The organism is Bradyrhizobium sp. SZCCHNR1098 (assembly GCF_032489375.1).
Lineage (GTDB): Bacteria > Pseudomonadota > Alphaproteobacteria > Rhizobiales > Xanthobacteraceae > Bradyrhizobium.
This window is the reverse complement of sequence record NZ_JAUEXY010000012.1, coordinates 57,672-173,014: the sequence shown is the minus strand read 5'-3', so window position 1 is coordinate 173,014 and position 115,343 is coordinate 57,672. Positions and strand designations below refer to the sequence as shown.

The following is a 115,343-nucleotide window of genomic DNA, read 5'->3' as shown; positions in this document are numbered from 1 at the left end:
GCTCGAGCCAACCTTGCTGGAAAGCTCGGCGATCCTCGGCGCCTCCAGGCTCTACACGTTCCGCCGCATCGTGCTGCCGCTGATCCGTCCCGGCATCATCTCCGGTGCGTTCATCGCCTTCATGTCGTCGTTCGACAACGTGCCGGTGTCGCTGTTCCTGCGCGATGCCGCCACCGACATGCTGCCGATCCGGATGTGGCAGGACCTCGAAGGCAAGCTCGACGTCACCATCGCCGCGCTGTCGAGCGTGCTGATCATCGCCACCATCGCGCTGATGGCGATCATGGAGCGCGCCACCGGCCTGTCGAAGCGGCTGACGGGTTGATCAATCCGACAGCGTCGCAAGGAGCTGAATAGTTGCGATTTGGCCGTCATTCCGGGGCAATCGCCAATGCGACGGAGCGAAGCGGCGGCGCGTTGACGATTGAACCCGGAATGACGGTGGTCATGGCGTAGTAGGATTCATCCGCTCGCTGCGACGAGCCCGCCGCAGGCGGGCGTCTCGAAGGACGGCCACACGCTCTAAGCGCCACGGAAGATCGAATAGCCCCAGGGGGTGAATTTCAGCGGCAGGTGAAAATGCTCCTCGACCTTGTCGATCGCGAAGCGAAACGGCACTGTGGTGAGGAATTTCGTCTGAGCGCCAGCCCCGAAGAACTCGCCGACATGAAACAGCACCTCATACTCGCCGGCGATGACGCCGTCGCCCTTGACGACCGGCGCCTGCAAGGTGCCGTCGGCGCCGAGCTGTCCCTCCGCGAGCAGCGTGCGATCGGGCGTCACGCGCCAGATCGCGACGCGCAGGCCAAGCGCGGGGCGCCCGTTCGCCACGTCAACCGCATGAACCGAGATTCCACCGGCCATTTCGTGCTCCGCCATCAGGTTGTCGCGGCATGATAGCCGCGAAGCAAGCGTCAGCACCAGCGGCGCCGCTGTGGCCTGCGATCGCTGCGATGACCGCGCTGCAGGCCTTGGTGTCGCTGGCGCTGTTCGCGCCGGGCGTCGTCGCGCCGCGCGCTGGACTGAGCATCGAGCAACTGTCGCTGTTCTCCACCGCAGCCTTCACCATCAGCCTCGTCTCTTCGTTCTGGGGCGGCACGCTGGTCCAACGCGTCGGCTCGCTGCGCGTCGCAGCGCTGTGCGCGGTCGCCGTCTGCGCCGGCATGTCGCTGGCCCTGTTCGAGGATGGATGGGCCCTGCTCGGCGCCGGGCTGATGCTGGGGCTCGCGGTCGGACCGGAGACACCGGCAAGCTCAGCGCTGCTCGGACGTCTCGTGCCGGCCGAGAAGCGCGCGATGGTGTTTTCGATCCGGCAGACCGGCAGCCAGATCGGCGCCGTGGTCGGCTCGCTGCTGCTGCCGCCGATCGCCGTGCTGCTGGCACCGAGCTCCGCCTATGCCGCCGTGATCGTCTGCGCCGCCATCGCCTTCGCCGGCTTCGAGCGTCTGCGGCCGGCCTATGCGATCACGCCGCCGGCCATGCCGCGGCTCGGCCTGTTCGATCGATTGCGACTGATCAGCGCCGACCGCCGCATGGCCGCGCTCGCGGTCGCCTCGATTCCGTTCAGTGGCATGCAGGTCATCCTCAACACCTGCTTCGTCAGCTTCGGCACGTCAGAGCTCGCGCTCAGCCATGTCGAGGCCGGCTGGGTGCTGGCCTCGGCGCAAGGCGCCGGCCTGATGGGACGGCTGGGCTGGGGCGTGGTCGCGACGCGGCTGCGCTCGGCGCGGGCCGTGCTGGTGATGGCAGGCGTCGGCATGGCGGTCTGCGCGCTGCTGCTTGGTCTCTGCGGGCCACTGCTGAGCAGATCGATCCTGGTCCTGCTCACCGTCGCGTTCGGACTGACCGCAAGTGGTTGGAACGGCGTGTTCATCGCCGAGATCGCCAATCTCGCCAAGCCCGGACGCGTCGCCGAGGCGACAGGTGCGGTGCTCACCGCCTCGTTTCTCGGCCTCGTCGCCGCGCCGCTGCTCGTCGCCTTGCTGACGCCCCGCGTCGGCCTCGGCGGCAGCTTCGTCGCACTCGGATTGACGGCGGCCGCGGGCGCGGCCGTGCTGCTGATGGAGCGATCCCATGCGCGCGAGTGACATCGCACGCGCCGTCCTGGCGCGGCAAAGCACCGCCAGAGAGATGGCCGAGCAGGCGCTGGCGCGCATCGCCGCGGCCCGTGACCTCAACGCCGTCGTCACGACAGATCCGGCGCGAACGCGCGCCGAGGCCGATGCCGTCGATGCGCGCGTGGCCACCGGCGAAGCAATGCCGCTCGCCGGCGTGCCGGTCGTGGTCAAGGACAATATCTGGGTCGGCGGCTGGCGCATCACGCAGGGCTCGCGGCTGTTCGCTGATTTCATCGCGCCCGAGGATGCGATCGCGATCGCGCGGTTGCGCCGCGCTGGCGCCGTGATCGTTGGCATCGGCGCAACCTCCGAGTTCGCCTGCAAGGGCGTGACGACCTCGCAGCTGTTCGGACCGACTGTTCATCCGCAGGACCCGCAGCTCACGCCCGGCGGCTCGTCGGGCGGTCCCGCCGTTGCGGTGGCGGCTGGGCTCGTGCCGCTCGCGATCGGCACCGATGCCGGCGGCTCGAGCCGCCGGCCGCCGGCCCATGTCGGCGTGGTCGGCTTCAAGCCGTCGTTCGGTGCCATTCCCTACGGGCCGGGATTCCCCGAGCCATTCTGGCGCATCTCGGTGATCGCGCCGATCGCGACCGATGTCGGCGATGCCAGGCTTGCGTTCGAGATCATGGCCGGCGCCGACCCGCGCGATCCCGATACGTTCGACGTGGCCGTGGCGGATCATGCAACGCCGCTGCGCGTGGCGTTCTCGCCGCGGCTCGGGCTGGACGTCGCGGTCGATGGCGACACCAGCGCTGGCCTGCAGCGGGCGGTCGACCGCCTCCGCGCCGGCGGCATGCCGATTGTCGACAAGGATCCCGTCTGGCCGGCCGGCCTTGCCGAGGACGCGGTGATGCCGCTCCAGCATGCCGGGCTGGCCGCGCTCTACGGCGACGCCTTCCACAATGATCCGGCGCAATTCGATCCCGATATCGCCAAGCAGATCGAGCGCGGGCTCGGCCTGAGCGGCGCCGATGTCGCGCGTGCGCTCGAGGCAAGCGCGCAGATCGCGCGGGCCTTCGCAAGCTTCTTCACGCAGGCCGACGTGCTGCTGGCGCCGACCGTGCCCTGCGTCGCCTGGCCATTCACGCAGCTCGGCCCATCCAAGATCGGCGGCAAGCCGGCGAGCCCGCGCGCGCATGCGGTGTTCACGCCTTACGCCAATCACGCCGGCGTGCCGGCGATCTCGATCCCCTGCGGCACCAACGTTCACGGACTGCCATTCGGTCTGCAACTCATCGCGGCCCGCGGCCGCGACCGCCTGCTGCTCGATGTCGCGGCCGACGCCGAGCGGATCCTCGCTCAGTCCTGATCGAACTTCTTCGCCAACCTCGCCCGCGTGATGTGACCGATCTGGTCGATGGCGTTGGCGATCTCGGTGTCCGGGTCGTTGCCGATGCGACGCTCCATCTCGGCGATGACCGAGGGGCGGTCGGCGTGCAGCGCCAGAGCGACGATCAGCGGCATGCCGAACTTGTCGCGATAGCGGCGGTTGATGTCGGCGACGCGCTCGAACTCGGCGCGCGAGAGCGAGGTGAAGCCGAGCCGACCCTGCTCGCCGATCGAGTCGTTCGTCATCTCACCCGCCAGCGCCTCGCGGCCGGCGAGCTCCGGATGGGCGCGGATCAGCTTCAGCTTCTCGTCGCGGCTCATGGCGCGAACGACGTTCATGAGCGTCGTATGCAGCGCATCCGCGGCGTCGTCGAAGGCGGACAGGCCGGCGCGATAGGCGCGGTCGGCGATTTCAGGCGAATGCTCGAAGATGTCGCCATAGCGCTCCACGAACAGCACGCGCGACATCTGCGACGGCCGCCACACGCCGGCCGGCGGATGCGTCCGGATCCAGTGCCGGGCGATGTCGAGCCGGGTCGCGACCCAGACCTTGTCATGCCCCGTGATATAGTCGAGGAAACGGGCCAGCGCGGCCGCGCGCCCGGGGCGGCCGACCAGCCGGCAGTGCAACCCGATGGACATCATGCGCGGGCTCTCCGCACCCTCTGCGTAGAGCGTATCGAAACTGTCCTTCAGATAGGCGAAGAACTGGTCGCCGGAATTGAAGCCCTGCGGGGTGGCGAAGCGCATGTCGTTGGCATCGAGCGTATAGGGCACGATCAGTTGCGGGCCGTGCGGCCCCGCGATCCAGTACGGCAGCTCATCGGCGTAAGAATCGGCGCTGTAGACGAAGCCCTGCTCATTCAACACGATGTCGAGCGTGCGCTCCGACGTGCGGCCCTGGTAGAAGCCGAGCGGCCGCTCACCGGTGAGCTCGGTATGGATGCGGATCGCTTCCCCGATATCGGCGCGCTCGTCGGCCTCGGGGACATCGCGGTAGTCGATCCATTTCAGGCCGTGGGAGGCGATCTCCCAGCCGGCTTCCTTCATCGCAGCCACGGCGTCCGGATTGCGTGCCATCGCGGTGGCGATTGCAAATACCGTGACCGGCAGCTTGCGCGCGGTGAACATCCGCCACAGCCGCCAGAAGCCGGCGCGCGAGCCGAACTCGTAGATCGACTCCATGTTCATGTGGCGCTGCCCGGGCCAGGGCTGGGCGCCGACGATCTCGGACAGGAAGGCTTCGGAGGCGGCGTCACCGTGGAGGATGTTGTTCTCGCCGCCCTCCTCGTAGTTGATCACGAACTGCACCGCGACGCGGGCATCGCCCGGCCAGCGCGGATGCGGCGGCGTGCGGCCGTAGCCGACCATATCGCGGGGATAGACGTCAGCACTCATCCGGCTCAGCTCCCGCGATAGGTCTGGTAGCTCCAGGGCGTCGCGAGCAGCGGCACATGGTAGTGCGCGCTGGCATCGGCGACGGAAAAGCGGAGCGGGATCAGATCGAGAAACAGCGGGTCGCCCGAGGCGAGGCCGTGGGTCCTGAAATAAGCGCCCATATGGAAGGTCAGCATGTAGGTGCCGATGGCGAAGTCATCGTCCGCCAGCATCGGCTGGTCGGTGCGCCCGTCGGCATTGCTCCGGACCTGCTTGACGCGGCGCCAGGAGCCGTCCGGTTCGAGGACATCGAGATCGATCGCGACGCCGGCCGCGGGCTTGCCCCTGACCGTATCCAGAATATGCGTGCTCAGCCGCCCCATGCATCGTTACCTCTCTGCTGCCGGCTCGGAACACTATCAGCGCCCGGTTAAAGGTTCGAGGCGATTTGCGGTTCAGTTGCCGCGTCGCGCTCCTTGCCGAAGCGCTCGACCAGAAAGTCGATGAACAGCCGCACCTTCACCGAGAGGTGCCGCGTCGGCGGATAGATCGCATAGAGCGCGAGCGGCGGCGCGGCGTAATCGACGAGGATCGCGGTCAGCGCGCCGCTCTCGAGCGCGTCCGCCGCGATGAAGCGCGGGATCAGCGCAATGCCCTGTCCCTTGATGGCGACGTCGCGCAGCACCTCGGCATTGTTGACGCACAACGACCACGCCGGCTGGACCCAGTGGTCGCCGTCGCGGCCGGTGAGCTTCCACTGATTGCCGGTCAGCAGGAAACCGTAGGTGAGAGAGGTGTGGCGACGCAGCTCTTCCGGGCTATCAGGCGTGCCATGCCGCGCGAGATAGGCTGGCGCGGCGCAGATCACGCGCTCCACCGGCATGATCCGCCGCGCCACCAGGCTCGACGATTCCAGCTCGGCGATCCGCAACGTAACGTCGAAGCCATCCTGCACTGGATCCAGCAGATCGTCGCTCAGCACGATCTGCAACTGCAGCTCGGGATAGCGGGCCATGAAATCGGCGACGACGGGACCGAGCCGCATGGTGCCGAACGACATCGGCGCGTTGACGCGCAAGAGCCCGCGCGGCGCGGCCTGCGACTGGCTGACGGCCTGATCGGCGGCGTCGAGCTCCGCGAGGATCGAGACCGCGCGCTCGAAATAGAGCTGGCCGGTCTCGGTCGGGCTGGCATGGCGCGTGGTGCGGACGATCAACTGGACGCCGAGGCTCGCCTCCAGCTCGCCGATATATTTCGAGATCGCCGAGCGCGACAGCCGCAGCTGCCGGCCGGCCTCGGCGAAGCTGCCGCTCTCGACCACCTTCACGAAGGCCCGCAGGCTGCTCAGCTTGTCCATAGGGCCGCCATTGTCGCCAAATCGTAGACAGAGACGTCACAAGAGCACGGATTGTCTCCAAATCAAAGCGAGCCAATATTGCGCCCAGGAATTCAACGGCCCTTTCGGGGGTCCATCGACAGGAGACCCATATGCCCGGACTGCACCACGTGACTGCGATTGCCGGCGATCCGATCCGCAATTTCGGCTTCTACACCCGCGACCTCGGCCTGCGCTTCGTCAAGAAGACAGTCAATTTCGACGATCCCGGCACCTATCATTTCTACTACGGCGATGAGACCGGCCGCCCCGGCACCATCCTGACCTTCTTCCCCTGGGCCGGCGTGCGGCCGGGCCGCCGCGGCGTCGGCGAGACCCACCAGACCGCGTTCCGGGTGCCGCAGCGCTCCCTTAGCTACTGGACGCAGCGCCTCACCGAGAAGGGCATCGCCTATGAGGCGCTGGAGAAGCGCTTTGGTGAATCCGTGCTGCCGTTCACCGATCCGGACGGCATGGCGCTGGCGCTGGTCGGCGTCCCCGGCGCGGAGAACGAGCCCGGCTACAGCAACGGCGACATCCCGGCGGAGCACGCGATCCGCGGCTTCCACGGCGTGACCCTGCTGCTCGACTCCGCGGAGAGGACTGCCGCCGTGCTGACCGACGTGTTCGGCTTCGAAGAGACGGGCCGCGAAGGCTCGGTCATCCGCTTCAAGGCGCCCGGCGACGCCGAGGGCAGCGTGGTCGACATCTACGAGGCCAGGGGCTTTCTGCGTGGCGCGCAGGGCGCCGGGTCGGTGCATCACATCGCCTTCCGCGCCGCCGACGATGCCGCACAGGGCGTGATGGCACAGCGGCTGGTCGATCGCCACGGCCTGCATCCGACTGAGCAGAAGGACCGCAACTACTTCCGCTCGATCTACTTCCGCGAGCCGGGCGGCGTGCTGTTCGAGATCGCAACCGATATCCCGGGCTTCGCGGTCGACGAGCCGGTCGCCGAGCTCGGACGAAACCTCAAGCTGCCCGCTTTCCTCGAATCGCACCGCAAGCAGATCGAAGGCGTGCTGCCCAATCTCGAGGAGGCCGCATCATGACCGAGGCATTGTCCTTCACCCACCGCTTCCAGCCCGGACACACGCCGGGAGCAGCCCCACTGCTGCTCCTGCACGGCACCGGCGGCGACGAGAACGATCTGCTGCCGCTCGGCGCCACGCTGTCGCCCGGCGCCGCCCTGCTGTCGCCACGCGGCCAAGTGCTCGAGCATGGCATGCCGCGCTTCTTCCGCCGGCTTGCCGAGGGCGTGTTCGACGAGGACGACGTCCGCCGGCGCGCTCTGGAGCTCGGCGCCTTCATCGACGCGGCGCGGCAGCACTACGGGATCGAAGCGCCGCTCGCGGTCGGCTACTCCAACGGCGCCAACATCGCCGCCGCGCTGCTGCTACTGCAGCCGGAAGCGCTGACCGGTGCAGTGCTGTTCCGCGCCATGGTTCCGCTGGCACAGCCGCCGGCCGCCAGGCTCGCGCGCCGGCCGGTGCTGATGCTGTCGGGGCTCGCTGATTCGATCGTACCTGCCAGCAATTCGGCGAAGCTGTGCACTCAGCTCACCGAGGCCGGCGCCGACGTGACCCATACGACATTGCCGGCGGGTCACCAGCTGTCGCAGGCGGACATCGCGCTGGCGCGCGACTGGATCGCCGGATTGCCGCAGGCGATCGCCGCCTGAAGACGCTTGCGGCTGTCGCGGCTCCTGGCCAAGAATGTGGTCTCATCAGCACCAGCATCGGACCGCCCTCCGGCGGCTCCGATGCTGGCGGATAGATGGGAAGGATGTTGCGCATGGCCGTCGACAAGCTGTTCATCAATGCGCGGCTCGACCGCGGCGCGCGCCATGCGATCACGGTCGACGGCGGCCGCATCAGCAGGCTTCTCGCTGAGACCGAGCGCCCCGAGGCGCGCGAGGTGATCGATCTCGGCGGCGCGCTGGTCGTGCCCGGCTTCGTCGAGGGACACATCCATCTCGACACCAGCTTCTACGGCGATGCCTGGAAGCCGCACAAGCCCTGCACCAACGGCTTCGACGTGCATGAGCGCGTCACGTTCCAGGCGCAGAACATGGCCGCGGCCGCGCCGATGGACGTGCGCGCCCGCAACCAGCTCGATCTCTGCATCGGCCACGGCACCACGCGGATGCGCAGCCATGTGATGGTCGACAGCTCGGTCGGCCTCACATCGCTGGAAACGATCCTGCGCGTCCGCGAGGAATATCGCGAGCTGATCGAGATCCAGCTCGTCGCCTTTCCGCAGAGCGGCATCCTCAAGAGCGCTGGCACGCCCGAGCTGCTCGACGAGGCCATCAGGCTCGGCGCCAACCTCGTCGGCGGGCTCGATCCCGCGAGCTTCGACCGCGACGTCGAAAAGCATCTCGACGTCGTGTTCGGCACAGCCCACAAGCACGGCGTCGATGTCGATATCCATCTGCACGATCCGGGCATGCTCGGCCTGTTCGAGCTGGAGCAGATCGCGGCGCGCACGCGCGCTCTCGGCATGCAGGGCCACGTCGCGGTCAGCCACGCCTATGCGCTCGGCGACCTGCCTGCTGACGCGCTGAAGAAGATTGCCGACGTCCTGGCGGCGTCTGGCGTTGCCATCATGACCAACGCGCCGGGCGCGCGGCCCTTCCCGCCGGTGGCGCTGCTGCGTGCGGCGGGGGTCACCGTGTTCAGCGGCAACGACAACATCCGCGACTCCTGGTGGCCCTATGGCGACGGCGATCTGTTGAACCGCGCCATGATGGTCGGCTATCGTTCCGGCTTCTATGTCGATGACGAGTTGCGGATGGCCTTTGACCTCGTCACCGAGGCCGGCGCCAAGGCCTTGAGGCTTGCGGACTACGGCCTGCGCGTCGGCGCGCGGGCCGACTTTGTCACCCTCGATGCCGAGCACGTGCCGGAGGCCGTCGTCGCCGTGCCAAAGGGCCGCTCAGTCTACAAGGACGGCCGCCTCATCGCGCGCGACGGCCATGTGATCAGGCAGCCGACCTAGGCCCGCGTCATTGTGCCGGCTCGACCGGCGCCTGTGAGCGCGGCGGCTCGGCGCGCGACACCGTCGCGGCCTCGATCCAACGGGTCACGGCCGGCAACTGTCCGCCGGACTCGCGATAGGCCTGCAGCTGATAGTCGGCCGAGCTGCCGAACTGCATGATGATGCGGCAGTGCTCGACCTCGGCGAGACATCCCATAGCCTCCGCATGCGGTGCGACATCCGCGATCATGCGGTTGAGGATCTCCTGGCCCGTCACGGGACCGTCCTCGGTCACGAACAGACAGTCGGTGCCATAGCGCTGCGCCCGCCACTTGTTCTCGACCGCGATCGCGCGCTCGACATTGCCGACGGTCTCCGCAAGATCGGGATTGAGATAGAGGTAGCGTGCCAAAGCGCGATAGAGCGAGGCAATCGCCACGGCGTCATCCACCGACGTGCAGACGTCGGGCGCACGCAACTCCAAGGTCGGATGCCGCAGCGACGGCCGCATCGCCCACCAGACATGACTCTCGTCCGGCATCACGCCGGACTTCGTCAGCGCCGCGACATAGCGATCATATTGCTGCTTCGAGGTGAAAAGCTCGGGCAGGCCGCTGCGCGGCAGCTCGTCATAGGCGGCGAGCCGATAGCCCTTCAGGCCGGTCTCGCGGGAATTCCAGAACGGCGAGGACGCAGATAGCGCGACGAACACCGGGATATGCGGGATCATCGCCCGCATGACCGCGAACCGCCGCTCGGGGTCCGGCAGTTGGACGTGCACGTGCATGCCGCACAGCATGTTGCGCTGGCCGACGATGCGGAGGTCCTCCATCATCTCCGCGTAGCGCGGCTTGGGGCTCGGTTGCGAGCTGCGCCACCTCGCGGTCGGATGCGTGGAGCAGGCCAGGATCGTCAGGCCATACTGACTCGCCACGCTGGCAACCTCGCGCCGCAGGAATTTCATCTCCTCGCGCGCGTCGCCGACATCGACATGCACGTTGGTGGCGACCTCGAGCTGCGCCTGCAGCATCTCGCGCATGGCCTGTCCGCCGGTCGACCAGTTGGCGGCCTCGAACAGATCGTCCGGCGTCTGGATCGCGACATCGTGCGTCTGCGCGTCGACGAGAAAGTACTCCTCCTCGATGCCGAACGAATATTCCGTGACTTCCTCGCTGCCGGTGGCCGAGCGGATCACCAGACGACGCTCGTCATCGCTCAGGCCGAGCCGCAGCTTCTCCAAGATGCGTGGATCCAATCCCATGTGATCAATCCTGTCAGACGTCAAATGCCGTGCGTCTGCAGCCATGCCTCCAGCAGGGCCGCCTGCCACAGCCGCGAATGTCCCTTGGGGCTCATCTCGGCTTCGGGGTTTTGCAACATGTGGTCGATAAAGTCGCGCTGGTAGAGGCCGCGTGCGCGCGCCTTCTCGTCGTTGAGAACGTCGCGGACATAGTCGAGGAACGGGCCGCGCAGATAGCGCAGCGACGGCACTGGAAAGTATCCCTTGGGACGGTCGATCACCTCCGCCGGCACGCAGCGGCGTGCTGCCTCCTTGAGAATGTGCTTGCCGCCGTTCTTCACCTTCAGCTCGGCGGGCATGCGCGCGGCGAGCTCCACCACGTCGTGATCGAGGAACGGCACGCGGGCCTCCAGCCCGAACGCCATCGTCATGTTGTCGACCCGCTTCACGGGATCGTCGACCAGCATGATCTCGGCATCGATCTGCAGCACCTTGTCCGCCGCCGAGGCGCCGGCATGATCTCCGAAGAAGCGCTCCACGAATGCCAGGCTCACGTCGTCGCCGAGCAACTCCGGCGCCAGCAGCCGCTGCAGATCCGAATGCGTCCAGTCGAAATATGCATTCTGATATTGCTGAACGGGATCGTTGGCCGAGAGGAAGCCTGGATACCAGCTGTAGCCACCGAACACCTCGTCGGCGCCCTGCCCGCTCTGCACCACCTTGACGCGCTTGGCGACCTCCGACGACAAGAGATGGAACGCGACCGCGTCGTGGCTGACCATCGGCTCAGACATGGCGGCGATGGCATGGGGCAAGGCGTCGAGCGCGCGGTTGCCGCCGATCCTGATCTGCTCGTGGTTGGTGCCGAACGTCCGTGCGATGATGTCGGAGTAGCGGAATTCATCGCCGGTGTGCTTGCCCACCGCGTCGAAGCCGATCGAGAAGGTGCGGATGTCCTCGTGTCCCAGCTTGGACAGCAGCGCGACCAGCAGCGACGAATCCAGCCCGCCCGACAACAGCACACCGACGGGCACGTCAGCGACACGGCGACGGTCCACCGCCGATGTCATCGCGTCCAGCAATGCATCCGACCATTCTTCCTGACTCATGGCGCGATCGGATGGACGCGGCGCGCCGACGCTGAACTGCCAGTAGCGTTCGCGGCGCTGCGCTCCATCGGGCTCGATCGTCAGCAACGTCGCCGGCTCGAGCTTCTTCACGCCATTGAGGATCGTACGCGGCGCCGGAACGGCGGCGTGAAAGCTGAAGAAATGATGCAGCGCCGTTCGGTCGATCGAGGTGTCGACATCACCACCGGCGAGCAGCGCCGGCAGGGACGAGGCAAAGCGGAGGAAGCCCGGCCCCTCGGTGTAGTACAGCGGCTTGATGCCGAGACGGTCGCGCGCGATCACGACGCGCCCGCTGTCGCGCTCCCACAGCGCGAAGGCGAACATGCCCTTGAAGCGCTGAACACAGGTCTTGCCCCAGGCATGATAGGCCTTGAGGATCACCTCGGTATCGCCGTCGGAGAAGAAGCGATAGCCCTTCGCCTGCAGCTCGGCGCGCAGCTCGCGGAAATTATAGATGCACCCATTGAACACGATGCCGAGGCCGAGCGCGGCATCGATCATCGGCTGCTGCGCGGCGGCTGATAGATCGAGAATGCTGAGACGACGGTGGCCGAGCGCGATTCCGCCCTGCACGTAGAGGCCGGCGGCGTCGGGACCGCGCGCCTGCATCGCATCGTTGACTCGGCCGAGCGCCGCGAGCGCGGGCTGTCCGGAAGTCCTGACTTCACCACAAATGCCGCACATCGCGGATCATCCAGTTTCTGTTGTGTTATGTGCCGCCGACAACCCTCTGTGATCGTTTGCGTTCCGCGACGAAACCGGCAGAGTCCGAGGCAAATAGCGGAACGATTTCGGCGGGTCTGGACGCGCGCGCGACCAGCACGTGATCGGGCGGAACCTCGATCCAGTCCGGCTCCTTGTCAAAAGGCTCGGAGACGGCGATCACTTGATCGCCATCTTCCCGGTAGTAGAGCGAGTTGGCGCGATCATTCTCAGCGAAGCGAAACGCGTAGAGATCGTGGCCGTTCGACAGGGCGGACGTGAAGCGCAGATGCTCACGCAGGCCGTCCTCGTTGACCAGCTGGCGGAGCGCGCGTAGCACGTTCGATGTCGCACCGATCGGGTCCTGATCGATGCCGGCGCCGACGATGGCGAGGAACACGGCTTCGGAATCGGTGGTGCCGAGCCGCGAAGGATACAGCGCGTCCGGAATCATAGCCTCGATCTTGCGGCGCAGCCTGTTCCAGCACCCGACGAAGCCGTTGTGCATGAACAGCCAGCGGCCGCAGGCAAACGGATGGCAGTTCTGACGGGTCACGGCCGTGCCGGTCGCGGCGCGCACATGCGCGAAGAACAGATGTGAATGCAGGTGCCGGCACAGATAGCGGAGATTCTCATCGGACCACGCCGGACGTGTCTCGCGATACAGGCCGGGCTCGGGATGATCGCCGTACCAACCGAGACCGAAACCATCGCCATTTGTGCCTGCGGTGGATTCCAGCGCGCGGATGCTCTGCGTCACCAGCGAGTGTTCCGGCTCGGTCACATAGTGCTCGAAGGCGGTCGTCTCACCGCGGTACGCGATCCAGCGGCACATCCTTGCCCTCCGGTTCAATCAATGAGCGCGCGGCACGCCTGCGCGTGTCACGTTCTTTCGGAGCAGGCGGAAACGCGTCAAAGCACCCCTGGTTCCCGCGCACTCAGTCACGCACGGGACGTCAGCCTGTGGGACTGGGATTGGCGTCGCCCGGCTCCGGCAACATGCCAGTGCCGGGAGTCTTGTCCTTGTCGGTCAGGTCGGGCCGCGCATGCGGGCCAGCCGAAGGCATGCTTTCCGGGCCTGGCCGCTTCGTCGCCGGAGCGTCCGCGTCGCGCAGCTCCCTGCGATCTCGCGGTTTGCGATCTGGGTGCTCGTGATCTTCCTCACTCATCGATTGTCCTCTCGCGCAGATCAACGAGTCAGCGCGCGAAGGCAACCTTCGTCAGCTCTTGCCGTTCCCGTCCGCACGTCCGAGATCGCCTCTCCGGGCTCCGCTTTCGCGTCGTTGCGACAGGTGCTCGATCATTGCGAGTTGTGCGTAGAGCTCAGGTCCTCGCCAATCGTCATGGCGACACCGACCGTCTCGCCGCACGTTCCTCGCAGATGAAGCGACATCGCCGCACTCGTGCTCACGCCTCGCCGCGCTCGCGCACCAACCGGAGCCACGCCGCCGCGGCCGGCGACAGATAGGCGCCACGACGCCAGGCCATCGCCAACGTCCATTCGGTGCCGGGCTCGTCGAGCAGGACGAGACTGATCGGCACCTGCGTGCGCTGGGTCGCGATCATGCGCGGCAGGAAGGCGACCCCGAGACCGGCGCCGGCGAGCTCGGCAATGAAATCGATCTGCGTGCTGCGTGCAGCCACCACCGGCTCGAAGCCATTGCGGCGGCAGGCCTCGCGGAGAATACGATTGAGCGCGAAGCCGGCTTCGAACAGCACGAACGGCGTGTCGCGCAGCTCGGCGAGCGTGATCGTTTTGCGGCGGGCCAGCGAATGATTGACAGAGACGAGCGCCATCAGCGGCTCGCGGCGCACGATCTGCGCGGCAAACTCATCGGCGATGGGCGGCAGCAGGCCGGCAAAATCGATATCGCCTGCAGCCAGCAATTCGCTGAGCCGGTCGCTGCCGTGCTCCACCAGCCGGATCTCGATCTCCGGATAAAGCTGGCGGTAGAGCGCGAACAACGGCGCGAACAGCGTGCTCGACCCGATCGGCGGCAGGCCGAGGCGCAGCACGCCGCGCTTCAGGCCGCGCAGTTCGGCGAGCTCTGCCTGCAGGTCGTCACGCTCCGCCAGCAGCCGGATCGCGCGGCGATAGACGATCTCGCCGGCCGCGGTCATGCGGCTCTTGTGGCCGAGCCGGTCCAGAAGGGGTAGGCCGAGCTCGTCCTCGAGCTGCTTGACGGCCTTGCTGACGGTCGACTGGGTCGCAAACACCACCTTGGCAGCCTGCGAGAAGCCGCCTTGGCGGACGACCTCGACGAAGGTCCTGAGGGTTCGAAGTTCCATAATCAGGCTCAGTATTCGATTTTCGACTTGATATCATTCATTCAATTCGCTTTCTACATGTTGCGATGCGGCATACCTTGATCGCGCAATCACTTCCGGACGCCGCCACATGATGCATCGCAGCATTTCCATTGGGGCTCATCGCCTGCTCCGCCGCAACCGGCTGGTGCAGATCGGTCTGCTCGGCCTGTTCTGGGCTGCCGGCGAGGCGCTGGCCCGGGCAACCGGCCTGCCGCTGCCAGGCGGCATCATCGGAATGGCGCTGGCGCTCACTCTGGTCCTGGCAGGCGGATTGAAGGTCGCCAGCATCAAGCGCGGCGCAAATTGGATGCTGGCCGAGATGCTGCTGTTCTTCGTGCCGGCGGTGCTGGCGCTGCTCGACCATCGCGAACTGTTCGGCCTGCTCGGCCTGAAGATCTTCGCCTTGATCGTCGTCAGCACCACCGCCGTGATGTGCGTGACCGCGCTCACCGTCGACCTCTGCTACCGTTGGACCGAGCGTCATGACCCTCGCCGCGCTGTGGCGTGAGCCGCTGATCCAGGCGGCGGTCTGGTCGCTCGCGACGATCCTGCTCTATCTGCTGGCGAAGCGCGTGCACCGGCGCTGGCCGCGCTGGTGGCTGATGCCGCTGGCGGTGGCGCCCGCGCTGCTGATGATCGCGGCGCTCGCGCTCAACGTCTCCTATCGCGACTACATCCGCGGCACGCATTGGCTGGTGGCGCTGCTCGGCCCGGCCACCGTCGCCTTCGCCGTGCCGATCTATGAGCAACGCGCGCTGATCCGCCGCCGCTGGCCGCTGCTGTTGGCCGGCATGGTCGCGGGCAGCCTCACCGCCGTGGCGACCAGTTGGGCACTGGCCTATGTCCTCGGCATCGATGGCGAGCTGCGTCTGAGCCTGTTGCCGCGCTCGATGAGCACGCCGTTCGCGATGGAAGTCTCAGGCGAGATCGGCGGCATCCCCGATCTCACGGCCGTGTTCGTCGTGCTCACCGGCATCATCGGCGCCGCCGTCGGCGACGTCGTGCTGGCGCGGCTGCCGCTGCGCTCGACGCTCGCCAAGGGCGCGCTGTTCGGCGTCGGCGCGCATGGTGCGGGCACCGCGCGCGCCCACCAGATCGGGCGCGAGGAAGGCGCGATCGCCGGCCTCGTGATGGTGCTGGTCGGGCTGATGAACGTGGCGCTGGCGCCGCTCATCATTCAGTTCATGCGGTAGCGTTCTCAGCGTCACGCGAGCGAGGCGATCCAGTTGCTGATCTCGGCCTGCCGGACCCCGTCATTCGCGACGTCCTGGTCGAGCCCGAGCCGCCACAGAATGTCGCGCCGGGCGCGGTCATGATGCAGGGTGGCGAGATCGGCTGCGTAGCGCTCGAGCTCCGCCGGATCGACGAAGAAGCCCTCCTCGACCAGCGGCTGGCCGATGCGGCGAATCACCCAGGCGACGTCCTGCAGGCTGAATTCCGGATGATATTGGACGCCCCAGAACCGGCCGGGGCCGCTGCGGATCTCCGCGGCCTGCACCTCGCTCATGGCATTGTGCGCGGTGACCGTCGCATCCGGCGGCAGCCGGGTGACGATGTCGCTGTGGATCGCCGGTGCATCGAACACGGCGCCCCGCGCCGCATGCATCGGGTGATCGCGGCCCGCCTCCGTCAGCGTGATCTTGCGCGCAAAGCCGACCTCGCGGCCGGCCGGATTGAGCGACACCTCGCCGCCGGCCGCCACGGTTGCGAGCTGGAGTCCCCAGCATGAGCCGAACATCGGCACGCCCCGCGCGAAGATCGTCCGCACCAGCTCGATCTGGCGCAGCGCTTCCGGCTCGCGCTGATAGATGTTGAGCGCTGATCCCGTGATGACGATGCCCTGATAGGCCTCGATCGGCTGCGGCAGGCGCGCATCGGCATCGGCGGGTGCGGCGATGTCGATCACCGCGTCCGGCGCCAGCGCGCGCAGCACGGCCGCGTAGCTCTCCGACGGCGTGGCGCCGGCGACCTCGGCCCAGCGGCGCCGGCCGTCCAGCGAGTTGCCTTCGAGCACGAGCAGTCTCAGCACTCGTCAATCCTCCGCCCGCCCGATCAGGGCTCCAGCACGCCGCGCAGGAATCGAGCGCTCCGCTCGCGCACCTCCGGCCGGTTCAGGATCGTGTGCACGTCGGCATCGATCACCATCACCTCCGCCTTCGCATCGTCCTTGAGCGCGGCGGCGCAGGATCCGGTGACGGGGCGGTCCTTGTTCCAGGGATTGGCAGCCGAGAAATACGGATCGCGCGCCGAGATCGCGTTCAGCACCGGCTCCTTTGGGCCGATGCCGAGCCTGGGCGCGGTGACGAAGTAGTTGTCCTCGCACGACCACGAATAGATCAGCCGCGCCGCCACATCCTTGCCGGCGTAGCGGCCGACCGCCACCGCGCCCTCGCTGGTGCCTGCCAGCACGATCCGCAGCCGGTCCACCCAGCTCCAATCGCGCGACGCCTTCAGCGCGTTCTCCAGTTCGGCCAGCCGCAAGGCGTGGACGCGCTCATAGATCGCGACGTCGACCGGCGAGGCGTAGGTCAGCCGGTCGGGAATCGCGAGGCTGTCGGGCGCCACCGACGCCACGCCGAGCTCATCGGCGAGCCAGGCCTGGAACTCCTTCACCGCCGGCGCGACGCCGCTCGACCCGTGCATCACGATCACGAGCGGCGCGATCCCGATTACGTCGGGCGCGTCCTCCGCATGCCCCTCCCAGCGCCGTCCGCCGACGAGCGCCGCCGGCAACACCACATGGGCCAGGCTCCAGGTCAGCGCGAGATTCGCCGACGACGGCTCCAGCACCGTGCCCCTGGTCTCGCCGGGCGTGTCGGCCGCGAGGCAAGCGGTCACGAGCAGCAGGGCGGCAGCCACCGACAGGACACGCGCCACGAACATGATCGATCCGTCCTCCTGCGAGGCGAGCACAGCGAGCCTGGCGCGCACCGTCCGTTTCAATCACGGCATCGGGCTGCGGACAAGCAAGGTGCGACGGACAGAGCATGCAGGGCACGCATGCGGTGACGCGATCAGCGCGCGCGCAGCCGCCGGCGCTGGGCGCGTGGCGTGTCCATCGACCGGACGTGATGGCGAGGCGTGGCCGCAGCGCAGAAGATCGCATTGGGCGCGGCGGCCGGCACGGCGGCGGCCTCGCGCGCTCCTCCGCAGCCGCTGACGACGCGAAGCCGCGGCACAACCGGCGACATGTCCCGCAAGCTCTCCTGCCGTACGCTCACATCGCTCGGGATCTCCACGGGAGAGAGAGCCAGCAGCGTCGCCCGCAAGCCGCGAAGGATGGCGGCCATTGCGCGCAACGGCCGCGCCCAGCGAAACCGCCGGGCCGACCGCTTGGCGCGGCCCTCGGCGCGCTTGGCTCGCCCGGCTCCGCTGCCGCGCCGGCCGCGCTGACTGGACGCGGATCCCTCTTCATCGACCTGCAGCATCGGCCGGAACGACAGTTCCGAGGGACCAGCCGCGATCAACAACTTGCGCATGCGTCTCACCTTGATCTCGTGACGGCCAACCCGGCGGCCACGTTCGTCGAGACCATCGCGCAAGGACGGTGACCGCAAGCTGTTGCCCGATGTCAGCGACATGTCAGCTCCGCCGCCGGCGGTATCGTCGCCGGAAGCGGGTCATGGCTCACATTCTCTCTCCCAGCCGCGCCATCACCAGATCGAGCACGTCGGCCTCGTCGAACGCCGCCGCGGTGAGCGCCGCGCCCGCCGCGATCAGTTCGTCGTGACCAAGGTTGGTGCGCATGCCGACGGTGGCGATGCCGGCCGCCGTCGCCGCCGCGATGCCGGCGCGGGAATCCTCGAAGGCGACCGACCATTCCGGCACGGCATCGATCGCACGCAGGCCTTCCAGATAGGGCAGCGGGTGCGGCTTGCCGTGCGGCAGCTCGTCGCCGATGACCACGGCGCGAAACCGGTCCATCACGCCGAGCCCGTGCAGGATCAGCTCGGCATTGGCCCGCGGCGCGTTGGTCACGGCCACCACTGGAATCGCCGCCGCCGCGGCCCGATCGAGCAGCGCCGTCAGGCCCGGCAGCGGCTGCACCGCGCCGGCGGCGAGGCTGCGAAACACCTCCTCCTTCTGCGCCATGACCGCCGCGCGCCGCTCGGGCGCCTCATCCGGCAGAAATTGGGCGGAGATCGACAGATTGGAGCGGCCGAGCAGTTCGCGGGCCGCCCGCGCGCGGTCGAACACGTGGCCATACGGCCCAAACACCGCGTTGAAGGCCTGCAGATGCAGCGCATCGGTGTCGGCGAGCGTGCCGTCGATGTCGAACAGCAAAGCCCGCCCCTTATTGATAACGCCTCGCATCAGCAAATTGACCTCAACTCATCCGGATGTTGACGCGATCTGATCCAACTCTCGACCATTCCGCCTGTCGTTATTCCCCAAACGGCGTGAAACCGCGACGGGGGAAATTGCGATGATCGGCCAGTTGAGCGCATTGCCTGTTTTGACTTCGTCGAGGCTCGGAGCGGTCGCCGCGCTGGTCTCCGTCATCTGCATTGCCGCGCCCGGCGCCGCGCAGGCCGGATCCGCCAACGGCGACTTGGTCAACGGCCAGTACTGCAACGATCTCTGCAAGGCCTATATGGCCTGGTCCAACCGCATGCTGGCCGTCACCCAGCCGGCGTCCTATTCGCGGCCGCAGGTGCGGGTCGCGGTGCCGCAGAGCATGACGCCCAAGAAAATGGACAAGGCCGAGAAGCCGGACCGGATGGCGCAGCACGGACCGAAGCCGCATCGGCCGGCCAACCTGAACTCCTTCGCCCAGCTGCCCTCCGGCAGCCAGGCCACGCAGTCTTCGATGGAGCCGCCACCGAGCGACCTCGCCGCGTCGGACGAGCCGGGGCCGGCGACAGGTCGGCTGTTCGCCGCCGACCCGCTGCCCCACTCCGCCATCGCCGACATGCGCCGCGCGACCGACGCCGCCGGCCTGCGGCTGGTGTCGGTGACCGAGCCCGTCACGGTCGGCGAGGCCGGCGGCAGCCCGCGCTCGAAGATGCCCTCGATCTGGATCATGCTCGCGGCAGCCGCGCTGCTGGCCTATTTCGGGCACGGCTGGCTCAAGCGCCGCAACGGCGCGTCGCATCACCTCAACTGAGACGGCAGGAACTGCGACGTCAGATCGCCCGCGCAACGCCGCGGGAACCATTCCGGACAAATTGACCACCTGCCCTCGCCTGCGACCGGGGCTTCGGTTGAACTCGCAGCGCCGCGGCTCTATGCGTGAGCGATGAACATCGCCCTCACCGCCCCACCGCTGAGTTCCTGGCCGCGCCATCGCGCGGACCTGAAGCCTGCGCCGTTCCTGCCGATGAGCCGCAAGGAGATGGACGCGCTCGGCTGGGACGCGTGCGACATCGTGCTGGTGACCGGCGACGCCTATGTCGACCATCCCTCGTTCGGCATGGCGATCATCGGCCGGCTGCTCGAGGCCCAGGGCTTTCGCGTCGGCATCATCTCGCAGCCCGACTGGCACTCCGCCGAGCCGTTCAAGGCGCTCGGCAAACCACGCGTGTTCTTCGGCGTCACCGGCGGCAACATGGACTCCATGGTCAACCGCTACACCGCCGACCGCCGCATCCGCAGCGACGACGCCTATACGCCCAATGGCGAAGGCGGCAGGCGGCCGGACCGCTGCACGCTGGTCTATGCCCAGCGCTGCCGCGAGGCGTTCAAGGACGTGCCGGTCGTGCTCGGCGGCATCGAGGCGTCGCTGCGCCGCATCGCGCATTACGACTACTGGTCCGACAAGGTGCGCCGCTCGGTGCTGGCCGACGCAAAGGCCGACATCCTGATCTACGGCAATGCCGAGCGCGCCGTGATCGAGGTCGCGCACCGGATCGCCGGCGGCGAAGCGCCGAAGGACATCCAGTCGGTGCGCGGCACCGCGCTGTTCCGCAAAGTGCCCGAGGGCTTTGTCGAGCTGCATGCCGACGATCTCGACTCCGCCGACGAAGGCGCTGCGCGCGAGAAGGGCGACGTCGTGGTCCGGCTGCCGTCCTGCGAGCAGGTCGAGGCGGACAAGGAAGCCTATGCCCGCGCCTCGCGCGTGCTGCACCGGGAGAGCAATCCGGGCAATGCGCGTCCCCTCGTGCAGCGTCATGGCGATCGCGACCTCTGGCTCAACCCGCCGCCGATCCCGCTGACCATGGCGGAGATGGATAGCGTCTACGATCTGCCCTACGCCCGCGCGCCACACCCGTCCTATGGCGATGCCAAGATCCCGGCCTGGGACATGATCAAGTTCTCGGTGACGATCATGCGCGGCTGCTTCGGCGGCTGCACCTTCTGCTCGATCACCGAGCATGAGGGCCGCATCATCCAGAGCCGCTCGGAAGGCTCGATCCTGCAGGAAATCGAACGTATCAGGGACAAGACGCCGGGCTTCACCGGCGTGATCTCCGACATCGGCGGCCCCACCGCCAACATGTACCGGATGGCGTGCAAGGACCCCAAGGTCGAGGCCGCCTGCCGCCGGCCAAGCTGCGTGTTTCCGGAGATCTGCCCGAACCTCAACACCTCGCATGACGATCTCATCCGGCTCTATCGCAAGGTGCGCGAGGTCAAGGGCATCAAGCGCGTGATGGTCGCCTCCGGCGTGCGCTACGATCTCGCGGTCGAGAGCCCGGCCTACATCAAGGAGCTGGTCACGCATCACGTCGGCGGCTATCTGAAGATCGCGCCGGAGCATACCGAGCGCGGCCCGCTCGACAAGATGATGAAGCCGGGCATCGGCAGCTATGACCGCTTCAAGCAGATGTTCGACGCCGCCGCCAAGGAGGCCGGCAAGAAGTACTACCTGATCCCGTATTTCATCGCCGCCCATCCCGGCACGTCAGACGAGGACATGATGAACCTCGCGCTGTGGCTCAAGCGCAACCGCTACCGCGCCGATCAGGTCCAGACCTTCCTGCCATCGCCGATGGCGACCGCAACGGCGATGTACCACACCGGCGTCAACCCGCTGCGCGGCGTCCGCCATGGTGGCAGCGACAAGGTCGAAGCCATCAAGGGCCTGCGGCAGCGAAGGCTGCACAAGGCATTCCTGCGCTATCACGATCCGGACAATTGGCCGGTGCTGCGCGATGCGCTCAGGGCGATGGGCCGCGCCGATCTGATCGGCTCGCGTCCCGAGCAATTGGTCCCCGCGCATCAGCCGCCGGGCACCGGCAAGGCCGCGACGACACGGCGGCCGGTGCGCCCGGAGCAGCGACCGCAGCGTTTCACGACGAAGGGTGTGCGGATCAGGAAGTAGTCCGCGCTGGACGACCTCCGATCTCGGCGTCAAGGGCAAGCCCGCGCCCCACACTCCCCCGTCGTCCCGGACGAGCGCGCATCGCGCGCGAAGATCCGGGATCCATAACCACAGGGAGACGTGTTGGGCACATCCTGAGCCGCCAGCGTGCCTCAAATATCCGCCGGTGGTGATGGGTCCCGGCTCAAGGCCGGGACGACACTGAGTGTGTCGCATGGCCGTTCCACCTCACAGGCGTGATGAGCATCGCGAGCGCGACGTATCCGCGCCCACGCACCACATCCACTGCACGATTTCTCCAAACAGCCCACCGCAGCCCCGCGACGCCACTCGCGCCCGGGTCATGCTGCCGACATCGCCCTCGACAAACGAGAGGGCGCGGGGAAGACCGGACCTCGACTGAGGTCCGTGGCCCGCCTGCAGAAAAAAATGCAGGCGGCAGGTACCACGGTTCAGCCGGACGACCCGGCCTTCCCCGCGCGCTGGTTTTAACGGCTGCTTCGCGATCTCCCTGGGGACCGAGCTTATTTGCCCCCATCACCGGCGAGACGCGTCTCCGCATCATCAACCGGCTTGACCTCAGCATCGGGAGGCCAGGACCACGCGACTTGACCGTACGCACCAGGCTCATTCGTCGGCCAGCTTGCGCAGAGCCCCAAGCCCGACACGTCCACCGCTCCCCGCTTGCTACGCTCCGTGACGATCGGCCGAAACGCCCCTCTTCATCGCGAGCGGGATGCCCGGAAACATCGGGCTGATTTGCCCGACGATGCAAGCCGAACAGCGTGCGACAAACTGGCTCGACGGGCAATCTGCGCATGACGGGGATGCGGGAATTGCCCGTCGGGCCGACGCCGACAAGAAGGAGCAAGAATCTAATTAATCTGAGGAGAACTCTCCCACGAGTTGCCAACGTATTCATTATTGTTCTCAGACAAAAACCACCCACCATCGTTCAGGCGACGGCACACGTTGTAACTGAACTTGCACCCCCAAACGTAAACACCGCCACCCCCTGTGATGCCATCCATTCTGAACATCGAATAGCCTGATTGATTGCGCTCGAATGAGCACTTGCGAAACATGATCTGCTCGACCTCGCCAAAGAAGCTACACAGATCAAACTCACGATTGTCAGCAAACACGCAACCAGTAAACGTAATGTTCTGGCTGTTGGAAATCTTGAGAATTCCGTAGGAGCAATCCCGAACCGTCGTATTGTCAACATCAACGTCAGCACAATTCTCAAACTCAAAGCCATATGTCCCTGATCCGTACAAATCGCAATTTCTGACCTTCACTCCATTGCAATTCACAAATCTCAGAACACCACCTTGACAGTACCCAGCGCTGACATGGCCTAAGGTAAGGTCAGTTATCGCAATGTTCCTGCAGTTCTCGAAAGTAATAACCCAAGAGTATTGCGGCTCGACCAAAAGCGCGGCATCATCACCTTCAATCTCGAAATGCTCCACCCCGGCGATGACAAGCTCCTTGCCATCGAAAACGCTGTTCCACCTCACGTTTTCGGTAGCAAGCGGAAAGCCATCGTTTAAAAGAAGTTCGACGCTACTTACGTGGACTATACGGTGAGACGAGACACTTTGGATTAGGGCTCTAACTGTCTCAATCGAAATGGGCGGCGACTGCTGTGCCGATCGAACAGGGTTGACAGGCTTGTAAGTCAGGCGCACCGGCTCGGACATTTGACTTGCGTCGAAGAATAGCTGGACGTCGACAAACGTCGCTTTCAGCAGCTCGTCCCGAAGAACCTCAATACTAGAAATGTCCAGCGTCCACCCGAGTGTATCGGATTCATTGCTCATAACACCTACCCCCATGGTCAAGGTGCCTTGAAATGACAGATGCAAAGGCTTCTTTCGGCGGGCCGGGCCGTTCACCGGCTGAATCTGGACCAGCCAATTGTCGCGCAATACATAAGGATGAATAGCAAAGACAGGCTTCCGCTTGAAGAACGCTTCAATATATCGCTCGGCTATCGGCTTTAGGACCCAAGTAGCAAGCGCAGTGATGACCGCAACAATCGCTGTGTTTAGGTCGACTTGCATTCCTTATTCACCTAGAATCGTAAAAGACGAGGATCATTGATCCGTTCACCAATCTGGCATGGCGACCCGATTCGTCAATCTTGGGTTGCTCCCCGAACCGCTTTATTTGCTTGCCTGCACCGTATGTTCAGCCAGCAGCGATTGCGGTGACACCGGTAGACTGCACACAATTGAACGCCAGCACGCCGCGCACTCACCGCCGGCTCATCTACCGGTGGGCACGCGTCGCCTCAAGGCAGCACTGTACCCAACTAGCCAGAGCCTAAGGCATCTCCCCAGCTCAAGCCGCCGTGGCTTGTTCACCGTCTCGATGCGATCGAGAATCTTGCCGAGATCGCGCCTCGCGATCTGGCGTCGTAGTCGGTCTGCAGATTGAGCCAGAGCTCCGGCGATGTATCGATGAATATGCATTGAATGCACCGATCGTCGTTCGGAAAAAGCGGCTTGCGCCGCCCGATCTCGGCGTGTAGATGGCGCCTGTCGCGAAAAGCGGTCGTTGCCTGCGGCCGAGTACAAGCCGTCCATCTGCCTTCTGGCATGGACCGGTCCAGCGTCTCCCACACATCAATCGCCTGACGGATCGTCAGGCTCCAGCGAGCGGTCGCGCATGTTTGCGCCATCGGCCCGCGTGGACCGGAGCGCGCCATGACCAGGGCTGTTGCCGTCATCTATCTCACCATCGTGCTCGATGCCGCCGGCATCGGGCTGATCTTTCCGATCCTGCCGGCGCTGCTGCACGACGTGACCCACGCCGGCGACGTGGCGTTCCTTCTCGGCGTCATGACGGCGCTCTACGCCGCGATGCAGTTCATCTGCGCCCCGGTGCTGGGCTCGCTGAGCGATCGGCTCGGCCGGCGCCCGCTGCTGCTGGTCTCGCTGGCCGGCGCCATCGTCAACTACCTATTCCTGGCGGCTGCGCCCGATCTCTGGATGCTCCTGCTCGGCCGCGCCATCGCCGGCGTCACCAGCGCCAACGTCTCGGTGGCCACCGCCTACATCACCGACGTCTCGCGCGAGGACGAGCGGGCCCGCCGCTTCGGCCTCCTCAATGCGATGTTTGGCATGGGATTCATCATCGGGCCAGTGCTCGGCGGCGCGCTCGGCGACCATTGGCTGCGGCTGCCGTTCGTCGTGGCGGCGGCCTTGAACGGATGCAACGTCCTGCTGGCGTTGCTGATGCTGCCGGAATCGCGACCACTGGACCCTGGCAAGATCGAGATCGCAGTTCTGAACCCGCTGCGGCCACTGCGCTGGGTGTTCGCCGTCAAGAGCCTGCTGCCGGTCGTTCTCCTCTTCTTCCTGTTCAGCGCGACCGGCGAGGCCTATGGCGTCTGCTGGGCGCTGTGGGGCGGCGACACCTTCCACTGGAGCGGTCTCTGGATCGGCCTGTCGCTCGGTGCCTTCGGGGTGTGCCAGATGCTGGCCCAAATATTCCTTCCCGGTCCGGCGGTGAGATTGCTGACCGAGCGCGGCGCGATCCTGACCGGAGTGACCTGTGTCTGCACGGCCCTCACCGCCATGGCGTTCGCCAACCAGAGCTGGATGGTGTTCGGCGCCATGCCGCTGTTCGCGCTCGGCGGCATGGGCATGCCGGCCCTGCAGTCCATCGCCACCCGGCAGGTGGACGCACATTTGCAGGGCCAGTTCCAGGGCGTGCTCGCCGCCACGGTCAGCCTCGCCTCGATCGTTGCGCCGCTCGGCTTCTCGAGCCTGTACTTCGCCGTCAGGGACGAATGGCCCGGGGCGATCTGGCTGTCGGTCGTCGCCATCTACGCGATCGCCATTCCCGTCGTTGTCACGCTGCGCCCGGCCAAGCCGGCGTCTGCGCCCTGATCGGAACGATCGCCGTCGCCGCCCGTTGGCCCGGATGCCTGAGATCGAACTTGCCAAGCCGCTCTCGCGAGCGATGCAGATCTATCGCCGCATGGCCAGACACGATCTGGACCAGGGGACGCGGCGCGCGCCGGCGCGGCACATGCGCGGGATGGCCGATCAGGGCGTGGATGATCCCGGCCGGCTGACCGTCTGCGGTTTGAGCTATTTGCGTCAACTCAACCGACAACGCGACCGCGAGCGATCCTGACCTGTCGCGGCGGACACATGGCGATTGATCGTGAGCGGACCGCACCTCCGATCCGCCCGATCGCTTGGCTACATCACGCCTTTCAGTTCAGGCGAGTGCGACGGAGATGGCCGGGGCAAGCCCGGCCATGACGACGATGAAATGGCGGGCATGACCTAGATCGACTACGCGATGACCTTCTCGCGCCCAATCAATCCTCTGCTGGTAGCGACCGCCTCAGTTCGCACTGATCGCGTGCAGATGCATCGCGAGCGTCATCGGATCGTGGTGCGGCTCGGCGGAATAGGACGCATAGGCCGTTGTGTGGTCATGGTTCGCGCCGGCATCGGTGCCATTCAGCGCAGCAGCATCGGCCTGGGCATTCGCCAGCACCTGCGCGGCGCCGGCGGCATCACCCAGCTTGGTGAGGCTGGCGGCCGTCTCGGCGGCCACGGCGGAGGCGATCACGGCGGCCTGCTGCGGCGTCTGCACCGGTGCGGCGACCCCGGCGGCGTGCGGGATCTGGGCGAGCAGCGCCTGCGTGTTGGGTGTCGAGATGTTGTAGCCGAGCGTCTCTAGCACCACGAGATCGATCGGCGACAGTGTCTGCGACGTGGTCGGATTGTAGAACTCGTTCAAGGGATCGCGGGCGCCCTGGATGCCGGTGTTGAGGAAGTCGGCCGGGTCCGACATCTGGCCGTAATCGGCGATCTTGGTGACGCCGCCGTCGAGCGAGAAATACGCGGGAGGCGCCGAGCTGATGCTGTTGTTGATCAGATGCTGCCCCGACTTGGTGAAGTCGAACAGGTCGAAGATGTCGAGATTGCCCGGCGACGGCACGCGTCCCAGCGCATGCGACAGTTCGTGCAGCGCGACGCCGACCAGCGACTGCGTCGGGATGTCGGTGTTGAAGACGGCGAAGCCGTCCTCCGTCGTCGTGCTGTTTGGATCGATGAGCCCGAGCACCTTGGCCTGCGCGTTGGCGACGAACACCTGGGAATGGCCCTGGACCGCCCGCCCCGTTGGCAGGTTGTCGAACACCGTGTCGCCGGCCGCCGCGTGGTCCTGCAGATCGGTTCGGAGCTGCGCGTAGTTGGCGAGGACGCCATTGGAGACATTGGCGCCGGCGCCGCCGCCGGTGCCGGCGAAATCGATCGCGAGGTTGACCGTGGCCTGATCGGTGATCGCCGAGGACAGGATCGCCGCGGCCTGCTCGACGCCGGCGCGGAAGCTTTCGGGCGCGGCAGCAGCGGCGGCATCGAAGGTGAGGTTGAAGGTGAGTCCGCCGGTATGAACCGAGACGGTCTCGGAGCCGTCGGCATGCACCACCGGATCCGACACCGCGCCGGGCGGCAGCACGACCGGCGAGGCGGCCGCAGCCATATTGGTCGTCGTGTTCTTCGCCGCCGCGGCCGGATCGGGCATCATGAGGCCATCTGAGCTCAGCCCGAGCTGGTCATAGGTCAGCGTGTTCATCAGACGGACTCCTTGATCATGGCCCCCGCGTCTCCAGCTGCGAGGCGTTCGCAGGCCGCGACCATCGTCGGCAAGTGAGTGAAAAGTCTGACGCTGCCGGACCCACTTCGGGGCAGCCGCGCCACGGTTTGGATGCGGCCGGGCGGGCCCGCCATGCTCCTGCCGCGCTGGTCTCGCGCGACGAATGACGGCAATCTGCGGCAGGCGTCCGCGATGGATGCAGCCAACATCATTCAGATCGAGAGCCTCCCATGAAGATGCGCCCGCTCGGCCGTTCCGGCCTCAACGTTCCGCCCCTCTGCTTCGGCTGCAACGTGTTCGGCTGGACGGTGGACGAGGCGGCCTCGTTCCGCCTGCTCGACAAGGTGCTGGAGTCCGGGATCAACTTCCTCGACACGGCGGACGTCTATTCGCGCTGGGTGCCCGGCCACAGCGGCGGCGAGTCCGAGACCATCATCGGCAAGTGGATGAAGCTGCGCGGCAACCGCGATCGCATCATCCTCGCCACCAAGGTCGGCATGGACATGGGCGACGGCAAGGTCGGGCTGAAGGCCGACTACATCGCGCGCGCGGTGGAGGACAGCCTGCGCCGGCTGCAGACCGACGTGATCGATCTCTATCAGTCGCACAAGGACGACGAGACGACGCCGCAGGAGGAGACGCTGGCGGCCTATGACAGGCTGATCAAGGCCGGCAAGGTGCGGGTCATCGGCGCCTCGAACTTCTCGGCGGAGCGGCTGCAGGCCGCGCTCGAGCTGTCGGCGAAGAGCGGCTTGCCGCGCTATGAGAGCCTGCAGCCGGAATACAGCCTCGCCGAGCGCGCATCCTACGAAGGCGCGCTGCAACGCGTCTGCGAGAACTACGGCGTCGGCGTCATCACCTTCTTCTCGCTGGCCGCCGGCTTCCTCACCGGCAAGTATCGCTCGGATGCCGATTTCGGCAAGAGCCCGCGCGGACAGCGCGGCATCCCGAAATACATGAACGAGCGCGGCATGCGCATCCTCGCCGCGCTGGACGCGGTCGCAAGGGAGACCGGAGCGCAACAGGCCTCGATCGCGCTGGCGTGGCTGCTGGCGAAGCCGTCGGTGACGGCGCCGATCGCCAGCGCCACCAGGCCCGAGCACGTCGACACCCTGGTGGCGGCGACGGAGCTCGCGCTGACTGCGGATCAGGTCGCGCGGCTCGACGCGGCCAGCGCGTGAGCGCCGGCGCGCGGCGCCATCATTCAGCGCCGAGCATGCGACGTTTCGACACGCACGCAGTACGATCGTTCTCCGCCGAACTCGGCCTGTGATCGAGGATTCGGCGCGCTCAGCGCCGGTCCTTGATCGCGGCACTTGATCACGCTGCTCCTGCACCGCATTTTCAGCACAGCCGTGAAGCGGGCCGGGCGACTTTGCAGCATCTCGCGGATCGCCACCTCACGGCCAAACTTCGGCCGGGATCGAACTGCTAAGTCCACTGTCAATTTAGAATGTATCGAGGAAGCGTTCGGTGAATCGTGTCGCGCGCGTAGCTGTTGGCGCATTCGTATTTGCAAGTGTTCTGTCATCCCTCGTGGCGCTGGCTGGCAGCGCCCGAGCGCAGCAATTGCCGCAGCGCCCGCCGACCGGCGGCGCCGTCGGTACGCTGCCGGACCGCGAGGCGCTGAACTCCGGCACCGTCACCGTGATCACCGCGCCGATCGGCGGACCGATGTCGGTCATGGGCTCCGACATGGCCGCGGTGCTCGACGAGGGCGAGAGCCTGCGCGTGCTGCCGATCCTCGGCAGGGGCTCGGCGCAGAACCTCATCGACATCATCATGTTGAAGAACATCGACATGGGCTTCGTCACCACCGACGCGCTGGAATTCGTGAAGACGGAATACAACATTCCAGACATTGCGCAGCGCGTGCGCTACATCGCGCAGCTCTTCCACAACGACGTCCACATCGTCGCGCGGCGCGAGATCCGCTCGCTGGAGGATCTCAATGGACGGCGGGTGTTCGCCGAGCGCTCGATCGGCCTGCCGGCTGCGCGCACGATCTTCCGCCGGCTCGGCATCCGCGCCGACATCGACTCCCAGACCGATCCGACCGGCGGGCTGCAGAAGCTGATCGACGGCCAGGGCGATGCCTGGATCGCCTCGGTGTCGAAGGACGCGCCGATCATCAAGGGCATCAAGAACGAGGGCGGCCGGCTGCATCTCCTGACGATCCCCTATGACCACGCGCTGCAGGACATCTATCTGCCGTCGTCGTTCTCGTCCGAGGAATATCCGAACCTGGTGCCGCCCGGCACCAAGGTCGAGACCGTCGCCGCCTCGACCGTGCTGATGGTCTACAATTGGCCGGAGAACAGCGAGCGCTATCGCCGCACGGCGCGGTTCGTCGACGCGCTGTTCGGCAAGATCCAGGTGCTGCAATCGCCGCCGCGGCATCCGAAATGGCGCGACACCGTGCTGTCGGCGCCGGTGCAGGGACTGGTCCGCTTCAAGGCGGCGCAGGAATGGCTCGACGGCGCCCGCACGATGCAGTCGCCGGGTCAGGATGCCAACCCGGCCGAATTCCGCAAGTTTCTCGACGAGCGCAAGGCGCAGGCGCGGATGTCGCCGGACGAGGCCGCGAGACTCTACAGCGACTTCCTGAAGTGGCAGCGGAGCAGGGAGCCGCGCTGAGCGCGGGCCGCGCGAGGCTCGCGAGGTCGGGCCGCGGAATCGTTAAACGGAGCGCGGCGGCGGCGCGGCCTTCTCGGCTGTGCGGCGGACCGCCGGGATTGCCGCCTCGGCCGCCGCCGGTGCACCGCCCGGCTGAGGCGCGGCAGGCGCGAAGCTGAGCTCGACCGTGGTGCCGCCACCTGGCGTCTCACGCAACGCCACGCGGCCGTGATGCGTCGCCATGACCTGCGACACGATCGAGAGCCCGAGCCCCATGCCGTCGCCATGGGCGCGGCCGCGCTCGAACGGCTGCAGCAGGCGCTCGGGCTGATCGGCCTGCAGGCCCGGCCCCGAATCGATCACGCTCAGGCGCGCCGACGCGTCGACCTCGACGAGAATCGGACCGCCGGCGCCGGCATGCATGACGGCGTTCCTGATCAGGTTGGAGAGCGCGACCGCCAACGCGGGCTCCGAGCCGAGGATCGAGACCGGCGCATCGCATCCGGCGAAGCCGATCTCGAGGCCGGCCTTCAGCGCCATCGGCACATGCTCGGCCGTGACGCGCCGGGCCAGCGCCACCAGATCGATCTCGGTCAGCTCGACCGGCTCCATCGAAATGCGAGCCAGTTGCAGCAGCATGGTGACGATCGACGACAGCTTCTGGTTCTCGCCGACGAGACGTGCCCGCAAGCCAGCATCCGGGATTGCCTCGAGCATGGTCCGCGCATTGGTCAGCGGCGTCCGCAGCTCATGCGCCGCGTTGGACAGGAAGTTGCGCTGCGCCTCCGCGGCATGATCGATGCGCGACAGGGCGCGATTGAACGCGGTGACCAGCGGCAGCAATTCCGCCGGCGCGTCCCGCTCGGGCAGCCGTCGGCCGTCCGGCACGCCGTCGATCATCTCGGCCGCGCGCGCCACCGCACGAACCGGGCGCGCGATCAGCGTCGGCACGAACACCAGGGCCGCGAATACCGTCACGACCAGCACCAGGATGATTGGAAGCGCAACGACCGTCGCGTCGGTCAGCGTGCCCAGCATCAGCTGCGTCGACGTATAGGCGACGCCGCCGGTCTCGATCCAGACCTCACCGACCGGCGTATTCCGAACGGCCGTCATGCGTTTGAAATTCCGCGTCTCGCCATCGATCGCATAGGCCAGAAAGCTGGTGCCGTCCTGCGACGACGGAGGCTTGTGCGGACGCCATTTCGGAATCGGCCCGTAGCTGACCTCGCCGCTCTTGTCGGAGACAACGTACCAGAAAGTCGCGAAATCCTGGATGATCTTGTCGAGACGCGACGTCTGCTTGATGAGCAGCTTGCCGCCGGCATCGCGGGATACGGCCTCCTTCAGCGCATCGGCGACGTCGGCGGCGCCCCATGTGCCGTCATCGTCGCCGCCGAACCGGATCAGCAGGGCGGCCGCGCAGATCAGCATGATGGTGGTGACCACCCCGATCAACGTCGCCGAGAGCAACGTGATCGAGCGGCGGATACGGCTGAGCTTCTGCCACCTCACCTGCGTCACTCGCCGCTGAGGAGATAGCCGAGGCCGCGCACCGGCCTGATGGCGGCCTTGCAATTGGCCTCGCGCAGCCGGCGGCGCAACCGCGAGACGTGGGCCTCGATGGCATTCGACTGGATCTCGTCCTCAAAGCCATAGGCCGCGGCTTCGAGCGTCTCGCGCAGGACCACCCGCCCGCTGCGGCGGACCAGCGCCTCAAGGATTGCCAGCTCGCGCCGCGGCACCACGATGGGCACGTCCTCGACGCAGACGGCGCGATTGACGATGTCGTAGCTCAGATTGGCGATGGAGACCGTCGCGCCGCGGTCGAGAAACAGCCGGCGCAGCACCGCCCTCGCCCGTGCCACCAGCTCGATCGGCTCGAACGGCTTGGCGACGTAGTCGTCGGCGCCTTCGTCGAGCGCACGCGCGATGTCGGCGGGGTCATCGAGCGCGGTCAGCACGACCGTCGCCGGGCTCGGCTTCTGCTGCCGCAGGTCCGGCAACAGCGCCAGCCCGTCGCCGTCCGGGAGGCCGCGGTCGATCACCACGAGCTCAAAATTGCGCACGGCGATCGCCGCACGCCCTTCGTCGAGCGTCGTGACGATGTCCGACGAGCCGAACGCCGTCGCGAGCGCATCCCGCAGCCAGATCCCCAGCTGGGGGTCATCCTCAACGACCAGAACGCGCACGCGATTCTCCCGCATCATCGACAATCGGCTGTTCCTATCATTACGGAGGGATTACAATAGGATTACGTCGGCGGCGTTCTGATACCTTTGTTTTGATCGCGCAAGCGAAGTTGACTCGTTCTGCCAGCGCCGATCGCGCGCAGCTCATATACTCCACGCTGCTGGCGGGCACTGGCCCTATCGCGACATCTCCGATTGCAGGCTGAACCGCTTCTCGGCTGGCGCGATTGCGGTCGTATGACGTGCCCCGCCGCGATGATCCGTTTTTCCATCGGCCGGCAAGCCGGCGGCGTCAGCCTTTCGTAATCGTCTTGGCCGAGACTGGCGCACTCAAACAAACGCTGAGGATTCGCCCGCATGGAGCCTGCCGCATGATCGACCGGACATACCGGACGATCCGCCATCCTCTATCGGCGAGGCCGCCGATCGCGCGTCCCATCCGTCGCCTCATCATTGATCAACATCGACATGTTCCATGAGTTTGCGTTCTCGACCGTCGCCGAACGGTCGGACAGCCATCCGGCGGCCTGGCGCATTCCATTCCTGCGCTGGCTGGACGGCATCGAGGCCGGCTGGGCGGTGCCGCTGCTGCTGACGTGCTTCGTGGCCGTGTGGACGGCCTATCTCTCGATCGCCTATGCCGGCGCCGGCCTGCATCCCGACGTTCTCGAGACCTGGACATTCGGACGGCAGTTCGCCTGGGGCTACGACAAGCATCCGCCGCTGATGGGCTGGATCGCCGGCGCCTGGACCGCCGTCTTCCCTCTCTCCGACTGGTCATTCCACCTGATGGCGATGACCAATGCGGCGCTGGCGCTGTGGTGCGTCGATCTCGTCTCGCGCCGTTTCGTCACTGGGGACAAGCGGGTGATCGTGCTGCTGATGCTGATGCTGACGCCGGCCTATCAGTTTCACGCACAGCGCTTCAACGCCAACTCGGTGCAGCTCGCGACGTGGCCGCTCGCCACCTACTGCTTCCTGCGCGCGTTCGAAACGCGAACGCTGCCCTGGGCAGCCGCCGCCGGCCTGACGACCGCGCTCGCACTGCTCGGCAAGTACTACTCGATCTTTCTGGTGATGAGCTTCGCATTCGCCGCCATGGCGCATCCGCAGCGACGCGCCTACTTCACATCGGCATCGCCGTGGATCTCCGGCGTCGTGGGCCTCGCCGTGCTGTCGATGCATCTCGACTGGCTCGTCGCCAACGATGCGGCCCCCATTCAGTACGCGCTGCTGCACGCCAGGTCCAACCTGTCCACGTCGTTACGGGATTCCCTGTTCTTCCTGCTGGGGCTCGCGGCCGCGATGGCCGTGCCGGCCGCGACCTGGCTGATCGTCGCCGGCGCCAGGATCAGGTCTTTCTCCACGGAGATGGCCACGCTGAACGACGGCCTCCGGCTGTTGTCATATATCGCCATCGGCACGCTCGGCCTGCCCGTCATCAACGCGCTGGTCATGGGCACCGACCTGCCGTCGCTATGGGCGCTGCAGGGACTGTTCTTGTTCGTCGTGGTCGTCGTCTGCGCCACCAGCTATCCGATCGCGCGCTTTCATACCGTCAACATCGCGGTGCTGACGGCCGGGATCGCCGTCCTGGCTGCGATCGTTGCGGCGCCGCTCCACGCCTTCTATCGCAACAAGCACGGCTATGAGGAAGGTCGTACCTTCTACCAGCAGACCGCGCGGGAAGCGACGCGACAATGGCGGGAGTTGACGGGGAAGCCGCTCGAGCATGTCGGCGGCACCGAGAGCCTTGCGCTCGCAACCACCTTCTACAGTGCCGATCATCCCGCTTACGGTCTGCCCACCACAGCCCACCAGACCGGTGCGGACTCTGGCAGCGGAGGCTGGATTTCGCTGTGCTTCCGCGACCAGGCGGATTGCATCGCCGCCGCGGAAGCGGCGGCCGCCGGATCCGGCAACTACGTCAAGCGCGAGTTCGCGGTGCAGGCCCGGCTGCTCGGCTGGACAGGATGCACACGAACGGTGGTGGCATTCCTGGTGACACGGCCGAAGGAACCATAGGTCGAGGCAACGCTGGACGCGGCAGCCTCGTCAGCGGATCCGAACATTCGGATCAAGGACAAGGTCCCGCGTCGGCGGGACCTTGCGCTTGGGCGGCGGTCTCAGTCGTTGTCCCAGGATCCGTCGGAATAGCCGTCCCGGTAGCCGGACACATAGCCGTCGCCATAGTTGCCGTATTCCGCGTCGTACTCATAGACGCGGTGACGACGATAGACGACCCGCGGCGGCGGATAATCCTCGTAGCTGTAGACATAGGTGGGCGCGGAACGGGCGGTTGCCGCAGACCCGATCAGGGCTCCGATCGCCAGACCTCCGACGACGCCGGCCGCCACCGCCGCTCCGCGGTTGCCACCGGCATTGGCCGGCGTCGCGATCGTGCCTGCCATGGTCGAGGCCACGATCATAAGCGCGCAAATTCGTTTCATTGGGTTCTCCTTGCGATCAGCTCAGCCGTCGCTGCGGGAGACTCGCGGCCGCGGCTTACCGGATCATTACAGACGCAAGACGATGCGACCAACATGTGAGCGCGAGTGTCACCACGAGGTCCATCATGGCAGGCCGTTCGGACGTGTGGGGCTGGGACACAAACCGAACGGCCCGCTCACTGGACTCCGACGACGTTCGAAGCCATGCGGCGCCAGATCATGATGGAAGGTGCCGCAGGTGGGACGGAGCCGACCTGATCAGGCCGGGCTTTCGGGTCTGCGGCGGCGCTCCAATGTCCTTCCGATCGAACACCACATCGAGAGACGGCGAGCCATGGCTCATCGTGACACGCTGTCGATGGCGAAACCGATGTGATACCGCTCGTAAGGACGCATTGAAGCTAGCGTCACGGCCTTACCGCAGCATTACAGTGGACGCAGATGACGCGGGCATCTCACCAGTGGACGGCCGGGAAGAATTCAACGCGATCGTGCTGATTGCCCTCCGTGCTGACACACTGCGCGCGATCGAGCAGCCGGTTTCGAATAGATCGAAGACAACGCTCTCGGCAGGCGCGCTCGATGCACTTCACAGACGAACCGCTCCGACAGCGCAACGGCGACGCAGTTGCCTGCGGGCGATTTCGAAGGCGCCAAGCGGCGGGGTTGCGGTGGTCATGGTAGCACCGGCTGGGGCGGTTGCAGCTGACAATCACAAGCTCTCCGCCATGTCAGTACCGACGGCTTCCCTTACACTGCGCGACCCGGCATCATGCCGGCCATGAACGACGCAGCACAGCGTGCCCGCCGCGGCATCGGCCATTCGACCAACCTCGTGGGGCGTCCTTCCGAGTGGCTGGCGAGCGCTGCCTTCAACGAGGCGGCGGTGCCGCTGCACATCTGGGGCGTCACCGAGATGAACCCCAGCCTGTTCACGATGCTCGATCAGGCCGAACATCTCGCCGAAGCCGGCGAAGCCTTCACCACCTACATGATGGCAATGTTCGGGCTCGATCCCGAGCAACGCGCCGCGACGTCCGGCGGCCAGCGGCGTTTCCGCTCGTCCTTCCTGCGGCTGATCCAGGGCTGGGGCTTCGACAGCAACGGCCCGGAAGGCGCCGTGCTCAAGGGCTGGGTCGAGAGCCGGTTCGGCCTCGGCCCATCGTTCCACAAGGAGGCTATCGAAGCCGTGGCAAGCCGGGCCTGGACGACCTATGTCGAGGAGAAGATGTCGAGCCGCTTCCACAACAATGCGATCTGGGTGCAGCTCGATCTGCTGTTCGAATTCTGCCAATGGGCCATGCGCCGCTTCACCTTTCCCGACCAGACGCATCTGACGCTGCATCGCGGCGTCAATTCGTTCGACGAGCATTGGATCGTGGAGCGAACGACGCGGCGCGAGGCGGTGGTCCGGCTCAACAATCTCGTCTCGTTCTCCTCCGACCGCGACACCGCCGGCTGCTTCGGCGACATGATCCTCACCGCGCACGTCCCCGTCAGCAAGATCGTGTTCTTCAACGGCCTGCTGTCATCACATGCGCTGAAGGGCGAAGGCGAATACCTCGTGATCGGCGGCGACTACCGCGTGAGCGTCGACTATGTGTGAGCGGATCGCAGCATGACCGCACTCGATGTCGAGGAACGCGCGCTCGCGGCCTATCTCGGCTTTGCCATCGGCGACGCGCTCGGCGCCACCGTCGAGTTCATGACCCGAGACGAGATCGCCGCGCAATATGGCGTGCATCGCGACATCATCGGCGGCGGCTGGCTGAAGCTGAAGCCGGGCGAGGTCACCGACGACACCGAGATGTCGCTGGCGCTGGGACGCTCGCTGATCCGCAATGGCGGCTTCGACGCACGCGACGTCTGCGAGGAGTTCGCGGCATGGCTTCGGACCGGGCCGGCCGATGTCGGCAACACCTGCCGCCGCGGCATCCGCCGTTACGTCATGCGCGGCACGGTCGAAGGTGTCTACGCCGAAGGCGACGCTGGCAATGGCGCGGCGATGCGCGTACTGCCCGTGGCGCTCGCGACGCTCGAGGCACCGGACAACGCCGAGACGTGGACGCTGGCGCAGGCGCGCGCCACGCACCATCATCCGCTGTCGGACGACGCCTGCGTTGCGCTGGTGCGCATGACTCATGCCTTGCTGCAGGGTGAGGGCCAGGACGCCGTCCGCCGCGAAGCCGAAGCTCTGATCGGCAAGCACCGCGCCTTCAGCTTCGTCCCCTACCCCGGACAGAGCTCGGCCTTCATCGTCGACACCATGCAGACCGTGCTGCACCACTATCTCGCCATCGACTCGTTCACAGAATGCCTGGTGCAGACCGTCAACCAGGGCGGCGACGCCGACACGACGGGCGCTCTCGCGGGCATGCTGGCCGGCGCCACCTATGGGCTGGCGGCGATTCCTGCGCGCTGGCGCGACAGGCTCGACCGCGACGTGGCTGCAGCCATTCACGCGCAGGTGCCGCGGCTGCTGGAAATCGCGCGCGTGCTTCGGGTCTGATGTCTGGGACTAATGGCATCCAGACTTCGCAGAGTGTGCCGGTCGTGGCGGATCGGCTCCGACCGATCGTCATCTCAGCCACAACTCTCAACCATTCTGCGCCAACACCTCGCGCAGCGCGTCCGTCAGCCGCGCGAGCTCCGTCTCCGAGCCGATGGTGATACGCAGATAGTCCGCGATCCGCGGGGCGGTGAAATGGCGGACGAGCACGGCGCGCTGACGCAAGGCCGTGGCCAGCGCCTGGCCGGAATGATCAGGATGACGGACGAAGACGAAATTGGCGCTGGACGGCAGGACCTCGAAGCCGAGACGGGCCAGCGCGGCGGTGAGGTCGGCACGGTTCTTCATGATGACCGAGCGCGCCTGCTGGAAATGGGCGTCGTCCTCGATCGAGGCGATCGCGCCGGCCTGGGCGGGCCGACCGAGCGGGTAGGAGTTGAAGCTGTCCTTGACCCGCGTCAGGCCTTCGATCAGGCCGGCGGTGCCGATCGCGTAGCCGACGCGCAGCCCGGCCAGCGCGCGCGATTTCGACATCGTCTGCACCACCAGCAGGTTGGGATGCTCGGAGATCAAAGGGATCGCAGTCTCGGCGCCGAAATCGACATAGGCCTCGTCGATGACGACGGCCACATCGCTGTGGGCAGCAGCCAACCGTGCGATCTCGGCACGCGACAGCGCAATTCCGGTCGGCGCATTCGGATTGGCCACGATCACGGGGCCGGGGCGGTCGACATAATCGTCGATACGCACGCGCATCTCGGCATCGAGCGGAACGGTCGCGTAATCGATTCCGAGCAGCCGGCAGTAGACCGGATAGAAGCTGTAGGTCACGTCGGGGAACAGCAGCGGCGCAGGTTGCTTCAAGAGCGCCGCAAAGGTATGCGCGAGCACCTCGTCCGAGCCGTTGCCGACGAACACCTGCTCGGGTGAGACCTTGTGATAGGCCGCGAGCACCTCGCGCAGCCGCGTTGCCTGGGGATCTGGATAGAGCCGTAAGGTGTCGGCAGCGGCGGCCCGTATTGCCTCGATCGCCTTCGGCGACGGCCCGAACGGGCTCTCATTGGTGTTGAGCTTGACCAGGCCCGGGATCTGCGGCTGCTCGCCAGGCACATAGGGCGACAGCCCATGAACGAGCTCTGACCAGAAGCGACTCAAGATTGTTCTCCTGCGCACCCGAGATCCGCCAATCGACGCATCGACCGGAAGTGATGGACGTGCGAATTGAACGTGCTGTGGTTCATCGGCGAATGGCGCGCCCGGAACGATTCGAACGTCCGACCCTCAGATTCGTAGTTCAAAAACATTGCTTCGCCACGCTATCCGACTGTACGCCACAGCGCAACGATAGACGCAAAAGTCCTTAATTTCGAGCCTTTTATCGCACATCCTCCTACAAGGTCAGGGTCGAACCGTCGAACTCCCCGATTTTCCAAAACCGTTTGAAAAACCGTTTTTGTTTCGGAGCGCTCCGATGGTCGATGTCCGCCTCCTGCTGACCGACAAAGAAATCGCTCGCCTGCCGACCCCGAGGAAGGGCTGGTATCTGGCGCGCGACACCGAACTGAAGGGCTTCTTCGTCGTCGTCGGAAAGCGGAAACGAACCTTTACCGTCCAAGGCGACCCGAGCGACTGCCAAAGAATATCTTGCTCAGATAGGCCGGGGTCAGCATCCCAAGGCCGGGTCGAAACCGAGTCGCGTCGCGGCCAGCGGGGATAGCCCGACCGCGCATCAATCCGGCGGCATCACGCTCAGGCAAGCGTGGGAGCGATATCGCGACGCCCACATGACTAGGAAAGGCCGTAGCGAGCGCACAATCGAGAGCTATCGGGATCACGTGGAACGAATCTTCATCAAATGGCTCGATACGCCATTGGAAGATTTGGGCCACCACCCTGCAAAGGTGGTCGAGAGACATGACGAGATCACCAAGGAGAACGGGCCATATATTGCGAATGGAAGCATGCGCACTCTCCGGGCCATCTATTCCCACGCCCGCAAAGCCAACAAGACCTTGCCGCCCGATAATCCCGTCGGGGCTATCGACTGGAATGGAGAGAAGCGACGCGACACCGGAATGGGGCCCGGTGATCTGAGGGCCTGGTTTTCCGAATTGTCGGCTTTGGACAATCCGATCCGCCGTGAATTCCATCTCTTCACGCTGCTTTCGGGATGTCGGCCCACCGCGTTGCAGGAAACCACTCCGGGCAATATCGATTTCAAGAGACGGATCCTGCACATTCCGAAGCCCAAGGGCGGCGCGAAGCGGGCCTTCGACATTCCTCTATCTCGCGAAATGATTCGCGGCCTCATCTGCGTGATTCGCTTTGGACATCAGATGCATCCGTCCCACGCCCGCCGATGGATATTCCCGGCCGACAGCGTGTCGGGGCACATCGTCGAGCAGAAGGAAGATCGGGCCACTCTGTCGAAATGGGGCAACGATCTGCGACAAAGCTTCCGCACCATCGCAGCCGCAGCCGGCGTGTCGGAGCTCGATGCAAAGCTGCTGATGAACCACGCAATTCCCGGCGTGAACGCTGGCTACATCACCCGCCCTGAGCTGCTGGAGGATCACCTTCGGCGCCAACAACAAGCGATCAGCAGTACGGTATTTGCGGCATTGAATGCGAATAGCCCAAGTATCCGTCGGTGGCTAAAATCCACCAACTCGCAACTTCTCAACCCAAGTGCCAATGTTATCGCTGACGACATTCGCGGGCAACAAGGGCTGAAGTCAGCGATCGCGGAAGAGCATGAGCGCGCTCCGTGGGAGGGAGGTGCTTAGTGTCGGCTCCTAGACGCGCAAAACGCGTGTAGCGATCCGCTGACGGCACAAGCTCCCCTGTGGCGGAGAGAGTATCAGTCAATCTCCATTGAAAGAGAACGCATTTTCGTTCTTCCCCGACCCAAACCCATCGATTGAGCTACGGCCGGAGAATAGGGTTTCGCCCCCGACAACGACCTGTTCCGCCAATAATCCGTCATCGCCGAAAGTCCATCAAGCGAGTCGATCAATGGCCGGCCTGCAATACGCACCCTCCAATGCGTTGATGCCTGGGACAAAGTCCTCGGCAAATGAGGTCTCGAACATCAATATAGCTATACAAGACACCTTCATTGGTATAATTGATCGAACAGCTAGCACTTTTACGTGCAGTATTGATGCACAAAATATCAGTACTGGCATCTCGACGATGATCACCGCAGCACAGCTCCGCGCGGCCAGGGCGCTTCTTGACATCGACCAGCGCCAGCTTGCCGAACTGTCTGGCCTTTCGGTCCCCACGATCCAGCGTATGGAAGCGAGCGAAGGCGTCGTGCGCGGCAACGTCGATTCCTTGATGAAATTGATCGAGGCGCTGAACCAGAGCGGCATCGAACTGATCGGCGACGGAGCAGCCAGTCAGACGGGAGGCCGCGGAGTCCGGCTCAAGGAGCCCGCACTCTCCGACTCGCGCCACGTGAAGGGTATGGCGAAAAGGGCATAGGATCCAATTCAGATGAGTGTCGTTGCATTCCTCATGCTCTGCGCAGCGGCGATGTTGGGGGTTGCGCTGTTGGCGGTAGCCATCTCGCACAAGTATGCGGCGACTCGCATCATCTACGGCGCCATGCTGGCGCTGTGCAGCGCGGCGACGGTTTTTTCGCTTCTCGCGCTTGCCGGCCATGCCGGCGCTCCGACTGACCTCGTTCTGCCGCTCGGCGTGCCCTGGATCGGCGCACACTTCGCGATCGATGCGCTCTCGGCCTTTTTTCTCGTTGTCGTGAATATCGGCGGCGCCGTGGCAAGTCTCTACGCGCTCGGCTACGGCGCGCACGCGGAGGAGCCGCATCGCGTGCTGCCGTTCTTTCCGGCCTTCCTCGCCGGAATGAATCTGGTCCTGCTGGCGGCTGATGCCTTCAGCTATCTGTTGTCCTGGGAGTTCATGTCACTGGCCTCCTGGGCGCTCGTAATCGCGCATCATCGCGATCCCGAGAACAGGCGCGCCGGCTACGTGTATCTGATCATGGCGAGCCTCGGCACGCTCGCGCTCCTGCTCGCCCTCGGCCTGCTCGCCGGGCCGGGCGGCAGTTACGACTTCGAGACGATCAGACATGGCGTGCGAACGCCGCTGACGGCTGCGATGGTCCTCGTGCTGGTCCTGATCGGTGCAGGATCCAAGGCCGGGCTGGTGCCGCTGCATGCCTGGCTGCCGCTTGCGCATCCGGCGGCGCCAAGTCACGTTTCGGCTCTGATGAGCGGCGTGATGACGAAGGTCGCGATCTACGCCTTCATCCGCATCGTGTTCGACCTTGCCGGCGACCTGCCCTGGTGGTCGGGCGCGCTGCTGCTCGCGATCGGCAGCCTGAGCGCAGTCCTCGGCGTGTTGCAGGCCCTGATGCAGGACGACGCCAAGCGGCTGCTCGCCTATTCGACCATTGAAAATATCGGCATCGTCTTCATCGGGCTCGGCCTCGCGCTGTCGTTCCGAGCCGACGGCATGAATGCGGCGGCCGCGCTGGCCATAACGGCGGCCTTGTTGCACGTGCTCAACCATTCCCTCTTCAAGAGCCTGCTGTTCTTCGGCGCCGGCGCGGTGCTGACCGCAACCGGCGAGCGCGACATGGATCGTCTCGGCGGATTGATCCACCGCATGCCGGTGACGAGCTTCCTGTTCCTGGTCGGCTGCATGGCGATCTCGGCGCTGCCGCCACTGAACGGTTTCGTGTCGGAATGGCTAACCTTCCAGGCCGTGCTTCAGAGTCCCGACCTGGCGCGATGGTTGCTGAAGGTCATGGTCCCGGCGGCAGGCGGCCTGCTCGCGCTCGCAGCAGCGCTGGCGGGCGCGACCTTCGTCAAGGCCTTCGGTATCACCTTCCTCGGCCGTCCACGCAGCACGGAAGCGGGACAAGCAACGGAGGTGGACCGCTTCTCGCTCTCGGCCATGGCGACACTTGCCTTGCTCTGCCTGATCACCGGCATCGTTCCGGGCTTCATCATCGATGCCATCGCCCCGATCACGCACCAGCTTGCCGGCACGGCGCTGACGCCGCAGGGGAGCCGGCCCTGGCTCACGATCGTGCCGGAGGCCGAAACCGGCAGCTCCTATAACGGCTTGCTCGTCTTTCTCTTCATCACCACGTCCGCGCTGCTGGCGGTGTGGGCCATCCACCGCTTCGCCTCGCACGCGATCCGCCGCGGCCCGGCATGGGATTGCGGCTTTCCCGATCCCAGTCCGCTGACGCAATATTCCGGCTCGAGCTTTGCCCAGCCTATCCGCCGCGTGTTCCTAGCGCGGACTCCTGTCACAAGTGAAGAGGTCACCATGCCCGCGCCCGGCGACACACGCGCCGCCCGCTTCACGCTGACGATCGCCGATCCGGTGTGGGACTGGCTCTACGAGCCGGTTGCCGGCGCCGTCGAACGCGCCGCGCTCCAGCTCAACAAACTGCAATTCCTCACCATCCGCCGCTACCTCAGCCTTGTCTTCCTCTCCCTCGTGCTGCTCTTGCTGGTGCTGGCGATATGGAGCTGATCTCCGCCCTTCTCGTTCAGGTCTCGCAGATGATGCTGGTGCTGCTGGCGGCGCCGCTGCTGACCGGCTTCATCCGCAAGGTGAAGGCGCGCCTCCAGCGCCGCCGCGGCCCGCCGATCGTGCAGCCCTATCGCGATATCCTACGGCTCCTGAAGAAGGAGGTCGTGGTCGCGGACAATGCCTCGTGGATATTCCGCGTCGCGCCCTATCTGATCTTCGCGGCGACCTGGGTCGCCGCCGCGCTGGTGCCGACCTTCGCCAAGGGTTTGCTGTTCAGCTGGTCCGCGGACCTCATCGCCATCATCGCGCTGCTCGCCAGCGCGCGGTTTTTCCTCGCGCTCGCCGGCATGGATATCGGCACCGCCTTCGGCGGCATCGGGGCGAGCCGGGAAATGATGATCGCCTCGCTCGCCGAGCCGGCCATGCTGCTGGTCGTCTTCACCATGGCGCTGGTTGCGCACTCGACGCAGCTCTCGGCCGTGGCCGATCTGCTCGCCTTGGGCGTCGGCCTGCGTGTCTCGCTGGGCCTTGCGATGGTCGGGCTGATCATCGTCGCCATCGCCGAAAACGGCCGCGTTCCGGTCGACAACCCGGCGACCCATCTCGAACTCACCATGGTGCATGAAGCCATGGTGCTGGAATATTCAGGTCGCCACCTCGCCATGATCGAACTCGCGGCCGCGGTCAAGCTGCTGCTCTACATCTCGCTGATCGGCTGCATCTTCGTGCCGTGGACGCTGGCTGCGCCCAGCGCGAGCACCGCAAGCCATCTGACCGGATTCACCGGCTATCTCGCCAAGCTCACTGTGTTCGGCTTTCTGCTCGGCGTGTTCGAGACCGCCATTGCGAAGATGAGGGTGTTCCGCCTACCGGATTTCGTCGGCGCTGCCTTGATGCTTGGCCTGCTCGGCACGCTGCTGTTGTTCGTATCGAGGAGCCTCTAGCAATGGCGCACGGACTGACATTCGACGTCGCGCACCTGTTGGCGGGCAGCCTGTTGCTGGTCAGCTTCCTGATGATCACACAGCACCGGCTCTATGCCCTGCTCAACGCCTTTGCGCTCCAGGCCGTGCTGCTCGCGATGTCGGTCGCCTGGCAGGCCCACGTCCAGAGCGCGCCGCATCTCTATGTCACCGCCATGATCGCGCTGGTCTTCAAGGCCATGGTCGTGCCGGTCGGGCTGCATCGCATCATCCAGCGGCTCGGCATCCATCGCGAGATCGAAACCGTGATCGGTTCCGGAACGACCATGCTGACCGGCATGGGACTGGTCGCGCTCTCGATGACGGTCATGCTGAAGGTCACCCCCGCCGCCGATCCGCTCGCGCGCGAGGACCTCGCCTTCGCGCTGTCGGTCGTACTGCTCGGTCTGTTGATGATGGTGAGCCGGCGTAACGCCGTGAGCCAGGTGGTCGGCTTCATGTCGCTTGAAAACGGGCTGGTGCTCGCGGGCACCGGCGCGCGCGGCATGCCGCTGGTGGTCGAGATCAGCGTCGCCTTCTCGATCCTGATCGCCTTCTTCGTGATCGGCGTCTTCCTGTTCCGGATCCGCGAGCGCTTCGATACCGTCGATGTCCAGGCGCTGGATCGCTTTCGCGGAGAGCGCCGATGATGTTGTCCACCAACGAGGGCGTCGTCCTCGTCACCGTCATTCCGGTCGTCTCGGCCGCTGTGCTGGCCCTGCTTCCCGGCTATCGGCTGTCCGCGCGCCTCAACGTGCTGGCGTCGGGGTTGACCTTCGCGGCCTCGCTCTCGATGTTCTTCGCCGATCACATCCAGCCCGGCTCTTACCTGTTCGTCGATGAACTCAACATCGCGTTCATCGTGCTCAATACCTTCGTCGGCTTCACCACCAGCGTGTTTTCGGCAAGCTATATCGGCCACGAGCTGGCGACCGGGCGGCTGACGCCTGCATACTTGCGTTTCTACCACGCCATGTTCCAGGTCATGATGGGCGGGATGAATCTCGCGCTGACCGCCAACAATATCGGCTTGATGTGGGTCGGCATCGAACTGGCGACGCTGACGACCGTGCTGATGGTCGGCATCTACCGCACCCATGAAGCGCTCGAAGCCGCCTGGAAATATTTCATTCTCGGCAGCGTCGGCATCGGGCTCGCGCTGTTCGGTACCATCCTGGTCTACATGGCTGCGCTCCCCGTGGTGGGCGAAGGCATCAACGGCATGGTCTGGACGGTGCTGGTCGCGCATGCCTCACAGTTCGATCCGGCGCTGATCAACGTCGCCTTCATATTCCTGCTGCTCGGCTACGGCACCAAGGTGGGGTTGGCGCCGCTGCACGCCTGGCTGCCGGATGCGCATGCGGAAGGGCCGACGCCGATCTCCGCGGTGTTGTCCGGCCTCCTGCTCAACGTCGCACTCTACGCAGTGCTTCGTTTCAAGATCGTGCTGGCAGCCAATCCGAGCGCGGTGGCTCCTGGACCCCTGATGGTGACACTCGGTCTGGTGTCGCTGGTGTTCGCCGCCTTCATGCTCTACCGGCGGCGCGACATCAAACGCCTGTTCGCCTATTCCTCGATCGAGCACATGGGGATCATCACCTTTGCCTTCGGGATGGGCGGCCCGGTCGCCAATTTTGCGGGGCTGCTGCACATGGTGATGCACAGCCTTACCAAGTCGGGAATCTTCTTTGCCGTTGGCCATATCGCGCAGATCAAGGACACGCAGAAGATCGCCGATATCCGCGGCCTGACCGCGACCCATCCGGCGCTCGGCTGGAGCCTCGTGATCGGTGTCGTGGCCATCGCCGGATTGCCGCCGTTCGGCGTCTTCATGAGCGAATTCCTGGTCGTGACCTCGACCTTCGCGCGCGAGCCGCTGCTTGCCATCCCGCTCGTGTTCGGCATCCTGCTCGCGCTCGGCGCGCTGTTCTATCATCTCAACGGTATCGCCTTTGGCGTGCCGACCGGGAGCACTGCACCATCGGATGCCTCCTACATGCCGATGATCGTGCATTTCGGTCTCGTGCTGATCGCCGGAATCTTCCTCCCGCCCACGCTGGTCACGTGGTTCCGGCACGTCGCCGATATTCTGGGGTGATCGCAATGGGCCTCGACGAACTCCTGCGCCAAGGCGAGCTTGCATCGAGCCCCTGTCCCTGGCCGCGCGCCGTCGTCGGCGTCGCGACCTGGAACGAGGCGATCGCAGGACTTGCCGGCGCCGACTGGGAACTGCTCGGCCTTTGGGGCGAGGCGGATCGCGTTCACATGGCGCTGCTCGATGCGCCGAAGACTGTGGCCGGCATCGTCACGCTCGATTGCCCGACCCGCCACTATCCGTCGGTCGGTCTGCACCACCCACCGGCACTTCGGCTGGAACGGACCATCCGCGATCTCCGCGGCCTGGAGCCGCAGGGCCTGCCGGACCCGCGCGCCTGGCTCGACCACGGCAATTGGGGCCTGCGGCATCCGCTCGCTGCGAAGCCCGAGCCGACGCCGATCGACAAGACCTATGCGTTCCTTCCCGTCGAAGGCGACGGCCTGCATCAGATTCCGGTCGGCCCGGTCCATGCCGGCATCATCGAGCCCGGCCACTTCCGCTTCACAGCCAACGGCGAGACCGTTGTGCGGTTAGAGCCTCGGCTCGGCTATGTGCACAAGGGTATCGAAGGCCTGATTGCGGGCGCGAACCTTGCGAAGGCGGGCAAGCTCGCAGCTCGCGCCTCCGGTGACAGCACGGTCGCCTACGGACTGGCCTTCGCGCGCGCGGTGGAGGCCGCGTTGGGGGTGGAAGTTCCGCTGCGTGCGCACCATCTGCGCGCGCTGATGGCGGAGCTGGAACGTCTCGCCAATCATCTCGGCGATTTCGGCGCAATCTGCAACGATGCTTCCTTCGCCCTGATGCTGGCCCATTGCGGCGTGTTGCGCGAGAAGGTGCTGCGCGGCGCGGGCAATGTTTTCGGGCACCGCCTGATGCGCGACTTGATCCTGCCCGGCGGCGTTGCGACCGATATCAACCAGGATGGCATCCAGGCGATCCGATCGCTGGTGAGCGATATCCAGACACGCTTCCCGGCCCTGGTCGAACTCTACGACAACACGGCCTCGCTCCAGGATCGCACCGTCACCACGGGCACGGTGAAGGCCGATCTCGCGCGTCAATACGCGCCCGGCGGCTTCATCGGCCGCGCATCGGGCCGCGCCTTCGACGCGCGCAAGCATCTTGCCTACGCGCCCTATGACAAGCTCGCCTTCGAGATTCCTGTGCTTGAGGCCGGCGACGTCAACGCGCGGGTGTGGATTCGCGTTCGCGAGATCGAGCAGAGTCTAGGGCTCGTCACCCAATTGCTGGAGCGGATGCCGCAGGGCGAGTTGCGGATCGATCTGCCCATGGCCGGCGAGGTTCGCGAGGGCATGGCGCTGGTGGAGGGTTTTCGCGGCGACATCCTGGTCTGGCTCAGGCTCAATGCCGACAACAGCATTGCGCACTGCCATCTGCGTGACCCTTCCTGGTTCCAATGGCCGCTGCTGGAGGCCGCGATCCAAGACAACATCGTTGCCGATTTCCCGCTCTGCAACAAATCGTTCAACTGCTCCTACTCGGGCCACGACCTCTAGGGACGTCCATCCAGATGAGAAAGCTGCTGTTCCAGAGTCTCGTGCAGATGCCGTTGACGGAGCCGGCGCCGTCGGCCGACGACCGGGCACTTGCAGAAGTGGGCGCTGCGCTGGAGCGGGCGGCCCGCCGGCGCCTTGGCCGGTCGCTGTCGATCCGCGAGGTCGACGCCGGCTCCTGCAACGGCTGCGAGCTGGAAATTCATGCGCTCAACAACGCCTATTACGATCTCGAACGCTTCGGCCTCCGCTTCGTCGCCTCACCGCGCCACGCGGACGTGCTGCTGGTGACTGGGCCGGTGACGAAGAACATGCGCATGGCGCTGGAGCGGACCTACAACGCAACGCCAAATCCGAAGTGGGTCGTGGCCGTGGGCGACTGCGCCCGCGACGGCGGGTGCTTCGCCGGCAGCTATGCCGTGGTGGGGGGCGTGGGAGAGGTCGTGCCGGTCGATCTGCATGTCCCGGGGTGCCCGCCCGCTCCGCTCGAAATTCTCCGCGGGCTACTGGCTCTTCTCGAACGCGTGGCTTCGGCCACGCCATAGCCATCTCGACGGCTTCGATGGTTTATAGGACCTCAGAGGCACTGGCGGAGAGAGTGGAATTCGAACTCCCGTTAATTCTCCGATCAGGATGCAATCCTTTGCCAGGAGCGGCACCGTCCACAAGCATGCATGTCGCACACCAAAACCGTTTGAAAAACCGTTTCAGTTTTCAAATCTCAAACGGTGATTTTAGCTAAGTCATTGATCTAAATGGCGCGCCCGGAACGATTCGAACGTCCGACCCTCAGATTCGTAGTTTCAGGGTCTAACTACTCAGGAGTTCGATGGACTACGATTTATTGATATTTTTCAAATCTATGAGCGACATGTGGTCGCACACTCACGACCTATTTCCTGGTTGCTAGGTTGCTACTTGGTAGCTATTACGGCCTACACCATGGCCACCAAACGTATCACCAAGCGCGTCGTCGATTCCCTCACACCGGGCGAGATCGTCTGGGATAGCGAGCTGTCCGGTTTCTCTGTTCGATGCCAACGGAGGGATAAGGTCTATGGCCTGAAGACGCGCGTGAACGGCCGCCAGCGATGGTTCACGATCGGCAAGCATGGCGCTCCATGGACCCCGGACACGGCGAGGCGTCATGCCGTTGGCATGCTGGGTGAGATTGCTCGTGGCGGGGATCCGTCGAACGGAAGGTCGAAGACGAAAGACCTCACAGTCGATGAGCTGGCAAAGCTGTTCCTGGCCGAACACGTCGAAAGGAAGCGCAAAGCCAGTACGGCTAATCTCTACCGTGACATCCTGAACCGGCTCGTTCTCCCGAAGCTGGGAAGGCGGATCGCGAAAGACATCAAGAACGCTGACATTGCCGGCCTTCATCACGAATTGCACGGGACCCCGTACCAAGCAAATCGGACGGTCGCGGTTATCTCCAAGATGTTCTCATTTGCTGAAGCGCGGGAGCTGCTTCCCAAGGACGGCAACCCGTGCCGCCACATCGAGAAGTATCGCGAGAATCCTCGCGAACGGTTTCTCACCAGCGAAGAGATTAACCGCCTGGCTGACGCCATTCAGGAAGCCGAGCAGAGCGGCCGGAGCCTGCCATCCACCATTGCAGCTATCCGGCTCCTACTATTCACGGGTGCCCGCCGCGGGGAGATTCTCACACTGAAATGGGAATTTGTAGATTTCGAGCGTTCGATGTTGTTCTTGCCTGACAGCAAGACCGGCAAGAAACCCATTCACTTGAACGCCTTGGCCATCGCGGTCCTTCGCGAACTGCCCAGGGTGGTGGGAAATCCCTACGTCCTTCCTGGTCGAAAGGAAGGAGAGTCGGTCAAGGAACTAAAGACCAGCTGGCAAAGCATCAGGCAAAAATCTGGATTGGATGGGGTTCGGCTGCACGATATGCGCCACACCTTTGCCAGCATCGCCGCCGGCGCAGGTGCATCGTTGTACATAATCGGCAAGCTGCTGGGTCACAAGAATCCGGCCACGACCCAGCGGTATGCTCATCTTGCAAACGATCCGCTCAGATCCGTGGGCCAGCAGATCGCCGATAGCCTGGGGGCCGCTCTAACCAAGGCGCCTGAGGCGCGTTGAGCCACTCCCAAAGCGATCAGGCTGCCATAAGCGCCGTCGAGACGCCTCACCCGCAAACCCACGCGGGGAAGTTCCAGCCGGATACTCAAAAGGAATTCTCCATGCCAGATTTCACCATCATAGATGGCGACGGCCCAAGTCACCAAGATCGAATTGCTTCCGAGGAAGAGCTCGTCGACCTCTTACGCATGATGGCAGCAACAACGCTCCGAACCATTCGGGGAGCAGGAAGGCCGCACGAATTGCTTCCCCTGTGCAATGAACTTTTGCAGGCAGCGAGCAGGTTCAAGGACGCCGTTGGGCATTGGCCGCCGGCGAACATGATAGCCAAAGCCTTGAAGATGAACGACGCGGTCGAAGGCCTCTACGAGCGGGAACGTGCCGGAGAGATTACGGAGCGGGATATCGATCATCGGCATCAGGACGGGACCATTGATCGCCACCAAGCGGAAACGGCTATCAAGAAGGGGGCCCTTCAAATCATCGCCTCGCAGCTCCTGGACCAACCACTTCAAGAGAAGGCCGGCGAGACCGAGCTGAGGAAGGGCATCAGGGACGCGATGACTGCACAGGATAAGCGCCAGAAGTATCTGAAGGTAAGGGAGTGAAGATGCCTTCCGATCTACCCGATCGCATTTCGCTACTGCAGGCGGCCCTTTGGCTCGTCAAAGGCAGGAAGCCAGTGAGCGAGGAGCATTTCCAACTTGCCAAAGTCAATTTGACCGATGCCGAAACCCTTCCAGACGGCCCACTTGGAGAGCTGGTCGTAGCGCTCCACGAGAATAGGTTGCAAGCATACGCGGGCTTAGGAGCACGGACGGACGCCAATCGTCCCGTTGAACGACTGCCTCAGCGCAGATCGGAGGACATTCCCGTTAGGCGACGGGATTGGATGTTTGAAAGAGTGGTCTGGAATGAATCCGCGCTCTTATTCGCCCCTCGTCTCCTCCAGGTTCCTCCGGAGTTTGACCCACTGGCTCACCCGCAGATGAGCTACGTGCTGAGAACCGTCGGGCCAGCGGCCTACTGGTTTCCGATCATGCTCCATACTGATGACCTTGCCGCCACGTTCCCGCGATTGCACGAACGCCCCGAGGAAGAGCAGTCCGCTCCGAAGCGTGGGCGCCCCAGAGAAATCAACTGGGACCAGTTCTACGTCGACCTTATCGTACACGCAGACTTGGACGGGTTGCCGTCCAGTCAAGCCGAATGCGAACAGTGGGCAGCCAACTGGTTCATGGAGCGCTTGAACAAGAGCCCAGCCGTTTCGACCATCCGCGAGAAGATCGCCCCCATCTACAATCACCGTCGAAGAACAGGAAAAAAGGCCGGAAAATGATTTCCGGCCTTACCGGCCGACAGACGTCATCGCCACTGGCAAAAGCCTCGCAGAAATCCACTGCAGGAGGCACGAATGACAGCAGACCTACTTCCCCAACAGCAACTGGCACAGATCCTGGCCATCTCGGAACGCACGCTCGAACGGTGGCGCGTGGAGGGCTGCGGCCCAGCCTACCTCAAGGCCGGCAGGCGGGTCCTGTACCGCCGCAGCGACGTGGACCAGTGGCTCGACAGCAACGCACGCACTTCCACGTCGGCCAAGGTGCCCTACAATGTCTGAGCGGCGTCACGTTGGAAGCCAATGGGCACTGTTGGATGCGCATGCCGTGGCTCGCGCTCTCGGGGGCGAGGTAATAGGCCGCGACCGGGTGCAAGCGCCAGGACCCGGCCATTCCGCGAAAGATCGGTCTCTCAGCGTCAGACTCGAGCCGAACGCGCCAGACGGCTTCTTGATCCATTCATTCGCGGGTGATGATCCGATAGCCTGCAAGGACCATGTCCGGCAAGCCCTCGGCTTACCGGCATTCAGCCCGGCTAGGCACCGCCCCCGCCGGTCACAGGCCAACTCGGTGCGAGATCATGTTGGAGGTCCGCGGCACGCGCCCACTGAGAACCGCTCAGCAAAGCAGCTGTCGAAAGCCCGGCACATCTGGAACCAAGCCGTCTCAATCGCGGGCACACCGGCCGAGACGTACCTGCGGGTTGCTCGTCACTACGCGGGCGACCTCCCGTCGACACTGCGTTACCTGAGGCCGAGGGATCAATACCCCGGAGCCATGGTCGCCGCGTTCGGAATGGCTCGCGAGGACGAACCGGGGGTGCTTTCCATCGCCCCGCAGGAAATCGCCGGGATACACCTGACGCGCATCCGCGCTGATGGCACCGGGAAAGCTGGCACGGAGAGCGACAAGATCATGATTGGCAGCAGTGCTGGCTCGCCAATTGTGCTCGCCCCGCCGAACGATCTGTTGGGAATAGCGGTCACCGAGGGGATCGAGGATGCGTTGTCGGTGCACGAAGTCACCGGGTTGGGGGCCTGGGCTGCCGGCGCCGCAAATCGGTTGCCCGCGCTCACTGGCGCCGTCCCAGAGCACATCGAATGCCTCACGATCGTCGCCGATCCGGACGAGGTCGGACGGAAGCAGGCAAGACAGTTAGAGAACCAGCTTAAGCAACGCGGCTTCGAGGTGATCGTGGCCAATCTCGAAGGTCGGACAACGAAGTGAAACACATGGATGCAAACGCTATGAAGATGAACGCAGGGGGAGAGGCTCTACGTGATGCTTTCGACGAAGCTGTGACGACCAACTCGAACCAGTATCAAGGTGCCGAGGACTTCGAGCCCTTCGATGTCCCGCCCTACGATGAAGTTCCGCCGTACGACGCCCACGACGAGGATGCGTATGACGACGAAGCCGATGAGGAAAAGCACCCGAAAAGGCGGAAGAAGTCGGGACCGGACTTAAGGCCCTTCAGCGCGCCTGACCTGCTCGCAAAGGATTTCCCAGAACCGAAGTTCATCGTGCCCGGCTACATCGGCGAGGGCCTCACGATCCTGGCCGGGCGACCCAAGATCGGAAAGTCGTGGCTCGCACTCAACATCGCGGTGGCTGTGGCCGCGGGCGGGATCGTCCTCGGATCTCTGCAAGTGGAAGCCGGAAGCGTCCTGTATCTGGCCTTGGAAGACACGCAGCGCCGGTTACAGAGCCGGCTGAAGCAGGTCTTGGGCGAAGACGAGTTGCCCGACGACCTCTATTTTGCGACGGACTGTCCCCGGCTTGACGAGGGCGCTTACGAGCAACTGGACCAGTGGGTTGATAGCCAGGAGAATCCACGTCTCATCATCATCGACGTCTTCAACAAGGTCCGGCCGGCGGCCATCGGTCGGGAATCGCCTTACGAAGCCGACTACCGCGCGCTCGGCCCTCTCAAGGCTTACGCCGACTCTCGCAACGTCGCGGTGCTGATATTGCATCACACCCGAAAGATGAGCGCGCAAGACCCGTTTGACACCATCTCCGGAACGACCGGTTTCACCGGGGCCGCCGATGCTGCCTTGGTCCTCGCCTCGGACGATGACGGAGTATCTTTGTATGCTCGGGGCCGCGATGTTGAGGAGGTCGGCACCGCCCTGGAGTTCGACCGGAAGACCGGCCGTTGGAACGCTCTGGGAGATCGAGACGATTTCCGGAGGTCAGAACCTCGAAAAGCAATCATCGGAATGTTGGAGAATTGGCCGCATCAAGCCATGACGATCCGCGAGATTGCTGACCGGACGGGGATGGATAGGAACAACGTAAAGCAGCTGCTGCACAACATGAAGCATGCTGGCGAACTCGTCACGCCGCGGAGGGGGCAGTACGCACTACCAAACTACTTGGATCATCCGGATCACGATAACAACGATAACCGTGATAACTTTCAGACAGACTAGCAACAGCGATTATTCGCGTTGCTACTCGCGAGACAGACTGAGACTGCAAGCCGGCCGGGGGGCGAATCTGTCCCTCGTCCGCTTGTGCGTGACGCCCGAAGTTGCCTCCGGGCAGGCTGGTTTTTCCTGGCTCATTCTCGAAACATAGTTCTGCTGGATGCAGACGCCATTCTGCTCTACTAATACGAGCGGGGGGGGGGGCAAGGCATGTCTATTTCGTTTTCCGACGCTGTTCAGACGCTTCTGTCGGGCAATGAACTTTCCTGGGGAAAGTTCGGCGATTTCAAAGCGGGAAAAATTCAACTTGCTTCTCCGGGCGCGCGGCGACTCCTGCAATTCTTGGTGTCTTGCGACCAGACTAAGGTCGCAAATGCGAATGAGGATCTGTTCGACGGGCTGATTGCTGCTTGGAACAACACATCCCTCGATCCCGCCACCAACGCCAAACTGGCGCACGCGAAAGCAGAGACCGGAACATGGCGACTGGTTCGTCTTGAATCCGCAGGGTTCGGTGGCCTCAATCTCGTAGATGGCCCCAATTTCGTTCTGGCCCTCAATGGAGAGAATTGGTGCCTCGAAGGGCAGAATGGCTCAGGCAAGACATCCATCGCCAGCGCTATCATTTGGACACTTACCGGATGCCGGTGCCGCGATCAGGATGGCATCATCGTGGATGACGGACGGCGTATTCCGGTTTTCAACGACTCAGGGGTCCAGATCGGCGATTGGCCGCCGACCGTCTCCTACCCCGCCAGTCCCCAGAAACTGAGTGGTACAGCCGAAGCTTGGGTTCGTCTCACATTTCAAAACCAGAACGGCGATACAGCAGAAGCTTTTAGACGATTGATCGCTCCCGCGAGGGCCGAACCGAAGTTTGCATCGAAAGTCGATCCTGCGCTGCTTTCAGCACCGCAACTCATCGAAACCGGTTTACTTATGCCCGCACGACTGGCGCGCATCGGCTTCGGAGAACGAAGCCAATCGATTTACGAGGCAGTCAAGTTGCTGACCGGTCTTGATCAGCTTGCCGATATCGGCGAAGGGGCGGCCAACTTTGCGCACAAGGCGAAGCGTTTCCTAAAATACGGAATAGACAATGGTAGTTCGGCCCTTGAAGCGAGGATCGACCTGTCGTTAAAGCGCGCGGCCGAAGAGGCCGCGAAGGCTGCCTTTGATTTCAGGATCGCTGCCAAACGTGAAGACAACGAGTACTCAAACGAGCTTCGGGAACTCGCCAGTAGCGCATCGGCGCGGGCCGGCGCTCATCTGAGCATTCTGGCATCGGAAGTCGCCAGCGACCTGGATACAAGTAAGCCGGCAGACCGCCTAACAATCAGGAATGCGGTGAGCGCAGCGCGAGGCATTCTCCAGCGGGGCGTTAAGGGTATCGCCGCGTTCGACGCCTGGGCCGCACTCAAAGCAGCGCATACGGACGCGGGATTCCGCCGCTTGCCAGCTACACTTGCAGAAGTAAAGGCAAGGCTTGAGGAAGCTATAACATGGGACAAACGCCAGGCCGAAGACAGGAAGCTCAGGCTTAAGGCTTTGGCTTCCCAGTTCTTCGTTGCGTCTGGGCACCCTCACGAAGATGCGGACTGCCCCTTGTGTGAGAACAAATTGTCGGGGACCAAACGAAACGCTCTCGCAGCCGAACTAGCAGAACTTAAGAAGGCTTCAGTAACGGCTGAACGAAAGCTCACAGATGTGTGCGCGGAGCTTGAGAAAGAAATTCGGGATGTCATTCCGCAAGCGCTTAACATGCACTTCGCGATGCTTACTCAAATGCAGCCCCGCGTCACCTTCGAGGCTGCCGCCGCGGCGATCTTCGCTCAGGAAGCCTCCTTCTCCACGGTCCTGACCGGAATGGCCAGCTTTGCAACCGAGACAGCCAGGGCGCTCGCAGCGAACCTACCCGTCTTTGACTACAAAAAACGTGAATCGTCAGCTGACGAGCCTACCGCCGCGATGAGCCTTCGTTCATACGTCAAGAACGTGGAACGCATGGCCGCGCTAGTTGAATGGTGGGCTGGCAATCGACAGCACTTCATAGACTCTTGGAATATGCTGAAGGGTGTGCCCGGTGCGGAAAAGACATTTCCCGCCAACAGCCTGGAGGGCAAGTTGGCATCATTGGAGGCTGCCCTTGACAAGGCGACCCCTCTCGATGACCTCGCGAAGGCCCTGGGAGACGCAGCCAAGGAAGCAGAAAAATGGCTCACCATCCACAAACAACAGCTCGTCCGCGAAGCAATCGCGGATGCGCTGGAACCTCTAAAGGATCTCCGAACACTGGTAGCGACTGAGACTGCTAGTTCTATTTCCGCGCTTTCCGGCCGAATCAAATCCATCCTCGACCGCATTCACTTCAAGGAACGGCTCTCGTTCGAGGACGCAGCGCTGAACAAAAAGTCCGTTCAAGTGTCCGGCAGCTTCGACTACGGCATTCGAATTGAAGCATCGACAGTTGCAAACAGTTCTTGGCTGCGAGCTATCCTCTGGGCGTTTGTCCTCGCGTTGCGGGAACAGACAATAGAAGCCCTAGGTGCGAATCCGCTACCGCTTGTAGTACTGGATGATCCGCAGGTTACATTCGACCCGCGCAATAAGAGAAAATGGGCAGAAGAAATCGCGCGCCTAGCGAACGCAGATCCAGCAACGCCCAATGCCATGCAACTTTTGGTTATTACCCATGAGCGCCAGTTCTTCCAATTCCTTGTGAACCTTGAGGGGCTAACGGGGCAGCAAGGCATCGTCGTTCGTTTGAACGCTGTATCCAAAGTCGCGACAGTGGTGAATGGAAGCTCGCTCGCGCACAGCTACGCCGAAGCTAAACACAGAGCTGACGATAGGCTAGGCTATGATTACATACGGGATATTCGCACCTATTGCGAGGATTTGCTAAAAATCATGCTTCGCGCCGAAGGGCCTTCCGTCTGCGACATGACCCTAGGTGACCTCGCCAAGCTGCTAAAAGAACTGCGTGATGGAAGCATCTCGCCCTTCAACCGCCCCTCTTTCGAAAAGCTCCTCAAGACGATTTCGGGCGGCGGAGGGAAGCCAATGAAGATCATCAATGAATCACATCACAAATTCGACGGCACCATCGGACTCGCTGAAGCAACAGATGTGAAAGCCTTCTGGGAGAGCGCACTTCAGAGCCAAATTCACACGTGCTTTAAGGTCTACGCAGAGTACGAGGCGTATTCAGGAGAGCCACGCCTCTTTCCGTGGATGGACAATGTCATCCAGCTGCCGGCGGGAAATGCCGCTGAGGTAAGAAAGCTCAGCCTAGCGCATACTGGCTTTGCCGCCGCTGCCAAGTCCGACGGACGCGCAGGTGACGGGCTGATAACTATCAAGGAGCTAACTCAGTCAGCGAAAATCACCCTTCACAACCATGACGTCTATCAGCTCACAGCAGGAACATTGGATCCTGTGGCAACGATCGGCGATGTGATTATCGTGAGCAACTACGCGAAAGTTCACCCCCGAAGCCTCATCGTCACTGCGTTTGGAGACCAATTACTGGCTCGTCGCTACAACGAATCCGACGTTCACCCTCATATCGCTGTGCTAACCGGACAAGCCGTTGACCCGTATGCGTTGGCCCAACCCGTTATCGCTCCAAAGGAAAAGTTGGCCCACCGAAAGATCGTCGGAACTCTCTTTGCCTCCTCTCGGCTTCCGGCGCCTCCAAAGGAAGAAAACTCAGAATTTGCCACATTGAGTGATTTTGCGGTTGTGAGGCGGCTCATGCAAGACGCGAGGCTCTTCAAGGTGGAGGGACGAAGTGCAGAGCCCATTGCGCTTGAAGGTCAGTTCATCATGACGCAGCCCGTTACGCTGAGCGCCATGTCTCTGGGAGAGCTAGATGGACGCCTCGTCATTGCGGTCGATGCCAACGGCGCTCGTTATTTTAAACGATTCAGGAGGCGCGGGCCCATCATCGTGCTTGAAAGTCTAAATCCAGACGGCATCGCACCGGCTGAAATCCTGACCCTTGACGGCGAACTGGGCATTCCGCGCCTCACAGGTCTGCTGGAAGTGGTCGGCATCCTGTTCGAACTCCCCAACTGATTATCAAAGACATACCAAATCATTCACCTCGATGGTCGCCCTAGGTAGGACTAGCAATGACAAAGATCGTGCGGGGGATTGGAGCCAATCCATCCGAGAAGAACCTTGCGAGGCTTGCCGACCGCGTATTCCTAAGCTTGTGGTCGTATCCCAATCTTTTCAAGAGTCCCGGACAAGAACTCTGCGATCTACTGGCTATTTGCGGCGACGACGTTTTGATTTTCAGCGTCAAGGAAAGCTTGTGGGCAACGAATAAGGATTTCAAAGTTGCTTGGTCGCGATGGTATCGACATGCAATCAAGGCGTCAGTCTCGCAAATCGGCGGAGCAGACCGCTGGCTGAGAGAGCACTGCGATCGTGTTTTCCTTAATGCCGCATGCACTGAGCCGCTGCCGCTGAACTTACCCCCTATTGAACGTAGGCGCGTGCACGGCATTGCATTGGCTCTTGGCGCAACTGACGCCTGCGCCGAGTTCTACAACGAGAAGCCGGGTTACTTTCCAATTGCGCCGGACGTGCACGGTGATGATCACATGAATGACAACCCCAACCAATTGCCGTTCGGTGTCGGGGACGTGCGTCCCGGCAAATCATTCGTGCACGTATTCAACGAGCCCGCGCTGGACCTGCTTGGCCGTGAACTAGATACGGTGACTGATTTCACGGACTACCTGACCCGACGTGAGCGCATAATCCGCTCTGGCAACCTGCTCGATGTTAGCGGAGAGCACGACCTCTTGGCCTGCTACCTTTGCACAGGCGGACCAAACGACCCGCATGACTTTCCAGCCCCTGCTGGCAATCAGAAGATCTCGATCGCCGCAGGTACTTTTAGCAGCCTTGCGGAGCAGCCACACTATGTCGCTAAGCGCAAGGCCGACGAGGTTTCATATAAATGGGATTGGCTGATCGGCCATTTTGCAAAAGATATCCTCGAGGGGATCGCGGTCGGTGCGGATGGCGGCAACGCCGGTATCCAAGAGGCAGAAGAGGCGCTTCGGAGCATGGCGCTTGAACCGCGCCTAAGTCGTCGGCTATTGGGCCAATCGTTCAGCCAAATGTTTCGCGAAGCAGAAATTCGTGGAGTTGACAGATTTGCGCGTGTTATGCTTCCGCAAAGGCGGAGCGCTGACCGTAGCGTTGGTTATATTGTCCTCATACTCGCCTGTCGCGAGGCGCAGTTCGGCGGGGATTATGACCTGTACCGCAGATACAGGAAAGCGATGCTGGAAGGCTATTGCCTTGACGTACTAGACAAATTTCCCAATCTGAAACGTGCGTTTGCTATCGGTTTCGATGCTTCCCCGAAAGTTACTGGGCGCAAGGGAGGCTCGGAAGATATTGTAGCGCTAGAAATTGCGGAGTGGACGCCCGCACTCAAGTCGCGCTTGGCTGAGGCCCGCGAAATTTGGGAGTTGATGCGTCCGGAAAATGTGATCCGAAGTGCCCTAAGTGACGATGAGTTTCCTCGGGTGAAAAAATCGCGTGGACTCAAAGCTCATCATCTACGGATGATGGAATGCGCGCTAAGGCGAAGCGCCCGTCGTCTCGCCCGACGGGAGCGACGTCGCAAGCGACAGTCGCCTATCCCGTGACTGCGTTGAATAACGCTTGCATCACCTAGTGTGATTTCAGACCGGCTGAAGTTCGACGGCGGCGGGTGCAGGCCAGATCTTGATGGCCAATTCGGCCAAGCGCCGCGCTCGGCGGACGATGGCGTCCTCGTCCCATTTTGTTTCCGCCGCAACGTCCTGGTTTATTCGCAGCAGTGACGAACGAAGTCGAGACCTCTTTTCCGGCTCGAATGCGTAGTTATAGACTTCGAGATTGGCCGGCTTTGTCAGAAGAGTGAGATTGCCCAAGACATGGATGAGGGACTGGCGCCGATCCACTAATGCGCGTCGCTGATCTGATAGCCCGTAAGTCAAATCTGCCGGCGCGGTCGAACCGTCTGCAAGTGGCCAATGCTCGTACCATGTCTGCGGAAGAATGTGCTCGATTTCGAGGTCTGGCTTGAGTCCTTCAACCTCATTGTATTCGTCACGCGACGCAAACTCTAGCTCTCGGAAGATGTACCACAATCGCGGTCGCGGGATATTCTGATACGCTGGTTTGGTTTCAAAAGCCTGGCGCAAGTCTTGATCGCTGGGAAATAGATTGGACGATCCGCTATGCTCCGCGAAAGCATCGCGCAGCGCATCAAGCGTTCCTCCGCTTTCACGAGCGATCGTGGCGAGGCGAAGAAATATGCTGTTGTAGTTCTTCGGGGTCAGGCCGCAGATGGCACGTCGTACCACGTAGGACTCGATGAGCCGGTACACCGCCTTGCGCGTGTGCTCATCTGAAACTGCAGCGTTCAAGGCAAACACCAAGGGATAGGCCGTTCGCGTATCGAAGACTTCCAGGGCATTGGCTATCCGAGCCATTGGACCAGACTCTGGCGAAACAAGCGCCTGGTATGTTGGCGCGTGCTTCCGTAGAGTCTGAAGTTCCGCTTCGACCGTTCCGTAATTGCGCCCTGCGCTGTAACGCTTGTAAGCAGCATAGAGTTCGTTGAGCAGGGTCTCCTTCCCCGTCTCCGCGGCAAGCACGTTCGCCAGGAAGAAATCCATCCTCGGCTTCGTAATGCGTCCCTGAGTAGCCTTCTCCTTCCAGAAGGGCGTCTCGAACATCGCCCAGCCTGTATCCATCAGGTCCTCGATGTCCTCCTTGTTGCGGGCGGCGCGGTGAAAAACATCGTTGCGGACTAGATCCATCGCCGCCAACGGTTCACCACCGAAATTTAGCGTCTCAAAGATCACCTGCGCGTCGTCAGTGTCCGCGAGCGTAATAACGATCAGGTGCATGTCCTGGAGCATCGCCTCGACAAGGGCTCGCAGCCGCAGGCCGGGGGAGCCTTCTTCATCGATGAACTCCGCCGCACGCTGGCGGACGTACCACCACGCAGCCAGCGGCTTCGGCGCGGATACGCCGGTCTTTCGAAGCTGTCCGGCCTGTGTGAAGTACGGTTCGTAAGCCTCCTGCAGTTCTGCCAGCGACTTGGTCATCAGTTCACGGAATATTGGACGATCCAAGCGGGTCGGTTCGAGCTTGAAACGCTCGGACTTCTTATCCTCCATCGACGCTTCGTCGATATTGAAGAGCAATGGTCGGATCTGGTCGGCGATCGATTGCTCGCCGCGCTCGATAGCAAGGTCGCGTAGCGCCGCCAGGGCGATCTGGAACGTCGTGATGCGCTGTTGGCCATCGACGATGTCGAATACGGGAATGCGGCCAAAGACGAAGCCGGAGCGCGGTATGAGCAGTAGTGCGCCCATGTAATGCAGAAAGCGCGCTGGCTCGTTGGCAAGGCGTGCCTCCGCCTTGGCTTCGACATAGTCTATCAGCGTGTCAATCTGGCGCTCAGGCGTCCACTCATACGTACGCTGGTAGATCGGCACGACGAGACGCTTTGAATCGGCGAATACCCCGCCGATGGGCATGTTCCGCGGCTCCATCTAAGCTCCCCCTTACCCGCAATAACTGGACTAACCACGATAACTTCGTCCCCGATTAGTTACGGTGGTTATCACGGTTATCGGACTTTCAACGACGAGATCAGGAGCGTTTCACTCTCAAGTATCTCCCGTCCGGTCAATATTCTGGTCGAAACGGAATTTTCGGGATTTTTCGCGGAATTATTTTCCTGCGCAAGTACCTGACTTGACACTGAAATTCACCGAAAAATGCCGAAAATGAAATTGTCCTTTTATGGAGGAGGAAAGCAGCGCCCATCTACTTTTCCCCAGAGCCGCTTCAGTCCTCGAACCCCGTCGATTCCGGCTTGAACTTAAGTTGCCGGGCGTTGTCCCTCACCACGCTTACGTCGTTGTCAGCAAAGCCCTCCTCAGCCACCGCTTCGATCTCCAGCGTCAGCTTCACCTTGGCGCCCTGGGTTCGCTGAAGCTCCATGACGACGGCATTTAGGATCGCGTCAAAGGCCTTCACGGGACGCACCATATCGAGATCGACCGATCCATAGAACCGCCGAGCCTTACGGGGCAGCGCTGGCGCCGGTTTGTCGTCGGTTGTGCTTGACGGGGCTCCCGGCGCCACAGGCGATCCAGCGGGCGCTGCATGCCCTGCAGTTGCCTTCTCGGCGAGCTGCCGCTTCGCCGCGGCGTCGCTGACGAGCACCGCATTAGTAGGGAATGGCTGAGGCGGATCCTTTGCCCAGATCAGCCCGCGATACTTCCCGCTGGCCTCGTCATACCCGTCGGCGTAGCCAAACTGAGGATCTAGCTTTGCGACGGCATCCCTGATCGACGTTTCCAGGACTACGCGATCACGCAATTTCGGCAGATAAACATAGGACGAAAACCAATCGGTGAGTTCCGATACAGGCAAGTGCTCCCTGTCCTCTGGCCAGATCGGCTTCAGAGCGTGCCAAAGGCGTTCCGTGCCCAGCTTCTCCAGAGCGATCCCGTCAGCCCTAGCCTTGTCGTAGACAACTGCCGGAATAGCAGCGCGGTCGCGCGATGAAATCAGGCTATGCTCTAGTTCGAACGGCTTGCCCGCGGTATCGCTCTTTACCCCGTAGAGAATGTGGCTCCACGCGCTGCGAACAGCCTTCTGAGCGGAATCGCGATTTGTCCTAGCCTTGTCCTCTGCGTCCGCAATCTGCGCAGTCGTCATAGCATCGTGTAGACGCTTGTCGTCGACGATTTGCTTCCATGCCATTGCTTTGCGCATGACATCTCGTGCCGTTCCCAGACCCGCCTCGTCAGCCGCTACGAAAACAAGGGTATTACGAAAACGCCGCTGAGTAGCACGGCAGCGCGTCAAGGCATCGCTCGCGGCATCCGTTGCGGTAGATTTCACGACCCCCTTGCCGACATGTGACGTAGCGGGACCAAGTATGACAAGAGACAACGCCTGAGCTTCGTCAATCGTCACCGGATCATCTGGCGCCGCATAGACGCGATCGAATCCGCCCTTGGTCGCCGCGTCCTTGCGAAGGACATCGGCAATCGCCTCGTCAACATCGTGGTCCGCCAATGCCTTCGCCCGATCATCCGCGAGCCGATTGAGCGTTGGTTGCGTCGAGAACCAATAGCGTCCCGCTTCCTCATAGAGATATGTGGCACGCTCGGTCAGTTCCCGAAGAGCTTCGCCGAAGATCGCAAGTTGGTCCCCCGGCTCAGCGCAGGCAAGCCGGAGACCTTGACCGGTGAGCCCTGCATTTGGCTGCCCGACCAATGGTGCAGAGCATAGAAAGACCGCCCGGGCTGCACGAGTAGCAGCCCGCAGCTGAGATATCCTGCGTGAGGGATTGGCCTCCATCCGGCTCGGCAACGAGCCCTCACCGTCGACCTCCTTGTCAACCACGGAGCCGAATTGCGGGTCGAGCGGATACAGCACGCTCGCCCTAACACGTTCATGAGCCACCGGAACGCGAGCTGGCGTGATCAGCGGATCATTTGTTTGCGAGTGCCAGAGAACTCCCACCACGTTGGCCATGAACCGCAGAACGCCTCGCGTCCGCTGAAATTTCTCCAAGCTAGCCCAATCCTTCGATAGCCGATCGAATAGCTCCGGGTGGATCGGATAGGAAAGCCGCAACAGCTCTAAGTATCTCTGCTCCTTGGCCTCTGGCGGAAACTCGGCTGCGTTCTTCTTGTACAGATCATGGAAGGCCTTCACAGTCTCTTCCCGCGCCTTTTCTCCATCGGAGTCGAGCGCCTGAAAGAGACGACGGCGAATGATTTCGTATGTTTCATCGCCGGAAGCCGGCAGCCAGGGTGACTGCACACGGCCAAAAACCTTCTCAAGTCTCCGTAGCGCCGCCTTTCCTCGTTCGCCTCCCGCCTCCGCGTCGCTTTCTGGCAGGGAGCCGATGATCAGGATGCCGGGCACCATTTTTGCCGCTTCGGTCAGCGACTGAACGAACGACAGGAACGCTTCGAACCGGTCATCATCGAGCTGGCGGGCAAACATCGTCAACTCGTCAAGCAGAATAACGCTCGGGCCGGCCAGCTTGAAGACCTCGACCATCACGCGAGACCCTGGGCTCGTTCGAGCCGCCTCAGCTTCGGCAACGAGAGCAAGTCCTTTTTCGCCGGCAAGCCGCCACGCAATGTAACCCCAAACGGTGTGAACCTTGGGGCCCTTGTCTATCTTCAGGCTTACATCGGGCCCGTCAGCGGAGCCGACGAACACCGCAATCTTTGGCTTCGGCAGTTTGCGCGCACCAGTCTTCTCGACGATCTCTGCAACGCCCGCCAGCCGGCTTGCATCGCCACCTTCACTCAGATGGCGTGCCAAATGATAGATCGCGAGCATAGTGTGGGTCTTGCCTCCACCGAATGAGGTTTGAAGACCGATCACTGGATCGCCGCCTGTGTCGCCCAAGCGCTGGACAGCCGAGGTTAGCACCCTCCGCAATCCTTCAGTTAAGAACGTGATGCCGAAGAAATTTGTCGGCGTCGCATAGGCGTCGCTTGCATGGCCCGTGTCGACGGCGAAAAGGTCGGCGGCGAACTCAGCCTCTTTGAACCGGTTTGCGATCACATCTGGATGAGGCAGCGCAACCTCAATCCAAGGTTTGAGGGATTTGCCAGAACGCTCCTCCGCTGAGGGCAATTGAGGCAAAGTCAGGGTTGCTTGGGCGGGCTTCGATGCTGAGGAAGGGGTAGCGGCAGTCTCCGAGGCTGGCGCTCTTGCCACTCCGGACTGGCGCTGCGCGTCATACAGCTTTTTTAATTCGGCGACTTCGGCAGCCGGGGCTTTCACCAGCTTGAGAAGCTGATGCATCGCATCGATATATCGCAATGCCTCGTCATCCTGAAGGCCGATAGCAAGATGAGAAATGGCGTTTCGGGCTTCAAGCGCCATTGAAGCAAAATTACGCGCCTTGTGCTTGTCGTTGCGACCAAACGCATCATCAAATGTCTCGCGCCACCGATCAATCATCGTCTTGACCAACCCGTAGGCATCAAGTGGAGCATTCGGCGCCCCGCCGGAAGCACGACTCGCGTAGTTCAACCAATTGACGCCGTGCACCAACTTCATGCGCGCCTCGACGAACGGAGTGAGGCCCCTCTGGAGGTGGTAAAGTCCGCCCTGAACCCGCTGCAGAGTTTCTTTTTCTGCCGACATCCGATTCTCCCGATCGATCAAAAGAGTTCAGCTTGCGCTGCAGCAATCGAAGCACGGGCATCTGCGGTCGACGCGAGGTCTTCGAGCTTGGGCCATTCCTGGGCGAGTTCGTTATAGATCAATGCTTCGGCAGCCCACCCTTTCTGCGTCGCAATCTCGAACAGACGGTAAGCCAGCGTACGAGCTTCTGCAGCCTTCGGTCCCATCAGCGCTACAAGTCGGCTCGCTGCCACGCCGCCACCATCCTCCGCGTTCAGGGTTTTCGCGGTGTGCTGCACGCACTCCCAAACGGTGAAGGTCGCGTCGAGCGAAGGCGCCCAATCTTTGGATAGTTGATCGCGCGGCGTCAGCGCCGCCTTGCCTTTCAAGTCGATAAAAACACCAGAGTCGAAAAGAGCGTCGGACGCAATGTTTTTGGCATTGGCAAGCGTGATGAGTTCTCCCGAAGGTCTTGCGTCAAACCCGTAGGTGGCGAACCAAGCAAGAGCAACTTGCGTTTCCGCATCGAAGGCAGCGTCGAGTTCTTGGTCGATTTCTTCCCAAACGCGATTGATAAGCGCGAGGGCCACCTTTACTGGCATGGAAGAATCATCGTCCTCCAATATTCTCGCATAGCGAGAGAAGATACCCATTCCGGGGCCAATGACCGATTGCTGCATATCGACCGGCCCTACACCCGCCTTGCGGATCTCGTCGATGGCGTCCGGTAATTCCCGTTTCAATGCGCGAACAAATTCTGCTCGGCTAATGACATCTGCCAAAGCGCTCCGCTTCCGGCATACGAGCACTATCGATGAAGCGAGAGCGTTAGATTCAATGCTTCGAACTCGGTTTGCTAGTTCGGTTCGCATAGGCCAAGTGCCGTCGACAACCAATCCGGCGCCTATGACCGCTTGTAGAAATGACGACCATCCGGAAGAGGTAATACCTTCTGCGGCTAACTCTGATTGCTTAAACGCATAGTAGATAGCGAGCGGCTCAGTCTCTGTCGCAGCCTCCTTTAGTGCAGTAAGCGCTTCCGCCATGCCGAGCATGAAGTACTGTTCGGCCGCCGCTTTGCCACCATGACGATATGGAGTAGCAACGAGTTCGCCCTCTTTCGGAGTTGTAATTCGTCGAAAAAGATCGGGCCAGACTGAATGTAAGGTTCTTCTCAACCAAACATAGAAAAAGTCGGAAAGATCTGCGTATCCCACGTTGTCATAATACGGAGGGTCGGTCGAAACCACGATCGGTCGAATTGGAAAGGAATTCTTGGAGGCGTTCAACTGCGTGATATAGCCGTGCCCTGCTGCGGGCGCAGACTTCAGAGCTTTCACAAGGTTATCCAGACTGGTCTTGAAATCTCCCGCGGCGTTGTTGAAAAGACAATTTTCTGCGAACTCCCAAGCCATCGGGATCACTGCGCGCCCAAAAAGATTTCGGACTTGAGTTTTTGTTACCTCCCATCGGCAAATGGCATTTTGAATATCCGCCAGCCTTCCAACGCCCAGACCTAAGTAGGTGGCGATGGCATCCGCATAAGCCAATATGCCCTGACCTCTTGCGCACAAAGGGCCGGCCGCAGGAAAGGCTTCGCCGCGCGCATCCTCGATGACTTTCAGTCGGGCTTCGGCGACGAGGTCAGAATAAGTCGAGAGCGCCAAGAGTTGACGGGGAGAAAAGAGTTTATCGAGTCTGTCAATGTCGTAGAGCACCGGGGTGAGGGCTCTCGGATCATGAAGCATATCCTGGGCAATGAATGTGACATCTGGCGTCGGAACAATTGCCGCAGCTTCGTGAACTTCATTAGGCGAAAGAAAAACTCGCCCTCTCTTACCTTCGGCAACAATTGCCATTAGGCGCATTGACATTCGGCCAGCCTTGGCCTCGCTCTTGATATGCGCACTATCGATTTTTGCACCGGTCAAGACACAGCGAAATTCTCCGCGCCCCGTTTTGGTACCTTTTGCTAGTCTTTCCTCATCGGCCTTTGTCATCGGCCCGCTATGCACCTCAAACCGATAACCATCGGGAGCACTGGCGTCGAGTTTTGGCTCTATCCAGGCCTTTGCTCTATCTTTTGTTGAAAGCAAGAAGGACGATACAAGAGGCACGGCGTGCCCGCTCGCGATCGGATCTGGAGATCTAACAGTCCGAGCCCACAGCCATGCCACCACCGTTGCAAGTGTCCCATCGGCTAGTGCGACCTTGGGATAATGGTGTCCAATGCGACGCTCTGCCTCCTCGCGCATCCAATGGCCGTAATAACGAATGTCCTCGGCGAGTCCTGCGGCACCCTTTCCGTTCCAACGCCCTCCGCGTTTGAACTCCGACTTGGAAACGGGGTTGATCGGCGCCCGCCCGGCAAACAAAGGCGGAATTTCTACCAATGCCTTCGAAATCAAAACGGCGACGGGATTTAGATCAGACCCGTACGCGCGCAATCCAAGTCGCTGCGCTTCGAGCGGAATTGAACCTCCGCCGCAAAATGGATCATACACCGGAGGGGCTATGTCCTGAAGATATCGCTCTACCGCACGTCCGTCACTCTTCAATGGGGGCTCTTCGCCCCGTCCCCAAGCTACTGATCTTGCGATTTCCCATCGAGCGTCATTCAGTACGGCTTCATCGTTCAATGCTTCCCATGGCAGCATTCGCTGGATGATTTGATGGAGACGCCGACGCTCGATGTCTTGCTCGGCCTCCGTCTTGAACCGATCAGGCCAAGAAGATGGATCGTCTACCAATTGTGCAAATAGTACCGCGCGACATGTGGCCAGCGGCTTGCGCGACCACCACAGATGTAGGGTCGAAGGGTGTCCATGACGGATTGATTTTTCCTTCGCGGAGGCGACATTAATCGCTTCGAGAGGAATCGAAACCTCGATCAGTTTCTTACGGATATTCTGTTGTGTGAAGTCAACCATTAGCCTCTTTCGATACTTCGTAGCTGAACGCACCGGTTTTCACGAGGCGAACTTTGTCGCCTTCCCCAATGCCTGTCTTGGCAAAGAACTCGCCGACGGCACTCCTCGCGCGAAAGATTCGCTTGGTGCGATCGATCTCCGTCTCGATCGTCCGCCCCGGCCGGAATGTCACTGAGATGGTCCGCGCAGCCGCCTCGGATTTATTTCTGCCCCCGATTGCTTCATCGGGGAAGAAATCTAGAGGAAGATAGAAATGATTATTGCGAATATTGCCGCCGGTAACGATCACCCTTCGGATCGCGTCAGGGGAGATATCTCTTGCAACAAGAGTTTCCTTTTCTTCGCTCTGGGCAAGCGCTGATGCTCCATTCGTGGCCCTCGCATGCAGCCGCAACGGGCCAGGATGCGACAAAGAAAGGTCGACTTTCTCCAGCATCCCGCGCGCTCCGCTTGATCCCGTCGTTATCAATACTTGTCCTACCTCAGCCCTCACCTTTGCTGCGACGTCGTCGTCGAGATTCACCCACACGACTGCTCCAGAAGGATGCTTATACGATATTGGTGAGGTCAGACGTCGCCCGTTGGTCAGCACCCATGGGGTTCGCCAGCCGTCAGAAAAAGCCTGCCTCTGAAGATTGGGGGGCACCCGATGTTTTGACTCAGCCTCGGCGTACTCTTTTAGCGAACCGACAGGTGGAAGCGAATCGATTATTTCAGCCATTCCCACGACTCTACCCGTGCCCTTGCCGATCAAAGCGACGAGGCCTCGATAGCGGCAGGCTGCCTTGCGCATCTCCCAGGTCTTTTCGCCCGTGAGAATGAGACTGACATACGGCTCCCGAATTACGATTGCTTTCATCTATTGCGTCGCACCCCCTCTGATTAGCCACTTCATGCCGGCGGCATGCCGGACGCCATCAATGTTGCTATATCGAAAACCACCGCTGTCTCTGCAAAGCCTAGTTCTCTACCAAAAAAGCGCCTGACATAAACCGGCTCTCGCGCGAAGCCTCCTTCGACTTGAACAATCGCTAGTATAAAGGCCTCAGCGGCGTTTAACGATGCGAGGATCTCATTCTTCGTCAGGATTACGTCGCGTCCGTCGGACTGCCTTCCCTTCACTTCAATGAAACGTAGGTGACCTGCCTTCAAGTCGCGGCTCTCGATATCCCAACCCTTCTTTTCAGCCGACACGTCGCGCGGGTCGTTGCCAAGAGCACGCTCCGCCGCAAACACAGCTTCCATGGCGAGCCGTTCTATTTCGGCGCGGGCCACCGGGTCTTCGGAAAAGCCGTCCTGCTTCTCGGCCGGCGCACTTCCGAGCTTTGTCTTTAGCAGGCCACCAGGGATTACTAGAGCCGCCCCTTTCAACACTGGCGGCAGGGCTGAGATCTGCCGCTCTCGATCCAGTTCGGTTTGGCGGCGATGCAGCCGGTCCACCAGTCGCGCCGCTGTCGCTTCGGCGTTTTGAGCGTTGATCCTCTGCTCCTTGCCAGCACGCTCTTCTTCCCGCAATCGTGCGGAACGGGCATCCCAATAGTTGATTTCGCGGTTGAGGCGAGCGCGCACCTCGCGCTCCACCTTGTCGATTTCTGCAATACGACGCGAGCGCACCTCATTTAGATGCTCCGGTACGAGCATCCGCACCGCATAGCCTAACGCCCGTGCCTCGACATCTTCCGACAACCACGCGGCAGAGATCGAATCTGCAACCAATAAGCGCTCTTCGGGCGTGATTGGTCGACAATCGAGATAAGGTGCGGGGCCTCCGTCTATCGCAGTCCCATCTTCCATCAAGAAGAGAAATTGGAGCCGCTGAGAGATCGTTCGTGGCTCACCCGATCGGCCTGTCCGGGCGTCACGAACGGCGTGCTCAAGATACACAAGCAAACGCGGGGATTGCCCTTCGTCAGTCTCGTCAACCAGCACCGCGCCCTGAGAGAGCAAAGGTTGGAAACGTTCCAGAACCACGTCAACCAGCGCTTCCAGGAGGGGGTGACCGGGCGCAACTAGTTCGGCCTGCGGCTTGCCAACAATGAGCGCTTTCTCAAACGTGATCCGCGCATATCGATCAAGTACTGGATCCGATCGGCCGATCAGCCTGTCGCGCTCCTTCAGGATTGATGGCACCCGAAGTATTTCGAAGCGGCCTTTCTCTCGCTCTGCAATTCGTCCGCCGAGCAATGTGAAGGCTTCGCGAAAAAAAGCACCGATGAAGTGCGGCTGAAGACGGCGCGCCTGCGCACGTTCCATCTGCTCCCGGACCGCAGCGACGGAACTGGCGCTCATGCCCTCCGAGGTGAGCTTGCGTTCAGCGACAAGCTTTTCAATCGCATCAACGTCGACCGCGCCATCGACCTTCCGGAGCAGTTCTGCCTTCTTCTCGGGTCGATCACCGTAGCGGATTGCGTCAACGAGGAGATCGCGCAGGGCGTGACCCTCAAACAATTCGCCAAGCACGTCGTAAACTTTGCCGCCAAGGGCGCTACGAGCCTCCTCAAGCTTTTCGAGCAATCGCCGATAGACTTCGCCCTCGCGGGTGTTGGCTGCACATAGATTCCATAGATGGCAGACCTCAGTCTGACCGATGCGATGAATCCGGCCGAAGCGCTGTTCAAGCCTGTTTGGGTTCCAGGGCAGATCGTAGTTGATCATGAGGTGCGCGCCGCGTTGAAGGTTCACACCTTCGCCAGCGGCATCGTTTGCAATCATGACACGAACCACGGGATCAGAGTTGAATGCTGCAATGGCTGCACGACGTGCTTCGCGGGCAACACCGCCGTGGATCACAACCACCGCGGCTGGATCTCCGACCCTGGCGACGATCTTCTGTTGCAAATATTCCAGCGTGTCCTTCGGCTCCGTAAAGATAAGGACTTTTCGCCGAAGGCCGGTTGCCTGATCCAGCATCATCGGCTCATCCAGGATCGATTCCAGTTCACGCCACTTGGCGTCCTGTCCGGAAAGCTTAAGGCGCAGGGCGCGGCCCTCCAGGTCCTTCAAGGTGAGAATTTCGGCTTCCAGCTCAGCAAGAGTCGCCGCTGCGGTTGCCTGATCCGCAATCTGATCCTCTGCCTCTTCAACCTCGACGCCAGGAATTTCGTCTACATCATCAGGATCGTAAGTGGGCAATTCAGGCGTGCGCCGCAGGGAGGCGGAACCCGACTGCCGCATCAACGTCTCTTCACGCAATCTCTCTTCCAGACGCTTACGTCGCCGCTCAAGCGAACGATGAATGGCTGCGGGAGATGATGCCAATCGCCGCTGCAAGATCTGCAACGCGAAGCCTACGCTCGACCTGCGCTTATCGTCGCCGGTTCGATCTGCACGGTTCATCTCTTCGCGCACGTACGTCGTGACCGCCTGGTAGAGATCGGCCTCCACCGGTGACAGTGCATAGCTGGCGGTATAGGCCCGGCGTTCCGGAAACAGCGGTGTGCCGTCGAACCTGTATAGCTCTTCCTTGGTGAGCCGCCGCATCATGTCGGACACATCGGCCTTGTGAACGCCTTCGCGAAATCGCCCCTCGAAGCGGTCTGCGTCCAGCAAGCCCATGAACAACTGGAAGTCGGCCTCTTTGCCGTTATGGGGCGTGGCCGACATGAGCAGGAAGTTGCGAGTCCGTGTGCCCAGCAGCTTCCCCAGTTTGTGGCGCTGGGTTTCCTTCACTTCGCCACCGAAATAGGAAGCAGCCATGCGATGAGCTTCATCGCAGATGATGAGGTCCCAATCCGGCGCAGCAGCCAGCTTGGCCTTCAATTCGTCCGACCGCGCGGCCATATCCAGCCTCATGATCAGCCGGTTCTTTTCCGCAAACGGATTGCCGGTGATCGAAGCTTCAATCTGGTCTCTCGTCAGCAAGTCAAAGCCAAGGCCGAATTTCTCGGCCATTTCTTCCTGCCATTGTTCCACGAGGCTGCCCGGCGCAACGATCAAGCACCGATCAAGATCCCCGCGGATCATCAGCTCCTTGATGAGCAGGCCGGCCATGATCGTCTTACCGGCACCCGGATCGTCGGCGAGCAGGAATCTAAGAGGCTGGCGAGGCAGCATCTCACCGTAAACAGCCGTGATCTGATGAGGCAGAGCCTCGATTTGCGAGGCACTGACCGCCAAATATGGATCGAAGAGGTGTGCCAATCGGATGCGATAGGCCTCCGAGGCGAGGCGCAAAAGGCCACCGTCCGCATCAAAGGCGTACGCTCGGCCTTTCTTGGCTAGTTCAAGGGTTGCCTCTTCGCCTCGATAAAGAAGTCGTTCGCCAACGCGACCTGCAGCCCGAAACGTGATGTTCTTGGCGTCTGGACCAAAATCCGAGACCTGGACGATTTCTGCGGGGCCAGCAGCATCCAATCCCAAGATAATGCTGCCGGGCTTTATGGAGTCGAAATCAGAAGGGTTCATTCCTCAGGCAATACCCTACCGGAAGGCGCGGTCAATAACCAAAGGTTGCAATATACGCCCGTTCGCTGACCAGATAAGATTTGGGGCTCGAACTACGTCGCAAGGGAGCCGGCGACGGGCTCTGCACCCGCGTCCCGACCAATTCGAACCCCAATGCCGCTGACCATTCTTCGCAGAATAATTGGAGAAGCCGAGCCTGAGGCGGTCGGGGGTCGTCGACGCTCATTGTTGCCATTACGGAAGAGCCGTCCTTCAGGACCTCACAAAGAGCCCACCTTGCCCCCAGTCGCTTGATCCGCACGTTCTTCACACCAGCCTGCGCAAGGAGCCAGTGACCCGCTTCCTCGAAAGTCTTGAAAGCGTGGCTCTCCGTAGATCGCACCAGTCTCAGCATCGTCGCCCCCCTATTTCAGCTGCATTGCTTTGAGCGATCGAGCAGCTGTGCAATCTACTGACGGCGCGTTAGGGTTGGGAAACACTTAACTCGGAAGGGCAAGTGAGCAGAGGATTGGGAGCCGTCGCAGTCAGGCTGAAAGACTTCATGGAGAAGCATCCGACCCAGTCCTTTTCGACATCGGAGCTTTGCCGCCACGTTTATCCGGGGCAGAAGGTGCAGAAGAAGCACCGAGTATCAGTGCTGCGGGCACTTAGAACCCTGGTTAGACGAGAAGGCCTCGAAATCTGGTACCTCATCCTGCGCCACGAGAAAGCTGACGCCGAGTGGTTCGGGAGGAAGTGCACCCTCAGGCCGAAAGCAGCTGAGCGCCTCCGGCTCTGATAATCGCCTTTTGCAGAATCGAGAGAAGAAGCCCGTTCGCAGGTAGGGGGCTATGCCTGAAAAAAAATTTCGAGGCCGCTCGAAGCTGCGGCTTTCTTGAACATGCCGGTTGCTAGTTGGTAGCTAGGCAGCTTTGGTCTGGAAGGCGCAATTCAAGAAAGGCCTTAAAATACTGGCGCGCCCGGAACGATTCGAACGTCCGACCCTCAGATTCGTAGTCTGATGCTCTATCCAGCTGAGCTACGGGCGCGTTTTTCGCGTTTGGCAGGCTCCGGGCCAGGGGCCGGATCCCGGAAGGCCGGGGCGGCAAATGCCGGCAGGCCTCGCGAAGGGCCTTTGACTAACGGCTCGGAGACCGCTTGGCAAGGCTGGAGCGGGACATTTTGCGACCATTTTTCCGCAGACGCGCTGGCGCGGTTCGGTAGGGCCGGAGCGGACGGGCTTCGTTCCGGCACGCCCGGAGTTCCAGGCTCGACGCCTGCGGCATCGCCCCGGAATGGCAGGTGAGGCCGGTCCGGTTCAGGCGCTGGCGCGCTCGGTCCAGAAGGTCTGCAGCTCGACAGGGCGGTCGGGAATCGTGATTCGGAAGGTGGCCCCCAGGGTCCCTTCGACCAGCTGGATGTCGCCATCGTGGGCCCGGACCAGCTCGGCCGCGATCGCAAGGCCCAGCCCCGAGCCGCCCGGACGACCGGCACCACGGAAGGCCTCGAACAGGTGCTCTCGCACCTTCGCCGGGACGCCGGGACCCGTGTCCGAGACCTCCAGGATCGCCACCCCGCCCTCGCGGCGGCCGGTGATGCGGATCTGGCGCACGCCGGCATCCGCCGCGAGGCTGTCCAAGGCCTGGGCGGCATTGCGCACCAGGTTGAGCAGCACGCGGAACAGCTGGTCCGGATCAGCATCGATCTTCAGCCCGCGCTCGATCGCCGCGATCCACGTGATCGAGGCATCCGGCGACAGGCCAGCGGTCTCCCGCACCTCCGCCACCACCTGCTCGACCGCCACCATGCGGCGGTCCGGCGCCGGCTCCTGCACCTTGCCGTAGGACAGCGTCGACTGGCAGAACGCGATGGCGCGCTCCAGCGAGCGCATCAGCTTCGGCGCGAAGCGCTGCACCCGCGGATCGGGAACGCTGGCGAGCTGGTCCGACAGCAGTTGCGACGAGGCCAGCAGGTTGCGAAGGTCATGGTTGATCTTGGACACGGCGAGGCCGAGGGCGGCGAGCCGGCTCTTCTGATGCAGCATCGAGACGAGGTCGCGCTGCATGTCGGCGAGCTCGCGCTCGGCGACGCCGATCTCGTCGGAACGCTGGCTCGGCACGATGATTCGCGCCACGCTCTCCGGATTTTCGTGGAAGCCGACGAGGCTCGCGGTGAGGCGCCGCATTGGCCGCACGAACAGGAAATGCAGAGCAAGATAGACCAGCGCCGCGGTCAGCACCGCCAGCAGCAGCGACACGCCGAGCAGATTGCGCGAGAAGCGATACATCGCCTTGCGCAACGGCTTCTCGTCGGTCACGACCTCGATGAACTGGGCGCGGCCCGGCGACGGCCCGATCACGCGCATGGTGTGATCGCCGGTCTCTGTCATCATCGTCAGCGAGTTCACGATCGACGACCACACCGTCATGTCGCGCATGTCGAAGTCGTGGTCGATCGAGGCGGGCAGGTCGGCGCTGGCGAGCAGGCGGCGCTGCTGGCCCATCTTGATGGCGACGCCGCGCGCGTTGATGGAGGTGAGGATCTGCCGCGCCAGCGAATCCGGCACCATGCCGGACGGCGCGGCATCAAGCACCAGCGCAGCGGTATTGGCGGCCGCCAGGCGATCGTTGAGCCGGTTGGTCCAGAAATTGGCGATCGCCGGCACGTAGATCAGCACCTCCGCGATCATCACCAGCGGAATGGTCAACAGCAGCAGCTTTCCAGACAAGCCGAGCCGGCGCGACCTTTTCGGTCGCAGGCGCTCCAAGATTGGCTGGTTGTCGCTCTCGGTCACGTATCGCCCTTGTAAGAGACACCCCCACCCTTACGGGACCGCAAGATGGGACTGCACCGGAGTCCGGTCAAATTACGGATCGCTCATGTTCCGGTTTCCAAATCGTTCATAATGGAACCCAAAACTGCACGACCTCTGACGTCTTCAACCCCGCCGTGCGGAGGCTATTCTTGCCCTCGTCCTGCGCCCAGGGTCTTGCGTTCTCGTCTTGCTTCGTCTCATTCGCCATGCCGACCCGGTGACGAAGGTCTTTACGAGATCTCGGCGCCGTCGATCGCCTGCACCGCCTAGGACGCCTTGCCGCGATTGACGAAGGCGGGACGCTCCCTTATAAGCCGCGCCAACCGTCCGCGATGACCCGGCCCGCCCGGGAGCGGCTCGATTTCAGGGCCGGCAGCGGTCCATTTCGGGCCCGGAAGCATCACCGGACATCAATCGACATTTCAAGCAGGCAAGTTGTCAACTGGCAAATTGCCCGGCAGCGGAGAACGACCCGTGAAGCGGACTTATCAACCCAGCAAACTGGTGCGCAAGCGCCGTCACGGCTTCCGCGCCCGTCTCGCCACCACCGGCGGCCGCAAGGTCCTTGCCGCGCGTCGCGCCCGGGGCCGCAAGCGTCTCAGCGCCTGAAGCCAGGGCGTCTGTCCCGGAGATTTCCATCATGGATCGGCTGCGGCAGCGGGCGGACTTCCTCGCCGTTGCCGATGGCGTGCGGGCGAACAGCCCTGCCTTCGGGGTCCAGCGCCGGGAACGGCCGGACCAGGGCCCGATCCGGATCGGCTTTACCGTCACCAAAAAGAATGGCACCGCCACGGAGCGTAATCGCATCCGTCGGCGGTTGCGCGAGCTTGTGAAACGGCTCGATCCCCTGTCGATGCGGCCGCACAGTGACTACGTGCTGGTCGGCCGGCGGGATGCCCTGTCACGCGACTTCTCGACCATGCTCGCCGACCTCCAGGCGACGCTCCGCCGCCTCGACCGGCCGCAGGCCAAGCCGCAGCCGCGCAAGCCGTCGGATGCGGACAAGCCAAACGCTCCCGCACCGGACGCGCATTCCCGCAAACCGGATTGAACGACGAGACGATAAGAAAACGATGACCGACAATCGCAACACCATCCTCGCCGTCATTCTGTCCGGCCTCGTGCTGATCCTGTGGCAGGTCTTCTACAACGGACCGCAGATGGAGAAGCAGCGCGCGCAGGCCCAACTGCAGGCCGAGCTCGCCAAGAAGCAGGCGCCGGCAACGCAGCCCGACAGCACCGCTCCGTCTGCCACCCCGCAGCCGGGCGCTTCCGCAACCGGCAGCCCGAGCGCACCGGGCGGGGCCGTGATCAGCACAGGCGTGATGCCGCGCGACACCGCCATCGCCGCCACCCCGCGCGTCAAGATCGACACGCCGCGGCTGACCGGCAGCATCTCGCTGAAGGGCGCGCGCATCGACGATCTGGCTTTCGTGAAGTACCGCGAGACGGTCGATCCGAAATCGCCGGCGATCGTGCTGTTCTCGCCGTCCAACACCGCCGAGCCCTATTACGCCGAGTTCGGCTGGGTCAACGCCGCCGGCGCCAAGGTGCAGGTGCCCGACCAGAGCACGATGTGGCAGCAGGACGGCTCCAACGCGCTGACGCCCTCGACCCCGGTGAAGCTGACCTTCACCAACGGCGACGGCCTGACCTTCCAGCGCACCATTTCCGTGGACGACCACTATCTCTTCACCATCAAGGACGACGTCACCAACGCCGGCAATGCGCCGGTGACGCTGTATCCCTACGGCCTGATCTCGCGTCATGGCACGCCGCAAGTCTCGGGCTATTACATCCTGCATGAAGGCCTGATCGGCTATCTCGGCGAAAAGGGCCTGCAGGAATTCACCTACAAGAAGATGGACGACGAGAAGGCGGCGAAGTTCGACGTCAACAATGGCTGGCTCGGCATCACCGACAAATATTGGGCGGCCGCGCTGCTGCCGATGACGGATGCCCGCCTGCAGGCGAACTATTCGTCGAAGCTGGTCGACAACCAGCATCGCTACCAGACGGACTATGTCGAGACCCCGCAGACGGTACCGGCCGGCGGCTCGGCCAGCGTCTCCACGCGGCTGTTCGCCGGCGCCAAGGAGGCCGGCGTCGTCGGCATCAACTTCCCGATCGGCGGCCTCGGCGGCTACAACCAGCAGCTCGGGCTGAACCATTTCGATCTCCTGATCGACTGGGGCTGGTTCTACTTCCTGACCAAGCCGATGTTCCTGGCGCTGGATTTCTTCTTCCGCTTCTTCGGCAATTTCGGCATCTCGATCCTGCTGGTGACGGTGCTGGTGAAGCTCCTGTTCTTCCCGCTCGCCAACAAGTCCTACGCCTCGATGGCGAAGATGAAGGCGATCCAGCCGCAGCTCCAGGCGCTCAAGGAGCGCTATCCGGACGACCGGATGAAGCAGCAGCAGGAGATGATGGAGATCTACAAGAAGGAGAAGATCAACCCGGTCGCCGGCTGTCTTCCGGTCGTGCTGCAGATCCCGGTGTTCTTCTCGCTCTACAAGGTGCTGTTCGTCACCATCGAGATGCGGCATGCGCCGTTCTATGGCTGGATCAAGGACCTGTCGGCGCCGGATCCGACCAATCTGTTCACGCTGTTCGGCCTGATCCCGTTCGACCCGACCCAGCTGCCGCTGTTCGGCCACTACCTGGCGCTCGGCATCTGGCCGATCATCATGGGCATCACGATGTGGTTCCAGATGAAGCTGAACCCGACGCCGCCGGATCCGACGCAGGCGATGATCTTCAACTGGATGCCGCTGATCTTCACCTTCATGCTCGCGGGCTTCCCGGCCGGCCTCGTGATCTACTGGGCCTGGAACAACACGCTGTCGGTGCTGCAGCAGGGCTTCATCATGCGCCGCAATGGCGTGAAGGTGGAGCTGTTCGACAACATCCGCGGCACGTTCAAAAAAAAAGTAGCGTGACGAGTAAGGCGGCGTGAGCCGCTGAAGCAACGAAACGTCTACCGTCATGGCCGGGCTTGTCCCGGCCATCCACGTTTTGATATCCCGCGCAATGGGCGTGGATGCCCGGGCCAGGCCCGGGCATGACGAAGAGCGAGGCCTTGTCATGACCACCAGCCACGACACCGACGAGCGCCTGATCGAAAAAGGCCGCAAGCTGTTCGCTCAATCGTGGCGCTTCACCCACGCCTCGCCCTCGATCGAGAGCCTGCCGCCGATGGGAAGCCTCGAAGTCGCCTTCGCCGGCCGCTCCAATGTCGGCAAGTCCAGCCTGATCAACGCACTGACCGGCCAGAACGCGCTGGCGCGCACCTCGCATACGCCGGGCCGCACCCAGGAGCTGATCTTCTTCGAGGGGCCCGGGCATGCGCCGCTGCGGCTGGTCGACATGCCCGGCTATGGATATGCCGCCGCGGCGAAGACCAAGGTCGCGTCCTGGACCGAGCTGATCCACAAATTCCTGCTCGGCCGCGCCTCGCTCGCCCGCGTCTATGTGCTGATCGATGCCCGTCATGGGCTGAAGGAGGTCGATCAGGAGATTCTCAAAACGCTCGACAGGTCCGCCGTCAGCTATCAGCTCGTCCTGACCAAGGCCGACCAGATCAAGCCGGCTGAGCTCGCAAGCCGGATCGCCGAGACCGAGGCCGCGCTCGCCAAGCATCCGGCGGCGTTTCCTCAGGTGCTGGCGACGTCGTCACGATCGGGCACCGGCATGCCGGAGCTGCGTGCCGCCATGGTGCGGCTGCTGGAAGAGCGGAGCGCATGATGACGCCGTGGCGAATCCTGGTCGCAATGGCCGGGCTGATGGGCGCCGCCGGCGTCGCGCTGGCGGCCAAGGCCGCGCACGAGCCCGATGCATCGCGGCTCGCGACCGCCTCCACCATGCTGCTGTTCCACGCCTGCGCCCTGCTCGGCACCATCGCGCTTGCAGAGCGCGGCGTGGTTCATCGGCGCATCGGCCTGGTCACGGCGATCGGCTTCGTGCTCGGACCGGCCCTGTTCGCCGGCGACCTCCTGATGCGGCAGTTCACCGGCGATCGGCTGTTTCCGTTTGCGGCGCCGATCGGCGGTAGCTTGCAGATCGCGAGCTGGCTCGCACTCGCGGTCTGCGCGCTGTGGCCGCGGCGGGTGTGATCCGGCGCTTTGCGCCGCGGGCGGCAATCGGCTAGAACGCGGCGCGACGCCCCCGACAGCCGAGACCTCCCAGACATGACCGACGCGACCACCATCAGCCCGCTCGATCAGGCCCGCATCCTGTCCGAAGCGCTCCCGCACATGCAGGAGTATGACGACGAGACCATCGTCATCAAATATGGCGGTCACGCCATGGGTGACGAGGACACCGCGAAAGCGTTCGCGCGCGACATCGTGCTGCTCGAGCAGACCGCCATCAATCCGGTGGTGGTGCACGGCGGCGGACCGCAGATCGCGACCATGCTCAAGCGCCTCGGCATCGTCTCCGAATTCGCCGCCGGCCTGCGCATCACCGATGCCGCGACCATCGAGATCGTCGAGATGGTGCTGGCCGGATCGATCAACAAGCAGCTGGTCGGCTACATCAACGAGGCCGGCGGCAAAGCCGTCGGGCTGTGCGGCAAGGACGGCAACATGGTGCGCGCGGTCAAGGCGACCCGCACCATGGTCGATCCCGACAGTCACATCGAGAAGGTGGTCGATCTCGGCTTCGTAGGCGAGCCGGACAAGGTCGATCTGACGCTGCTCAATCAGCTGATCGGCTACGAGCTGATCCCGATCCTCGCGCCGCTGGCGACCTCGAAGGAAGGCCAAACCTTCAACGTGAATGCCGATACGTTCGCCGGGGCTGTGGCCGGTGCGCTGAAGGCCAAGCGCCTCCTGCTGCTCACCGACGTGCCCGGCGTGCTCGACAAGTCGAAGAAGCTGATCCCGGAATTGTCGGTGAAGGACGCGCGCAAGCTGATCGCCGACGGCACCATCTCCGGCGGCATGATCCCGAAGGTCGAGACCTGCATCTACGCACTCGAGCAGGGCGTCCAGGGCGTCGTCATCCTGGACGGCAAGGTGCAGCACGCCGTGCTGCTCGAGCTGTTCACCAACCAGGGCACGGGCACGCTGATCCACAAGTGAGCACTTCCCGCCAACTCTCTCCGTCATGGCCGGGCGAAAGCGCGGAGCGCGTCTTCGCAATGCAGACAGCCCGGCCATCCACGTCGTTCGGCGAAGTCGGAGAGAGAGACGTGGATGCCCGGGCCTCCGCCGCGCCGAAGCGGCTTCGGCCGCGCAGGCGGGTCAAGCCCGGGGATGACGATGTGGGGATATGCGGGCCTGCAATGCCCCTCACGACTCGCCTCTTCCTCGCCCTGTCTACGATCATCCTTACCGTTCTCGTCGCGGCCACCCCCGCTCGCGCCGACCTCAAGCTCTGCAACCGGATGAGCTACGTCGTCGAGGCCGCGATCGGCATCGACGAGAAGGCGGCGACCGCGACGCGCGGCTGGTTCCGGCTCGATCCGGCCACCTGTCGCGTGGTGCTGCAGGGGACGATGACCGCCGATCGCATCCTGCTGCATGCGCGCGCGCTCAGCCTGTACGGCGCCTCGCCGATCGCCGCGAACGGCAATGACCAGCTGTGCGTCGCGACCGACAATTTCGTCATCGCAGCCGCCCGGCAGTGCCGCACCGGGCAGACGCCGGCGCCGTTCACGCAGGTGACGCCGACCAAGGCCGACGACGGCACCTTGATCGCCTACCTCGCCGAGAGCGCCGAATATGACGACGAGCAGGCGCGGCTCGCCGGCATCCAGCGGCTGCTCGGCATCGCCGGCTATGACGCCTCGCCGATCGACGGTGTTGACGGGCCGAAGACCCAGGCCGCGCTCGCCGCGTTCCTGAAGAGCCGCGGGCTGTCATCCGACGTTGTGTCGCAGCCGAATTTCTTCGCGACCATGGTGGAGGCGGTGCAGACGCCGGCGCCGACCGGGCTGACCTGGTGCAACGACACGCCGCACAAGGTGATGGCGGCGGTGGCGACGGACGACGGCCGCACCGTGGTCAGCCGCGGCTGGTACCGGATCGATGCCGGCAAATGCCTGCATCCGGACATCACCGGACAGCCGAAGAAAGTCTACAGCTTCGCCGAAGCGGTCGACGATGAGAACCGCACCATCAAAGTGAAGAACAAGCCGCTGAACTGGGGCGGGCTGGTGCAGCTCTGCACCCGCGAGAACAAGTTCGAGACATCCGAGCAGGGCGACTGTCCGAGCCGCGGCTTCACCGCCACCGGCTTCACCGCCGTCGACATCAACCGCGGTGGCAAGACGCTGCGCTTTGCACTGCCTTGATAGGCATATCGATGTTGCCCACGTTGCCACCACACCCACAGCTGTCATCCCGGCGAACGCCGGGATCCAAAACCACCGGCCGAGGTTTGGGCCATCGGCATCAGCCATCATGCCGCAAGATAGCTTCCGCGGTATGGGTCCCGGCGTTCGCCGGGACGACAGCGGAGTATGCCGCCACAGGCGGGCATGATGATCCCAGGCGTGATGGACCCAGGCACACATGACAAAATCCCTCCGCAGCTTCGACCACGTCGATACCTGGGTGTTCGATCTCGACAACACGCTGTATCCGCATCACGTCAATCTGTGGCAGCAGGTCGATGCTCGCATCGGCGAGTTCGTCTCCAACTGGCTCGAGGTCGACGCCCAGGAGGCGCGGCGCATCCAGAAGGACTACTACCGCCGCTACGGCACGACGATGCGCGGGATGATGACCGAGCACGGCGTGCACGCCGACGACTTCCTCGCCTACGTGCACAAGATCGACCACTCGCCGCTGGAGCCGAATCCGGCGATGGGCGCGGCGATCGAGAAGCTGCCCGGACGCAAGCTGATCCTGACCAACGGCTCGGTCGACCATGTCGATGCCGTGCTGGCGCGGCTCGACATTGCCGGGCATTTCCATGGCGTGTTCGACATCATCGCGGCCGAGCTGACGCCGAAGCCGGCGCGCGAGACCTACGACAAATTCCTCAAGCTGCATGCCGTCGATCCGACACGGGCGGCGATGTTCGAGGACCTTTCCCGCAACCTCGTGGTGCCGCACGACCTCGGCATGACCACGGTGCTCGTGGTGCCGGACGGCACCAAGGAGGTGGTGCGCGAGGACTGGGAGCTGGCGGGTCGCGACGACCCGCATGTCGATCATGTCACGGACGATCTGACCGGATTCTTGCAGCGGCTGGCGGGGTGAAACCCGCCACGCATTGAGCTGTCATTCCGGGGCGATGCGATGCATCGAACCCGGAATCTCGAGATTCCGGGTCTGGTCCTTCGGACCATCCTGGAATGACGGAGCACGATAAGCCGCGCCTCCCGCGCGGACGGCCCCCGCCACCGATGCGTCCTTGACTCTCCGGGTCCAAATCCCGAAAAAGCCGCCCTGCCCACCATGCTCGTACACGGCCGTCCCCGGCTTTCTGCCCAGGGACCAAGCGAGGATCGACCGATGTCACTGTCCGCCCTGGAATCCACCATCAACAGCGCCTTCGATGCCCGTGACGGCGTCTCGACCACGACCAAGGGCGAGGTCCGCGACGCCGTGGAGAGCGCGCTGGAGCTGCTCGACAAGGGCGAGGCGCGGGTCGCCGAGCGCGGCACTGACGGCAAGTGGAGCGTCAACCAGTGGCTGAAGAAGGCCGTGCTGCTGTCGTTCCGCCTCAACGACATGAGCGTGATCCCAGGCGGCCCCGGCCAGGCGTCGTGGTGGGACAAGGTGCCGTCGAAGTTCGAAGGCTGGGGCGAGAACCGTTTTCGCGATGCCGGCTTCCGCGCCGTGCCCGGCGCGATCGTGCGCCGCTCGGCCTACATCGCCAAGAACGTCGTGCTGATGCCGTCCTTCGTCAATCTCGGCGCCTATGTCGACGAAGCCACCATGGTCGACACCTGGTCGACGGTCGGCTCCTGCGCCCAGATCGGCAAGCGCGTGCACATCTCCGGCGGCGTCGGCATCGGCGGCGTGCTGGAGCCGCTGCAGGCCGGTCCTGTGATCATCGAGGATGACTGCTTCATCGGCGCGCGATCGGAGGTTGCCGAGGGCGTGGTCGTGCGCAAGGGTGCGGTGCTGTCGATGGGCGTGTTCCTGGGCGCGTCGACCAAGATCGTCGACCGCGAGACCGGCGAGGTGTTCGTCGGCGAGGTGCCGGAATACGCCGTCGTTGTGCCGGGCGCACTGCCGGGCAAGCCGATGAAGAACGGCCAGATCGGCCCGTCCACCGCCTGCGCCGTCATCGTCAAGCGGGTCGACGAGCGCACCCGCTCCAAGACCTCGATCAACGAGCTCTTGCGCGACTGATCGTCCGCGCTCGGGCGGCCGCACTAGCCGCCGCCCGAACGCCCATGTTAAGCGAGGGCATGACCGATGCCCTCGCCATCACCCGCGACCTGATCCGCTGTCCCTCAGTGACCCCCGCCGATGCCGGGGCACTCGACGTGCTCGAGGCCCTGCTGAAACAGGCCGGCTTCACGACCCATCGCGTGACCTTCTCGGAAGCAGGCGCCGCCGATATCGACAACCTCTACGCCCGCATCGGCACCGAGGGGCCGCACATCACCTTCGCCGGCCACACCGACGTGGTGCCGCCCGGCGATGAAGCGGCGTGGAGCCTTGGCGCGTTCTCCGGCGAGGTGAAGGACGGCTACATCTATGGCCGCGGCGCCGTCGACATGAAGGGCGGCATCGCCTGCAGCATTGCGGCCGTGCTCGACTATCTACGCGATCACGGCGGACAGCCAAAAGGCTCGATCTCGTTCCTGATCACTGGCGACGAAGAGGACGTCTCGGTCAACGGCACCATCAAGCTGTTGCAGTGGGCGGCCGAGCGCGGCGAGCGGTTCGACCATTGCGTGCTCGGCGAACCGTCCAATCAAGAGGTCATGGGCGACTGCATCAAGATCGGCCGCCGCGGCTCGCAGTCCGGCACCCTGATCGTCGAGGGCAAGCAGGGCCACGTCGCCTATCCGCACCGTGCCTCCAACCCGGTGCCGGACATCTCGCGCCTGATCGTCGCACTGTCGGACGAGCCGCTCGATCATGGCAGCGCGCAGTTCCAGCCGTCGAATCTCGAATTCACCACCGTCGATGTCGGCAACACCGCAACCAACGTCATCCCGGGCCTGGCGCGGGCGAAATTCAACATCCGCTACAATGACTGCCATACGCAGGAGACGCTGCGCGCGCTGGTGGAAGAGCGGCTCGCCAAAGCCTGTGGCAACCGCATCCGCGCCCACATCGACTGGCTGCCGTCGAACTCCAACGTGTTCCTGACCAAGCCCGGACCGTTCACCGAGCTCGCCGTCGCCGCGATCGAGAGCGTGACGGGGCGCAAGCCGGAGCTCTCCACCACCGGCGGCACCTCGGACGCGCGCTTCATATCGAGCTACTGCCCGGTAATCGAGTTCGGCCTGGTCGGCCAGACCATGCACCAGATCGACGAGCGCGCCTCGGTCGCCGACATCGCGACCTTGACGAAGATCTATCGCGGCATTCTCGAAAGATATTTCGCCTGATCCTGATCAGGCGGCCTTCACCTCCGCCAGGAACTGATCGACCTCGCGACGCAGGTCGGTGGCCTGGCCGGCAAGGCTCGCCGCGGAGTCGAGCAGCGAGCGCGCCGATCCGCGGGTGTCCGCGGCGGCCGCGCTGACCAGCGCGATCGACGACGAGACGTCGTTGGTGCCGCTCGCGGTCTGCTGCACACTGCGGGCGATCTCCCGGGTCGTGGCGCTCTGCTCGGCCACCGCGCTCGCCACCGCACCGGTGACGCCGCTGATGGTGTTGACGACGGCGGCGATCTTCTCGATCGCGGCCACCGTGCTGCCGGTCTCGTTCTGGATCGTGGCGATCTGGCTTTCGATCTCTTCCGTAGCCTTGCTGGTCTGCGAAGCAAGGCTCTTCACCTCTGACGCGACCACGGCAAACCCCTTGCCCGCCTCGCCCGCACGCGCGGATTCGATCGTGGCGTTGAGCGCGAGCAGATTGGTCTGCGAGGCGATGGCGCGGATCAGTTGCACGACGTCGCCGATGCGGGTGGCGCTGCCGGCGAGCGTACGCACCTTGTCGGTGGTGTCGAGCGCCTGGCTGGTCGCGTTGGAGGATTCCGACGCGGCTTCCGCGATCTGCCGGGTGATCTCCTTCATCGACGCGTCCAGCTCTTCGGAGGCAGCCGCCACCGTGTTGACGCCGGAGGTCGCCTGCGCCGCCGCATCGGCCACCGCGGTGGCACGGGACGCGGTGGTGCTGGCCGAGCCGTCGAGCGTCTCGGCCGATTGCTTCAGGCCGCTCGCGGCATCGCTCAGCCGGCCGCACAGCGTGTCGATGATCTCGCCGAAGCGGCGCGTGAGCGCCTCGATCTTCTGCCGGCGGGCGTCGCGCCGGGCCTCGGCATCGGCGCCCTGCAGCGACAGCCGGTCGGCCTCCGCCGACTTCTCCTGCAGAACGCCGATGGCGTTGGCGAGCGTGCCGATTTCGTCGGTCCGATCGCCATATCCGATCTCGACGCTGCGCTCGCCACCGGCGATCCGACGGATCATTTCGGTCAGATTCGACAGCGGCTTGATCACGCGGGCATTGAACCAGACCGTCCCCAGTGCGGCGGCCGCGACGTTGACCAGCAACAGGACCAGCGCCAGGCCAAAACGGGTCTGCGACTCGGCGATCGCGACCTCGCTCTGGCTCAGCGCCTCGGCGAGGGCTGCATCGCGCAGCGGCAGGATCGTATCGAGGATCGGGAATACGGACCGCAGGAACTGGTCGGGATCGAGCTCGAGCACCTTGCCCCGGTTCGGCGCCACCTGCGACGAATAGAACTCGCCACCGCGGGCCCAATAGCCATTCTCGACCTCGGTCAGGGCCGCGAAGATCGGCTTCTGGTTGATCTCGGCGGCAGCGAGCTTGGCCGTCGTCCAGATGCGCTCGATGCGTCCCTTGAACGTCGCAAGCGCCTCGGCCGGTTCACCCGCCATCGGCTGCTTGGTCGCGATCATGCGAACGAACGTCGTCGTGGCGCGACCGGCCCAGTCGCGCAAATCCCAGCCGATCACGGCAAGACGCGCGGCCTGGCCTACCGCGGGATTGGCCGCATTGATCCGGCGCACGATCACGTCGACATGACTGCCGGTCGTTTCCTGGATCGTGAACATCTGCGGCACGTAATCGCGGACGATGGCCTCGGGCCGGGCCGCCTTTGCCAGAGCGACGGCGTCGAGCGCGGATCCTCGCATGACACGCAGTTTCTGCTGGATCGACTCCAGCGCGGCCGTATCTTCGCTCAGTTGCGCCAGGTTTCGCGCCTTGGCGAACGCATCATCGGAGCCTTGAAGTATCTTCTGCAGCGAGGCCAGCTCATCGGCCGTCGCCGGATTCGGCGATGCCAGCCGCGGATTGACCATGGCGCGCTCGAGGTTCAGCTTTTCCGGCAGCCGCAACATGGCGGCCAGCAGCTGCGTATCACGGCCTGCCGTCCCCGCGGCCTGCAGCGAGGTCAGCTGCTGCCAGGCGAACAACATGGTTGCGAGCAGGCCGATGACGGCCCCGAGCAGCAAAGAGAGCAGGAAGACTTGACGAATGCGCACGATCGACCTCGCTGGACAGCAGCCTGAGGTCCGGATAGCAGCGAGGGCTTCAATTTGGAGTTAATGAATCCTGTCCCTTACTCCCGAAACGACTACTCATTAGGACAATCATTGGCAGCTAATAGCGATTCGCGGGTTCCACTGCAGAACAATCTCAATAGTCGACTTTCACGAGATAGAGGCCTTCCGGCGGCGCGACGACGCCACAGGCGGCGCGATTGCGCGCGGCGAGCGCGGCAGCGAGATCATCGGCGCTCCAGCGGCCCTGCCCGACCCACACCAGCGAGCCAACCATCGAGCGCACCTGGCTGTGCAGATAGGAGCGTGCGGAGGTGAGAATGGTGACCGCATCGCCGTCCCTGACGACGTCGAGCCGATCGAGCGTCTTCTCCGGCGATTTTGCCTGACATTCCGTGTCGCGGAAAGTCGTGAAATCATGCTTGCCGATCAGCCGCTGGGCCGCCGCGTGCATCGCGTCCGAGTCGAGCCGCTGCGGCACGCGCCAGACGCGGCCGACCTCGAGCGCGAGATTGGAGCGGCGGTTGACGATGCGATAGCGATAGTGCCGCCTGCGGGCGGAGAAGCGTGCTTCGAAGGTGTCGGGAACGATCTCGGCGTCGAGCACCGCGATCGGGTTGGGCCGCAGATGCGCGTTGAGCGCGTCGCGCAATTTGTCGGGCCGGAATTCTTTCTCAACGTCGCAATGCGCGACCTGACCGGTGGCGTGGACGCCGGCATCGGTGCGCCCCGAGCCATGCACCCGGGTCGGCACGCCACAGGTCGCCTGCACCGCCGCTTCGAGCGCGCCCTGCACCGACGGCAAGGTCGCCTGCAGTTGCCAGCCGCAGTACGGCGCGCCGTCATATTCGATGGTGAGCTTGTAGCGGGGCATCTGACCCGATCGAGTTTTGCCGTCATTGCCGGGCTCGACCCGGCAATCCATCCCTGGACGAAGCTTGTTCTTGAGATGGATGCGCGGGTCAAGCCCGCGCATGACGAGATGAGGTGGTCAGCCGAAACGCAGGCCCGGCGCGATACGGGTGCCGCGCAGGAAATCCGCGGCCTTCATGGGACCCTTGCCGGCGCGCTGTAGCTCGGTGACGCGGATGGCGCCGTCGGCGCAGGCGATGGTGAGCTGCTCGTCAAGAACGGCGCCCGGCTCGCCCCCGCCGTCGGCAAGCGCGCAGCGCAGGATCTTCAAGCGGACCGCTTCGCCATCAAGCGTGAACTCACTCCAGGCGCCAGGAAATGGCGACAGGCCGTGGATGTGCCGCAGCACCGCGTGGGCCGGCTTCGTCCAGTCGATCCGCGCCTCGGCCTTCTCGATCTTGGCGGCGTAGGTGACGCCTTCCTCTGCCTGCTTCGTCAGCGTCAGCCCGCCGCGCTCCAGCGCCGCCATCGCGCGCACCATGAGATCGGCGCCGATCCGCGACAGGCGGTCGTGCAGATCGGACGCCGTCATCGCGTCGGTGATCGCAAGGCGCTCGGCCATCGCGACATCGCCGGTGTCGAGCCCGACATCCATCTTCATCACCATGACGCCGGACTCGGCATCACCCGCCATGATCGCGCGGTTGATAGGCGCGGCACCGCGCCAGCGCGGCAGCAGGGAAGCGTGGAGATTGTAGCAGCCGAGCTTGGGCGCATCGAGAATGGCTTGAGGAAGGATCATGCCGTAGGCGACGACCACGGCCGCATCGGCCTGATGAGCCTGAAACTCGGCCAAGGCCTCCTCGGTCTTCAGCGTCTTCGGCGTGAACACGGCAATGCCGAGCCGGCGCGCCTCGGTCTCGACCGGCGTCGGCTGCAGCGCGAGGCCGCGGCGGCCGCCGGGTTTCGGCGCGCGCGTATAGACCGCCGCGATCTCGTGGCCGTGGCCGGCGAGTTCGAGCAGGGTCGGCACGGCGAAATCCGGCGTGCCCATGAAGATCAGGCGAAGCGGCATCTGGTGGAAGATCCTGCATTGCCGAATCCTCCGCGTCATGGCCGGGCTTGTCCCGGCCATCCACGTCGAGCTGCCTGTAACGCGCGGCGAGACGTGGATGCCCGGGTCAAGCCCGGGCATGACGGAGGAGAGAGTTGATCGTTACTCGCTGGCGCGCTTGGCGGCCTTGGTGAACTTCTTCATCACGCGGTCGCGCTTCAGCTTCGACAGATAGTCGATGAACAGCACGCCGTTGAGATGATCGATCTCATGCTGGATGCAGGTGGCGTAGAGCCCCTCGGCATCCTCCTCGCGGACCACCCCGTCGAGATCGGTGAAGCGCACGCGAACGCGTGCCGGCCGCTCGACCTCCTCGTAATATTCTGGGATCGACAGGCAGCCTTCCTCGTAGACCGACAGCTCGTCCGACTTGGCGATGATCTCGGGATTGATGAAGACGCGCGGCTCGCGCTTGCCCTCCCCGTTGGCATCGGGCTTGGCCAGATCCATGGTGATGACGCGCAGCGGCTGCGCGACCTGGATCGCTGCGAGCCCGATGCCCGGCGCGTCGTACATGGTCTGGAACATGTCGTCGACCAGCTGCCGGATCTCCAGCGTGACCTTCTCGACCGGCTTGGACACCAGCCGCAACTGCCGGTCCGGCAGGATGATGATTTCTCTTAGGGACATGGCGCGCGATTTAAGCCGCGGAACCGGCGCGGTCAATGTGATGGCTCGCGGTTAAGACTTAACTAACCATGAATTTCAACGTTTCGTTAACCATGATTCTTAACGTGCCCTTAACCATAATTGTTCTCTCTTCGTTCGCGAGCTTGCGCGAATCGGATAGACGGGGGTGATGACCGTCAGCCAATCCCTCAATCCTGTCGTCGTCATCATCGGCGACCTGCCCATCAGGGCGAGCGATGCGCTGATCGGATTCGGCGTACTGGTGCTGCTGCTGCTCGTGATCATCGCGGCCGCCGTGGCCCGCTCCGGACGGCGCGGCGCGGAGCTCGCCGCCCAGCAGGCGATGCGGGCTGACGAGATCGAACAACGGTTCGGCGAGATGATCCGCGTCCAGAGCGAGGCCTCCGGCCGGGTCGACGCGATGGCCCAGTTGCTCGCCGGCCGTCAGGTGGACCTGGCCCGCAGCGTGAACGAACGGCTCGATGCGGTCACCCACCGCGTCGGACAGTCGATGGAGCAGAGTACGCGCCACACAATGGATAGTCTGCGCGTGCTGCACGAGCGCCTCGGCATCATCGACAACGCCCACCGTGATCTCAGCGAGCTGACGACGCAAGTGACGACCTTGCGCGACGTCCTCGCCAACAAACAGTCGCGCGGCGCCTTCGGCCAGGCGCGCATGGAGGCGATCGTCCAGGACGGGCTTCCGAAGGGCAGCTACGCGTTTCAGCACACGCTCGCCAGCGGCAAGCGGCCCGACTGCGTCGTGTTCCTGCCCGATTCGCGACCGCTGTGCATCGACGCCAAGTTTCCGCTGGAAGCCGTGACCGCACTGCACGACGCCGTGACCGAGGAGGAGAAGCGCGCCGCGGCGCAGCGGCTGCGCACCGACGTGCTCCGCCACGTCAATGACATTGCCGAGAAGTACCTCGTGGTCGGCGAGACGCAGGACACGGCGCTGATGTTCGTGCCGTCGGAATCGGTCTATGCCGAGATCCATGACGGCTTCGATGACGTGATCCAGCGAGCCTATCGCGCGCGCGTCGTGCTGGTGTCGCCATCGCTGCTGATGCTCGCGATCCAGGTCATGCAGCAGATCATGAAGGATGCGCGCATCCGCGACGCCGCCGACCAGATCCGCAACGAGGTGATCCATCTCGGCGACGATCTCGGCCGCCTGCGCGAGCGCGTGCTCAAACTGCAGAAGCATTTCGGCGATGTCGGCGAGGACATCCGCCAGATCCTCATTTCCGCCGACAAGATCGAGAAGCGCGCCGCCCGCATCGAGGAGCTCGATTTCAGCAAGCAGGATTCGCCGGTGGACTCACCACGCATCGCGCCGGTTACCGGCACGACGCCGGATCTGTTTCCGCTGGCGGGACGCGTGCAGGTGGGGGAGTGATGGTGGCGTCGCGAAGGCCGTTCAAATCTGCTACCACCCGCCCATGACCGCACCTGACGCCGCTTCCGAGATCCCTGCTGCCGCTCCAAAGCCCGGCGCTGCCAAACCCGCCCCCACCTGGCGCGAGAGCATGGCCGTCTACTTGCAGCCGCGCGTGCTCGTGGTGCTGTTCCTCGGCTTCTCGTCGGGACTGCCGCTGGCGTTGTCCGGCTCGACGCTTCAGATCTGGATGCGTGAGCTCGGCGTCGATCTCGGCACGATCGGGCTGTTCGCCCTCGTCGGAACGCCTTACACGCTGAAATTCCTCTGGGCGCCGCTGGTGGACGCGCTGCACGTGCCGCTGCTCACGCGCGCGTTTGGACGGCGGCGCGGCTGGCTGGTGTTCGCACAGCTGCTCTTGATCGGCGCCATCCTGCTGCTGGCGCTCACCGATCCGGCACATGCGCCGTTCATGGTGGCGCTGGCCGCGCTGCTGGTCGCCGCGATGTCGGCGACCCAGGACATCGTGGTCGATGCCTTCCGCGTCGAGAGCCTGCCGGAGAGCGAGCAGGCCGCGGGCATGGCGGCGTATGTCGCCGCCTATCGCATCGGCATGCTGGTCTCGACCGCCGGCGCACTGGTGGTGGTCAGTGCGTTCGAGAACTCGGGGCTGACGCGTCCGTCGTCCTGGATGTGGGGCTATGTTGCGATGGCCGGACTGGTGCTGATCGGCACGATCACGGCCCTCGCGGCGACCGAGCCGGCTCAGTCGCAGCAGGCGGAGGCCGCGATGGGTGCGGACACCGCGCTCACCCGCGTGATGCATGCGGCTGCCGGAGCCTTCGTCGAGTTCCTCGGCCGACGTGATGCGCTCACGGCGCTCGCCTTCGTCGTGCTGTTCAAGTTCACCGACGCCTTCTCCGGCACGATGACCGCGCCGTTCGTGATCGATCTCGGCTTCAGCAAGGTCGACTACGCCGCGATTGTGAAAGGCGTGGGCCTCGCCGCGACGCTCGCCGGCGGCTTTGCCGGCGGCTTCGTCGCGCGACGCTATTCGCTCGCGACGAGTCTCTGGATCGGCGGCATGGTGCAGGCGCTGGCGAACCTCTCGTTCTCCTGGCTTGCGATCGTCGGAGTCAATCAATGGGCACTGGCGCTGGCGATCTCGGCGGAAAACTTCACCAGCGCGGTCGGCACCGTGATCTTCGTCGCCTATCTCTCCGCGCTGTGTCAGAACCCGCTGCACACCGCCACCCAATATGCACTGCTGACCGCGCTCGCCGCGGTCGGGCGCACCTATTTGTCGTCAGGCGCCGGCTACGTGGCGAAGGCGACCGGCTGGCCGCTGTTCTTCGTGATCTGCGTGCTGGTCGCGATCCCGAGCCTCGTGCTGCTCGCCTGGCTGCAGCGGCGCGGACATTTCGACCAGTTGGGGCCAGTGAAGGTGTAGCTGCCGCCTCACATTCAACCGTCGTCGCCCGCCACCGGGTGTCGTCTTCGACGAGCCCGATGACAGGCTCCGACGGGTGACCCAGTATTGCGGAGACGTCAGCCATCGAGCGAGCAGCCGCGGGGTACTGGATCGCCCGGTCGAGCCGGGCGCTGACAGCGGAAAGTCAGGACGCCGCGCTCGCGTGGACGGCCCAATCAGGTCTCACCGCTTCACCAAGCTCCACTTGGTCACGACCGCCTCGCTCATCTGCCCCGCATCCTGGGCGCAGGCGATCTCGTCGACCTTGACCGCGATCTGCTTGCCGAGCAGACCCTTGAGCTGCGACGCCTGCGCCGTGTTCGCGGTGACGAGCTGGAACGTCTCCGGGCCGGTCTCCAGATTGCACAGCCCGCTCGGCGGCGGCAGGCGGCGCGGCTCGCTCGTGATCTGATAGGCGGCGGACGGCTGGCCCGGCTTGCCGCCTTTGAGCTTCAGTGCGGTCAGCTCGCCCGACAGCACGTCGCCGGCATTGAGCGGACGCCCCGCCTTCTGCGCCGCCTCGCTTTGCTGCGCCAGCACTGACGGCGCCGAGAGCGCCGCCAGAATCGCGCCCAAAGCCAGCCGTTTGCCGAATCCGCGTTTCGTCATCATTCCACTTCCGTCTGTGCTTAGAACAAGGTCCGCTGCCGCATCGCGGCCGAGAGCGTGCCTTCGTCGAGATAGTCGAGCTCGCCGCCGACCGGCACACCATGTGCCAGCCGCGTGACCTTGACGTTCGCCTCCTGCAGGAGGTCGGTGATGTAGTGCGCGGTGGTCTGGCCGTCGACCGTCGCATTCAAAGCGAGGATGATCTCGGACACCTCGGGCGCATGCGCGCGCTGCACCAGTGCATCGATGGTGAGATCCTGCGGGCCGACGCCATCGAGCGGCGACAGCGTGCCGCCGAGCACGTGATAGCGGCCGTTGGAGGCCTTGGCGCGCTCCAGCGCCCAGAGGTCGGCGACGTCGGCGACGACGACGATCATCGCGGGATCGCGACGCGGATCGGTGCACACAGTGCACGGGCTTTGCGTATCGATGTTGCCGCAGGTCTTGCAGACCTGGATGCGATCGATCGCGACCTGCAGCGCCGAGGCAAGCGGCACCATCAGCGCCTCGCGCTTCTTGATCAGATGCAGTGCGGCGCGCCGCGCCGAGCGCGGCCCGAGGCCGGGCAGGCGCGCAAGCAATTGGATCAGGCGTTCGATCTCGGGACCGGCGACGGCCATCAGTTCACGAATGTCATCAGGTCAACTAACCGAAACCGAAGCCCGGCGGCAGGCCGAGCTTGCCGGTGATGGCCTGCATCTTCTCCTGCATCGCGGCTTCAGCCTTGCGGCGCGCATCGCCATGCGCGGTGACCAGCAGGTCCTCCAGGATCTCGGCCTCCTCCGGCTTGAGCAGCGACGGATCGATCTTGATGCTCTTCACGTCCATCTTGGCGGTCATGCGCACGGCAACCAGACCGCCGCCCGAGATGCCCTCGACCTCGACGTTGCCGAGTTCCTCCTGCATCTCCTGCATCTTCGTCTGCAGCTGCGCCGCCTGTTTCATCATGCCGAGAAAGTCAGCCATCGGAGCACCTCATCATTAGCCATCTTGTTGAGCATGATCTCCGCGCAAACGCCTTTGGCGTTTGTCGCGAGGAAAACCGGTTTCCACTTTTCCGGATCATGCTCTAGAAATCATCATCGTCGGACTCGTCAGGCGGCTCGACAGCACTGGCGTCCGATTCGGGCGGCTCGGGGGCGAGCCGGCGCACTTCGACCACCTTGGTGCCCGGGAACCGCGCCAGGATCTCCTGCACGCGCGGATCGGCCTCCGCCGCCGCCTCGCGCTCGCTCTTGGCGCGCAGATTCTGCTCGCGCAAGGTCGCCTGGCCTGGCTCGTTGGAAACGATCACCGTCCAGCGCCGGCCGGTCCAGTCCTCCAGCTTGCGCCCGAGGTCCGAGACAAGCGAGCGCTGCGCCGTCCGTTCCAGCGCGATCTCCAGCCGTCCCTCCTCGAAGCGGACCAGCCGCACGTCCATCTCGAGCGCGCTCTTGGTGATCAGGTCACGATTCTTGCCGGCCAGCGCGACGAGTTCCTGAAAGCTCCCTATGCGCAGTGCGGGCTGGTCCTGTGATGCCGGCGACGGCTGCGATGACATCGCCTGCGGGCGCATCGAACCGCCGACCGCGGCGAGCGTCGGGCCTTGCGCGCGCGGCGCCTGCATCGGCGCCGACGTCATCACAGGCGGCGCCCCCGCGCTCATGCCGGATGCCGGCGCAGGGCGCGCCCCGCCGCCGTTCGTGACGATCGGCGAGCCACCACCGCTCTGCTCGATCATACGAATGGCTTCGTCGGGCGTCGGCAGATCGGCCGCGTAGGCGATGCGCACCAGCACCATTTCCGCCGCTGCAGCCGGGCGCGTCGCGCCTTGCGTCTCCGCAATGCCCTTCAGCAGCATCTGCCACATCCGCGACAGCACCCGCATCGACAGCTTGGTGGCGAAGTCGCGCGCGCGCAGCCGCTCGGTCTCGCTGAAGGCGACGTTGTCGGCCGTCGCCGGCACGACCTTCACCCGGGTGACGAAGTTCACGAACTCGGCCAGATCCGACAGCACGACCACGGGGTCGGCGCCGACGTCATATTGCTCGCGGAATTCCTTGAAGGCGGCGGCGATGTCGCCGCTGGCGAGATGGTGGAACAGGTCGATCACGCGGGTGCGGTCGGCGAGGCCCAGCATCTGACGGACGTCATCGGCGCGGACTTCGCCGGCGCTGTGCGCGATCGCCTGATCGAGCAGCGACAACGAATCGCGCACCGAGCCTTCGGCGGCGCGCGCGATGATGCCGAGCGCCTCGGGTTCGATCGTCACGCCTTCCTTGGTCGCGATGCCCTGGAGATGCTTCATCAGCACCTCGGCCTCGACCCGGCGCAGATCGAAGCGCTGACAGCGCGACAGCACCGTGACCGGCACCTTGCGGATCTCGGTGGTGGCGAACACGAACTTGGCGTGCTCCGGCGGCTCCTCCAGCGTCTTCAGGAAGGCGTTGAACGCCGCCGTCGACAGCATGTGGACTTCGTCGATGATGTAGACCTTGTAGCGCGCGCTGGCCGGCGCATAGCGGACGCTGTCATTGATCTGGCGGACGTCGTCGACGCCGGTATGGGACGCCGCGTCCATCTCGAGGATGTCCATGTGCCGGCTTTCCATGATCGCCTGGCAATGGGTGCCGAGCACCGGCATGTGGATGGTCGGCCCCTTCACCGAGCCGTCCGGCAGCTCGTAATTCAATGCGCGGGCGAGAATGCGGGCGGTGGTCGTCTTGCCGACGCCGCGGACGCCGGTCAGAATCCAGGCCTGCGGAATCCGGCCGGTCTCGAACGCGTTCGAGACCGTGCGCACCACGGCCTCCTGGCCGATCAGATCTGCGAAGCTGGCGGGGCGGTATTTGCGCGCCAGCACCCGGTAGGGCTTGGCGGGAGCGTCGGCGCTGTCAGGCGGAACAGGTGGGGCGCCAGCGTCGGTCATCGAGCGATCCGCAAGTGAGTATTCCAGGCCGGCATCGATCGCGATCGTCGACGCAATCAGCCGGAGCGCGGTCGAGCGCCCGCCCTGCGCGGGGTCCCCGCCATCTTTGCGCGATTCGCTCGAGAAAACAGGTAGGAGACTGACGAGCGACCCGATCCGGACCTCGTTAGGGCTGCTTCCTTCCGGACCTGACCCGGTTGGCGAGTGGCTCGTCCACCGCCAATCTCCCGCTGCCTATTTGGGGCCAAACGGTCCGGAAAGCAAGCGCGAGCTTCGCCGGGGCGGCCCACCGCCCCGCGGGCTTGTGCCGCAGCTCGGAAAGGCTTTAGGTGCCGTCGAATTCCCCGCCAGACCGTCCGCCAGGAACCGCCGCATGCCCGAATCAGCCTGGTCGCTGCATCCGCAACTTGCGAAGGATACGATCGACATTGGCGACCTGCCGCTGTCCCGCGTGCTGGTGATCAAGGACGCGAACTATCCTTGGCTGCTGGTGGTGCCGCGCCGCGAGGGCGCGGTCGAGATCATCGATCTCGACGAGGTCGCGCAGGCGCAGCTGATGACCGAGATCACGCGGGTGTCGCGCGCGCTCAAGGAGATCACCAAATGCGACAAGCTCAACGTCGCCGCGCTCGGCAACATGGTGCCGCAGTTGCACGTCCACATCATCGCGCGACGCACAAGTGACGTGGCCTGGCCGCGACCGGTGTGGGGCGCCGCGCCGCCTGTGCCGCACGATGCGCAGGAGGTGCAGCAGTTCATCAGCGCTGTCAGGCGCAAGATCTGGTTAGGGTAAGAGATGTCGCCATTCGACTTGTTTCCGCTCGGCAAGCCGGCCTTCGTCAGCCATCCAATCGATCGCGCCGCCCATCTGCGCTTCCATGATGACAAGCTGATCGCCTTCGAGAGCAATCCCTCGACGCGCGCCTATGTCGTGCACCGCGATTCGCTGGTGCTGAAGCGCGACGGCGACCAGCTGCGCGCGCTGCTGTCGATCGACGAGGCGCTGAAGTTCGGTGCCAATCCGGGAACGATCTTCCTCGGGCTGCAGGACGGCGCGGCCGTGTTCGGCATGGGCATCTCGCCGGCCGCCGTCGAAAAGCTCGCCGGGCGCGACGATGTGTCGGTCGCCGAGCTGCGCGGGATGGCGATGCAGGGTGCGACCCCGGTCGACCAGCTGGCGACGATCGCGATGGCGAAATCCCTGGTGTCCTGGCATCAGCGTCACGGCTTCTGCGCCAATTGCGGCGCCAAGACCGCGATGCGCGAGGGCGGCTGGAAGCGCGAATGCTCGAGCTGCAAGACCGAGCATTTCCCGCGCACCGATCCGGTCGTGATCTCGCTGGTCGCTTCCGGCGACAAGTGCCTGCTCGGGCGGCAGAAGCAGTTTCCGGCCGGCATGTATTCCTGCCTCGCCGGCTTCGTCGAGGCGGCCGAGACGATCGAGGACGCCGTCCGGCGCGAGGTGTTCGAAGAATCCGGCATTCGCTGCACCGACGTGACTTATTACATGACCCAGCCCTGGCCCTACCCGTCGTCGCTGATGATCGGCTGCAGCGCCCGGGCGCTCAACGAAGACATCGTCATCGACCGTAACGAGCTCGAGGACGTGCGCTGGTTCAGCCGCGACGAGGCCCGGCAGATGCTGGTGCGGCAGCATCCAGATGGCTTGGCGGGACCGCATCCGTTCGCCATTGCTCATCATCTGGTCGGCCGCTGGCTGAAGGAGAACGACGAGCGGTAGCAGGAAACCAGCCTACCCCTCCGCGGAAGCGGCCAGACCCGGCCGCAAAGGGCTGAACGGCCGATCCTTGCTTTGGAACGATTTTCTCTATATGAGGGTTTTATAGCCTTCATATGGAACAAGTTTCTCCATGACCGATGTCGCCGCCCAAAGCTCCGAGGCCAATCGCCGGCTCGATGCCATCGACCGCAAGATTCTGATGGTCCTGCAGGAGGACGCTTCGCTGTCCGTCGCCGAGATCGGCGACCGGGTCGGACTGTCGTCGACACCGTGCTGGAAGCGCATCCAGCGGCTGGAGGCCGATGGCGTGATCCTGCGCCGGGTGGCCCTGGTCGATCAGAACAAGATCGGGCTCGGCATCTCCGTGTTCGTGTCGGTGGAGAGCGCCGACCATTCCGAGGCCTGGCTGCGCAAATTCGCCGAGGCGGTCAGCTCGATGCCGGAGGTGATGGAGTTCTACCGGATGGCCGGCGACGTCGACTACATGCTGCGCGTCGTCGTTGCGGACATGCAGAGCTACGATGTCTTCTACAAGAAGCTGATCAGCGCGGTGCCCCTCAAGAACGTCACCTCGCGCTTCGCCATGGAGAAGATCAAGTCGGTCACGGCGCTGCCGGTGCCGCCGGTCTGAGCCGAGCATTCCGGGCAGCTTCGACGTTGCAGCGCAAGCGCGCCCGAACCTCGGTCGTCATCCCTAACGAACGTTTACCTGAAGTTATTCCCATCCCTCTATTCTTGGATGCGATGACGTCCGGTGCAACCATACCTCAGTCTTCGCGCGCCTGGCTCAATGCCACGGCACTCCTGATCGCGAGCTTTGTCGCGGTTGCTGCGCTGTCACTCCAAGTGCGCATGGGGAGCGAAATCGTGGCCGTCGCTTTCCCACCTTGGTGGAGCGCGCAACAGGCGATGCTCGCTGCGGCCTCGGCTGACGCCGCTCTCGTGCGCACGACAACCGTTTCATCGCTGCTGGTCGTCCGTCCCGGCGAACACGACGGCTTGGCGCGGCTGCGCGAGGCTGGAGCCTGGCTCATCATCGATCCGCAGGCGGTGTCCGCCTGCTTTGCAAAATGATCTCTTTGGGGGAATAGGAAATGACCGTCGAGACCAGCGATCTGGCAACCCTCCGGCACACGACCAGCAAGCTTCTGCTGGCGGTGCTCTGGGTTCACGTTCCGCTCTCCCTCATCATCGGGCTGTCGCGCGGCGACTGGTTGATGCCGACCATGCTCATGGTCGTCATGGCAGTGGTGGCAACCCTTTCCTGGCGCAGCGCTGGCGACACTTTGTCGACCCAGCTCACCGTCGCAGTCGCCGTCATGGGCGGCGTATCCGTGCTCGTCTACCAGATGTCCGGACATCCCTGGCAGATCGACATGCACATGTATTTCTTCGCGGCGCTGGCCTGTCTGGTCGCATATTGCGACTACCGGCCGATCCTGGCCGGCACCGTCGCCGTCGCGCTTCACCATCTGGTCCTGAACTTCGTCTTTCCTGCAGCGATCTACCCGGGCGGCGCTGATTTCGGCCGCGTTGTGCTGCATGCGGTCATCCTGCTGATCGAGGCCGGCGTTCTCATCGCCCTGGCGCTCAAGCTGACGCAGTTGTTCGAAACCAGCGCGCGTAAGACCGCGGAAGCCGAATCGGCGATCGCTGCCGAGGCGCGCGCCAACGCCGAGCGGTTCGAGGCCGAGCAACGCGTCAAGCAGCAGGCCGATCTTGCCCGGCGCGAGCTGGCAGAGGGCTTCGAGCGCAAGATCGGCGGCATCGTCGAGGCGGTGGCCGTCGCCGCAAACGAGATGCAGAGCCTGTCCTCGTCCATGAGCCGGAGCAGCGCCGAGTCCTCGCGCCAGACGTCGGCCGCGGCCGGCGCCTCGCAGCAGGCGTCGACCAATGTCGAGACGGTCGCTGCAGCAACGGAAGAGCTGACGGCGTCGATCAACAATATCTCACAGCAGGTGACGCGCTCGGCGGAGATCGCCGCGAAAGCGGCAGACGAAGCTCGCCGCACCAACACGGTGGTCGAGAGCCTGGCTGCCGGCACACAGAAGATCGGCGAGGTGGTGACGCTGATCCAGACGATCGCCAGCCAGACCAACCTGCTGGCGCTGAATGCCACCATCGAGGCGGCGCGCGCTGGCGAGCACGGCAAGGGCTTTGCCGTCGTGGCAAGCGAGGTCAAGGCGCTCGCCAACCAGACCGCGAAGGCCACCGAGGAAATTTCCAGCCAGGTGCAGAGCATCCAGAGCGCCACGGGGGACGCCGTCAGCGCCATCCAGGCGATCGGGGGAACGATTGCCGAGATCGACGAAATCTCCAAGGAGATCGCCACCGCGGTCGAGCAGCAGGGCCTCGCCACCGGAGAAATTTCCGGCAACGTGCAGCAGGCGGCCGAAGGCACGCGGCTTGTCAGCCAAAGCATGGGCAGCGTGACCCGTGCCTCCGACGAGACCGGCAGCGCCGCCTCGCGCCTGCTGGAGTCCGCGAACGGACTCACCTCGCAATCGACGCGGCTCAAATCCGAGGTCGATCAGTTCCTGAGCTCCCTGAGGGCTGCTTGATCCCATCGAATAGGATGGGATCAGCGCGAGCATCGGCCCTAGCGCGACATCATCAACGCGGCCTCAGATCGTCTGGTTGTAGGCGCCGACTTCGGGATGCGTCCGCAGCACCTCGTTGACCGCCTCGAACATGTCGTGCATGCGCCGCTCGGACACCGGGCTTTCGACTACCACCACGAGCTCGGGCTTGTTGGATGACGCTCGCACCAGACCCCAGCTGCCGTCCTCGACCGTGACGCGGACACCGTTGACGGTGACGAGATCGCGGATCGGCTGGCCCGCGACCTTGCCGCCCTGCTGCTGCAGCGCCTGGAAATGCCTCACGACGGCGTCGGCGACGCCGTATTTGACCTCGTCGCCACAATGCGGCGACATCGTCGGCGACGACCAGGTCTTGGGCAGCGCGTTCTTCAGGTCGGCCATCGACTTCTCCGGCGCGCGATCCAGCATCTCGCAGATCGCGATCGCCGAGACCAAGCCGTCGTCATAGCCGCGGCCGAACGGCTTGTTGAAGAAGAAATGGCCCGACTTCTCGAAGCCGGCGAGCGCGCCGAGCTCGTTGGTGCGGCGCTTCATGTAGGAATGGCCGGTCTTCCAATAGACGGTCCGCGCGCCTTGCGCCTGCAGCACCGGGTCGGTCATGAACAGGCCGGTCGACTTCACGTCGACGACGAACTGCGCGTCCTTGTGGATCGCGGACATGTCGCGCGCCAGCATCACGCCGACCTTGTCGGCGAAAATCTCCTCGCCGGTGTTGTCGACCACGCCACAGCGGTCGCCGTCGCCGTCGAAGCCGAGGCCGACATCGGCCTCGTGCGCGAGCACGGCGTCGCGGATGGCGTGCAGCATCTCCATGTCTTCGGGATTGGGATTGTATTTCGGGAAGGTGTGATCGAGCTCGGTGTCGAGCGGGATCACCTCGCAGCCGATCGCCTCCAGCACCTGCGGCGCGAAGGCGCCCGCGGTGCCGTTGCCGCAGGCCGCGACCACCTTGAGCCTGCGCTTGAGCTTGGGTCGGCTGGTGAGGTCGGCGATGTAGCGCGCCGGATAATTCTCGTGAAATTGGTAGGAGCCGCCACCGCCGTTCTTGAACTCGGCGTTGAGCACGATCTCCTTCAGCCGGGTCATCTCCTCGGGCCCGAAGGTGAGCGGACGGTTGGCGCCCATCTTCACGCCGGTCCAGCCGTTGTCATTGTGCGAGGCGGTCACCATGGCGACGCAGGGCACGTCGAGATCGAACTGCGCGAAATAGGCCATCGGCGTCACCGCGAGGCCGACGTCATGCACCTTGCAGCCGGCGGCCATCAGGCCCGAAATCAGGGCGTATTTGATCGAGGCGGAATAGCCGCGGAAATCGTGCCCGGTCACGATCTCCTGCTTCACGCCGCGTTCGGCGATCAGCGCGCCCAGCCCCATGCCGAGCGCCTGCACCCCCATCAGATTGATCTCCTTGTTGAACAGCCAGCGCGCGTCATATTCGCGGAAGCCCGTCGGCTTCACCATCGGCTCGGATTCGAAGGCGTAGGTATTGGGAACCAGGACGGGCTTGGGTTTCGGAAACATCAGGAGACGGCCTCGGCAATATCACATCAATGGAAGAAGGCGTTCATGCTTAGCACGACGTCAGACAACAGTGTCAGAAGGCAGAGGAATGCAGGCAATAATCGGGCAGGACCGCTCGAGCAGGCCACCCGACGAACTATTCAATGACTGCGACTCGGGATCGGCCTGCCTGCCGGTATATGGGGGCCGGTGACGCGCGAAACAACATTCCGCTTCGGTGCAGCCTACTGCTCCAGCACCATCTGGCCGTTGGCGTAGGCGAAACGCTTCAGCTTGGACAGGAACGACAGGCCAAGCAGATTCTCCGACAGCGCCGTATCGGGCAGCACCAGGGCATCGACGTCACGCACGGTGAGCTCGCCGAGCTCGACCATCGCAAGCTTGGCCCGGGCGGCCTTCACGGTGCCGTTGGCCGTGGTCACGGTGGCGGTGTAGTCGCCGCGCGCCGGACGCAGGCCGAAACGGGCGGCCGAGCTCTCGTTCAGCGCGACCATCGAGGCGCCGGTATCGACCATGAAGCTGATGCGCTGGCCGTCGATGCGGCCGTCGGCGCGGAAGTGACCGCGGCGGTCGGTCGGAATGCTCAGGCTGCGCTGGCCCGCGGCAGACGGTTCCGCCGTGGCAACCCGCACGGACGGTGTCGCGGATGCCGACGCGGGGGTCAGGCGATCGGCCAGTTGCGCCATGAAGGTGCCGAGACCGACGAGAACGGCCGCAAAGATCATTATGTTACGCATGACGCAAACGCCCGACTTTACCCCGCAACCGATTTGACCATCAAAGCCGCTGACGGGCGACTGCGAGCGACCGGCTGCCGCCGCCATTTTGGCGAAAACGATGAGTGAAGCGTTAACGACAACGATAGCGGCGGTACAATTTGCATGAGCTACGTTCCCCGCGGCTTGGCCCGCCGGGTCGGCTCGGCATGGGCCGGATCGTCGGGCCAGGGATGGCGCGGATAACGGCCGCGCAGGTCGGTGCGGACCGCGGCATAGGAGCCGCGCCAGAAGCCGGGCAGATCGCGCGTCACCTGTACCGGCCGCTGCGCCGGCGACAGCAGCTCCAGCACCAGGGGCACCGCGCCGCGCGCGATCGAGGGATGGACGTTCAGGCCGAACAGCTCCTGCAGCCGCACCGCGATGGTGGGCCCCTGCTCGGCCTCGTAGTCGATCGCCAGCATGGTGCCGGTCGGCGCCTCGAAATGCGTCGGCGCCTCCCGGTCGAGCCGGGCCCGCAGATCCCAGGGGAGCAGTGCCATGACGGCATCCGAGACGTCGCCGGGCGAGACATCCTTGAGCGAGGTCTTGTCGGCCAGCAGCGGCACCAGCCAGTCCTCGCGCCGCTCGGCAAGCCCCGCATCCGACAGGTCCGGCCAACTGTCGCCTTCCGCCTTGCGCAGGAAGGTAACGCGATCGCGCCATTGCAGGGCGGCCTTCGACCACGGCAGCCTGTCAAGGCCCGCGGCGCAGATGCCGTCGGCGAAGATGCGCGCGGTCTCCTCCGACGGCGTCAGCGCGACCGGCGCATCGGCCATGGTGATCGCATGCAGCTTGCGTCGGCGCCGCGCCCGCAACGCCATCGCGTCTTGATCGAAGCTGACCTCGTCTCTCGCTTCGATATGCGCAGCAAAATGCCGCTCGATATCCTCGATCGCCAGCGGCGCCGCCAGCAGGATGCGGCCGCTGGCCGCCGTTCCCGTCAGCTCACCGACCGCGATATAGGGTACGCGCGCCAGCGACGAGGTCGGCTCGACGGCGGCGCCACGGCCATTGGCGAGCACAAAGCTGGCATTGCCGCGGTTGCGCGCGACCCGGTCCGGAAAGGCAAAGGCGAGCATCAAGCCGGTGCTGAGCTGCCCTTGCACTTGCGGGGAGGAAGCCGCCCCGACCTGCTGCGCCCAGCGCCGTGCCATGTCTCGCGCACTCTGCGCCCGTTGCGAGCGGTCGCGACGGAACTGATCGAGCCTGACCTCGAGATCAACGCTGTCGCCGCCCAGCCCGCGCTCGGTCAGGATGGCGGCGATGTCGGCGGCCTGCGCGGCGGCGCCATAATCGGCGGCGTCGACGATCATGCGGGCGAGCCGCGGCGGCAGCGCCAGTGCCCGCAGGCGGCGGCCCTCGTCGGTGAGGCGGCCTTCTTCGTCGAGAGCGTCGATCTCGCGCAGCAAATCACGCGCCTCCTTCCAGGCCGGTTGCGGCGGCGGATCGAGGAAGCTCAGCGCGGAGGGGTCACTGACACCCCATTGCGCCAGATCGAGCACCAGCGAGGACAGGTCGGCGCTGAGAATTTCCGGCTGCGTATAGGCCGCCAGCGAGGCCGTCTGCGGCTCGTCCCATAGCCGGTAGCAGACGCCAGGCTCGGTGCGGCCGGCGCGGCCACGGCGCTGATCGACAGCGGCGCGCGAAGCCCGCACCGTCTCTAGCCGGGTCAGGCCGATGTCCGGCTCGTAGCGCGGCACCCGGGCGAGCCCGGAATCGACCACGATGCGGACGCCTTCGATGGTCAGCGAAGTCTCGGCAATCGAGGTCGCCAGCACCACCTTGCGCTGCCCTTTTGGGGCGGGCGAGATGGCGCGGTCCTGGACCGCGGCATCGAGCGCACCGAACAGCGGCACGATCTCAACGCTGGCATCGTGGACGCGCTCGGCGAGCATGGTCTGGGTGCGCCGGATTTCGGCGGCGCCCGGCAGGAAGGCGAGCACGGAGCCGGCATCGGCGCGCAGCGCGCTGGCGATGGTTTCGGCCATCTGGCGCTCGACGGGCGCATCCGGCTTGCGGCCGACATAGCGGGTCTCCACCGGATAGGCGCGGCCCTCGCTCTCGACCACCGGTGCATTGCCGAGCAGGGTAGCGACGCGGGCGCCGTCGAGCGTCGCCGACATCACGAGGATGCGGAGATCCTCGCGCAGCCCCTGCTGCGCATCACGCGCCAACGCCAGGCCGAGATCGGCATCGAGCGAGCGCTCGTGGAATTCGTCGAACAGCACGGCGGCGACGCCGGTCAGCTCGGGATCATCCAGGATCTGCCGCGTGAAGATGCCCTCGGTGACGACCTCGATGCGGGTCGCGCGCGAGATCTTCGAGCCGAAGCGCACGCGGTAGCCGACGGTGTCGCCTACGCGCTCGCCGAGCGACTTCGCCATCCGCTCGGCGCTGGCGCGGGCCGCGATCCGGCGGGGCTCCAGCACGATGATCTTCTTAGTTCCGACCCACGGCGCATCACGCAAGGCCAGCGGCACCCGCGTGGTCTTGCCGGCGCCGGGCGGCGCCACCAGAACGGCGGTGTTGCTGCGTTCGAGCGTGCCGGACAGGTCGTCCAGCACGGCGTCGATGGGCAGCGGTGTGTCGAAGCGAAGGGGCAATCGTTGAACCCGTCATTGCCCGCGAAGGCGGACAATCCAGTAGACGCAGATCTCGCGGATGACGAAGATCGAGGCTACTGGATACCCCGCCTGCGCGGGGTATGACAACGTCATGTCACGCTCCTCACATCACGCGCCCTTCACCGACGGCCTGCCCACGCTCTCGTAGACGAAGCCGTGAGCGGCCATCTCGTCGGGGCGGTAGACGTTGCGCAGGTCGACGACGACCGGATGGGCCATCACCTCCTTGAGGCGATCGAGATCCATGGCGCGGTACTGCACCCATTCGGTCACCAGCACGATCGCATCGGCGCCCGTCGCGCACTCATAGGGATCGTCGAAATAGGCGATCTCCGGCAGCTCCTTCTTGGCCTGCTCGATGCCGACCGGATCATGCGCGCGCACCTTGGCGCCCATGTCGAGCAGCCCGGTCACCAGCGGGATCGACGGCGCCTCGCGCATGTCGTCGGTCTCCGGCTTGAAGGTGAGGCCGAGCACCGCCACCGTCTTGCCGCGCAGATTGCCGCCGACCGCATGCGCGACCTTGCGCGCCATCGCTCGCTTGCGGTTGTCGTTGACGGCCAGCACCGATTCGACGATGCGCAGCTGCGTGTCGTAGTCCTGCGCGATCTTGATCAGCGCGCGCGTATCCTTCGGAAAGCACGAGCCGCCGAAGCCCGGACCGGCATGCAGGAACTTGGAGCCGATGCGGTTGTCGAGACCGATGCCGCGCGCCACCTCCTGCACGTCGGCACCGACCTTCTCGGCGAGATCGGCGACCTCGTTGATGAAGGTGATCTTGGTGGCGAGGAACGCGTTGGCGGCGTACTTGATCAGCTCGGCGGTGCGGCGCTCGGTGTACATCATCGGCGCCTGGTTCAACGACAGCGGGCGATAGATGTCGCCGAGCACCTTGCGGCCGCGCTCGTCCGCGGTGCCGACGACGATGCGATCCGGCCATTTGAAATCGCGGATCGCGGCACCTTCGCGCAGGAATTCCGGATTGGAGGCAACGACGACATCGGCCGTCGGATTGGTCTCGCGGATGATGCGCTCGACCTCGTCGCCGGTGCCGACCGGCACCGTCGACTTCGTCACGACCACGGTGAAGCCGGTGAGGGAGGCTGCGATCTCGCGCGCTGCGGCATAGACGTAGGTGAGGTCGGCGTGACCGTCGCCGCGCCGCGACGGCGTACCAACCGCGATGAACACGGCATCGGCCTCCGCGACCGGCTGCTTGAGGTCCGTGGTGAAATCGAGCCGCTTGGCCTTGACGTTGGCCGCGACCAGCGCATCCAGGCCGGGCTCGAAGATCGGGATTTCTCCGCGATGCAGCGCGGCGATCTTGCTCTCGTCCTTGTCCACGCAGGTCACCTGGTGGCCGAAATCGGCGAAGCAGGCACCGGACACCAGCCCCACATAGCCCGTGCCGATCATCGCAATTCGCATCGAAACCCATCCTTCAAGGTTAATACTTTCGCGTCTTAAACCATTTGCGGTTCAAGGGGAATTTAGAAAACGGCATGACGTTTGGATGACAAGGAGGAGTATTAACGGCTCTGCCCGACAATGCGGCAGCTCCGCGCCAAAGAGGGACAGCATGACCGCAAATGGTACGCCGAAATCGGCCGGAACCGAGGCGCGCATCGACTGGGTCGACTACGCCAAGGGTATCTGCATCATCATGGTCGTGATGATGCACTCGGTGCTCGGCGTCGAGCTGGCCGCCGGCGAGACCGGCTTCATGCACGCCGTCGTCGCATTCGCCAAGCCGTTCCGGATGCCCGACTTCTTCCTGATTTCCGGCCTGTTCCTGCCGCTGGTGATCGACCGGGATTGGCGCACCTATATCGACCGCAAGGTCGTGCATTTCGCCTATTTCTACGTGCTGTGGGTGACCATCCAGTTCGGCTTCAAGGCGCCCGGCTTCGCCGCGGCCTCCGGCTGGCAACATGCCGGCTATCTGTATCTCGAATCCTTCGTCGAGCCGTTCGGCACGCTGTGGTTCATCTATCTGCTGCCGATCTTCTTCGTCGTCATCAAACTGACACGAAAGCTGCCGGCGCCGGTGATCTGGGGCATCGCGGCCGGCCTGGAAATGTCGCATATCGTCACTGGCTGGACCGTGATCGACGAATTCTGCGCCCGCTTCGTCTACATCTATTCCGGCTATCTGTTCGCGACCACCATCTTCGCGCTGTCGGACCGCGCGCGGGCGCAGCCGATGCTCGCCATCGTCGGCCTGCTCGCCTGGGCGGTGATCAACCAATCGCTGGTGAACCTCGGTGTCAGCGAATGGCCGGCTGTCTCCCTCATGCTTGGCTATGCCGGCGCGGTCGCCATCATCATCGCCGGCACGCTGCTGGCGCGCGCGCAACTCCTCAATGCGCTGCGCTTCTGTGGCGAGCATTCGATCGTGATCTACCTCGCCTTCTTCCTGCCCATGGCAGCCACACGCACAGTCCTGCTGAAGACCGGGGTGATCGGGGACATCGGAACGATCTCGCTGCTGGTCACGATCGCCGGCGTGCTCGGCGCGCTCCTGATCTGGCGCCTCGCGCTCCGCGTCGGCGCCCGCTTCCTGTTCGAACGCCCGATCGCGTTCTGGATCGCGCCGCCGAAGCCGAAAGCCGTGTTGCAGCCGGCGGAGTAGCCTCACCGTCAGGGCACCAGAAGCAGCGCGCCACGGCTGCGGCCGCTCTCCAGATCGATATGGGCCTCGACGACCCGCGCCAGCGGATACGCGGTGCCGTGGCCGACGAGATCGCCATCGGCGAGCGCGGCGAGAACCGTCGCTGCATCCCTGCGATAGTCGGCGACATCGTTGACATGGGCCATCACGCTCGGGCGTGCCAGCGACAGGCTGCGGCGCGGCCCCAGCTCCTCGACGGCAAGGCTTGGAATTGGACCGCCGGACTGACCGATGCTGGCGACCGTCCCGAACGGCCTGACGCAGGCGAGCGTTTGCGCAAGCGTCTTGCCGCCGACGCCATCATAGGCGACATCGACGCCGCGCCCGTCGGTCAATCGCTTCACGGCATCGACAAAGTCAGCATCCCGGCCGACGATCAGATGGCGCGCGCCAGCGGCACGCGCGAGCTCCGCCTTGGCCTCCGAGCTCACCGTGCCGATGACGGTCGCGCCGCGCAGCCGAGCCAGTCGCGTCAGCACCTGGCCGAGCCCGCCGGCGGCACTGTGCACCAACAGCGTCGTTCCGGCTCCGACGGCATAGGTACGATTGAGCAGCATCACCGCGGTGATGCCTTTCAGCAGGGTCGACGCAGCGCTCGCTTCAGACACGGCGTCGGGCAGCGGCATCGCGCGCCAGGCGGGCAGATTTCGCTCCGAGGCATAGGCGCCGACCGGGGCGCCGGCATAGGCGACGCGGTCGCCGACGGACAACTCTGTCACGTCCGCGCCTTTCGCGGTCACGATCCCCGCCCCTTCGACGCCAGGAATTCCATCGGGCAGCGGATAGAGGCCGCTGCGCTGGTAGATATCGATGAAGTTCACGCCGATCGCGGTGTGGCGCAGCCGGATCTCGTTGGCGCCCGGCGCCGGCAGCTCAACATTCTCCAGCACCAGATTCTCCGCGCCACCCGGTGCCTTCAGTCGAACGATAGCAGCCATGCCCGTCTCCACACATCTTGCCTTGATCCGGACAGTGTGGTCAGCGTTGGCATTCTGCGGAATTGCCCAATTTGGCTCCCCTATTGTGAATATTCGAACATGCGGATCGACTGGACCGACCTTCACCACTTCGTGACGCTGGCCCGCGAGGGCACGCTGTCGGCCGCCGCACGTGGTCTCGGCGTCGATCATGTCACGGTGGCCCGCCGGGTCGCGGCCCTGGAACGGGTCACCGGGCTGAAGCTGGTCGACCGCCGAGCGCGGGCCTATGAGCTGACCGAGGACGGCCGCCGCCTCGCCGCGGCCGCCGGCCCGATGGAGCAGGCCGCGTTCGCGATCGAGCGCGCCGTGGTCGCATCGCGTCCCGGTCTGGCCGGTGAGGTCTCGGTCAGCGCGCCGCCGACGCTCGCCAACAGGCTGATCGCGCCACGGCTGGTCGAGCTGCACCGACGGCATCCTGCAATCATCATCAAGCTGATCGGCGAGAAGCGCAGCGCCTCGCTCAACCGACGGGAAGCCGACATCGCTCTGCGACTGTCGCGTCCCGACGAGCCCGGCCTGATCGCACGCAAGATCGGCGGCTTCGGCTTCAACCTCTACGGCGCGCCGCACTATCTCAAGGAGACGCCGCAGCATGCGCTGGGATTCATCGCCTATGATGCCAGCATGGACTCGGCACCCCAGCAGCAATGGCTGAAGGCGGTCGCCGGGCAGCGCACGATCGTGTTTCGGAGCAGCGATCTCGAGAGCCAGGCCGCAGCGGCGCGCGCAGGGCTGGGGCTCGCCGCCCTGCCGCATTTTCTCGGCGATCATGATCCCGACCTCACCCGCTTCGAAGCCGGCGCGGCCATCAGCAGGGACATCTGGCTCATCGTTCATCGCGACCTCAGGCGCACGCCCCTCATTCGCGCCGTCATGGAGTTCCTGACCCGCTGCGTCCGACCGGACTGAGGGGCGGAAAAATCCGGTGCGCATGGCGTCGTCACGGCTGTCAATGCGAGCGAAAATCCCTACATTGCGGCCATGCCCAAAGCTCCCCAGAAAGCCGCCGCCACGCCCGCCGCTCCCGCGCCTGCCGCCGCCAAGGGCGCGGCCAAGGGCGACCATGTGTTCCTGGTCGACGGCTCGTCCTACATCTTCCGCGCCTATCACGCGCTGCCGCCACTCAACCGCAAGTCCGACGGGCTGCAGGTCAATGCCGTGCTCGGCTTCTGCAACATGCTGTGGAAGCTGCTGCGCGACATGCCCGAGACTGACCGTCCCACGCATCTGGCCATCGTGTTCGACAAGTCCGAGGTCACGTTCCGCAACAAGATCTATGCCGACTACAAGGCGCACCGGCCGCCGGCGCCCGACGATCTGATCCCCCAATTCGCGCTGATCCGCGAGGCGGTCCGCGCCTTCGAGCTGCCCTGCCTGGAGCAGGCCGGCTACGAGGCCGACGATTTGATCGCGACCTATGCGCGGCTTGCCTGCGAGCGCGGCGCCACCACCACCATCGTGTCCTCCGACAAGGATTTGATGCAGCTCGTCAACGACTGCGTCACGATGTACGACACGATGAAGGACCGCCGCATCGGCATCGCCGAAGTCATCGAGAAGTTCGGCGTGCCGCCGGAGAAGGTGGTCGAGGTGCAGGCGCTGGCCGGCGATTCCACCGACAACGTACCGGGCGTGCCCGGCATCGGCATCAAGACCGCCGCGCAGCTGATCACCGACTATGGCGATCTCGAACGGCTGCTGATGCGCGCGGGCGAGATCAAGCAGCCGAAGCGGCGCGAGGCTCTGATCGAGAACGCCGAGAAGGCGCGGATCTCGCGCCAATTGGTGCTGCTCGACGACAAGGTCGCGCTCGAGGTGCCGCTCGACGACCTCGCGGTGCACGAGCCGGATCCGCGCAAGCTGATCGCGTTCCTGAAGGCGATGGAGTTCACGACGCTGACGCGCCGCGTCGCAGAGTATTCGCACATCGATCCCGCCGACGTGTCGGCGGATGAGCAGTTGAAGAGTGGTGCGGGCACTGCTGCCTCCGTTCCCTCCCCCCTTGTGGGGGAGGGTCAGGGAGGGGGGCACCCCACCAACGGTGCCTCCGCAGCACCCCTCTCCCCAGCCCTCCCCCACAAGGGGGAAGGGAGCCCTCGCACCGGTGATCCGCGTACCGACAAGTCGGCGATGAGCAAGGGCACGCCGGCGAGCCTCGCGGAATCCAGGGCGGAGGCGGCGAAGAGCGCGCGGATCGATCGCGACAAGTACCAGACGCTGCGTAGCCTCCCAGAGTTGAACACCTGGCTCGCGCGCATCCATGACTTCGGCCGCGTCACTCTCGAGGTCAAGGCCAGCTCGATCGATCCGATGCAGGCTAGCTTGTGCGGCATCGCCCTGGCACTTGCGCCGAATGAGGCCTGCTACATCCCGCTGGCGCATCGCCAGGCCGGCGATGGCGGCGGCCTGTTCGATGCCGGGCTCGCGCCGGACCAAATCAAGGAGAGCGATGCGCTCGCCGCGCTGAAGCCGGTCCTCGAATCCACAGGGCTGCTCAAGATCGGCTACAACATCAAGTTCATCGCCGTGCTGCTGGCGCAGCACGGCATCACGCTGGCGAATGTCGACGACATCCAGCTGATGAGCTACGCGCTCGATGCCGGGCGCGGCTCGCACAAGCTCGAGTCTCTGGCCGAGCACGTGCTCGGCCACGCCGTGCTCGGCGAAAGCGAGCTGATCGGCAGCGGCAAGAACAAGCTGACGTTCGAGCAGGTCGCGATCGACCGGGCCACGGCGCATTCCGCCGAAGCGGCCGATGTCATTCATCGCGTCTGGCGCGTGCTGAAGCCGCGCCTCACGGCCGAGCGCATGACCGCCGTCTACGAGATCTTGGAGCGGCCGCTGGTGCCGGTGCTCGCGCGCATGGAGCGGCGCGGCATCTCGATCGACCGCCAGGTGCTGTCGCGTCTGTCCGGCGATTTCGCCCAGACTGCCGCTAGGGTCGAGGCCGAGCTGCAGGAGCTGGCCGGCGAGCCGATCAATGTCGGCAGCCCCAAGCAGATCGGCGACATCCTGTTCGGCAAGATGGGCCTTTCGGGTGGCACCAAGACCAAGACCGGCGCCTGGTCGACGTCCGCGTCGATTCTCGACGACCTCGCCGAGCAAGGCAACGAGTTCGCGCGCAAGATCCTGGAATGGCGCCAGGTCTCGAAGCTGAAATCGACCTATACCGATGCGCTGCCGACCTATGTCAACCCGCAGACGCATCGCGTGCACACCACCTACGCGCTGGCGGCGACCACCACCGGCCGGCTGTCGTCGAACGAGCCGAACCTGCAGAACATCCCAGTCCGGACCGAAGATGGCCGCAAGATCCGCCGCGCCTTCATCGCGACGCCGGGCCATAAGCTGGTGTCGGCCGACTACTCGCAGATCGAGTTGCGGCTGTTGGCGGAGATCGCGGACATCCCGGTGCTGAAGCAGGCGTTCAAGGACGGGCTCGACATTCACGCGATGACGGCGTCCGAAATGTTCGGCGTGCCGATCAAGGACATGCCGAGCGAAGTCCGCCGCCGCGCCAAGGCGATCAATTTCGGCATCATCTATGGCATCTCCGCCTTCGGCCTTGCCAACCAGCTCGGCATCGCCCGCGAGGAGGCCTCGGCCTACATCAAGCGCTATTTCGAGCGCTTCCCGGGTATTCGCGACTACATGGATGCGACCAAGGAGTTCTGCCGCAAGCACGGCTATGTCGTCACGCTGTTCGGCCGCAAGTGCCATTACCCGGAGATCAAGGCATCGAACGCCTCGGTCCGCGCCTTCAACGAGCGCGCCGCGATCAACGCGCGGCTGCAGGGCACCGCAGCCGACATCATCCGGCGCGCCATGACCCGCGTCGAGGAGGCCCTGGCGCAAAAGAAGCTGTCGGCTCAGATGCTGCTGCAGGTGCATGACGAACTGATCTTCGAGGTGCCGGACGACGAGGTCGCCGCGACCTTGCCGGTGGTGCAGCACGTCATGCAGGACGCCCCCTTCCCCGCCGTGCTGCTCTCGGTGCCGCTGCACGTCGATGCGCGGGCCGCCGACAATTGGGACGAGGCGCATTGAGCTGATCGCGGTGATCTCTGCTTCGTCATCGCGAGCGCCGAAATCCGTCCACGAGCGAGATGCCACCCTCCCCTGGAGGGGGAGGGTCGATCGCACGCGAAGCGGGCGAGCGGGGTGGGGTGAGCCGCGGGCGCCGGCGCCTGTGGAGAGATCACCCCACCCCCCCCTCCCATTCGCTGCGCTCATGAGAGGCGACCCTCCCCCTCCAGGGGAGGGTGGGCAGTGTGCCTCGCAACGCAGCCCTCATACGCATCCGTTTGATGCTCCCCGATACGATGATCATTGGCTGCAACGCGAGGCGTAGACATGCCTCAGCCTTCTCGCAGCATGATTTGCTCGAGGGATGCATGTCGTTCGCCCTCTGAATTTTGCAAAGGGCGCAGGGAAGGCCGGGCCTCGGCTGAGGCCCGTGGCCCGCCTGCTCAAAAGAATGCAGGCGGCAGGTACCACAGGTCCAGCCGGACAGACCCGGCCCTCCCTGCGCGATGGGCTTAACGTCTGCTCCGAGCTCTCCCCGGGGACCGGCTTGTTTGCCCCCGTCACCAGCGCGACACGTGATGTCACGCAGGCTTGGCGCCAGCTTCGGGGCGCCAGGACCACACGGCTTGAACGTCCGCGAGCTGCCAATCGTCCAGTGCATCAGCACCTGACAGGCCCACGGCCACCGCTCCCCGCCTCAACGTATCGTGACGACGCGTACGCCCCTCTGCATGAGGACGGGATGCGCTGAATAGAACACGACTTCGGAAAAATAGCAATATAAATCTTGACGAGCGCGTTGCCCGATGCGGAGCGATGACCCCGTCCCCTGTCCACGGTCACTCGGAACGCGGCGATTTTACCCCTCGTTAGGCACGATGAGATCGCGCCTGGCCGGATGGACGGACGGTAACACGGCGTGCAGCGCACGCTGGCAAGGTTGGAGAGGCACCGCACGCGAGCGATCGCTGACAGCTCCGATCATCCCCATGCCACGACTGCGCCGAGGGCGCGAACGAAGAGCTCCATGACCGCGACCTCATCCGCAGCTCACCCCAAGACGCGCGACCGGCGCGCGGTGCTGATCCTGCTGGTCGCGATGGCGCTCTACAACGGCGCCTATCTCGTCGGCTGGGCGCTGTCGTCGCCGCAGCCGGCGTTTGGCGACTTCTTCGGGCTATGGTCGTTCGGCAGATTTGCCGCGCTGTCCGGCGCCAGCATCTACGATCCGGTTGCGCTCGCGCGCTATCAGCAGGCGCTGGATCCGACGCTGGGCGGCGGCGGCTTTCCCTATCCCTATCCGCCGACCTTCCTGCTGGTGCTGATACCCCTGGGCATGCTGGCGCTGCCGGTGGCCTATGTCTGCTGGATCTCGGTCACCTTCGCGCTTTATGGCCTGGCGACGCTGGGGCGCGATTGGCGCCCGTTAACCTCTCTGGCGCTGCTCGCGGCGCCGACGACGCTGATCAACGCGATCACCGGCCAGAACGGCTTTCTCTCGGCGGCCTTGCTGATCGGCGGACTGCGGCTGCTCGCGAGCCATCCCATCATTGCCGGCGCCCTGCTCGGCCTGCTCGCCTACAAGCCGCAATTCGTGCTGCTGATGCCGGTCGTGCTGCTGGCGTCACGCAACTGGCGCGCCATCCTCTCGGCAATCGCGACGACCGTGATCGTCGCGGTCGTCACCAGCGCTGTGCTCGATCCGTGGATCTGGCTCGAATGGATCGTGAAGTTTCCGAGCTATCAGGCGCAATTGCAGGCCAACCAGGCCAGCCTCGATCACATGATGCCGACGGTCATCGCTGGCTTGCACGCGCTCGGCGCGCCGCCGCCGATCGGCTACCTGGTTCAGCTCCTGTTGTCCTGCTCCATCGTCGTGATGGTCTGGGACGCCTGGCGGCGCGGCATGACGGAGCAGGCGATCGCGCTGGTCGCGGTCGGCAGCGTCATCGCCACGCCCTACGCGATGATCTACGACATGCCGATGGTGGCGGCGGGGATCGCGATCCACTGGAACGCGCGGAGCGACGCCGGCGAGCCGATCGCGCCGCAGGAGATCGGCCTCGTGATCGCGCTCGGAGCCTGCCTGCTCGCCATGATCGTGCACTCCGTGCCGCTCGCGGCGGCCATTCTGCTGGTCCTGCTGGCGTTGAGCATCGCCGGTGTGTTCGACCGCTCCGGCAGACCGCTGCCTGCGCTGGACGTCGCGCCGCCGGCGGCGGGCTGATTGCTCTCGGTGCAATTGACCGGATGACGATGCGTGATCGTCCGCGCTAAAGCAGCGGCAGAGATCCCGATCATCGAACCAGTCATGCCGCACACATCCTCCCTGCTCGCTTTCGCCCTCGTCTCGCTCGGCATGGTGCTGACACCAGGGCCGAACATGATCTATCTGATCTCGCGCTCGATCACGCAGGGCCACGCCGCCGGCCTGATCTCGCTCGGCGGCGTTGCCGTCGGCTTTCTGGTCTACATGCTGGCGGCGGCGTTCGGCATCACGGCGCTGCTGTTTGCCGTGCCGTTCGCCTATGACGCGCTGCGCCTCGCCGGCGCGGCCTACCTGCTCTATCTGGCGTGGCAGGCGGTGAAGCCGGGCGGACGCTCGCCATTCCAGGTGAGGAAGCTCGCCATCGACAGCCCGCGCCGGCTGTTCCTGATGGGGCTCGTCACCAACCTGCTGAACCCGAAGATCGCGATGCTGTATCTGGCGCTGCTGCCGCAGTTCATCGATCCCGCTGTTGGCGGCGTGCTGACGCAGTCGGTGGTGCTCGGCGCGATCCAGATCGTGATCAGCGTCAGCGTCAACGCCATGATCGCCATGGCGGCGGGATCGATTGCCCTGTTCCTGGCGACACGGCCGAGTTGGGCGCTGGTGCAGCGCTATCTGATGGGCACGGTGCTCGCGGGACTTGCGGTGCGCATGGCGCTGGAGGCACGACGGGGGTGATTTCCATCGGCTCCCCCGCCTTGTCCGCCGAAGCCTCCCGACAAAGGCGGACGAGAGCGGGAGAGGGGGCACCGCGCGTGCGGCAAGATCTCGGAAATCATCGTCGGCAAAGAACGGCCGATGAGCTTCTCAGTCCAGCTTCGCCTCCATGCCGCGCTCCACGGCGGGGCGGGCCATCAGGGTATCGTACCAGCGCTCGACGTGGGGAAAGTCGGCCAGATCGACCTTGTGGCGCGGGTGGCGCCAGGCCCAGCCGAGGATGGCGAAGTCGGCGATCGAGAGCGCGCCGGCGACGAACTCGTGCTGCACCAGCCGGCGGTCGAGCACGCCATAGAGCCGGACCGTCTCGGCCATGTAGCGCTTGAGGCCGTAGGCGCGGTCCTGC

At 64.1% G+C, this 115,343-nt stretch carries 94 protein-coding genes, 1 tRNA gene, 1 other RNA gene and 1 pseudogene (2 of these 97 cut by a window edge); 55 read left to right on the top strand and 42 right to left on the bottom strand.

The window, feature by feature from the left end:
• Nucleotides 1-325, top strand: the 3' end of a protein-coding gene (locus tag QX135_RS24465; RefSeq protein WP_316177391.1) for an ABC transporter permease. The gene continues 491 nt to the left of window position 1, outside the view; only the last 325 of its 816 coding nucleotides appear in the window; its start codon lies off the left edge, out of view; the stop codon is at nucleotides 323-325.
• 197 nt (nucleotides 326-522) lie between these two features.
• On the opposite strand, the gene QX135_RS24460 is transcribed toward QX135_RS24465, so the two are convergent.
• Nucleotides 523-864: a hydroxyisourate hydrolase gene (locus QX135_RS24460; RefSeq protein ID WP_316177863.1), complete on the bottom strand. Its 342-nt coding sequence runs from the start codon at nucleotides 862-864 to the stop codon at nucleotides 523-525.
• 29 nt (nucleotides 865-893) lie between these two features.
• On the opposite strand from QX135_RS24460, the gene QX135_RS24455 reads away from it, so the two are divergent.
• Nucleotides 894-2,087 carry an MFS transporter gene (locus QX135_RS24455; RefSeq protein ID WP_316177393.1) on the top strand — a complete coding sequence of 398 codons (1,194 nt, stop codon included), beginning with the start codon at nucleotides 894-896 and terminating at the stop codon, nucleotides 2,085-2,087.
• On the top strand, nucleotides 2,074-3,426 hold the full coding sequence (locus QX135_RS24450; protein WP_316177395.1) for an amidase: 1,353 nt from the start codon (nucleotides 2,074-2,076) through the stop codon (nucleotides 3,424-3,426). Before QX135_RS24455 ends, QX135_RS24450 begins: the two co-directional genes overlap by 14 nt.
• On the opposite strand, the gene puuE is transcribed toward QX135_RS24450, so the two are convergent.
• Genes puuE through QX135_RS24435 form a run of 3 tightly spaced genes read right to left on the bottom strand, consistent with a single transcriptional unit; the run spans nucleotide 3,417 to nucleotide 6,180 of the window.
• The gene (puuE, locus tag QX135_RS24445) at nucleotides 3,417-4,844 is read right to left on the bottom strand and encodes an allantoinase PuuE (protein ID WP_316177397.1); all 1,428 of its coding nucleotides are present in this window, start codon (nucleotides 4,842-4,844) and stop codon (nucleotides 3,417-3,419) included. The two genes, QX135_RS24450 and puuE, sit on opposite strands and share 10 nt — an antisense overlap.
• A 5-nt stretch (nucleotides 4,845-4,849) precedes the next feature.
• On the bottom strand, nucleotides 4,850-5,206 hold the full coding sequence (uraH, locus tag QX135_RS24440; RefSeq protein WP_315734880.1) for a hydroxyisourate hydrolase: 357 nt from the start codon (nucleotides 5,204-5,206) through the stop codon (nucleotides 4,850-4,852).
• A gap of 47 nt (nucleotides 5,207-5,253) precedes the next feature.
• Entirely contained in the window at nucleotides 5,254-6,180 is a 927-nt protein-coding gene (locus tag QX135_RS24435; RefSeq protein WP_316177399.1) for a LysR family transcriptional regulator, read from the bottom strand.
• A gap of 131 nt (nucleotides 6,181-6,311) precedes the next feature.
• Between QX135_RS24435 and QX135_RS24430 the strand changes: the two genes are divergently transcribed.
• The 3 genes from QX135_RS24430 to QX135_RS24420 all read left to right on the top strand — a co-directional run bounded on the left by QX135_RS24430 (nucleotide 6,312) and on the right by QX135_RS24420 (nucleotide 9,198).
• Nucleotides 6,312-7,250: a ring-cleaving dioxygenase gene (locus QX135_RS24430; RefSeq protein ID WP_316177401.1), complete on the top strand. Its 939-nt coding sequence runs from the start codon at nucleotides 6,312-6,314 to the stop codon at nucleotides 7,248-7,250.
• Nucleotides 7,247-7,879, top strand: a complete 633-nt coding sequence (locus QX135_RS24425) for an alpha/beta hydrolase (RefSeq protein WP_316177403.1) — start codon at nucleotides 7,247-7,249, stop codon at nucleotides 7,877-7,879. Before QX135_RS24430 ends, QX135_RS24425 begins: the two co-directional genes overlap by 4 nt.
• Nucleotides 7,880-7,992: 113 nt before the next feature.
• On the top strand, nucleotides 7,993-9,198 hold the full coding sequence (locus QX135_RS24420; protein ID WP_316177405.1) for an amidohydrolase family protein: 1,206 nt from the start codon (nucleotides 7,993-7,995) through the stop codon (nucleotides 9,196-9,198).
• A 7-nt stretch (nucleotides 9,199-9,205) separates the two neighbouring features.
• On the opposite strand, the gene QX135_RS24415 is transcribed toward QX135_RS24420, so the two are convergent.
• From QX135_RS24415 to QX135_RS24400, 4 genes are all read right to left on the bottom strand, one after another.
• Nucleotides 9,206-10,438 (bottom strand): carboxylate-amine ligase, encoded by a 1,233-nt coding sequence (locus QX135_RS24415; RefSeq protein WP_316163634.1) that lies wholly within the window; start codon nucleotides 10,436-10,438, stop codon nucleotides 9,206-9,208.
• A 20-nt stretch (nucleotides 10,439-10,458) separates the two neighbouring features.
• Entirely contained in the window at nucleotides 10,459-12,231 is a 1,773-nt protein-coding gene (locus QX135_RS24410; RefSeq protein WP_316163633.1) for an N-acetylglutaminylglutamine amidotransferase, read from the bottom strand.
• Between the two features lie 25 nt (nucleotides 12,232-12,256).
• The gene (locus tag QX135_RS24405) at nucleotides 12,257-13,084 is read right to left on the bottom strand and encodes a class II glutamine amidotransferase (RefSeq protein ID WP_315783864.1); all 828 of its coding nucleotides are present in this window, start codon (nucleotides 13,082-13,084) and stop codon (nucleotides 12,257-12,259) included.
• A 572-nt stretch (nucleotides 13,085-13,656) separates the two neighbouring features.
• Nucleotides 13,657-14,538 carry a LysR family transcriptional regulator gene (locus tag QX135_RS24400; protein WP_315734888.1) on the bottom strand — a complete coding sequence of 294 codons (882 nt, stop codon included), beginning with the start codon at nucleotides 14,536-14,538 and terminating at the stop codon, nucleotides 13,657-13,659.
• A gap of 109 nt (nucleotides 14,539-14,647) precedes the next feature.
• Between QX135_RS24400 and QX135_RS24395 the strand changes: the two genes are divergently transcribed.
• Both QX135_RS24395 and QX135_RS24390 read left to right on the top strand, forming a co-directional pair.
• Nucleotides 14,648-15,067 carry a CidA/LrgA family protein gene (locus tag QX135_RS24395; RefSeq protein ID WP_315734889.1) on the top strand — a complete coding sequence of 140 codons (420 nt, stop codon included), beginning with the start codon at nucleotides 14,648-14,650 and terminating at the stop codon, nucleotides 15,065-15,067.
• Nucleotides 15,042-15,752: an LrgB family protein gene (locus QX135_RS24390; RefSeq protein WP_315752174.1), complete on the top strand. Its 711-nt coding sequence runs from the start codon at nucleotides 15,042-15,044 to the stop codon at nucleotides 15,750-15,752. The genes QX135_RS24395 and QX135_RS24390 overlap by 26 nt, the downstream gene beginning before the upstream one ends.
• Before the next feature lie 11 nt (nucleotides 15,753-15,763).
• Here QX135_RS24390 and QX135_RS24385 read toward each other — a convergent pair whose 3' ends face one another.
• From QX135_RS24385 to QX135_RS24370, 4 genes are all read right to left on the bottom strand, one after another.
• Nucleotides 15,764-16,588, bottom strand: a complete 825-nt coding sequence (locus QX135_RS24385) for a type 1 glutamine amidotransferase (protein WP_316234345.1) — start codon at nucleotides 16,586-16,588, stop codon at nucleotides 15,764-15,766.
• Between the two features lie 23 nt (nucleotides 16,589-16,611).
• Complete coding sequence (locus QX135_RS24380) at nucleotides 16,612-17,442, bottom strand: hypothetical protein (RefSeq protein WP_315812580.1); 831 nt, start codon at nucleotides 17,440-17,442, stop codon at nucleotides 16,612-16,614.
• Nucleotides 17,443-17,573: 131 nt separating this feature from the next.
• Entirely contained in the window at nucleotides 17,574-18,101 is a 528-nt protein-coding gene (locus QX135_RS24375) for a hypothetical protein (RefSeq protein WP_316234344.1), read from the bottom strand.
• Between the two features lie 85 nt (nucleotides 18,102-18,186).
• A complete protein-coding gene (locus QX135_RS24370; protein ID WP_315797145.1) occupies nucleotides 18,187-18,879 on the bottom strand; it encodes an HAD-IA family hydrolase in 693 nt (230 codons plus the stop codon).
• 106 nt (nucleotides 18,880-18,985) lie between these two features.
• Between QX135_RS24370 and QX135_RS24365 the strand changes: the two genes are divergently transcribed.
• The gene (locus QX135_RS24365) at nucleotides 18,986-19,666 is read left to right on the top strand and encodes a hypothetical protein (RefSeq protein WP_316234343.1); all 681 of its coding nucleotides are present in this window, start codon (nucleotides 18,986-18,988) and stop codon (nucleotides 19,664-19,666) included.
• 132 nt (nucleotides 19,667-19,798) lie between these two features.
• The gene (locus QX135_RS24360; protein WP_316234342.1) at nucleotides 19,799-21,823 is read left to right on the top strand and encodes a YgiQ family radical SAM protein; all 2,025 of its coding nucleotides are present in this window, start codon (nucleotides 19,799-19,801) and stop codon (nucleotides 21,821-21,823) included.
• A gap of 875 nt (nucleotides 21,824-22,698) precedes the next feature.
• Here QX135_RS24360 and QX135_RS24355 read toward each other — a convergent pair.
• The gene (locus QX135_RS24355; RefSeq protein WP_316234341.1) at nucleotides 22,699-23,892 is read right to left on the bottom strand and encodes a right-handed parallel beta-helix repeat-containing protein; all 1,194 of its coding nucleotides are present in this window, start codon (nucleotides 23,890-23,892) and stop codon (nucleotides 22,699-22,701) included.
• A gap of 299 nt (nucleotides 23,893-24,191) precedes the next feature.
• Entirely contained in the window at nucleotides 24,192-24,560 is a 369-nt protein-coding gene (locus tag QX135_RS24350; protein ID WP_316234340.1) for a hypothetical protein, read from the bottom strand.
• Between QX135_RS24350 and QX135_RS24345 the strand changes: the two genes are divergently transcribed.
• Both QX135_RS24345 and QX135_RS24340 read left to right on the top strand, forming a co-directional pair.
• Nucleotides 24,538-25,725, top strand: coding sequence for a TCR/Tet family MFS transporter (locus tag QX135_RS24345; protein ID WP_316234339.1), 1,188 nt, complete (start codon nucleotides 24,538-24,540; stop codon nucleotides 25,723-25,725). The genes QX135_RS24350 and QX135_RS24345 overlap by 23 nt on opposite strands.
• Nucleotides 25,726-25,759: 34 nt before the next feature.
• Nucleotides 25,760-25,975: a hypothetical protein gene (locus QX135_RS24340; protein WP_316234338.1), complete on the top strand. Its 216-nt coding sequence runs from the start codon at nucleotides 25,760-25,762 to the stop codon at nucleotides 25,973-25,975.
• Between the two features lie 216 nt (nucleotides 25,976-26,191).
• On the opposite strand, the gene QX135_RS24335 is transcribed toward QX135_RS24340, so the two are convergent.
• Nucleotides 26,192-27,430 (bottom strand): NF038122 family metalloprotease, encoded by a 1,239-nt coding sequence (locus tag QX135_RS24335; protein WP_316234337.1) that lies wholly within the window; start codon nucleotides 27,428-27,430, stop codon nucleotides 26,192-26,194.
• 251 nt (nucleotides 27,431-27,681) lie between these two features.
• Here QX135_RS24335 and QX135_RS24330 point away from each other — a divergent pair, with 251 nt between their 5' ends.
• Together QX135_RS24330 and QX135_RS24325 are read left to right on the top strand one after the other, a co-directional pair.
• The gene (locus QX135_RS24330; protein ID WP_316234336.1) at nucleotides 27,682-28,632 is read left to right on the top strand and encodes an aldo/keto reductase; all 951 of its coding nucleotides are present in this window, start codon (nucleotides 27,682-27,684) and stop codon (nucleotides 28,630-28,632) included.
• A gap of 292 nt (nucleotides 28,633-28,924) precedes the next feature.
• Complete coding sequence (locus QX135_RS24325; RefSeq protein ID WP_316177426.1) at nucleotides 28,925-30,088, top strand: hypothetical protein; 1,164 nt, start codon at nucleotides 28,925-28,927, stop codon at nucleotides 30,086-30,088.
• Nucleotides 30,089-30,130: 42 nt separating this feature from the next.
• Here QX135_RS24325 and QX135_RS24320 read toward each other — a convergent pair whose 3' ends face one another.
• The gene (locus QX135_RS24320; protein ID WP_316177429.1) at nucleotides 30,131-31,582 is read right to left on the bottom strand and encodes a HAMP domain-containing sensor histidine kinase; all 1,452 of its coding nucleotides are present in this window, start codon (nucleotides 31,580-31,582) and stop codon (nucleotides 30,131-30,133) included.
• A gap of 5 nt (nucleotides 31,583-31,587) precedes the next feature.
• Complete coding sequence (locus QX135_RS24315) at nucleotides 31,588-32,259, bottom strand: response regulator transcription factor (protein ID WP_315734907.1); 672 nt, start codon at nucleotides 32,257-32,259, stop codon at nucleotides 31,588-31,590.
• 468 nt (nucleotides 32,260-32,727) lie between these two features.
• Here QX135_RS24315 and QX135_RS24310 point away from each other — a divergent pair, with 468 nt between their 5' ends.
• Entirely contained in the window at nucleotides 32,728-34,284 is a 1,557-nt protein-coding gene (locus tag QX135_RS24310) for a glycosyltransferase family 39 protein (protein ID WP_316177431.1), read from the top strand.
• A gap of 101 nt (nucleotides 34,285-34,385) precedes the next feature.
• Here QX135_RS24310 and QX135_RS24305 read toward each other — a convergent pair whose 3' ends face one another.
• On the bottom strand, nucleotides 34,386-34,709 hold the full coding sequence (locus tag QX135_RS24305) for a hypothetical protein (RefSeq protein WP_315773662.1): 324 nt from the start codon (nucleotides 34,707-34,709) through the stop codon (nucleotides 34,386-34,388).
• Nucleotides 34,710-35,490: 781 nt separating this feature from the next.
• Here QX135_RS24305 and QX135_RS24300 point away from each other — a divergent pair.
• Both QX135_RS24300 and draG read left to right on the top strand, forming a co-directional pair.
• Nucleotides 35,491-36,315, top strand: a complete 825-nt coding sequence (locus QX135_RS24300) for an NAD(+)--dinitrogen-reductase ADP-D-ribosyltransferase (RefSeq protein WP_315797153.1) — start codon at nucleotides 35,491-35,493, stop codon at nucleotides 36,313-36,315.
• A 12-nt stretch (nucleotides 36,316-36,327) separates the two neighbouring features.
• Nucleotides 36,328-37,218, top strand: a complete 891-nt coding sequence (gene draG / locus QX135_RS24295; protein ID WP_315773658.1) for an ADP-ribosyl-[dinitrogen reductase] hydrolase — start codon at nucleotides 36,328-36,330, stop codon at nucleotides 37,216-37,218.
• Between the two features lie 87 nt (nucleotides 37,219-37,305).
• Here the strand turns inward: draG and hisC are convergent, their stop codons facing one another.
• Together hisC and QX135_RS24285 are read right to left on the bottom strand one after the other, a co-directional pair.
• Entirely contained in the window at nucleotides 37,306-38,373 is a 1,068-nt protein-coding gene (gene hisC, locus QX135_RS24290; protein ID WP_316177434.1) for a histidinol-phosphate transaminase, read from the bottom strand.
• A gap of 235 nt (nucleotides 38,374-38,608) precedes the next feature.
• Complete coding sequence (locus QX135_RS24285) at nucleotides 38,609-38,833, bottom strand: hypothetical protein (RefSeq protein WP_316177886.1); 225 nt, start codon at nucleotides 38,831-38,833, stop codon at nucleotides 38,609-38,611.
• On the opposite strand from QX135_RS24285, the pseudogene QX135_RS24280 reads away from it, so the two are divergent.
• From QX135_RS24280 to QX135_RS24205, 16 genes and pseudogenes are all read left to right on the top strand, one after another.
• Nucleotides 38,726-40,004: pseudogene (locus QX135_RS24280) on the top strand (tyrosine-type recombinase/integrase). The gene QX135_RS24285 and the pseudogene QX135_RS24280 sit on opposite strands and share 108 nt — an antisense overlap.
• A 229-nt stretch (nucleotides 40,005-40,233) precedes the next feature.
• A complete protein-coding gene (locus tag QX135_RS24275) occupies nucleotides 40,234-40,707 on the top strand; it encodes a helix-turn-helix transcriptional regulator (RefSeq protein WP_316177436.1) in 474 nt (157 codons plus the stop codon).
• Between the two features lie 12 nt (nucleotides 40,708-40,719).
• Nucleotides 40,720-42,735: a hydrogenase 4 subunit B gene (gene hyfB, locus QX135_RS24270; RefSeq protein WP_315773652.1), complete on the top strand. Its 2,016-nt coding sequence runs from the start codon at nucleotides 40,720-40,722 to the stop codon at nucleotides 42,733-42,735.
• Entirely contained in the window at nucleotides 42,726-43,679 is a 954-nt protein-coding gene (locus QX135_RS24265; protein WP_316177438.1) for a respiratory chain complex I subunit 1 family protein, read from the top strand. Before hyfB ends, QX135_RS24265 begins: the two co-directional genes overlap by 10 nt.
• A gap of 2 nt (nucleotides 43,680-43,681) precedes the next feature.
• Nucleotides 43,682-44,347, top strand: a complete 666-nt coding sequence (locus QX135_RS24260) for a hydrogenase-4 component E (RefSeq protein WP_316177440.1) — start codon at nucleotides 43,682-43,684, stop codon at nucleotides 44,345-44,347.
• Nucleotides 44,347-45,795 carry a hydrogenase 4 subunit F gene (locus QX135_RS24255; protein WP_316177865.1) on the top strand — a complete coding sequence of 483 codons (1,449 nt, stop codon included), beginning with the start codon at nucleotides 44,347-44,349 and terminating at the stop codon, nucleotides 45,793-45,795. Before QX135_RS24260 ends, QX135_RS24255 begins: the two co-directional genes overlap by 1 nt.
• Nucleotides 45,796-45,800: 5 nt before the next feature.
• Nucleotides 45,801-47,312 carry an NADH-quinone oxidoreductase subunit C gene (locus QX135_RS24250; protein WP_316177442.1) on the top strand — a complete coding sequence of 504 codons (1,512 nt, stop codon included), beginning with the start codon at nucleotides 45,801-45,803 and terminating at the stop codon, nucleotides 47,310-47,312.
• A gap of 14 nt (nucleotides 47,313-47,326) precedes the next feature.
• Nucleotides 47,327-47,854, top strand: a complete 528-nt coding sequence (locus tag QX135_RS24245) for an NADH-quinone oxidoreductase subunit NuoB (protein ID WP_315734919.1) — start codon at nucleotides 47,327-47,329, stop codon at nucleotides 47,852-47,854.
• A 397-nt stretch (nucleotides 47,855-48,251) separates the two neighbouring features.
• Nucleotides 48,252-49,418: a tyrosine-type recombinase/integrase gene (locus QX135_RS24240; RefSeq protein ID WP_316234335.1), complete on the top strand. Its 1,167-nt coding sequence runs from the start codon at nucleotides 48,252-48,254 to the stop codon at nucleotides 49,416-49,418.
• Nucleotides 49,419-49,519: 101 nt separating this feature from the next.
• Nucleotides 49,520-50,026: a hypothetical protein gene (locus tag QX135_RS24235; protein WP_316234334.1), complete on the top strand. Its 507-nt coding sequence runs from the start codon at nucleotides 49,520-49,522 to the stop codon at nucleotides 50,024-50,026.
• A gap of 380 nt (nucleotides 50,027-50,406) precedes the next feature.
• Nucleotides 50,407-50,757: a hypothetical protein gene (locus QX135_RS24230; RefSeq protein ID WP_316234333.1), complete on the top strand. Its 351-nt coding sequence runs from the start codon at nucleotides 50,407-50,409 to the stop codon at nucleotides 50,755-50,757.
• A gap of 75 nt (nucleotides 50,758-50,832) precedes the next feature.
• Nucleotides 50,833-51,039, top strand: coding sequence for a helix-turn-helix domain-containing protein (locus tag QX135_RS24225; protein WP_316234332.1), 207 nt, complete (start codon nucleotides 50,833-50,835; stop codon nucleotides 51,037-51,039).
• 496 nt (nucleotides 51,040-51,535) lie between these two features.
• On the top strand, nucleotides 51,536-51,985 hold the full coding sequence (locus tag QX135_RS24220) for a toprim domain-containing protein (RefSeq protein WP_316234331.1): 450 nt from the start codon (nucleotides 51,536-51,538) through the stop codon (nucleotides 51,983-51,985).
• Nucleotides 51,986-52,005: 20 nt separating this feature from the next.
• Nucleotides 52,006-53,193 carry an AAA family ATPase gene (locus QX135_RS24215; protein ID WP_316234330.1) on the top strand — a complete coding sequence of 396 codons (1,188 nt, stop codon included), beginning with the start codon at nucleotides 52,006-52,008 and terminating at the stop codon, nucleotides 53,191-53,193.
• Between the two features lie 207 nt (nucleotides 53,194-53,400).
• The gene (locus QX135_RS24210) at nucleotides 53,401-57,270 is read left to right on the top strand and encodes an AAA family ATPase (protein WP_316234329.1); all 3,870 of its coding nucleotides are present in this window, start codon (nucleotides 53,401-53,403) and stop codon (nucleotides 57,268-57,270) included.
• A gap of 56 nt (nucleotides 57,271-57,326) precedes the next feature.
• Nucleotides 57,327-58,865, top strand: coding sequence for a hypothetical protein (locus QX135_RS24205; RefSeq protein WP_316234328.1), 1,539 nt, complete (start codon nucleotides 57,327-57,329; stop codon nucleotides 58,863-58,865).
• 36 nt (nucleotides 58,866-58,901) lie between these two features.
• Here QX135_RS24205 and QX135_RS24200 read toward each other — a convergent pair whose 3' ends face one another.
• From QX135_RS24200 to QX135_RS24170, 7 genes are all read right to left on the bottom strand, one after another.
• Entirely contained in the window at nucleotides 58,902-60,752 is a 1,851-nt protein-coding gene (locus QX135_RS24200) for a DUF262 domain-containing protein (RefSeq protein WP_316234327.1), read from the bottom strand.
• Nucleotides 60,753-61,065: 313 nt separating this feature from the next.
• Nucleotides 61,066-64,407 (bottom strand): DUF499 domain-containing protein, encoded by a 3,342-nt coding sequence (locus tag QX135_RS24195; protein ID WP_316234326.1) that lies wholly within the window; start codon nucleotides 64,405-64,407, stop codon nucleotides 61,066-61,068.
• Nucleotides 64,408-64,424: 17 nt separating this feature from the next.
• Nucleotides 64,425-67,316, bottom strand: a complete 2,892-nt coding sequence (locus QX135_RS24190) for a DUF1156 domain-containing protein (RefSeq protein WP_316234325.1) — start codon at nucleotides 67,314-67,316, stop codon at nucleotides 64,425-64,427.
• Nucleotides 67,309-68,175, bottom strand: coding sequence for an ASCH domain-containing protein (locus tag QX135_RS24185; protein ID WP_316234324.1), 867 nt, complete (start codon nucleotides 68,173-68,175; stop codon nucleotides 67,309-67,311). The genes QX135_RS24190 and QX135_RS24185 overlap by 8 nt, the downstream gene beginning before the upstream one ends.
• 32 nt (nucleotides 68,176-68,207) lie before the next feature.
• The gene (locus QX135_RS24180; protein WP_316234323.1) at nucleotides 68,208-71,720 is read right to left on the bottom strand and encodes a protein NO VEIN domain-containing protein; all 3,513 of its coding nucleotides are present in this window, start codon (nucleotides 71,718-71,720) and stop codon (nucleotides 68,208-68,210) included.
• A gap of 951 nt (nucleotides 71,721-72,671) precedes the next feature.
• Nucleotides 72,672-72,748: transfer RNA gene (locus QX135_RS24175), tRNA-Arg, on the bottom strand.
• Between the two features lie 269 nt (nucleotides 72,749-73,017).
• Nucleotides 73,018-74,493, bottom strand: a complete 1,476-nt coding sequence (locus QX135_RS24170) for a HAMP domain-containing sensor histidine kinase (protein WP_315734920.1) — start codon at nucleotides 74,491-74,493, stop codon at nucleotides 73,018-73,020.
• Nucleotides 74,494-74,988: 495 nt separating this feature from the next.
• Between QX135_RS24170 and rpmH the strand changes: the two genes are divergently transcribed.
• The 10 genes from rpmH to dapE all read left to right on the top strand — a co-directional run bounded on the left by rpmH (nucleotide 74,989) and on the right by dapE (nucleotide 84,040).
• Complete coding sequence (gene rpmH, locus QX135_RS24165; RefSeq protein WP_006609582.1) at nucleotides 74,989-75,123, top strand: 50S ribosomal protein L34; 135 nt, start codon at nucleotides 74,989-74,991, stop codon at nucleotides 75,121-75,123.
• A 31-nt stretch (nucleotides 75,124-75,154) separates the two neighbouring features.
• The gene (rnpA, locus tag QX135_RS24160; protein ID WP_315775596.1) at nucleotides 75,155-75,565 is read left to right on the top strand and encodes a ribonuclease P protein component; all 411 of its coding nucleotides are present in this window, start codon (nucleotides 75,155-75,157) and stop codon (nucleotides 75,563-75,565) included.
• Between the two features lie 22 nt (nucleotides 75,566-75,587).
• Nucleotides 75,588-77,453, top strand: a complete 1,866-nt coding sequence (yidC, locus tag QX135_RS24155) for a membrane protein insertase YidC (protein ID WP_316158848.1) — start codon at nucleotides 75,588-75,590, stop codon at nucleotides 77,451-77,453.
• Between the two features lie 145 nt (nucleotides 77,454-77,598).
• Nucleotides 77,599-78,258, top strand: a complete 660-nt coding sequence (gene yihA, locus QX135_RS24150) for a ribosome biogenesis GTP-binding protein YihA/YsxC (RefSeq protein WP_316177444.1) — start codon at nucleotides 77,599-77,601, stop codon at nucleotides 78,256-78,258.
• The gene (locus QX135_RS24145; protein ID WP_316177446.1) at nucleotides 78,255-78,626 is read left to right on the top strand and encodes a DUF423 domain-containing protein; all 372 of its coding nucleotides are present in this window, start codon (nucleotides 78,255-78,257) and stop codon (nucleotides 78,624-78,626) included. Before yihA ends, QX135_RS24145 begins: the two co-directional genes overlap by 4 nt.
• Nucleotides 78,627-78,701: 75 nt before the next feature.
• Entirely contained in the window at nucleotides 78,702-79,598 is an 897-nt protein-coding gene (gene argB, locus QX135_RS24140) for an acetylglutamate kinase (RefSeq protein ID WP_012047096.1), read from the top strand.
• A gap of 203 nt (nucleotides 79,599-79,801) precedes the next feature.
• Nucleotides 79,802-80,812 carry a DUF1036 domain-containing protein gene (locus QX135_RS24135; protein ID WP_316177448.1) on the top strand — a complete coding sequence of 337 codons (1,011 nt, stop codon included), beginning with the start codon at nucleotides 79,802-79,804 and terminating at the stop codon, nucleotides 80,810-80,812.
• A 220-nt stretch (nucleotides 80,813-81,032) separates the two neighbouring features.
• Nucleotides 81,033-81,725 carry a pyrimidine 5'-nucleotidase gene (locus tag QX135_RS24130; RefSeq protein ID WP_316177450.1) on the top strand — a complete coding sequence of 231 codons (693 nt, stop codon included), beginning with the start codon at nucleotides 81,033-81,035 and terminating at the stop codon, nucleotides 81,723-81,725.
• 255 nt (nucleotides 81,726-81,980) lie between these two features.
• Complete coding sequence (dapD, locus tag QX135_RS24125; RefSeq protein WP_315775602.1) at nucleotides 81,981-82,826, top strand: 2,3,4,5-tetrahydropyridine-2,6-dicarboxylate N-succinyltransferase; 846 nt, start codon at nucleotides 81,981-81,983, stop codon at nucleotides 82,824-82,826.
• Between the two features lie 59 nt (nucleotides 82,827-82,885).
• The gene (gene dapE / locus QX135_RS24120) at nucleotides 82,886-84,040 is read left to right on the top strand and encodes a succinyl-diaminopimelate desuccinylase (protein WP_316177452.1); all 1,155 of its coding nucleotides are present in this window, start codon (nucleotides 82,886-82,888) and stop codon (nucleotides 84,038-84,040) included.
• A gap of 6 nt (nucleotides 84,041-84,046) precedes the next feature.
• On the opposite strand, the gene QX135_RS24115 is transcribed toward dapE, so the two are convergent.
• From QX135_RS24115 to def, 4 genes are all read right to left on the bottom strand, one after another.
• Nucleotides 84,047-86,104, bottom strand: coding sequence for a HAMP domain-containing methyl-accepting chemotaxis protein (locus QX135_RS24115; protein WP_316177454.1), 2,058 nt, complete (start codon nucleotides 86,102-86,104; stop codon nucleotides 84,047-84,049).
• A gap of 154 nt (nucleotides 86,105-86,258) precedes the next feature.
• Nucleotides 86,259-86,996 carry a tRNA pseudouridine(38-40) synthase TruA gene (gene truA, locus QX135_RS24110; protein WP_316177456.1) on the bottom strand — a complete coding sequence of 246 codons (738 nt, stop codon included), beginning with the start codon at nucleotides 86,994-86,996 and terminating at the stop codon, nucleotides 86,259-86,261.
• Nucleotides 86,997-87,113: 117 nt separating this feature from the next.
• Nucleotides 87,114-88,049, bottom strand: coding sequence for a methionyl-tRNA formyltransferase (fmt, locus tag QX135_RS24105; RefSeq protein ID WP_315734937.1), 936 nt, complete (start codon nucleotides 88,047-88,049; stop codon nucleotides 87,114-87,116).
• Nucleotides 88,050-88,190: 141 nt separating this feature from the next.
• Nucleotides 88,191-88,718 (bottom strand): peptide deformylase, encoded by a 528-nt coding sequence (gene def, locus QX135_RS24100; protein WP_316163411.1) that lies wholly within the window; start codon nucleotides 88,716-88,718, stop codon nucleotides 88,191-88,193.
• Nucleotides 88,719-88,887: 169 nt separating this feature from the next.
• Here def and QX135_RS24095 point away from each other — a divergent pair, with 169 nt between their 5' ends.
• On the top strand, nucleotides 88,888-90,120 hold the full coding sequence (locus QX135_RS24095) for a DNA recombination protein RmuC (protein WP_316177459.1): 1,233 nt from the start codon (nucleotides 88,888-88,890) through the stop codon (nucleotides 90,118-90,120).
• A gap of 43 nt (nucleotides 90,121-90,163) precedes the next feature.
• Nucleotides 90,164-91,549 carry an AmpG family muropeptide MFS transporter gene (locus QX135_RS24090; RefSeq protein WP_316177461.1) on the top strand — a complete coding sequence of 462 codons (1,386 nt, stop codon included), beginning with the start codon at nucleotides 90,164-90,166 and terminating at the stop codon, nucleotides 91,547-91,549.
• Between the two features lie 204 nt (nucleotides 91,550-91,753).
• Here QX135_RS24090 and QX135_RS24085 read toward each other — a convergent pair whose 3' ends face one another.
• From QX135_RS24085 to ffs, 5 genes are all read right to left on the bottom strand, one after another.
• On the bottom strand, nucleotides 91,754-92,179 hold the full coding sequence (locus QX135_RS24085; protein WP_316177463.1) for a hypothetical protein: 426 nt from the start codon (nucleotides 92,177-92,179) through the stop codon (nucleotides 91,754-91,756).
• Nucleotides 92,180-92,199: 20 nt separating this feature from the next.
• Nucleotides 92,200-92,799, bottom strand: a complete 600-nt coding sequence (recR, locus tag QX135_RS24080; protein WP_008964175.1) for a recombination mediator RecR — start codon at nucleotides 92,797-92,799, stop codon at nucleotides 92,200-92,202.
• Between the two features lie 25 nt (nucleotides 92,800-92,824).
• Nucleotides 92,825-93,145 (bottom strand): YbaB/EbfC family nucleoid-associated protein, encoded by a 321-nt coding sequence (locus QX135_RS24075; protein ID WP_315715348.1) that lies wholly within the window; start codon nucleotides 93,143-93,145, stop codon nucleotides 92,825-92,827.
• Nucleotides 93,146-93,248: 103 nt separating this feature from the next.
• Nucleotides 93,249-95,087 carry a DNA polymerase III subunit gamma/tau gene (locus tag QX135_RS24070; protein ID WP_315783914.1) on the bottom strand — a complete coding sequence of 613 codons (1,839 nt, stop codon included), beginning with the start codon at nucleotides 95,085-95,087 and terminating at the stop codon, nucleotides 93,249-93,251.
• Between the two features lie 131 nt (nucleotides 95,088-95,218).
• Nucleotides 95,219-95,315: signal recognition particle sRNA small type (gene ffs / locus QX135_RS24065), an RNA gene on the bottom strand.
• A 145-nt stretch (nucleotides 95,316-95,460) separates the two neighbouring features.
• On the opposite strand from ffs, the gene QX135_RS24060 reads away from it, so the two are divergent.
• From QX135_RS24060 to QX135_RS24040, 5 genes are all read left to right on the top strand, one after another.
• The gene (locus QX135_RS24060; RefSeq protein WP_315734951.1) at nucleotides 95,461-95,880 is read left to right on the top strand and encodes an HIT family protein; all 420 of its coding nucleotides are present in this window, start codon (nucleotides 95,461-95,463) and stop codon (nucleotides 95,878-95,880) included.
• Between the two features lie 3 nt (nucleotides 95,881-95,883).
• Entirely contained in the window at nucleotides 95,884-96,828 is a 945-nt protein-coding gene (gene nudC / locus QX135_RS24055; RefSeq protein ID WP_316177465.1) for an NAD(+) diphosphatase, read from the top strand.
• 130 nt (nucleotides 96,829-96,958) lie between these two features.
• Nucleotides 96,959-97,459, top strand: coding sequence for an Lrp/AsnC family transcriptional regulator (locus tag QX135_RS24050; protein WP_315773624.1), 501 nt, complete (start codon nucleotides 96,959-96,961; stop codon nucleotides 97,457-97,459).
• A gap of 113 nt (nucleotides 97,460-97,572) precedes the next feature.
• Complete coding sequence (locus QX135_RS24045; protein WP_315773684.1) at nucleotides 97,573-97,902, top strand: hypothetical protein; 330 nt, start codon at nucleotides 97,573-97,575, stop codon at nucleotides 97,900-97,902.
• 20 nt (nucleotides 97,903-97,922) lie between these two features.
• Nucleotides 97,923-99,389, top strand: coding sequence for a methyl-accepting chemotaxis protein (locus tag QX135_RS24040; RefSeq protein ID WP_316177468.1), 1,467 nt, complete (start codon nucleotides 97,923-97,925; stop codon nucleotides 99,387-99,389).
• 63 nt (nucleotides 99,390-99,452) lie between these two features.
• On the opposite strand, the gene QX135_RS24035 is transcribed toward QX135_RS24040, so the two are convergent.
• From QX135_RS24035 to QX135_RS24020, 4 genes are all read right to left on the bottom strand, one after another.
• The gene (locus QX135_RS24035; protein WP_316177470.1) at nucleotides 99,453-100,952 is read right to left on the bottom strand and encodes a phosphomannomutase/phosphoglucomutase; all 1,500 of its coding nucleotides are present in this window, start codon (nucleotides 100,950-100,952) and stop codon (nucleotides 99,453-99,455) included.
• A 224-nt stretch (nucleotides 100,953-101,176) separates the two neighbouring features.
• Nucleotides 101,177-101,677: a TIGR02281 family clan AA aspartic protease gene (locus tag QX135_RS24030; protein WP_315773682.1), complete on the bottom strand. Its 501-nt coding sequence runs from the start codon at nucleotides 101,675-101,677 to the stop codon at nucleotides 101,177-101,179.
• A 161-nt stretch (nucleotides 101,678-101,838) separates the two neighbouring features.
• Nucleotides 101,839-104,313, bottom strand: coding sequence for an ATP-dependent helicase HrpB (hrpB, locus tag QX135_RS24025; protein ID WP_316177472.1), 2,475 nt, complete (start codon nucleotides 104,311-104,313; stop codon nucleotides 101,839-101,841).
• A gap of 129 nt (nucleotides 104,314-104,442) precedes the next feature.
• Nucleotides 104,443-105,762, bottom strand: a complete 1,320-nt coding sequence (locus tag QX135_RS24020) for a UDP-glucose/GDP-mannose dehydrogenase family protein (protein WP_315734961.1) — start codon at nucleotides 105,760-105,762, stop codon at nucleotides 104,443-104,445.
• A gap of 151 nt (nucleotides 105,763-105,913) precedes the next feature.
• On the opposite strand from QX135_RS24020, the gene QX135_RS24015 reads away from it, so the two are divergent.
• Nucleotides 105,914-106,966 carry an acyltransferase family protein gene (locus QX135_RS24015; protein ID WP_316177475.1) on the top strand — a complete coding sequence of 351 codons (1,053 nt, stop codon included), beginning with the start codon at nucleotides 105,914-105,916 and terminating at the stop codon, nucleotides 106,964-106,966.
• An 8-nt stretch (nucleotides 106,967-106,974) separates the two neighbouring features.
• On the opposite strand, the gene QX135_RS24010 is transcribed toward QX135_RS24015, so the two are convergent.
• The gene (locus QX135_RS24010) at nucleotides 106,975-107,943 is read right to left on the bottom strand and encodes a quinone oxidoreductase (protein ID WP_316177477.1); all 969 of its coding nucleotides are present in this window, start codon (nucleotides 107,941-107,943) and stop codon (nucleotides 106,975-106,977) included.
• A 99-nt stretch (nucleotides 107,944-108,042) separates the two neighbouring features.
• Between QX135_RS24010 and QX135_RS24005 the strand changes: the two genes are divergently transcribed.
• The 4 genes from QX135_RS24005 (at nucleotide 108,043) to QX135_RS23990 (ending at nucleotide 114,958) form a co-directional block, all read left to right on the top strand.
• Entirely contained in the window at nucleotides 108,043-108,894 is an 852-nt protein-coding gene (locus tag QX135_RS24005) for a LysR family transcriptional regulator (RefSeq protein ID WP_316177479.1), read from the top strand.
• Nucleotides 108,895-108,966: 72 nt separating this feature from the next.
• Nucleotides 108,967-112,032, top strand: coding sequence for a DNA polymerase I (polA, locus tag QX135_RS24000; protein WP_316177481.1), 3,066 nt, complete (start codon nucleotides 108,967-108,969; stop codon nucleotides 112,030-112,032).
• 1,006 nt (nucleotides 112,033-113,038) lie between these two features.
• On the top strand, nucleotides 113,039-114,238 hold the full coding sequence (locus tag QX135_RS23995) for a glycosyltransferase family 87 protein (protein ID WP_316177483.1): 1,200 nt from the start codon (nucleotides 113,039-113,041) through the stop codon (nucleotides 114,236-114,238).
• A gap of 84 nt (nucleotides 114,239-114,322) precedes the next feature.
• Nucleotides 114,323-114,958 (top strand): LysE family translocator, encoded by a 636-nt coding sequence (locus tag QX135_RS23990; RefSeq protein WP_316177485.1) that lies wholly within the window; start codon nucleotides 114,323-114,325, stop codon nucleotides 114,956-114,958.
• A gap of 129 nt (nucleotides 114,959-115,087) precedes the next feature.
• On the opposite strand, the gene QX135_RS23985 is transcribed toward QX135_RS23990, so the two are convergent.
• Nucleotides 115,088-115,343, bottom strand: the end of a protein-coding gene (locus QX135_RS23985) for a glutathione S-transferase family protein (RefSeq protein ID WP_316177486.1). It continues 371 nt past the right edge of the window; only the last 256 of its 627 coding nucleotides appear in the window; the start codon falls outside the window, past its right edge; it ends in the stop codon at nucleotides 115,088-115,090.

Coding starts and splice junctions, on each gene's coding strand:
- QX135_RS24180 (WP_316234323.1), bottom strand. CDS start 71,720: ATGAACCCTTCTGATTTCGACTCCATAAAGCCCGGCAGCATTATCTTG.
- QX135_RS24400 (WP_315734888.1), bottom strand. CDS start 14,538: ATGGAACTTCGAACCCTCAGGACCTTCGTCGAGGTCGTCCGCCAAGGC.
- QX135_RS24380 (WP_315812580.1), bottom strand. CDS start 17,442: ATGTTCGTGGCGCGTGTCCTGTCGGTGGCTGCCGCCCTGCTGCTCGTG.
- QX135_RS24010 (WP_316177477.1), bottom strand. CDS start 107,943: ATGGCTGCTATCGTTCGACTGAAGGCACCGGGTGGCGCGGAGAATCTG.
- QX135_RS24235 (WP_316234334.1), top strand. CDS start 49,520: ATGCCAGATTTCACCATCATAGATGGCGACGGCCCAAGTCACCAAGAT.
- QX135_RS24300 (WP_315797153.1), top strand. CDS start 35,491: ATGAACGACGCAGCACAGCGTGCCCGCCGCGGCATCGGCCATTCGACC.
- QX135_RS24425 (WP_316177403.1), top strand. CDS start 7,247: ATGACCGAGGCATTGTCCTTCACCCACCGCTTCCAGCCCGGACACACG.
- QX135_RS23995 (WP_316177483.1), top strand. CDS start 113,039: ATGACCGCGACCTCATCCGCAGCTCACCCCAAGACGCGCGACCGGCGC.
- puuE (WP_316177397.1), bottom strand. CDS start 4,844: ATGAGTGCTGACGTCTATCCCCGCGATATGGTCGGCTACGGCCGCACG.
- QX135_RS24050 (WP_315773624.1), top strand. CDS start 96,959: ATGACCGATGTCGCCGCCCAAAGCTCCGAGGCCAATCGCCGGCTCGAT.
- QX135_RS24405 (WP_315783864.1), bottom strand. CDS start 13,084: ATGTGCCGCTGGATCGCGTACCGCGGTGAGACGACCGCCTTCGAGCAC.
- QX135_RS24460 (WP_316177863.1), bottom strand. CDS start 864: ATGGCCGGTGGAATCTCGGTTCATGCGGTTGACGTGGCGAACGGGCGC.
- yihA (WP_316177444.1), top strand. CDS start 77,599: ATGACCACCAGCCACGACACCGACGAGCGCCTGATCGAAAAAGGCCGC.
- QX135_RS24240 (WP_316234335.1), top strand. CDS start 48,252: ATGGCCACCAAACGTATCACCAAGCGCGTCGTCGATTCCCTCACACCG.
- QX135_RS24275 (WP_316177436.1), top strand. CDS start 40,234: ATGGCCGGCCTGCAATACGCACCCTCCAATGCGTTGATGCCTGGGACA.
- QX135_RS24230 (WP_316234333.1), top strand. CDS start 50,407: ATGAGCTACGTGCTGAGAACCGTCGGGCCAGCGGCCTACTGGTTTCCG.
- QX135_RS24420 (WP_316177405.1), top strand. CDS start 7,993: ATGGCCGTCGACAAGCTGTTCATCAATGCGCGGCTCGACCGCGGCGCG.
- QX135_RS24355 (WP_316234341.1), bottom strand. CDS start 23,892: ATGCAAGTCGACCTAAACACAGCGATTGTTGCGGTCATCACTGCGCTT.
- QX135_RS24210 (WP_316234329.1), top strand. CDS start 53,401: ATGTCTATTTCGTTTTCCGACGCTGTTCAGACGCTTCTGTCGGGCAAT.
- QX135_RS24005 (WP_316177479.1), top strand. CDS start 108,043: ATGCGGATCGACTGGACCGACCTTCACCACTTCGTGACGCTGGCCCGC.
- QX135_RS24215 (WP_316234330.1), top strand. CDS start 52,006: ATGAAGATGAACGCAGGGGGAGAGGCTCTACGTGATGCTTTCGACGAA.
- argB (WP_012047096.1), top strand. CDS start 78,702: ATGACCGACGCGACCACCATCAGCCCGCTCGATCAGGCCCGCATCCTG.
- QX135_RS24130 (WP_316177450.1), top strand. CDS start 81,033: ATGACAAAATCCCTCCGCAGCTTCGACCACGTCGATACCTGGGTGTTC.
- fmt (WP_315734937.1), bottom strand. CDS start 88,049: ATGCCGCTTCGCCTGATCTTCATGGGCACGCCGGATTTCGCCGTGCCG.
- QX135_RS24345 (WP_316234339.1), top strand. CDS start 24,538: ATGACCAGGGCTGTTGCCGTCATCTATCTCACCATCGTGCTCGATGCC.
- QX135_RS24360 (WP_316234342.1), top strand. CDS start 19,799: ATGAACATCGCCCTCACCGCCCCACCGCTGAGTTCCTGGCCGCGCCAT.
- QX135_RS24060 (WP_315734951.1), top strand. CDS start 95,461: ATGCCCGAATCAGCCTGGTCGCTGCATCCGCAACTTGCGAAGGATACG.
- QX135_RS24450 (WP_316177395.1), top strand. CDS start 2,074: ATGCGCGCGAGTGACATCGCACGCGCCGTCCTGGCGCGGCAAAGCACC.
- QX135_RS24185 (WP_316234324.1), bottom strand. CDS start 68,175: ATGAAAGCAATCGTAATTCGGGAGCCGTATGTCAGTCTCATTCTCACG.
- QX135_RS24410 (WP_316163633.1), bottom strand. CDS start 12,231: ATGTGCGGCATTTGTGGTGAAGTCAGGACTTCCGGACAGCCCGCGCTC.
- QX135_RS24190 (WP_316234325.1), bottom strand. CDS start 67,316: ATGGTTGACTTCACACAACAGAATATCCGTAAGAAACTGATCGAGGTT.
- QX135_RS24200 (WP_316234327.1), bottom strand. CDS start 60,752: ATGCCCATCGGCGGGGTATTCGCCGATTCAAAGCGTCTCGTCGTGCCG.
- QX135_RS24305 (WP_315773662.1), bottom strand. CDS start 34,709: ATGAAACGAATTTGCGCGCTTATGATCGTGGCCTCGACCATGGCAGGC.
- QX135_RS24335 (WP_316234337.1), bottom strand. CDS start 27,430: ATGAACACGCTGACCTATGACCAGCTCGGGCTGAGCTCAGATGGCCTC.
- dapD (WP_315775602.1), top strand. CDS start 81,981: ATGTCACTGTCCGCCCTGGAATCCACCATCAACAGCGCCTTCGATGCC.
- dapE (WP_316177452.1), top strand. CDS start 82,886: ATGACCGATGCCCTCGCCATCACCCGCGACCTGATCCGCTGTCCCTCA.
- uraH (WP_315734880.1), bottom strand. CDS start 5,206: ATGGGGCGGCTGAGCACGCATATTCTGGATACGGTCAGGGGCAAGCCC.
- QX135_RS24035 (WP_316177470.1), bottom strand. CDS start 100,952: ATGTTTCCGAAACCCAAGCCCGTCCTGGTTCCCAATACCTACGCCTTC.
- recR (WP_008964175.1), bottom strand. CDS start 92,799: ATGGCCGTCGCCGGTCCCGAGATCGAACGCCTGATCCAATTGCTTGCG.
- QX135_RS24260 (WP_316177440.1), top strand. CDS start 43,682: ATGGCGCACGGACTGACATTCGACGTCGCGCACCTGTTGGCGGGCAGC.
- rnpA (WP_315775596.1), top strand. CDS start 75,155: ATGGATCGGCTGCGGCAGCGGGCGGACTTCCTCGCCGTTGCCGATGGC.
- QX135_RS24090 (WP_316177461.1), top strand. CDS start 90,164: ATGACCGCACCTGACGCCGCTTCCGAGATCCCTGCTGCCGCTCCAAAG.
- QX135_RS24330 (WP_316234336.1), top strand. CDS start 27,682: ATGAAGATGCGCCCGCTCGGCCGTTCCGGCCTCAACGTTCCGCCCCTC.
- QX135_RS24225 (WP_316234332.1), top strand. CDS start 50,833: ATGACAGCAGACCTACTTCCCCAACAGCAACTGGCACAGATCCTGGCC.
- draG (WP_315773658.1), top strand. CDS start 36,328: ATGACCGCACTCGATGTCGAGGAACGCGCGCTCGCGGCCTATCTCGGC.
- QX135_RS24350 (WP_316234340.1), bottom strand. CDS start 24,560: ATGACGGCAACAGCCCTGGTCATGGCGCGCTCCGGTCCACGCGGGCCG.
- QX135_RS24015 (WP_316177475.1), top strand. CDS start 105,914: ATGACCGCAAATGGTACGCCGAAATCGGCCGGAACCGAGGCGCGCATC.
- yidC (WP_316158848.1), top strand. CDS start 75,588: ATGACCGACAATCGCAACACCATCCTCGCCGTCATTCTGTCCGGCCTC.
- QX135_RS24310 (WP_316177431.1), top strand. CDS start 32,728: ATGTTCCATGAGTTTGCGTTCTCGACCGTCGCCGAACGGTCGGACAGC.
- truA (WP_316177456.1), bottom strand. CDS start 86,996: ATGCCCCGCTACAAGCTCACCATCGAATATGACGGCGCGCCGTACTGC.
- QX135_RS24075 (WP_315715348.1), bottom strand. CDS start 93,145: ATGGCTGACTTTCTCGGCATGATGAAACAGGCGGCGCAGCTGCAGACG.
- QX135_RS24085 (WP_316177463.1), bottom strand. CDS start 92,179: ATGACGAAACGCGGATTCGGCAAACGGCTGGCTTTGGGCGCGATTCTG.
- QX135_RS24430 (WP_316177401.1), top strand. CDS start 6,312: ATGCCCGGACTGCACCACGTGACTGCGATTGCCGGCGATCCGATCCGC.
- QX135_RS24415 (WP_316163634.1), bottom strand. CDS start 10,438: ATGGGATTGGATCCACGCATCTTGGAGAAGCTGCGGCTCGGCCTGAGC.
- nudC (WP_316177465.1), top strand. CDS start 95,884: ATGTCGCCATTCGACTTGTTTCCGCTCGGCAAGCCGGCCTTCGTCAGC.
- QX135_RS24265 (WP_316177438.1), top strand. CDS start 42,726: ATGGAGCTGATCTCCGCCCTTCTCGTTCAGGTCTCGCAGATGATGCTG.
- QX135_RS24340 (WP_316234338.1), top strand. CDS start 25,760: ATGCCTGAGATCGAACTTGCCAAGCCGCTCTCGCGAGCGATGCAGATC.
- QX135_RS24435 (WP_316177399.1), bottom strand. CDS start 6,180: ATGGACAAGCTGAGCAGCCTGCGGGCCTTCGTGAAGGTGGTCGAGAGC.
- QX135_RS24020 (WP_315734961.1), bottom strand. CDS start 105,762: ATGCGAATTGCGATGATCGGCACGGGCTATGTGGGGCTGGTGTCCGGT.
- QX135_RS24205 (WP_316234328.1), top strand. CDS start 57,327: ATGACAAAGATCGTGCGGGGGATTGGAGCCAATCCATCCGAGAAGAAC.
- QX135_RS24245 (WP_315734919.1), top strand. CDS start 47,327: ATGAGAAAGCTGCTGTTCCAGAGTCTCGTGCAGATGCCGTTGACGGAG.
- def (WP_316163411.1), bottom strand. CDS start 88,718: ATGTCCCTAAGAGAAATCATCATCCTGCCGGACCGGCAGTTGCGGCTG.
- QX135_RS24250 (WP_316177442.1), top strand. CDS start 45,801: ATGGGCCTCGACGAACTCCTGCGCCAAGGCGAGCTTGCATCGAGCCCC.
- QX135_RS24040 (WP_316177468.1), top strand. CDS start 97,923: ATGACCGTCGAGACCAGCGATCTGGCAACCCTCCGGCACACGACCAGC.
- QX135_RS24070 (WP_315783914.1), bottom strand. CDS start 95,087: ATGACCGACGCTGGCGCCCCACCTGTTCCGCCTGACAGCGCCGACGCT.
- QX135_RS24255 (WP_316177865.1), top strand. CDS start 44,347: ATGTTGTCCACCAACGAGGGCGTCGTCCTCGTCACCGTCATTCCGGTC.
- hyfB (WP_315773652.1), top strand. CDS start 40,720: ATGAGTGTCGTTGCATTCCTCATGCTCTGCGCAGCGGCGATGTTGGGG.
- QX135_RS24390 (WP_315752174.1), top strand. CDS start 15,042: ATGACCCTCGCCGCGCTGTGGCGTGAGCCGCTGATCCAGGCGGCGGTC.
- QX135_RS24455 (WP_316177393.1), top strand. CDS start 894: ATGATAGCCGCGAAGCAAGCGTCAGCACCAGCGGCGCCGCTGTGGCCT.
- QX135_RS24095 (WP_316177459.1), top strand. CDS start 88,888: ATGACCGTCAGCCAATCCCTCAATCCTGTCGTCGTCATCATCGGCGAC.
- QX135_RS24220 (WP_316234331.1), top strand. CDS start 51,536: ATGGTCGCCGCGTTCGGAATGGCTCGCGAGGACGAACCGGGGGTGCTT.
- QX135_RS23990 (WP_316177485.1), top strand. CDS start 114,323: ATGCCGCACACATCCTCCCTGCTCGCTTTCGCCCTCGTCTCGCTCGGC.
- polA (WP_316177481.1), top strand. CDS start 108,967: ATGCCCAAAGCTCCCCAGAAAGCCGCCGCCACGCCCGCCGCTCCCGCG.
- QX135_RS24030 (WP_315773682.1), bottom strand. CDS start 101,677: ATGATCTTTGCGGCCGTTCTCGTCGGTCTCGGCACCTTCATGGCGCAA.
- QX135_RS24365 (WP_316234343.1), top strand. CDS start 18,986: ATGATCGGCCAGTTGAGCGCATTGCCTGTTTTGACTTCGTCGAGGCTC.
- QX135_RS24395 (WP_315734889.1), top strand. CDS start 14,648: ATGATGCATCGCAGCATTTCCATTGGGGCTCATCGCCTGCTCCGCCGC.
- QX135_RS24045 (WP_315773684.1), top strand. CDS start 97,573: ATGACGTCCGGTGCAACCATACCTCAGTCTTCGCGCGCCTGGCTCAAT.
- QX135_RS24195 (WP_316234326.1), bottom strand. CDS start 64,407: ATGTCGGCAGAAAAAGAAACTCTGCAGCGGGTTCAGGGCGGACTTTAC.
- QX135_RS24145 (WP_316177446.1), top strand. CDS start 78,255: ATGATGACGCCGTGGCGAATCCTGGTCGCAATGGCCGGGCTGATGGGC.
- QX135_RS24135 (WP_316177448.1), top strand. CDS start 79,802: ATGCCCCTCACGACTCGCCTCTTCCTCGCCCTGTCTACGATCATCCTT.